At 53.2% G+C, this 84,638-nt stretch carries 78 protein-coding genes, 1 tRNA gene, 1 other RNA gene and 9 pseudogenes; 51 read left to right on the top strand and 38 right to left on the bottom strand.

The window, feature by feature from the left end:
- On the top strand, positions 1–71 hold a 71-nt coding region (locus COO59_RS21335; RefSeq protein ID WP_223349232.1), incomplete at its 5' end, for a hypothetical protein.
- A 497-nt stretch (positions 72–568) separates the two neighbouring features.
- Positions 569–2,623, top strand: a pseudogene (locus COO59_RS17380) (sensor domain-containing protein); the annotation flags it as partial.
- A gap of 42 nt (positions 2,624–2,665) precedes the next feature.
- Here the strand turns inward: COO59_RS17380 and ftnA are convergent.
- Positions 2,666–3,178, bottom strand: a complete 513-nt coding sequence (ftnA, locus tag COO59_RS17375) for a non-heme ferritin (protein ID WP_103060996.1) — start codon at positions 3,176–3,178, stop codon at positions 2,666–2,668.
- A gap of 332 nt (positions 3,179–3,510) precedes the next feature.
- Between ftnA and mrdA the strand changes: the two genes are divergently transcribed.
- The 5 genes and pseudogenes from mrdA to COO59_RS17350 all read left to right on the top strand — a co-directional run bounded on the left by mrdA (position 3,511) and on the right by COO59_RS17350 (position 7,883).
- Positions 3,511–5,361 carry a penicillin-binding protein 2 gene (mrdA, locus tag COO59_RS17370; protein ID WP_103060995.1) on the top strand — a complete coding sequence of 617 codons (1,851 nt, stop codon included), beginning with the start codon at positions 3,511–3,513 and terminating at the stop codon, positions 5,359–5,361.
- A gap of 125 nt (positions 5,362–5,486) precedes the next feature.
- Positions 5,487–5,562 (top strand) — tRNA-Phe (locus COO59_RS17365).
- Positions 5,563–5,723: 161 nt separating this feature from the next.
- Positions 5,724–5,834 (top strand): annotated as a pseudogene (locus tag COO59_RS17360) (Arm DNA-binding domain-containing protein); the annotation flags it as partial.
- Between the two features lie 351 nt (positions 5,835–6,185).
- Positions 6,186–6,968, top strand: coding sequence for a type IV toxin-antitoxin system AbiEi family antitoxin domain-containing protein (locus COO59_RS17355; protein ID WP_103060994.1), 783 nt, complete (start codon positions 6,186–6,188; stop codon positions 6,966–6,968).
- Positions 6,955–7,883, top strand: a pseudogene (locus COO59_RS17350) (nucleotidyl transferase AbiEii/AbiGii toxin family protein). The gene COO59_RS17355 and the pseudogene COO59_RS17350 overlap by 14 nt, the downstream one beginning before the upstream one ends.
- Positions 7,884–8,403: 520 nt before the next feature.
- Here the strand turns inward: COO59_RS17350 and COO59_RS17345 are convergent.
- A complete protein-coding gene (locus COO59_RS17345; RefSeq protein WP_103060993.1) occupies positions 8,404–8,967 on the bottom strand; it encodes a GNAT family N-acetyltransferase in 564 nt (187 codons plus the stop codon).
- A gap of 723 nt (positions 8,968–9,690) precedes the next feature.
- Here COO59_RS17345 and COO59_RS17340 point away from each other — a divergent pair.
- Positions 9,691–10,035: a nitrous oxide-stimulated promoter family protein gene (locus tag COO59_RS17340; protein WP_103060992.1), complete on the top strand. Its 345-nt coding sequence runs from the start codon at positions 9,691–9,693 to the stop codon at positions 10,033–10,035.
- A gap of 98 nt (positions 10,036–10,133) precedes the next feature.
- Here COO59_RS17340 and COO59_RS17335 read toward each other — a convergent pair whose 3' ends face one another.
- Together COO59_RS17335 and COO59_RS17330 are read right to left on the bottom strand one after the other, a co-directional pair.
- A complete protein-coding gene (locus tag COO59_RS17335) occupies positions 10,134–10,772 on the bottom strand; it encodes a deoxynucleoside kinase (RefSeq protein WP_103060991.1) in 639 nt (212 codons plus the stop codon).
- A 56-nt stretch (positions 10,773–10,828) separates the two neighbouring features.
- Positions 10,829–11,008 carry a hypothetical protein gene (locus COO59_RS17330; protein WP_103060990.1) on the bottom strand — a complete coding sequence of 60 codons (180 nt, stop codon included), beginning with the start codon at positions 11,006–11,008 and terminating at the stop codon, positions 10,829–10,831.
- A gap of 278 nt (positions 11,009–11,286) precedes the next feature.
- On the opposite strand from COO59_RS17330, the gene yghU reads away from it, so the two are divergent.
- The 4 genes and pseudogenes from yghU (at position 11,287) to COO59_RS17310 (ending at position 16,649) form a co-directional block, all read left to right on the top strand.
- The gene (yghU, locus tag COO59_RS17325) at positions 11,287–12,144 is read left to right on the top strand and encodes a glutathione-dependent disulfide-bond oxidoreductase (protein WP_103060989.1); all 858 of its coding nucleotides are present in this window, start codon (positions 11,287–11,289) and stop codon (positions 12,142–12,144) included.
- Positions 12,145–12,685: 541 nt separating this feature from the next.
- Positions 12,686–13,854, top strand: a pseudogene (locus COO59_RS17320) (M20 aminoacylase family protein).
- A gap of 84 nt (positions 13,855–13,938) precedes the next feature.
- Positions 13,939–15,331 (top strand): annotated as a pseudogene (locus COO59_RS21685) (MFS transporter).
- Between the two features lie 217 nt (positions 15,332–15,548).
- Positions 15,549–16,649, top strand: coding sequence for an NADH:flavin oxidoreductase/NADH oxidase (locus COO59_RS17310; protein WP_103060988.1), 1,101 nt, complete (start codon positions 15,549–15,551; stop codon positions 16,647–16,649).
- A gap of 106 nt (positions 16,650–16,755) precedes the next feature.
- On the opposite strand, the gene COO59_RS17305 is transcribed toward COO59_RS17310, so the two are convergent.
- Both COO59_RS17305 and COO59_RS17300 read right to left on the bottom strand, forming a co-directional pair.
- On the bottom strand, positions 16,756–17,262 hold the full coding sequence (locus COO59_RS17305; RefSeq protein ID WP_103060987.1) for a PadR family transcriptional regulator: 507 nt from the start codon (positions 17,260–17,262) through the stop codon (positions 16,756–16,758).
- 68 nt (positions 17,263–17,330) lie between these two features.
- Positions 17,331–18,119, bottom strand: coding sequence for a siderophore-interacting protein (locus tag COO59_RS17300; protein ID WP_103060986.1), 789 nt, complete (start codon positions 18,117–18,119; stop codon positions 17,331–17,333).
- Between the two features lie 207 nt (positions 18,120–18,326).
- Between COO59_RS17300 and COO59_RS17295 the strand changes: the two genes are divergently transcribed.
- The 4 genes and pseudogenes from COO59_RS17295 to COO59_RS17285 all read left to right on the top strand — a co-directional run bounded on the left by COO59_RS17295 (position 18,327) and on the right by COO59_RS17285 (position 21,197).
- Complete coding sequence (locus tag COO59_RS17295; protein ID WP_103060985.1) at positions 18,327–18,767, top strand: DUF2231 domain-containing protein; 441 nt, start codon at positions 18,327–18,329, stop codon at positions 18,765–18,767.
- Complete coding sequence (locus tag COO59_RS17290) at positions 18,764–20,074, top strand: PQQ-dependent sugar dehydrogenase (RefSeq protein ID WP_103060984.1); 1,311 nt, start codon at positions 18,764–18,766, stop codon at positions 20,072–20,074. The genes COO59_RS17295 and COO59_RS17290 overlap by 4 nt, the downstream gene beginning before the upstream one ends.
- A gap of 23 nt (positions 20,075–20,097) precedes the next feature.
- Positions 20,098–20,217: pseudogene (locus COO59_RS21320) on the top strand (hypothetical protein); the annotation flags it as partial.
- A gap of 242 nt (positions 20,218–20,459) precedes the next feature.
- Positions 20,460–21,197, top strand: coding sequence for a LuxR family transcriptional regulator (locus COO59_RS17285; RefSeq protein WP_103060983.1), 738 nt, complete (start codon positions 20,460–20,462; stop codon positions 21,195–21,197).
- Here the strand turns inward: COO59_RS17285 and COO59_RS17280 are convergent.
- A complete protein-coding gene (locus COO59_RS17280) occupies positions 21,178–21,828 on the bottom strand; it encodes an acyl-homoserine-lactone synthase (RefSeq protein WP_103060982.1) in 651 nt (216 codons plus the stop codon). The two genes, COO59_RS17285 and COO59_RS17280, sit on opposite strands and share 20 nt — an antisense overlap.
- 355 nt (positions 21,829–22,183) lie before the next feature.
- Positions 22,184–22,804 (bottom strand): TetR/AcrR family transcriptional regulator, encoded by a 621-nt coding sequence (locus COO59_RS17275; RefSeq protein WP_103060981.1) that lies wholly within the window; start codon positions 22,802–22,804, stop codon positions 22,184–22,186.
- A gap of 314 nt (positions 22,805–23,118) precedes the next feature.
- Between COO59_RS17275 and COO59_RS17270 the strand changes: the two genes are divergently transcribed.
- Both COO59_RS17270 and COO59_RS17265 read left to right on the top strand, forming a co-directional pair.
- A complete protein-coding gene (locus COO59_RS17270; RefSeq protein ID WP_103060980.1) occupies positions 23,119–24,339 on the top strand; it encodes a Tm-1-like ATP-binding domain-containing protein in 1,221 nt (406 codons plus the stop codon).
- A 2-nt stretch (positions 24,340–24,341) separates the two neighbouring features.
- Positions 24,342–25,172, top strand: coding sequence for a phosphoenolpyruvate hydrolase family protein (locus tag COO59_RS17265; RefSeq protein ID WP_103060979.1), 831 nt, complete (start codon positions 24,342–24,344; stop codon positions 25,170–25,172).
- 68 nt (positions 25,173–25,240) lie between these two features.
- Here COO59_RS17265 and mltC read toward each other — a convergent pair whose 3' ends face one another.
- Genes mltC through mutY form a run of 3 tightly spaced genes read right to left on the bottom strand, consistent with a single transcriptional unit; the run spans position 25,241 to position 27,730 of the window.
- Positions 25,241–26,320 carry a membrane-bound lytic murein transglycosylase MltC gene (gene mltC / locus COO59_RS17260; protein ID WP_103060978.1) on the bottom strand — a complete coding sequence of 360 codons (1,080 nt, stop codon included), beginning with the start codon at positions 26,318–26,320 and terminating at the stop codon, positions 25,241–25,243.
- Between the two features lie 49 nt (positions 26,321–26,369).
- Positions 26,370–26,642: an oxidative damage protection protein gene (locus COO59_RS17255; protein ID WP_085070177.1), complete on the bottom strand. Its 273-nt coding sequence runs from the start codon at positions 26,640–26,642 to the stop codon at positions 26,370–26,372.
- Positions 26,642–27,730, bottom strand: a complete 1,089-nt coding sequence (gene mutY / locus COO59_RS17250; RefSeq protein WP_103060977.1) for an A/G-specific adenine glycosylase — start codon at positions 27,728–27,730, stop codon at positions 26,642–26,644. The genes COO59_RS17255 and mutY overlap by 1 nt, the downstream gene beginning before the upstream one ends.
- A 154-nt stretch (positions 27,731–27,884) precedes the next feature.
- Between mutY and trmB the strand changes: the two genes are divergently transcribed.
- From trmB to COO59_RS17235, 3 genes are all read left to right on the top strand, one after another.
- A complete protein-coding gene (gene trmB, locus COO59_RS17245) occupies positions 27,885–28,604 on the top strand; it encodes a tRNA (guanosine(46)-N7)-methyltransferase TrmB (RefSeq protein WP_103060976.1) in 720 nt (239 codons plus the stop codon).
- Complete coding sequence (locus COO59_RS17240) at positions 28,604–28,930, top strand: YggL family protein (protein WP_103060975.1); 327 nt, start codon at positions 28,604–28,606, stop codon at positions 28,928–28,930. The genes trmB and COO59_RS17240 overlap by 1 nt, the downstream gene beginning before the upstream one ends.
- A 159-nt stretch (positions 28,931–29,089) precedes the next feature.
- Entirely contained in the window at positions 29,090–29,803 is a 714-nt protein-coding gene (locus tag COO59_RS17235; protein ID WP_103060974.1) for a YggN family protein, read from the top strand.
- A 74-nt stretch (positions 29,804–29,877) separates the two neighbouring features.
- Here the strand turns inward: COO59_RS17235 and COO59_RS17230 are convergent, their stop codons facing one another.
- From COO59_RS17230 to COO59_RS17205, 7 genes are all read right to left on the bottom strand, one after another.
- Positions 29,878–30,234 carry a hypothetical protein gene (locus COO59_RS17230; RefSeq protein ID WP_103060973.1) on the bottom strand — a complete coding sequence of 119 codons (357 nt, stop codon included), beginning with the start codon at positions 30,232–30,234 and terminating at the stop codon, positions 29,878–29,880.
- On the bottom strand, positions 30,224–30,568 hold the full coding sequence (locus COO59_RS17225; protein WP_133158619.1) for a hypothetical protein: 345 nt from the start codon (positions 30,566–30,568) through the stop codon (positions 30,224–30,226). Before COO59_RS17225 ends, COO59_RS17230 begins: the two co-directional genes overlap by 11 nt.
- 5 nt (positions 30,569–30,573) lie before the next feature.
- Entirely contained in the window at positions 30,574–30,888 is a 315-nt protein-coding gene (locus COO59_RS21680) for a DUF5675 family protein (protein WP_409371605.1), read from the bottom strand.
- A gap of 292 nt (positions 30,889–31,180) precedes the next feature.
- Positions 31,181–32,317, bottom strand: a complete 1,137-nt coding sequence (gene hemW, locus COO59_RS17220) for a radical SAM family heme chaperone HemW (RefSeq protein ID WP_103060971.1) — start codon at positions 32,315–32,317, stop codon at positions 31,181–31,183.
- Positions 32,310–32,903, bottom strand: a complete 594-nt coding sequence (locus COO59_RS17215) for an XTP/dITP diphosphatase (protein ID WP_103060970.1) — start codon at positions 32,901–32,903, stop codon at positions 32,310–32,312. Before COO59_RS17215 ends, hemW begins: the two co-directional genes overlap by 8 nt.
- Positions 32,904–32,938: 35 nt before the next feature.
- Positions 32,939–33,490 carry a YggT family protein gene (locus COO59_RS17210; RefSeq protein WP_103060969.1) on the bottom strand — a complete coding sequence of 184 codons (552 nt, stop codon included), beginning with the start codon at positions 33,488–33,490 and terminating at the stop codon, positions 32,939–32,941.
- A 12-nt stretch (positions 33,491–33,502) separates the two neighbouring features.
- Positions 33,503–34,210 (bottom strand): YggS family pyridoxal phosphate-dependent enzyme, encoded by a 708-nt coding sequence (locus COO59_RS17205; protein ID WP_103060968.1) that lies wholly within the window; start codon positions 34,208–34,210, stop codon positions 33,503–33,505.
- Positions 34,211–34,225: 15 nt separating this feature from the next.
- Between COO59_RS17205 and COO59_RS17200 the strand changes: the two genes are divergently transcribed.
- Positions 34,226–35,254 (top strand): type IV pilus twitching motility protein PilT, encoded by a 1,029-nt coding sequence (locus tag COO59_RS17200; protein WP_103060967.1) that lies wholly within the window; start codon positions 34,226–34,228, stop codon positions 35,252–35,254.
- Here COO59_RS17200 and ruvX read toward each other — a convergent pair.
- The 8 genes from ruvX to metK form a co-directional block, all read right to left on the bottom strand.
- Positions 35,217–35,639 (bottom strand): Holliday junction resolvase RuvX, encoded by a 423-nt coding sequence (gene ruvX, locus COO59_RS17195; protein ID WP_205960885.1) that lies wholly within the window; start codon positions 35,637–35,639, stop codon positions 35,217–35,219. The two genes, COO59_RS17200 and ruvX, sit on opposite strands and share 38 nt — an antisense overlap.
- Positions 35,639–36,202 (bottom strand): YqgE/AlgH family protein, encoded by a 564-nt coding sequence (locus COO59_RS17190; RefSeq protein WP_103060965.1) that lies wholly within the window; start codon positions 36,200–36,202, stop codon positions 35,639–35,641. The genes ruvX and COO59_RS17190 overlap by 1 nt, the downstream gene beginning before the upstream one ends.
- Positions 36,203–36,294: 92 nt before the next feature.
- Positions 36,295–37,239, bottom strand: a complete 945-nt coding sequence (gshB, locus tag COO59_RS17185) for a glutathione synthase (protein WP_103060964.1) — start codon at positions 37,237–37,239, stop codon at positions 36,295–36,297.
- A gap of 94 nt (positions 37,240–37,333) precedes the next feature.
- Positions 37,334–38,065 (bottom strand): 16S rRNA (uracil(1498)-N(3))-methyltransferase, encoded by a 732-nt coding sequence (gene rsmE, locus COO59_RS17180; RefSeq protein ID WP_103060963.1) that lies wholly within the window; start codon positions 38,063–38,065, stop codon positions 37,334–37,336.
- Between the two features lie 105 nt (positions 38,066–38,170).
- Positions 38,171–38,884: a deoxyribonuclease I gene (gene endA, locus COO59_RS17175; RefSeq protein WP_103060962.1), complete on the bottom strand. Its 714-nt coding sequence runs from the start codon at positions 38,882–38,884 to the stop codon at positions 38,171–38,173.
- Between the two features lie 106 nt (positions 38,885–38,990).
- Positions 38,991–39,509 carry a SprT family zinc-dependent metalloprotease gene (locus tag COO59_RS17170; protein ID WP_103060961.1) on the bottom strand — a complete coding sequence of 173 codons (519 nt, stop codon included), beginning with the start codon at positions 39,507–39,509 and terminating at the stop codon, positions 38,991–38,993.
- 132 nt (positions 39,510–39,641) lie between these two features.
- Entirely contained in the window at positions 39,642–41,039 is a 1,398-nt protein-coding gene (locus COO59_RS17165) for a sugar porter family MFS transporter (protein WP_103060960.1), read from the bottom strand.
- Positions 41,040–41,465: 426 nt separating this feature from the next.
- The gene (gene metK, locus COO59_RS17160) at positions 41,466–42,617 is read right to left on the bottom strand and encodes a methionine adenosyltransferase (protein ID WP_103060959.1); all 1,152 of its coding nucleotides are present in this window, start codon (positions 42,615–42,617) and stop codon (positions 41,466–41,468) included.
- Between the two features lie 791 nt (positions 42,618–43,408).
- On the opposite strand from metK, the gene speA reads away from it, so the two are divergent.
- The 3 genes and pseudogenes from speA to COO59_RS17145 all read left to right on the top strand — a co-directional run.
- A complete protein-coding gene (speA, locus tag COO59_RS17155; RefSeq protein ID WP_103060958.1) occupies positions 43,409–45,385 on the top strand; it encodes a biosynthetic arginine decarboxylase in 1,977 nt (658 codons plus the stop codon).
- A gap of 175 nt (positions 45,386–45,560) precedes the next feature.
- Positions 45,561–46,496 (top strand): agmatinase, encoded by a 936-nt coding sequence (gene speB, locus COO59_RS17150; RefSeq protein ID WP_103060957.1) that lies wholly within the window; start codon positions 45,561–45,563, stop codon positions 46,494–46,496.
- 146 nt (positions 46,497–46,642) lie between these two features.
- A pseudogene (locus COO59_RS17145) lies at positions 46,643–47,260 on the top strand (thiamine pyrophosphate-dependent enzyme); the annotation flags it as partial.
- 86 nt (positions 47,261–47,346) lie between these two features.
- Here COO59_RS17145 and loiP read toward each other — a convergent pair.
- On the bottom strand, positions 47,347–48,105 hold the full coding sequence (gene loiP, locus COO59_RS17140; protein WP_103060956.1) for a metalloprotease LoiP: 759 nt from the start codon (positions 48,103–48,105) through the stop codon (positions 47,347–47,349).
- 287 nt (positions 48,106–48,392) lie between these two features.
- On the opposite strand from loiP, the gene tkt reads away from it, so the two are divergent.
- Complete coding sequence (gene tkt / locus COO59_RS17135; protein ID WP_103060955.1) at positions 48,393–50,384, top strand: transketolase; 1,992 nt, start codon at positions 48,393–48,395, stop codon at positions 50,382–50,384.
- Positions 50,385–50,508: 124 nt separating this feature from the next.
- Here tkt and COO59_RS17130 read toward each other — a convergent pair whose 3' ends face one another.
- Positions 50,509–51,261, bottom strand: coding sequence for a bactofilin family protein (locus COO59_RS17130; RefSeq protein ID WP_103060954.1), 753 nt, complete (start codon positions 51,259–51,261; stop codon positions 50,509–50,511).
- 466 nt (positions 51,262–51,727) lie between these two features.
- On the opposite strand from COO59_RS17130, the gene epd reads away from it, so the two are divergent.
- The 6 genes and pseudogenes from epd (at position 51,728) to COO59_RS17100 (ending at position 57,876) form a co-directional block, all read left to right on the top strand.
- A complete protein-coding gene (gene epd, locus COO59_RS17125) occupies positions 51,728–52,747 on the top strand; it encodes an erythrose-4-phosphate dehydrogenase (RefSeq protein ID WP_103060953.1) in 1,020 nt (339 codons plus the stop codon).
- A gap of 50 nt (positions 52,748–52,797) precedes the next feature.
- Positions 52,798–53,960 (top strand): annotated as a pseudogene (gene pgk, locus COO59_RS17120) (phosphoglycerate kinase).
- 98 nt (positions 53,961–54,058) lie between these two features.
- The gene (gene fbaA / locus COO59_RS17115; RefSeq protein ID WP_103060952.1) at positions 54,059–55,138 is read left to right on the top strand and encodes a class II fructose-bisphosphate aldolase; all 1,080 of its coding nucleotides are present in this window, start codon (positions 54,059–54,061) and stop codon (positions 55,136–55,138) included.
- A gap of 182 nt (positions 55,139–55,320) precedes the next feature.
- Complete coding sequence (mscS, locus tag COO59_RS17110) at positions 55,321–56,208, top strand: small-conductance mechanosensitive channel MscS (RefSeq protein ID WP_103060951.1); 888 nt, start codon at positions 55,321–55,323, stop codon at positions 56,206–56,208.
- 146 nt (positions 56,209–56,354) lie between these two features.
- A complete protein-coding gene (gene argO, locus COO59_RS17105) occupies positions 56,355–56,978 on the top strand; it encodes an arginine exporter ArgO (RefSeq protein WP_103060950.1) in 624 nt (207 codons plus the stop codon).
- Positions 56,979–57,153: 175 nt separating this feature from the next.
- The gene (locus COO59_RS17100; protein ID WP_103060949.1) at positions 57,154–57,876 is read left to right on the top strand and encodes an oxidative stress defense protein; all 723 of its coding nucleotides are present in this window, start codon (positions 57,154–57,156) and stop codon (positions 57,874–57,876) included.
- Between the two features lie 126 nt (positions 57,877–58,002).
- On the opposite strand, the gene COO59_RS17095 is transcribed toward COO59_RS17100, so the two are convergent.
- Positions 58,003–58,914 carry a LysR family transcriptional regulator ArgP gene (locus tag COO59_RS17095; protein ID WP_103060948.1) on the bottom strand — a complete coding sequence of 304 codons (912 nt, stop codon included), beginning with the start codon at positions 58,912–58,914 and terminating at the stop codon, positions 58,003–58,005.
- 189 nt (positions 58,915–59,103) lie between these two features.
- Here COO59_RS17095 and rpiA point away from each other — a divergent pair, with 189 nt between their 5' ends.
- A complete protein-coding gene (gene rpiA, locus COO59_RS17090) occupies positions 59,104–59,763 on the top strand; it encodes a ribose-5-phosphate isomerase RpiA (protein WP_103060947.1) in 660 nt (219 codons plus the stop codon).
- Between the two features lie 282 nt (positions 59,764–60,045).
- A complete protein-coding gene (gene serA / locus COO59_RS17085; RefSeq protein ID WP_103060946.1) occupies positions 60,046–61,284 on the top strand; it encodes a phosphoglycerate dehydrogenase in 1,239 nt (412 codons plus the stop codon).
- Between the two features lie 48 nt (positions 61,285–61,332).
- Here serA and COO59_RS17080 read toward each other — a convergent pair whose 3' ends face one another.
- The 3 genes from COO59_RS17080 to zapA form a co-directional block, all read right to left on the bottom strand.
- Positions 61,333–61,923 (bottom strand): 5-formyltetrahydrofolate cyclo-ligase, encoded by a 591-nt coding sequence (locus tag COO59_RS17080; RefSeq protein ID WP_103060945.1) that lies wholly within the window; start codon positions 61,921–61,923, stop codon positions 61,333–61,335.
- Between the two features lie 98 nt (positions 61,924–62,021).
- Positions 62,022–62,205: non-coding RNA, 6S RNA (ssrS, locus tag COO59_RS17075), on the bottom strand.
- Positions 62,206–62,245: 40 nt separating this feature from the next.
- Positions 62,246–62,575, bottom strand: coding sequence for a cell division protein ZapA (gene zapA / locus COO59_RS17070; protein WP_085070241.1), 330 nt, complete (start codon positions 62,573–62,575; stop codon positions 62,246–62,248).
- A gap of 168 nt (positions 62,576–62,743) precedes the next feature.
- On the opposite strand from zapA, the gene COO59_RS17065 reads away from it, so the two are divergent.
- The 9 genes from COO59_RS17065 (at position 62,744) to COO59_RS17020 (ending at position 73,346) form a co-directional block, all read left to right on the top strand.
- Positions 62,744–63,325: a YecA/YgfB family protein gene (locus COO59_RS17065; RefSeq protein WP_103060998.1), complete on the top strand. Its 582-nt coding sequence runs from the start codon at positions 62,744–62,746 to the stop codon at positions 63,323–63,325.
- 47 nt (positions 63,326–63,372) lie between these two features.
- Positions 63,373–64,695 carry a Xaa-Pro aminopeptidase gene (gene pepP, locus COO59_RS17060; protein ID WP_103060944.1) on the top strand — a complete coding sequence of 441 codons (1,323 nt, stop codon included), beginning with the start codon at positions 63,373–63,375 and terminating at the stop codon, positions 64,693–64,695.
- Positions 64,692–65,870, top strand: coding sequence for a 2-octaprenyl-6-methoxyphenyl hydroxylase (ubiH, locus tag COO59_RS17055; RefSeq protein ID WP_103060943.1), 1,179 nt, complete (start codon positions 64,692–64,694; stop codon positions 65,868–65,870). Before pepP ends, ubiH begins: the two co-directional genes overlap by 4 nt.
- Positions 65,871–65,883: 13 nt before the next feature.
- Positions 65,884–67,083 carry an FAD-dependent 2-octaprenylphenol hydroxylase gene (gene ubiI / locus COO59_RS17050; RefSeq protein ID WP_103060942.1) on the top strand — a complete coding sequence of 400 codons (1,200 nt, stop codon included), beginning with the start codon at positions 65,884–65,886 and terminating at the stop codon, positions 67,081–67,083.
- A gap of 505 nt (positions 67,084–67,588) precedes the next feature.
- Positions 67,589–68,683, top strand: a complete 1,095-nt coding sequence (gene gcvT / locus COO59_RS17040) for a glycine cleavage system aminomethyltransferase GcvT (RefSeq protein ID WP_103060940.1) — start codon at positions 67,589–67,591, stop codon at positions 68,681–68,683.
- Between the two features lie 21 nt (positions 68,684–68,704).
- Positions 68,705–69,091, top strand: coding sequence for a glycine cleavage system protein GcvH (gcvH, locus tag COO59_RS17035; protein ID WP_103060939.1), 387 nt, complete (start codon positions 68,705–68,707; stop codon positions 69,089–69,091).
- Positions 69,092–69,204: 113 nt separating this feature from the next.
- A complete protein-coding gene (gcvP, locus tag COO59_RS17030) occupies positions 69,205–72,078 on the top strand; it encodes an aminomethyl-transferring glycine dehydrogenase (protein ID WP_103060938.1) in 2,874 nt (957 codons plus the stop codon).
- Between the two features lie 272 nt (positions 72,079–72,350).
- Positions 72,351–72,674: a hypothetical protein gene (locus COO59_RS17025; RefSeq protein ID WP_103060937.1), complete on the top strand. Its 324-nt coding sequence runs from the start codon at positions 72,351–72,353 to the stop codon at positions 72,672–72,674.
- Positions 72,675–72,794: 120 nt separating this feature from the next.
- On the top strand, positions 72,795–73,346 hold the full coding sequence (locus COO59_RS17020) for a hypothetical protein (RefSeq protein ID WP_103060936.1): 552 nt from the start codon (positions 72,795–72,797) through the stop codon (positions 73,344–73,346).
- Between the two features lie 338 nt (positions 73,347–73,684).
- On the opposite strand, the gene COO59_RS17015 is transcribed toward COO59_RS17020, so the two are convergent.
- The 3 genes from COO59_RS17015 to ygfZ all read right to left on the bottom strand — a co-directional run bounded on the left by COO59_RS17015 (position 73,685) and on the right by ygfZ (position 77,239).
- Positions 73,685–75,124, bottom strand: a complete 1,440-nt coding sequence (locus COO59_RS17015; protein ID WP_103060935.1) for a 6-phospho-beta-glucosidase — start codon at positions 75,122–75,124, stop codon at positions 73,685–73,687.
- 223 nt (positions 75,125–75,347) lie between these two features.
- Positions 75,348–76,079, bottom strand: a complete 732-nt coding sequence (locus COO59_RS17010) for a MurR/RpiR family transcriptional regulator (protein ID WP_103060934.1) — start codon at positions 76,077–76,079, stop codon at positions 75,348–75,350.
- A gap of 173 nt (positions 76,080–76,252) precedes the next feature.
- Positions 76,253–77,239: a tRNA-modifying protein YgfZ gene (ygfZ, locus tag COO59_RS17005; protein WP_103060933.1), complete on the bottom strand. Its 987-nt coding sequence runs from the start codon at positions 77,237–77,239 to the stop codon at positions 76,253–76,255.
- A 225-nt stretch (positions 77,240–77,464) separates the two neighbouring features.
- On the opposite strand from ygfZ, the gene sdhE reads away from it, so the two are divergent.
- Both sdhE and COO59_RS16995 read left to right on the top strand, forming a co-directional pair.
- Entirely contained in the window at positions 77,465–77,743 is a 279-nt protein-coding gene (gene sdhE / locus COO59_RS17000; RefSeq protein ID WP_085070265.1) for an FAD assembly factor SdhE, read from the top strand.
- Positions 77,727–78,122 (top strand): protein YgfX, encoded by a 396-nt coding sequence (locus COO59_RS16995; protein ID WP_165786536.1) that lies wholly within the window; start codon positions 77,727–77,729, stop codon positions 78,120–78,122. Before sdhE ends, COO59_RS16995 begins: the two co-directional genes overlap by 17 nt.
- A gap of 46 nt (positions 78,123–78,168) precedes the next feature.
- On the opposite strand, the gene fldB is transcribed toward COO59_RS16995, so the two are convergent.
- Positions 78,169–78,687 carry a flavodoxin FldB gene (fldB, locus tag COO59_RS16990; protein ID WP_103060931.1) on the bottom strand — a complete coding sequence of 173 codons (519 nt, stop codon included), beginning with the start codon at positions 78,685–78,687 and terminating at the stop codon, positions 78,169–78,171.
- Between the two features lie 108 nt (positions 78,688–78,795).
- Here fldB and xerD point away from each other — a divergent pair, with 108 nt between their 5' ends.
- Genes xerD through recJ form a run of 3 tightly spaced genes read left to right on the top strand, consistent with a single transcriptional unit; the run spans position 78,796 to position 82,156 of the window.
- On the top strand, positions 78,796–79,689 hold the full coding sequence (gene xerD / locus COO59_RS16985; protein ID WP_103060997.1) for a site-specific tyrosine recombinase XerD: 894 nt from the start codon (positions 78,796–78,798) through the stop codon (positions 79,687–79,689).
- Positions 79,690–79,714: 25 nt separating this feature from the next.
- Entirely contained in the window at positions 79,715–80,419 is a 705-nt protein-coding gene (gene dsbC, locus COO59_RS16980) for a bifunctional protein-disulfide isomerase/oxidoreductase DsbC (RefSeq protein WP_103060930.1), read from the top strand.
- Positions 80,420–80,425: 6 nt separating this feature from the next.
- Positions 80,426–82,156, top strand: coding sequence for a single-stranded-DNA-specific exonuclease RecJ (gene recJ / locus COO59_RS16975; RefSeq protein WP_103060929.1), 1,731 nt, complete (start codon positions 80,426–80,428; stop codon positions 82,154–82,156).
- Positions 82,157–82,287: 131 nt separating this feature from the next.
- Here the strand turns inward: recJ and COO59_RS16970 are convergent, their stop codons facing one another.
- Together COO59_RS16970 and COO59_RS16965 are read right to left on the bottom strand one after the other, a co-directional pair.
- Positions 82,288–82,497, bottom strand: coding sequence for a hypothetical protein (locus tag COO59_RS16970; RefSeq protein ID WP_103060928.1), 210 nt, complete (start codon positions 82,495–82,497; stop codon positions 82,288–82,290).
- Positions 82,478–83,125: a restriction endonuclease subunit S domain-containing protein gene (locus tag COO59_RS16965; protein WP_103060927.1), complete on the bottom strand. Its 648-nt coding sequence runs from the start codon at positions 83,123–83,125 to the stop codon at positions 82,478–82,480. The genes COO59_RS16970 and COO59_RS16965 overlap by 20 nt, the downstream gene beginning before the upstream one ends.
- A 181-nt stretch (positions 83,126–83,306) precedes the next feature.
- Here COO59_RS16965 and COO59_RS16960 point away from each other — a divergent pair.
- The 3 genes and pseudogenes from COO59_RS16960 to COO59_RS16950 form a co-directional block, all read left to right on the top strand.
- A pseudogene (locus COO59_RS16960) lies at positions 83,307–83,468 on the top strand (hypothetical protein); the annotation flags it as partial.
- A 272-nt stretch (positions 83,469–83,740) separates the two neighbouring features.
- Positions 83,741–84,124, top strand: coding sequence for an MchS3 family protein (gene mchS3, locus COO59_RS16955; protein WP_103060925.1), 384 nt, complete (start codon positions 83,741–83,743; stop codon positions 84,122–84,124).
- Between the two features lie 19 nt (positions 84,125–84,143).
- Positions 84,144–84,338 carry a hypothetical protein gene (locus COO59_RS16950; RefSeq protein WP_103060924.1) on the top strand — a complete coding sequence of 65 codons (195 nt, stop codon included), beginning with the start codon at positions 84,144–84,146 and terminating at the stop codon, positions 84,336–84,338.
- The last annotated feature ends 300 nt before the right edge of the window (positions 84,339–84,638 follow it).

Raw genomic sequence — 84,638 nt, 5'->3', positions numbered from 1 at the left:
CTATGGCCCTGGTACGAGCGCTGAACAAAATGACGAAAGCAGGTATGCCTGAAAGCGTGCGTATTGCCTGAAAACACAACCCGCTACGGGGAAGACTTACCCGAAATCTGATTTATTCAACAAAGCCGTTCTTTAGCGTAACGATTAGCAAGGTTAAATGTACGCCAACCTGATTAAGCAGAAACATATCCTGATAGTGTTCAAAGGGATCTCTGCCGAATAGCAGATGCGGTCTTAAACCACGGCATCGGCTTTAACACCGCCGCCATTGAGCGACGACGCGGGGTAAAGGTACGCTCTCTCCTGGTATGGGATTACCCACAGCGGGAATCTGGCTTAAGGCTTTTTGTTAAGATCATTTCGCCTGTAAATAACGGAAAAATTTGTCAACCTTGCCGATATGAATGGAAAGGCTTCGTCCGATAACGTCATGCCGGGCAGATTGACAAATTTTTCTTTAGCGTAGCGCTGACCAGCCAGATGCATTACGTTGCCATGTCCAACCCACCCAAATCTCTCATTTAGGCAGCAACCGGGCAACATGATGAACGAGAATCCAGACACATTTTATCGGCTACTGGTGGAAAGCGTCACCGATTACGCCATTTATATGCTCGATCCCGGCGGCCACGTGGCGAACTGGAATGCAGGTGCCCAGCGTACCAAAGGCTATATGGCGCATGAGATCCTCGGCCAGCATTTTTCGCTATTTTACAGCCCGCAGGAGCGCCGGAACAAAACGCCGGTGGCCAATCTGAATATCGCGCGCGCAACGGGCCGCTTTGAGGATCAGGGCTGGCGCTATCGTAAGGATGGCAGCGCTTTCTGGGCGCACGTCGTGATCGATGCGATTCACGACGAGGGTGGCCAACTGGTAGGCTACGCCAAAATTACCCGCGATATTACCGAGCGGCGTGAATATGAGCAGCAAATTCTGCGCGCCAAAGATCTGGCGGAGGCGCAGAGTGAACGTATGACAGCTATGTCGCGCTTTCTTGATACCATCATCAGCAGTATTCCCTCCTGCGTGCTGGTGGAGGATGCCGTTTCACGTGAGATCCTGCTGGTAAACCGCAAGGCCGAGCAGCTGTTTGGCGTCGAAAAAAACAGTATGCACGGGAAAAAGCCGCATGAATGCCTGCCGCCGGAGCTGAGCGACTATTTTGACATGCTGGCGGATGCGGCATTGCGTAGCGAAGGGATCCATCAAAGCGAACGTCAGCTGAGCGCTGCTGGCGGCGAGCGCATTCTGCATACCCGGGCGGCGACGGTACGCGGCGGCGATGCGCGTACGCAATACGTCATGCTGATTGTCGATGACGTTACCGACCAGCGCGCCGCCGATGCGCGTATTCATCATATGGCGCATCACGATTATCTGACCAGCCTGCCAAACCGCATTCTGTTTCGTCAGCGGCTCAGCGACGCGCTGCGTCAGGGAGAGCTGCATGAGCGGCAAACGGCGGCGCTCTGTCTCGATTTGGATAACTTCAAAAATGTTAACGACGCGCTGGGGCATCAAATGGGCGACGAGCTGCTGCGCGCGATTGCCAAACGCCTGCGTGCCGTGCTGCGTGAGCAGGATACGCTGGCGCGCATCGGTGGCGATGAGTTTGCCATTGTGCTGCCCAGTCTGAACCACCAGCAGGAGGCAAACGTGGTGGCGCAGCGATTAATCGAGGTGGTGCATCCGCCGGTGAATGTTGACGGGCATAATTTATCGGTGGGCCTGAGCATCGGTATCGCTTTTGCCGATGCCGAGCTGGCCTCACCCGAGCAGCTGTTACGCTGCGCCGATATGGCGCTGTATGAGGCCAAGCGCAACGGGCGTAATCGCTATGAATATTTTACCCTGGAGATGGACGTTCAGGCACGCACGCGGCGCTGCATGGAGAACGATCTGCGCGAGGCGATAACCGAAAACCAGATGCGGCTGTATTATCAGCCGATCACCAACAGCGATCAGCAGGCCATTATCGGCTACGAGGCGCTGATGCGCTGGCATCATCCGTCAAAAGGGTTAATTATGCCGGGCGATTTTATTCCGCTGGCGGAAGAGACCGGGCTGATCCACAGCCTTGGCGCATGGGCGCTATATGAAGCGTGCCGTGAGGCGAAAAACTGGGCGGGCGGGCAGGCGGTATCGGTTAATCTTTCCCCCATTCAGTTTAAAAACAGCGCGCTGGTTTCGGTGGTCGAAGACGCGCTGCGTGGCTCAGGGCTGGAGCCGTGGCGGCTGGAAGTGGAGATTACCGAGTCGGTGCTGCTGGATGATACGCTGGGCAATATTCACATCCTGCAAAGCCTGAAAGCGCTGGGCGTGCTGATCGCGCTGGACGATTTCGGCACCGGCTACTCTTCGCTAAGCTACCTGCGCTCTTTTCCGTTCGATAAGATTAAAATCGACCGTTCGTTTATCAATGATATGAGCGATAGCCGTGAAGCGCTGGCGATTATTCGCGCCATTACCGGAATGAGCCGCAGTCTGGATATTCAGATTACCGCTGAAGGCGTTGAGAACCGTGAGCAGTTCGATAAGCTGAAGGAAGAAGGATGTACTCTGTTTCAGGGCTACTTCTTTGGCCGACCGCAGCCTTCTGAACTGCGGTTAACCATGCTTTAAACCTGGCCCCGGCGCGGCGATTCGCGTCGGGGCGGCTACAGATTAGGCCGTTGGACCGTGGCTTTCACCGTCCATTTTCGCCAGATCTTTATCCACGAAGAACAGACCATTGCCGCTGTTGCCCACCAGCGCCAGCTTATCCAGCACCGATTTAAACAGTTTCTCTTCTTCATGCTGTTCCGCCACGTACCACTGCAGGAAATGGAAAGTGGAATAATCCTGCGCGGTCATCGCCGCGTGGGCCAGCTCGTTGATTTTACGCGTGATCAGCTGCTCATGCTCATAGGTTTGCTCAAACACTTCCGCCAGAGAGTTAAAGGCGACCGGCGGCGCAGCGATGCTGCCTAAAACCGGCATCGCGCCCGTATCGCTGAGGTAATCAAACAGGCGCTGCATGTGTTCCATCTCTTCACGAGAATGAGATTTCAGAAACGCCGCCGCGCCTTCAAAGCCTTTATCGCTGCACCAGGCGCTCATTTGCAGATACAGATTGGCGGAATAGAACTCCAGATTTAGCTGTTCGTTTAAACGCGCAGTCATGTCATTGGTCAGCATAGCGATTCCTCAGGGTAGTGACAGATGAAAGGTGATGCGCTGAATTATGCAGCAAAGCCTGTTAAAGGAATACGCTTTTTTTCGATTTTTATCTTTTTAATTTATTGATTTTAAAGATAATTAATTCACTACCTGAATGCGGCTTATTCGCATTTTCACCCGCATTTGCCACGCTAACAGGCGCGCTTATCATGCTTTTGCGCCGTTATCTGTTACATCCTCAATAAATGTCACACTTTTCCCGGTGGATATGCATCTTTTCGCTAGTTTGACCAGGCGACCTCTTTATCATGAACGGCAAAATGAGAATGAATAAAATTATTATTTAATAAATGAAAATTCGTGATTTTGCCGCTGAAGAAAAGCTATTTACCCGGCGCGCGCTAACTGCTTTTGGCCTGGTGGTAGTGTGCTTCGTCGTGTTAGTCGTAAACCTCTGGCACCTGCAGGTGCAGCAGCACGGCTATTACCAGACGCGATCCGATCGCAATGACATCAAAATGATCCCTGTCGCCCCCAGGCGCGGCATTATTTACGATCGTAACGGCACGGCGCTGGTAAAAAATATTACCTGGTATGACGTGACGGTGATGCCATACAAAATCAAGAATATGCAGGCGCTGCTGCAGGCGCTGACGCCGGTGATTGGGCTAACGTCGGAGGAGCTTGCCGATTTCCATCAGGCGCTGAAGCAGAGCAGCCGTTATCGGCCGGTGGTGCTGAAAAGCGAGCTAAGCGAGGAAGAAGTCGCGCGCTTTGCGGTTAATCAATATCGTTTTGAAGGTGTGGAAATAGATAGCTATCAGGATCGGCAATATCCCTACGGCGCGGCGCTGGCGCACGTGGTGGGCTACGTATCGAAGATCAATGACCGCGACTATCAGCGGCTAAATGAAGAGGGCGTGGCGGAGAACTACGCCGCCGATCATAACATCGGTAAACAGGGTATCGAACGCTACTACGAATCGCTGCTGCATGGCAAAACCGGCTATCAGGAAGTTGAGGTGGATAACCACGGGCGCATTGTGCGGGTGCTAAAAGAGGTGCCGCCGGTAGCCGGGAAAAATCTCTGGCTTACGATCGATCTGCCGCTGCAGCAGTATGTGGAAAGCCTGTTAAAAGGGCAGCGCGCGGCAGTGCTGATTGAAAACCCGCGCGATGGCGCGGTGCTGGCGATGGTTTCCAGCCCCAGCTACGATCCCAACTTGTTTGTGAAGGGCATCGGCTATCGGGCCTGGCAACAGCTGTTAAAAAATAAAGATCTGCCGTTAATCAATCGGGTGACTCAAGGGCTGTATCCGCCCGCCTCAACGGTAAAACCCTATATGGCGATGTCGGCGCTGCTGAGCGGCGTGATCACTCCGCAAACCACCTTTTACGGCGCACCGACCTGGACACTGCCGGGAACGCAGCGGCGCTATCGTGACTGGAAAAAAAGCGGCCACGGCACGCTGGACGTGACCAAAGCGATTGAGGAATCCGCCGATACGTTTTTCTATCAGGTGGCTTTTGAGATGGGGATCGATCGTATTCATCAGATGCTGAGCCAGTTCGGCTATGGCAAATCCACCGGCATCGATCTGAAAGAGGAGTACAGCGGCCTGCTGCCGGATCGCGCCTGGAAACAGAAGGTGCATAAGCGGGCCTGGTATCAGGGCGATACGGTATCGGTCGGCATTGGGCAGGGATACTGGATCGCCACGCCGATACAGATGGTGAAGGCGCTGGACGCGCTGATCAATAGCGGGCGCGTGGTAACGCCACATCTGCTGTATGCCACGCAACGCGGTAAAAACATTACCCGCTGGCAGCCGGAAAGGCCGCAGCCGCAGATAGCCAACGCACGCTCGCCTTACTGGGCGCTGGTGCGACGCGCTATGTTTGGCATGGCTAACGCGCCCAACGGCACCGGCTATAAATATTTTCATACGGCACCTTACGGCATTGCGGCAAAAAGCGGGACTTCGCAGGTTTTCAGCCTGAAGCAGAATGAAGTTTATAATGCCAAAATGATCCCGGTACGGCTGCGCGACCATGTGTTTTATACCGCTTTCGCGCCCTATAACGATCCTAAAGTGGCGATGGCGTTGATCCTGGAAAACGGCGGCAGCGAGGGCGTGGTGGCGGCCCCGGTGGTCAGGCAAATACTGGATCATATTTTTTTGCCTGTCCCGCTCCCTTAAGGCGCGCCGCGCCAGCGGCCTTTTTATCGCTGTTTTTACTGATTGCGCTCTTTTGCAGCAATCAGTAAAAATCCGGTGAAAAGCATTTGACGACTTCGCGGCTTTACGGTTTAATGCGCCCCGTTGCCCGGATAGCTCAGTCGGTAGAGCAGGGGATTGAAAATCCCCGTGTCCTTGGTTCGATTCCGAGTCCGGGCACCAAAATTTAGTTTCATGGCGTGCCTATACGTCGTGAAACGTTAAAAATCAGTAAGTTAAAGAAACCTGATGGTGCTGAAAAGTTCCGTCAGGTTTTTTGTATCCATAGTTTTTGGGCGCTTAATTGGGGGGCTATTGGTTCGATAAACTCCAGAGCCCCCGCCATGCCACTCACCGATACCGCCATCCGCAACGCAAAGCCGCTCGATAAACCTTATAAACTCAGCGACGCGCAGGGCCTGTACCTGCTGATTAAACTCAACGGTTCTAAACTCTGACATCTCAAGTACCGCTTCGGCGACAAGAAGAAGCTGGCGTTTGGCGCTTATCCACAAGGCGGAGCACCTCGACGAGCGCACGCAGATGATGCAGTGGTGATCGGACTGCTACTGTATAAATATACAGCAACAATTATAAAAGTTAACATCCCGATATATCCATTTTTGATCAAAAACTAATTTTGCGCTCTGTCTCGAAAAAGTTATCAATTTCCCCAAGCCTCTTATTGATAAAGCCACATCAGCATGCTTTAAAACCAATAGCCATGCGGCTTAGTTTGTATTTTAAGCTCCCAAACACTACATTTAGTTTAAAAATAACAAAAATTGTCTATTAAGAGGCGACATTTGGCAAACTATCTAAACTGGCTGATGCAGAACATCCTTCCCGGTCAGGTACTGCTCCAGTCATGGCTTACCCGCAACGGCATAGACCGTAAGCTCTCTTACCTCTATGTACAGAACGGCTGGCTCAGGCGGATCGCACACGGCGTTTACTGCCGGACGGGCCGCGAGCCGGACTGGATAGACGCGGTTTACTGCCTGCAAACGCAGTGGAAAAAACCTGTTCGGGTGGCGGGGCTGACCAGCCTTGCACTACAGGGCCATGCCCACTATACCGAACCGGGCAGGCAACAGATCTGGCTCTCGCTTCCGGCTTACGTCAAACTACCGGGATGGTTTGTCGCCTTTGAACAATCCACGACGTTTGTCACGCTGTATACCTCTGGCCTCACCGTCGATATAACGCCATTCACAACAAAGCTGAATATCGGCGACCGATTGTTAACGGGCAGTGTCCCGGAACTGGCCGCGTATGAGATCGCCTGCGGCGTTCCTTCGTTGATCTCATTCGAACATGCCGATGCTCTGTTTCAGGGGATGAATCTTCTCAGCCCGCGTAAATTACAGGCTCTGCTCTGCGCCAGTCATTCGGTTAAAACCAACCGGGTAATGCTCTATCTTGCCCGACGCAATGAGCATCCTTATTTTCAGTATCTCGATCAAAGCGGTATAGAAACAGGCACGGGAAAGCGGCAAATCGTCCCCGGCGGCTGGCTGGAGCCGGATTATCAAATCACCGTTCCCCGCGCATTTAAACCGGAAGGAGTCGAAGATGGATCTGCGTGATATTTATGCCCGACAGGTCAGGCTATTAATGACTGCCCTGCCGCATGTGGCAAAGGAGTCCTGCTTCGCGCTGAAAGGCGGTACGGCAATCAATTTGTTTGTGCAGAATTTTCCCCGTCTGTCGGTGGATATCGATCTGGCATATAAGACCTTCGTAGATCGAGATACCGATCTGGCAGCCATCAATGATGCATTAATGCGTATCACGGAATCGCTGAACGATAGACCGGGACTCACGGCTATCCGGCAGGAGAATAAAGCAGATGAGAAGCGCATTATCGTTAACGCCGCTGATGCGCAAATAAAGATTGAGGTCAACCCGGTCTGGCGCGGACTGCTATTGCCCCAAGAGAAATGCCGGTGTGTGAACAGGTGGAAATGGAGTATGGCTTTACTGCGATGAATGTCGTCTCGCTGGCGGATCTTTACGGCAGTAAAATCTGCGCCGCGCTCGACCGCCAGCATCCGCGCGATCTGTTTGACGTACTGAATATGCTGGAGAAACCGGGACTGACGCGCGAGATCTTTGACGGTTTTCTTTGCTATCTGGCAGGCCATCCCCGCCCCATTGCTGAACTGCTGGCACCTAACTGGGACACAGCGCGGATCGCTACTCTGTACGCACAGGAATTTTCAGGGATGACACAGCAGGAAACATCGCTGGGATCGCTACTGTCAGTAACAACATTATTGCCACAGACATTGAAATCACACCTTACGGATCGGGATCGTCAATTCTTGCTCGGTTATAAGCAAAATAAGCCTGACTGGTCATTGTATCGTTATCCAGAAATTCAGCATCTCCCGGCCATTCGCTGGAAGCTGCGTAATCTGGCAGTGCTGAATGATAAAAATTCGCTCAAGTATGCGGCGGCGGTGAACAAGCTGGAAGAGGTTCTGGAACAGTGCTTTTAGCTCAGGTTCAGGGGGATTGAATTGAACCATGATATTTGATTATCTCGACTGCCTCATGGCGACATCCTAAAAGTGCCTAATCCGGTATATCAACTTAAAGCTCAATGCTGGGATAACGGATCAATACCATACGAGCGAGGTGGGTATGTTTTTCACGCCGTTATATGTAGACCTCGAACTGTTATGTATGGAGTTCCATCCACTATATGTGGGCCTCAAGCCGTTATGTGTGGACCTGACTCCTCATATAATGAAGCCCCATTCGCTAAATGGCGTTTTTCGTGATAACCCTCACAAAAACAAATCGATTTTTTATGGGGGCCTTAGTGGGGGCGCTGTTTGAGAGAAACACCAGTAAATCCAATAACAAACAGTGCGTTAGTCGTGGATATGATTCCGAGTCCGGCACCAAAATTTAGAACCCTCGCTTCGGCGGGGTTTTTTGCTTTTCTGGCTACGGTAGATCTCTGGTCGTTATCAGAGGCTATTTACTTGCTGTATTCCGGTAAGCCTATACATTCTATTCAGCTGCAGTACGGTGTACCCATTCCTCACGATTGATTCGATAAAGGCAATGGCGCGCCAATTCATCCCCTGGGGTTAATTTTGGATGATCGAAGTCCTCGCCAATATTTTGCATACCAGACTTAATCATGACACGCTGCGATGGCTTGTTAACTAACGCTGTAAAGGAATAGATTTCCGTTGCCTCCAGCTCTTCAAAAGCATATTGGATCGCTCTCTTCGCCCCTTCAGTTGCGTACCCCTTTCCCCAGTGCGTAGCCAGAAGACGCCAGCCGACTTCAATCATCGGTGCGTGAGGGATACCGCTATCAGCATCAACTGTATTTAATCCGATAAAACCGATAAATTCTTTGCTCTCTTTCAGTTCCACCGCCCAGAATCCCCAACCTTTTTTAGCGATTTTGCTTTTCAACGTATCTGCCTGCTTAAAACTCTGTTCCTCCGATAACGGGCTGGGAAAGTAGCGCATGACTTCCGGGTCAGAAGTAAGCTTTGCATAGACGGAATAATCTTCTTTGCGCCATTGCCGTAAAATCAGTCGATTAGTTTCCAGTACCATTGAATAGAAGCCTCTTTTTCAGGCAGGTTCATGACCTTTCCTCACCCTTTAATACATCTGCTCAGCTTAATAGCTGGCATATCTCGGCAGCCGGTAACTTCCGCACCATCTTTTCTTCATCAGGAGACTTCTGCTGGCGAAGGATTTTGCCAGGCGTATTAGCTTCAGGTACCTATTTTTGAGGTAAATAGACAATCAAAGACGATACCGTCGGGTAACTGTATAACTTACCAATGGTTAGCGCCACTTCGACCTCAGGCGCAATACTTTTTCTCAACGGCGTCATTGCAGGGTATCAAGGCCAAACGCCTCGGCCTTTTTAATATTGCGGCTTTCATCGTTTTTTGCCCGGTAGATGCTGGAATTCGCAGATTTGCTTAGCGATAGAAAATCTTCGCTGAGAAGCGGAGGGTGGCTTTCCCGGATGGTGATACAGAAATAATCTGGGTTAATAACGGCGAAAGTTCAGGGGAATTTTTAAATACGCTCAGCCTGTGATGACATATATCAGCAGGGTATTTTACCTGATAAGAGTCATATATCGTATTGCGTTACCGGTCCTTTATGCAGTTCAGAAAGCATAACCTCAACGTCAATAAGCACAAAGACGCTTCTGTTGATCGCGCTTAATACCCGCACGGTTAATTTGGGGTAAAAAGTCACGGTTCTGTAGCCCATCGTGGCCGTCTACTCCTTATTGATTGATAGTGTTGGTTAACCGTTATGTCAGGAAAGCGTATCCAGAGAGAAAAGCGAACCATTGAGAAAATGATCGCCCTGTATCAGGCAAACTGTCCGCAGGCCGATGCCGATCGCTACCGATCGCTGTACGAATATGCGGTGAAGCGCCTCGATCGCTGCGCCTTTGGTGAAGAAAAACCCGCCTGTAAACAGTGTCCTGTTCATTGTTATCAGCCCGCCAAACGCGCAGAGATGAAGCAAATTATGCGTTGGGCGGGGCCGCGTATGCTGTGGCATCATCCTGTTCTGGCGATTCGTCATCTGATTGATGATAAACGTCCGGTGCCGTCGATCCCGGAAAAATATCAGCCTAAGAAAAAACCGTAACCTCTCTTGTTATTTAGCGCGCTGTTAATGGCGCGCCTGCCAAATAGATGAGCGCGATTTTATCCGCAAAGGATGCATAGCTTTATAAGCGTCGCCGGTTACGTTTTCCAGCTGGCTTGCGCTATCAGCTGCGCGGCCAGCGTATCGGCATCGGCGAAGCCGGTTCCTGTCTGGCAGGTAATCAGCTGTGCGGGGTAAGCTCGCACCAGCTGCGGCAGGCAGGCCTCGTGAAAATGCTTCAGATCGAGAAAATAATCCAGCGTATAGGCGGTTTCTCCCACCCGGCCGCGCGCCATGCAGCTGGCAAAGCAGGCCTGCGGATCGCGATCGATATACAGCACCACGTCAATCGGCGGATAGTCGCTCAGGCAGGCTTTGATCCGATAGTAATAATCCATATAGGCGGCGTCGGGGCGTTCGGTATGCAGAAAGTTGGCGTGACAAAATACCACGTCGCTGTAAAGCGAGCGTTCAATCAAATAATTACCGTCGGGCAGATTTTTCAACAGCCGCTGGCGCATTAGAGTGATATAGAGCTGAAAGCGTATGCGGACGCTGGCATCGCCGGGGCTGCTGGTAAACGCCTGCAGCAGCGCCAAAAACTGCGGATCGGCATCAACCGGCTCCATCATTACCTGCCACGCTTCGCCGCTCAACGCGGTGAGCCGTTCAGCCAGCGGCCCGATAAGAGAGCTTTTACCGGCGGCGATATTGGCTTCAATCGTAATTATTTTCATTAACTCCAGCCTGCCATACAAAAAACGTTGCGAATGTCGCGTGACATCAACGATGCCTAGGAGCGGAATAAGCGTTGGCGTAGCGTGTTAAAAAGTCGGCGACGTCGCGGTAAAGCATAGCCTTCATTATGGGCAATCATCTCTTCCACACCGATTTCTCCCAGCAGTTCGCGCATCATATTTTCGCTGCTGGCGCATTTTTCTACCTGACGCTGTAAATCATCATACCAGGGCATGGTTGGCTCCTTTAGCGGTTAGCACAGTCGCAGTGGCGCTACTGTTACCACTTTTATTGCAAGCCGTATGCCATCATTAATAGATTGAATTTAAAGGTTTAAAATAAATCGCGCTGTCATTTTGATGCCATCGGAACGCGTCAAAATGACTCTGGCCTGTCATTTTGACGTGCAGCCTTTTTGATGAAGGCCAGCAAGGTTAAGTTTGTTTAATGCCGCCTGCTACACTCGGTTCAGCGTAGTCGTTACTTAATCACTACTATTAAGGACACCACATCATGTCAGAGAACAATTATCAGCCGCCGAAGGTCTGGCAATGGGATCAGCAGGGCGCGGGAAGCTGGTCGAAAATAAACCGTCCGATGGCTGGCGCAACGCATGAAGCGGCGCTGCCGGTGGGTAAACATCCGCTGCAGCTTTACTCAATGGGTACGCCGAACGGGCAGAAAGTGACTATTCTGCTGGAGGAGCTGCTGGCGCTGGGTGAAAGCGGCGCGGAGTACGATGCGCATCTGATTCGTATCAGTGAAGGCGATCAGTTCTCCAGCGGCTTTGTTGAGATTAACCCCAACTCCAAAATACCGGCGCTGCTTGACCGCTCGGAAACGCCTGCGTTACGCGTGTTCGAATCCGGCCATATTCTGGTTTATCTGGCGGAAAAATTTGGCCACTTCCTGGTGCAGGAACGCGCCGCCCGCACTGAAACGCTGAACTGGCTGTTCTGGCTGCAGGGCTCAGCGCCCTATATCGGCGGCGGCTTCGGCCATTTTTATCACTACGCGCCGGAGAAGATCGAATACGCCATTAACCGCTTTGCTATGGAAGCCCGGCGTCAGCTGGACGTGCTGGATCGCCAGCTGGCTCAGCACCGTTATATTGCCGGTGAAGAATACAGCATCGCCGATATAGCGATTTGGCCGTGGTATGGCGCGCTGGTGCAGGGCGGCTTGTACGAGGCAGCGGAATTTCTTGACGCCTCTTCGTATAAAAACCTGCAGCGCTGGGCGCAGGAGATCAGCAAGCGTCCGGCGGTGCAGCGCGGACGCATCGTTAACCGTACCAGGGGCGAGCAGCAGCTGCCAGAGCGCCACGATGCCGCTGATTTTGACCAATTTGGTCTGAACAACGCGCGTTAATTCTCAGCCACGGCGGGCGGCCGCCGTGGTTTCTGGCGCATTAATTTCTTCCTGATTTATATTGATTCCCGCCGACGCTTATTATTAGCAGGCTATTGTCTATTTTTCCTGATGCGTATTAACGGATTAAATAAGCGTAACCTGCAACGGATAATTCTAATAAACCAGGGCGGGTTTAATATCACTGATGTTTTAAAAAATAACGCCCTGGCTACTGGTTAAATTGGCTGCTGTTTATTGATGCGTATACGATTAGTTATTTAACTAAGCGTAATGGCTAAAGAGCGCCTCGCAAAGCCTGCCGCGCCGCGTTAAATTTATTTTTCTCCGGCATTAACCAGAGCGGCGTAAAAAATAGCTGAGCAAGCTATTGTCAGTACGGGTAATAATATATTAACAGCAACTATCCATAATATTAGTCATCTCTTTTTTTGTTTTATGTGAAAATGCACGCATTTTAATCTGCCCGGAAAAGAGAAAGTAATGGCCGAAAACTATTTGGCATTGATATTCCTTGGTATGACATTACATGGGGCGGGCTATGAAAGAAAAATTTCAGCATATTATAAATAACCAGACGTTATTTACCACGCTGCGGCGCGATCTGCATCAGCATCCTGAGATTGGGCTGGAAGAGCTACGTACCAGCAATATCGTCGCCGATAAATTACGCTCCTGGGGCTATCAGGTGCATCGCGGAATGGCGAAAACCGGCGTAGTGGGCACGCTAAAGGTGGGCAGCGGCGGTAAAACGCTGGGCCTGCGGGCGGATATGGATGCGCTGCCGATGCAGGAGCAGACTGGCAAATCCTGGAGCAGCAGAACGGATGGCAAATTCCACGGCTGCGGCCACGATGGCCATACGGCGACGCTGCTGTGCGCGGCGGAATATCTGGCGAAAACCCAGCATTTTAACGGTACGCTGCATCTGATATTTCAGCCGGGGGAAGAGCTGCTGTACGGCGGTAAACTGATGCTGGAAGACGGACTGTTTCAGCAATTTCCCTGCGATGCGATTTATGCGTTGCACAATATGCCGGGCTTAAAAAAGGGACATTTTTATTTTAAAACCGGCGCGATGATGGCCTCATCCGATACGTTGCATATTGAGGTGAGCGGCAAGGGCGGCCACGGAGCTTTCCGGAAAAACCAACCGACGCTACGCTGGTGGCCTGCCAGATTGTGCTGGCGCTGCAAACTATCGTCTCCCGCAACGTCTCGCCGTTTTCTCCCGCCGTGGTCACCGTCGGCAGCCTGCGTTCAGGGGAAGCGCCCAATATTATCAACGCCAGCGCTATGCTGAAGCTGAGCGTACGCGCGCTGGATAATAAGGTGCGTCTGCAGCTGCTTAAGCGCATCGGCGATATCGCTCATGGACAGGCGCAAAGCTTCGGCGCGAAGGTGAAAATCGAGCATGTAAACGGCAGCCCGGTACTGATCAACGACGCTGCGGCAACCGGGTTCGCTATCGACGTGGCGCGCGAGCTGGTCGGTGAAAATCGCATCTGTACTGATACCGCACCGGTAATGGGCAGCGAAGATTTCGCCTTTATGCTGACGGAAAATCCGCACGGCAGCTATCTGTTCCTTGGCGCGGGTGACGAGCCGGAAAGATGTATGGTGCATCATCCTGGCTACGACTTTAACGACGAGCTCATTGTTCCGGGCGCGCTGTTCTTTAGCCATCTGACGGAACGTTTTCTAAGTTAACCATTTTCGGTTGAATAGTCCTCGCGCCGCGTTGGGCGTCGAATAATAACCGACATAGCACGATAAAAAACAGAGGGAATCTGGATGTCCGCGACAGGTATAAATCAGACTGGGTCCGTAGCGGTTCAGGGAAGCGGCCGATTAATTATCGGAATTATGGCCGGAGTGCTGACGTTTTGGCTATTTGCGCAATCGGTGGTGAATATTGTACCGGCTATTCAGCAGGACGTGGCCATACCGTTGGGATCGTTAAATTTAGCTATTAGCCTGACGGGATTATTCTCCGGCTGCTTTATTGTTGTCGCGGGCGGTTTTGCCGATCGCTTTGGTCGGGTGAAAATGACCCAGCTGGGGTTTGTATTAAGTATTATCGGCTGCCTGTGCCTGATTATGGCGCAAAATACCCTACTGTTTGCCGTCGGGCGTATTATTCAGGGATTATCTGCCGCCTGTATTATGCCCGCCACGCTGGCGTTAATAAAAACCTATTATCAGGACGCGGCAAGGCAGCGGGCGCTCAGCTACTGGTCGATTGGCTCCTGGGGCGGCTCCGGCCTGTGCTCGCTGGCGGGCGGGGCGATAGCTACTTACTGCGGCTGGAAATGGGTGTTTATTCTGTCGATCCTCTTTGCGCTGGCGGGAATGCTGCTGATACGCGGCACGCCGGAAAGCAAGGTAGCGGCCACCGTCTCCCATCGCTTTGATTATTTTGGCCTGTTTACCTTTGTCGTTATGCTTATCTGCCTGAACTGGACCATTACTAAAGGCAACGCTTTTGGCTGGACGAGTAGCTTTATTCTGATCCCCGGCGGTATATTTTTGCTGGCGGCGCTGCTGTTTTTACCGGCGCGCGGCGTAAAAAAGCGCCAGCTTTATCGACTTTGCGCTGTTTAAGCATCGCGCCTACAGCGGAGCGACGCTCTCCAACTTTTTACTGAACGCCGTCGCCGGCACGCTGATCGTCGCCAGCGTCTATGTGCAGCAAGGGCGCGGATTCAGCGCCTTTCAGTCGGGAATGCTTACCATTGGCTATTTGATTGCGGTGCTGGCAATGATCCGCGTTGGTGAAAAGCTGCTGCAAAAGGTGGGCGCACGCAAGCCGATGATGTGGGGCACCGCGATCACCGGCAGCGGCGTGGCGTTAATGGCGCTAACGCAGCTCCCCGACAGTACCTACGTGGCGGCGGTATTTATTGGCTATATCCTGTTTGGCCTGGGGCTGGGCTTTTATGCCACGCCCTCCACCGATACCGCCATTTCCAGCGCGCCGGAGGATAAAATTGGCGTGGCGTCCGGTATCTATAAAATGGCCAGCTCGCTGGGCGGCGCGTTCGGTATTGCCATCTCCGCCTCGGTTTATGCGGCGATGCTGCCGCAGGGCACGGCAACCGCCGCGTCCGCTGGCCTGCTGGTTAACGTCGCGTTCTGCATTATTTCATTTATTACCATCGTGCTGATGGTGCCGCGCCAGGCCTGACGGGTAACCAGGCCTTCTTTTATCTTTGTGTAGCTCAATATCGGCTCTTTTGTTTCGTTTGCTGCCGGAAACGTATGGGAAAAGCCCGGAGGAGATCGAGAATAGAATGCGTAGCAAATACGGTGAAGTTTAAAAAATATGGGCGAGTTATTATCGGCTTTCTTTTTGGGCTGACCGGCCCGGCCATATTCACTTTTCCTGAACGCAAGAGGTTTAAATGTCAGGTTTATTTTCACCGTTTTCTTTGAAAGACGTGACGCTGCGTAACCGCATTGCGGTGCCGCCAATGTGCCAGTACACCGCCACCGACGGTCTGATCAATGACTGGCATCGCGTTCACTATAGCGGGCTGGCTCGCGGTGGCGCGGGCCTGGTAATTGTCGAAGCGACGGCGGTGGCGCCGGAAGGCCGTATCACTCCCGGTTGCCTTGGTATCTGGAACGACGAGCAGGCGGAAAAGCTGGCGCAGATCGCCCGTGATATTAAAGCGGCAGGCGCCGTGCCGGGCATTCAGATCGCTCATGCCGGACGTAAGGCGAGTGCCAACCGTCCGTGGGAAGGCGATGACCATATCGCTGCCGACGACGGTCGTGGCTGGGAAACCATCGCACCTTCCGCCGTTGCCTTTGGCGCTAACCTGCCGCAGGTGCCGAAAGCGATGACGCTGGAAGATATTGCCCGCGTGCGTGAAGATTTCGCTACCGCCGCCCGTCGCGCTCGCGATGCCGGTTTTGAATGGCTGGAGCTGCACTTTGCACACGGCTATCTGGCGCAGAGCTTCTTCTCGGTACGGGCTAATCAGCGCCAGGATCAATATGGCGGCGACCTTGCTGGACGCAGCCGCTTTATGCTGGAAACCCTGGAGGCGGTACGCCACGTGTGGCCAGAAAACCTGCCGCTGACCGCGCGTTTTGGCGTGATTGAGTATGACGGCCGTGATGAAGAAACGTTGGAAGAATCGATCGAGGTGACGCGTCAGATGCGTGCCGGCGGTCTGGATCTGCTGAGCGTTAGCGTCGGCTTCTCTACGCCGGACGCCGCTATTCCGTGGGGCCCGGCTTTCCTGGCGCCGATTGCTGAGCGCGTACGCCGTGAAGCGCAGATCCCGGTCGCTTCCGCCTGGGGCATCGATGCCCCAGCGATTGCCAACCGTACCGTTGAGGAGCAGCAGCTGGATCTGGTTATGGTAGGCCGCGCTCATCTGGCGAACCCGCACTGGCCTTACCAGGCCGCGCTGGCGCTGAAACAAGATAAGGCGGCCTGGGTGCTGCCTGCGCCGTACGCTCACTGGCTGGAACGCTATCGCACCAGCGAATAATCGCTAATCACTCGCCTTCGGCCATGTCGAAGGCGAGTTTCCCTGCTGCATTTCCCGCTCATTGCTGACCGTATCGGTAGCAGAACCCGCCGTTTGCCGCTTCTGGCTAACTACGCTCGATCTTTTTCGCAGCCTCGTCCAGCACATCGATAATCGTATGCAGCGCCTGCTGCGAGATATGCTCGTCGGCCAGACGCGTATTTAGCGCGGTGCGCATATTATGAATGGCGCGCTGTACTTCCGGCAGGCTGCGATTATTAGCCAACACCGCCAGCGACTGCATACGGGCGATCACACTTTGCAGCTGCGCCTGCTGCTGGTTCAGGAAATCTTTCCCTTCGGGGGAAAGCCAGTGGTTTTTCTTGTGGTTTTCTTCCGTCTTTGCGGTGACATAGCCCATCTCTTCCAGCAGCGTCAGGTTAGGGTAAATCAGGCTGGGGCTGGGCGCGTATTCGCCGCGCGATAACTCTTCAATCGCCTTAATAATTTCATAGCCGTGCGCCGGTCGCGTATCCAGAATACTCAGAATAAGCAGACGAACTTCCGTTGCATCCAGCAGCCGTTCTTTACGTTTTTTGTGGGCAAAAAAAGCAGAACTGTTTTTATCTTTCATCACTATTTCTCTTTAACAAGCTATTGAACAAACAAGCGATCCCTGGCGTCCCTGCCGGGGAGAGAAGATTATTTCTGATGCCAGTAGGCCACGCCACGCAGATAGTTTTCATTAATCTGGCGTTCCCCGGTGAGGTAGTCGATCAGCGTTTTTACCCGATCGCCTTCGCCGGTCAGCCACAGGAAATATCCCTGCTGCGGGATCGCCAGCTGTTGCAGCGCACGCTGCGCAGCATCCACATCGCCTGCGGGCAGGAAGTGACAGTTCACGCCCGTCAGCGACGGCAGGTAAGCTCTGCTCTGTGCTTCGTCCGCCATAATCATGACGTGAATTTCCGCCTCTACCCGTGCCGCTGCAATCTCGGCCAGGCGGCGTCCCAGCGCCGGCAGGCTGGATTCATCACACAGATACAGCTGAAACGCATATTCCAGCGGCATACAGAAAGAGCCACGCGGGCCGCCAATCACCAGCGGATCGCCGGGCTGCGCTTTTTCCGCCCAGCCGCTGGCGAGACCGCCAGGATGAATAAAGAAATCGATGGTCAGCGTATTGGCCGCTGCGTCCCAGGCCAGCGGCGTATAGTCGCGCGCCTGCGGACGTTTGCCTTCCGGCCATATTACGCCTTGATCGCCTGTTTCCGGCAGCACCAGCTCGCCGTTTTCTGCGTCGGGGAAAAAGAGTTTGATATGGTCATCAAAGCTGTGGGACAGAAAGCCCTGCAGGTCGTCGCCGGTTAGGCAAATACGATAAAAACTGCCAATCTGCGTTTTATGCAGCACGCGCAACTGCCGCAGTCTCAGCTGATTTTTCTTACGCGTCGGAAGGGGCCAGTTCTGAATAAACGTCTCTGCGCTCATAGTGTTAGTCTCATGGTGAAGTAAGGACAGAAACATATCTAAGATATATCTTTGTCACAAGCGCCTTTTGTGCGCCTGTTGGCAAAGATTGATTATTTTTGCCTGTTTTGTGACCGAAAGTGGTTATTTTTACTACGCTTTTTCAGGATGGCGCTACGGCAGCAAATGCCTTGCGGCCGATCTTTCTCGTTACTACAGGAGCCTGCTATGAATCCCTATGCGACCAGACGCCGTTCTGCGCTTGCAGTGGCGCTGTATGAATTCCTTAATCCTGTTCCGCTGGGCTTTTTCGTCGCCGCCTGGATTTTTGACATCATTTATCTGAATAGTTACAACCAGATGTGGACCAAAAGCGCCAGCTGGCTGATCGCTTTTGGGCTGATTATCGCTATTATTCCCCGGCTGATTAATCTGGTGCAGGTATGGGTTGGCGCTTCATGGCCGCAAACGTCGCCGGTAAAAATTCATTTTTGGGCAAATATCGTGGCGATCGTGCTGGCGATTTTAGATGCCTTTGTTCATAGCCGTGATGCTTACGCCGTGGTGCCGGCGGGCGTGATCCTCTCTACGCTGGTGGTGGCGCTGCTTTGCCTCGCCAATATCCAACTGGCCCTGCGCCTGCGTAGCGCAGAAGGAGCGACACGATGAAAAAATTACTGTTGCTCGGCGTTTCTTCCGCGCTGCTGTTAAGCGGCTGCGATGATCGGGCTTCGGTCGATCCCAGTCAGCAGATGGGACCCGATCCGGTATTGCCGAAGGCGCAGGATTTTCTGCTGCCGCCGATGCAGGTGCCGAAAGGCGTCGCCTGGAAGCCGGGCGAAACGCCGAAGGTAGCCAGCGGCCTGCAAATTACCAAGGTGGCGGATGGTCTGATGCATCCACGTCAGGTTTACGTCCTGCCTGATAATGATGTGCTGGTAGTCGAAGCTAACAGCCCAGGCACGGAGGCGGTGAGTATGCCGAAGCAGCTGGTGATGGGCCTGGTGCAGAAAGCAGCCGGTAAAGGCGGGAAGGGTGGCAACCGCATTACGCTGCTGCGCAATCCCAGCGGCGACGGCGTAACCTGGGAAAAACATATTTTCCTTGAAAACCTGCATTCGCCGTTTGGCGTACAGCTGGTGGGCGATACGCTGTACGTGGCTAACGCCGATAATATTATGCGCTATCGCTATCAGAACGGTGCGACGCGCATTACCGATCCCGGTACGGAATTGACCGATCTGCCGGGCGGGCCGCTGAACCATCACTGGACCAAGTCGCTGCTGGCCAGCCCGGATGGCAGTAAGCTGTATGTGGGCGTCGGCTCCAACAGTAATATTGTAGAAAATGGGATCGAAGTGGAGTATCGCCGGGCAGCGGTGCTGGAAGTGGATACCGCCACCGGCAGCAGCCGTATTTACGCCAGCGGCCTGCGTAATCCCACCGGGCTGCAGTGGGAGCCGCAAACCGGCAAGCTGTGGGCAGTGGTTAACGAACGTGACGAGATCGGTGCCGATCTGGTGCCCGACTATCTGACCTCGGTACGGGAAGGTGGATTTTACGGCTGGCCCTACAGCTATTATGGTCAGCATATCGATCATCGCGTAATGCCGCAGCGCCCCGACCTGGTGCAAAAAGCCATTAAACCGGACTATGCGCTAAGCTCGCACGTTGCGCCGCTGGGCCTGATGTTTTATACCGGTACCAGCCTGCCGGAAAAATATCACGGTGGGGCGTTTATCAGCGAGCATGGCAGCTGGGATCGTACGCCGCTGAACGGCTATCGCGTGTCGTTTGTCGCTTTCCGGGATGGGCGCCCGGTTGGCAAGCCGGAGCCGGTAGTAACCGGCTTTCTGACGGACGATCATAAAGAAGTACGCGGCCTGCCGGTTGGGCTGGCGATGGATAAACAGGGCGGCGTACTGATTGCGGATGATGCCGGGGATACCGTCTGGCGGGTTACCGCCGCACGGTAATAGCGCCTCCCGGAATGCCGCCGGCGCTCCGGGAAAACCTTAATCACCTGCGGCCTGGTTTTTCACCGGAACTGCAGAAAATGTATACCGAAACGGACAGAGAAAGCGTGAAAAGGTTATATGGATATACCATTACAGAATGAGGGTTTATCTTGACGAGAGCCAGATAACCGTATGATAATTTTTAAATAAATTTTCCCTGGTGTTGGCCAGATGGCAACCTGATCTTCTATGGTCAGGTTTTTTTTTGCTCAAAATTTATTCTTTGTCTTTTGCTTTCATACATTTTACGATGTATGTAGCATGGTTATAAGTTAGACTTTAGCACCGGGACCTGCGTTAGTGGGCAAATTAAGGACGATACAACGTTATTTTGAGGTTATGGATGTCACTATTTTTTTCAGAAAATCAGGCGATCATCGACACCGCACAGCACTATTTCGATAGCGAATTAAGTCAGCTTGGGGACCTAAAATATGCTTATATGATTTTGAATAAGAAAAATCCGGCTGATATGGTGATTATTTCAAACTACCCTAAGGAATGGGTAGAAATTTATAAAGAAAATAATTATCAGCAAATTGATCCGGTAGTTATTGCCTCTTTTACCCGTATTTGTCCTTTCTCATGGGATGAGAATATTACCATCAATAGCGAGCTGAATTTTTCCAAGATTTTCAATCTTTCTAAAAATTATAAAATTGTTAATGGCCATACATTTGTTTTGCATGATTATTACAATAATCTTGTGCTGCTTTCTATTTTAATGAATGAAAATCACATTCATGAAACGGAAGCGATTGTCGCGCAACATCAGGAACAATTACAGATGTTGTTGATCAAGGCGCATGACAAGGTGATATCGCTGTATAAAGATATGGATAATAACGCTGCCAGGAAAAAACAGGTGAATAAAGATATGTTCTCACCGCGTGAAAATGAGATTCTTTACTGGGCCAGCGTTGGAAAAACCTATCAGGAAATAGCGCTCATCCTGGGTATCAAAGTCAGTACCGTAAAATTTCATATTGGCAATGTTGTTAAAAAACTGGGCGTCATGAACGCGAAACATGCCATCAGGATGGGCATTGAACTACAGCTGATTAAACCTGCTGCAGGTTAGGCTGAAAAGCCAGCGGCCACCTGGCTAACTGTTTGTCATCAAAAACTTTATTCTGGTTTGACTTTTTAATAAGTATATCGCGGTTTTTAACGTCAACCGGTAAAAACACGATATAAATTTTCTCTTTTTTCTCAGAAAGTGTTTGCTCAACTACAGAAACTCCCCAGCCGGAACGCTTTAATATACGCAGCATTGCATGGCTGACCAGAGTATATATTCCCTCATAACCATAATGACGAGAATAATTAATCATCGCCAAAAAAAGCATACTACTGACAGGATATTGATAAAGCTCAGAAGAGCGTGCGCGTTCTTTATCAACAAAGAAGCGGCTGGATTCAATATAATTTCCGGCAGGCAATAGCACTTTATCAAACCATGGTGCAAAGGTATGGCTGATCATATTAGGATAGCGGGTTTCGATAAACCTTACGCTGCATAATACGTTATCGTTATGAATGCCGAAAACGTAGGTGGTGTGTTCGTTATCATATTCATCAAACTCCATGCCGTTGATGCAGTTAACTGCCCAGTTCAGGCGATCTTTGAAGGTTTCCTTTCTCAGGATAAATAGTTCGCTCGACCTTTGCTCTGATAATTTTTGGTAGTTAATATCAAGAAAATTTATCATGCTGACTCCATTTCGATGACGATGTTTTGCATCTGAATTACAAAACCTAATCCGGAGCGTTAACTATTCCGGCAAAATCCTGTCCTGATTTTCGCTTTTTCCGACGCGCTTGTACAGCGGACAAAGAATATGTTTTGAAGAGAAAATAAGAATGAAAGCGCGTGTCACGACAAACATAAGGTAAAGGCTGCGCGTGTTCCAGGCAAGAAAACAGGAGGTGAACTAATAACGCTTCAGCCAGCAATAAGCGGCGCTATATTGGCTGGCTAAGAATCAACCTGTAAACTTTTGCTCAACTGGCAGGCGATGAAAAATGCCTAAACCCATAAGGCCTGGCAGATAACTTACCAGGGATCTATTTTTCAGTGTCCGATTCCGACTGCGCGTCTTCCCGCGCCTGGCGTACGATAGCCCTGGCAATCCAGCGCGCAACGTCCTGCAGAGAATCATCATCACAGCCCCAAATATCTTTCATCACCAGAAAAATTTCAGAGCCATAAACCAGTGATAACGCATACATTACCTTTTGCAGCACTTCTGGAGGCAGCTCGGCTCGCAGCGGCTCAACCACTCGCTGCAGCGTTTGCTTACGGTTGCCGCGTATCAGCTTTTCTTTAACCAGCGGTAAATCCGTAGAGCGGGACTGCGCCCACTGCGTCAGGGATAAATGCAGCGCCGCACGTAGCGTGCCTTCATGTTGCAACATGCGCGGAAAAGCGAAAGCCAGTAGTTCATCAATACGATCGCTGACATCCGGCTTTGTCGGCTGGAAATTTTTCATCGGACTCAGCGTTTCAGTCACAATTGCTGAAACCAGCGCGCTTTGAGTAGGGAAGTAACGGTATGCTGTGGCGCGCGAGAGCTGAGCTGCCTGCGCTACCTCGGTAATGGAAGGAAAGCTACCGCTATCAAACAGTTTCATTGCCGTTTCAATTAATAGCCTGCGCGTACGGGCGCGCGTAGACGTCATCGGCATATCTGCCTGGGTGTCCCTTTCAACCACTTTAACCCCTTGTTTTTCTGTTCGGACCCAGTGTCCGCTGATTTGCCAAGCTCTGTTGGCACTATAGCAAACTAATAATATTAACAGCCAACATTCGATCTGTTTAATCATCAGTTTTTTCTTATTATTGTTGAGACGTGCATTTCATTCGCTTGATTTAACAATCAAGACGATGATACTGTGGTCTCGAACGAACGGCCTTCCATCCGCTTATAAAGAGCATTTTGGTTTTTATTTCAGTTTTATCAAGTGATTAATGCCTTACTTAACAGGAATGGTTAACAGAAATGAAAAAAGAAACCGGTTACATCTATATTGCTGCTACAGCGGATACTAAAGGAAGCGAACTGTTTTACGTTCGAGATTTGATTAGCAAAACTGGCTTACGGGCGCGGACGGTTGACCTGTCAACACAATCACTTAACGCCAGGTCTGCTGCAGATGTGAAGCCAGAAGAGGTTGCCGCTTTTCATCCGCAGGGCGCGGCGGCAGTTTTTTGCGGCGACCGTGGTCGTGCAATCGAGGCGATGGCGCTGGCTTTTCAGCATTACCTTAGTACGCGTCAGGATATAGCCGGTATTCTCGGTTTAGGCGGCTCTGGCGGCACCGCGCTGATTACGCCAGCGATGCAGGATTTAGCGGTTGGCGTGCCGAAAGTGATGGTTTCCACCATGGCCTCAGGCGATGTGGCGGGCTATATCGGCGCCAGCGACATTAGTATGCTTTATTCCGTTACCGATGTGGCGGGCCTTAACCGTATATCGCGTCAGGTTCTGGGCAACGCCGCGCATCAAATCGCGGGTGCGGTGCTATTCCAGCCGGAAGCCTGCGCGGACGATAAACCTGCGCTTGGCTTAACCATGTTTGGCGTAACCACGCCCTGTATCCAGGCGGTGAGCCGGCAGCTGGAAGACGAGTTTGATTGTCTGATTTTTCATGCCACCGGCAGCGGCGGCATGGCGATGGAAAAACTGGCGGATAGCGGAATGCTGGCCGGCGTACTGGATCTGACCACCACCGAAGTTTGCGATTTGTTAGCCGGCGGCGTACTGGCCTGCGCTGAAACGCGCTTTGAAGCAATCGCTCGCTCACAGGTGCCTTATGTTGTTTCCTGCGGCGCGCTGGATATGGTCAATTTTGGCCATCCATCAAGCGTGCCGGAAAAATATGCGGACCGGCTGTTTTATCACCATAACGCCCAGGTCACGCTAATGCGCACCACACCAGGGGAAAACCGCGCGATAGCAAAGTGGATTGCCGCCAGGCTTAATCGCTGCGAAGGGGAAGTACGGTTTTTAATTCCGGAAGGGGGATTTTCCGCTCTTGACGCGCCGGGGATGCCATTCTGGTCGCCCGAAGCGAATGAAGCTTTTATCTCCACGCTGGAAGCAGAACTGATACCAACCGAAAAAAGAAAAATAATACGATTACCTTATAACATTAATGATGCAAAGTTTGCTGACGCTGCCGTTAAAGCGTTTCGTACTATCAACACCAGGGAACTCTAATCATGCCTGCGTTAAACCGACAGGAATTGCTGGAAAATTTTCGTGCCATGATTGCCCGGCGTGAACCGATCATTGGCGGCGGCGCGGGCACCGGACTCTCCGCCAAATGTGAAGAAGCGGGCGGCATCGACCTGATCGTAATTTATAACTCAGGGCGTTATCGTATGGCGGGACGTGGTTCATTAGCAGGGCTGCTGGCCTACGGCAACGCGAATGAAATCGTGGTTGATATGGCGAAAGAAGTGCTGCCGGTCGTTAAAAAAACGCCGGTACTGGCAGGCGTAAACGGCACCGATCCTTTCTGCCATTTTGATAAGTTTCTGGACGACTTAAAGGCGCTCGGCTTTTCCGGCGTACAAAACTTTCCTACGGTGGGCCTGATAGACGGTAACTTCCGCGCCAATCTGGAAGAGACCGGCATGGGTTATGGGCTGGAAGTTGAGATGATCCGCCTGGCGCATCAGAAAGATATGCTCACCACGCCGTATGTTTTTAGCGAACAGGATGCTGTCGCGATGACCGAGGCGGGCGCGGATATTATCGTGCCGCATATGGGATTAACCACCGGCGGAAATATCGGCGCGGAAACCGCGCTGAAGCTGGAGGATTGCGTGCCGCTAATCAATGCCTGGGCACAGGCGGCGAAAGCGGTGCGTGAAGATATTATCGTGCTGTGCCACGGCGGTCCGATTTCTACGCCGGAAGATGCGCAATTTATTATGGATAACTGCCCGCTGTGCGACGGTTTTTATGGCGCCAGCTCAATGGAGCGGTTACCAACGGAAGTGGCTTTAACCAATACAACTAAGCAGTTTAAAAATATTCAGCGTTAATAGTTAACGCCAGCATCAGGGTTTTAAATAAAAGGCCAGCCTGGTTCAGGCTGGCTTTTTTATGCGCGTTAAAAGCGGTTGTAGCTGCGCTGGGCGTGGCTGACTTTATACAGATAACGGCGTGACTCGGCGGATGGATGCCGGGTGGTCAGGGTTTGGTACACGTCGTCCGGCGCCAGCGAGTTGATCTGCGCAAAGGCCCGATCTTTATCGCTGGAGAACACGCGCAGCACGCTGCCCGCGCCGCCGTTATAGGCGGTAATCACCGCATAACGTCGCGATACTGGATTAGCAATCCCCGCCAGATAATTGTCCTGCAAAATCGACAGATAGGCGGTGCCGGTATCAATATTATTTTCCGGATCGAACAGATAGCTGCGGCTGGGTTTGCCCCATTTCCCTTTCATTCTGAAGACGTCAAGACCGGCAGAATGCTGAACCACCTGCATCAGACCCAGCGCGTCGGAATGGCTGACCGCATACGGGTTAAAGCTGGATTCGATTTGCATAATCGCCAGGATCAGCGAAGCATCAACGTTATATTTTTCCGCCGCCTTACGCACCAGAGGCAGATATTTGTGCGCACGCTTGTCGAGATGGTTAGGCACCATCGGAATGGTGACGGACCAGATCACATGCAGACCGGAAACGCGGCGCTGTAGCTTATTCTGAATCAGATAATCCGCGAAGCTGGCGGCGCGGCCCTGCCAGCGAATAGGCTGACCGGTATTATCCAGCACCTGGCCATACAGCAGCGGCTCTTTGCTAAGTTGCACATCGTTGGCATCAGAATAGAGATCGACATTGCCGGGATCTTCACCAATCAACAAGGTGGTGATAATCGCCTGACGCAGGCTGGCCGCCGGATCGGTGCCAGAAATGGTCTCAATCGTGATCGAGCCTTTTTCAAAATTGATATGGCTGCGGGTGTAGTAGTTATCGCTGTATTTAACGTAGTCTTTTGGCCCGGCTATCAGGACTTCGTTGATTCCCCAGATATTCTCGATGTTATGAGCAAACTGGCCCATCAAAATGTCGAAGCCGTTGGTATCTTTTACCCATTCCTCATGGAAGGTCTGTTTTTTACTTCCTGAGCAGGAAACCAGCAGCGGTGCTATCACCAGCAAAGCAATAAATTTTTTTTTCATCGTATCTGCGCTGAACCCAAAACAGGGGCCTCAAATGAGGCCCAAAATTTTATTTCTCTGGTGGGGTATAACCTTCGATATGCACATCTTTGCCTTCGAACAGGAAATTGACCATCTCCTTCTCCAGCACCTTGCGATCTTCCGGGTTCATCATGTTGAGTTTCTTCTCGTTAATCAACATGGTCTGTTTACTCATCCACTTTGACCAGGCTTCTTTCGAGATGTCATTGTAGATGCGTTTTCCCAGTTCGCCTGGGTAAAGCTGAAAATCCTGGCCTTCAGCTTCGCGTTGCAGAAACGTACAAAAAATTGTGCGGCTCATTACTTTTCCTCTTCAGAAACGCGCATATGCAGCGATATTTGCTGGGGATGCCGCAATTCTTGCAGCAGGCGTTCGACCGGCGCGGCTAATCCCACGGCCGGTGGTTGCGCTAAGTTATACCAGAGACCCGCGTATTCATCCATCGCCGCGCCTGTGGATGGCAGCTCCAGCCACATTGGCACAATATCCAGGTGAAAATGACTAAAAGTATGGCGAAAAGCCGTCAGCTGCTGTAGTGCCGCGCTGCGGATGCCGCGCGCGGTTAGCCAGGCTCGCAGCTCCTCTTCGTTAGCGAACTGCGGAAAGCAAAACAGGCCGCCCCACAGCCCAACGGGCGGGCGCTGCTCCAGCCAGACGCCGTCGCCGCGCTGCATCAGCAGCATATAGCCGGTGCGTTCCGGCAGCGTCTGCTTTGGTTTTTTACCGGGATAGCTGGCCCAGCTTCCCTCGGCATAAGCCATACAGCCGTTATTCAGCGGGCAGATTTCGCATTTGGGCTTTGAGCGCGTGCAAACCAGCGCGCCGAGATCCATCATCGCCTGATTAAACTGGCTAACGCCTGCCGCAGGCGTGACCTCTTCTGCAATCTGCCACAGGCGCTTTTCCACCTCTTTTTTGCCCGGCCAGCCGCCAACCGTATAGCAGCGCGCCAGCACGCGCTTTACGTTGCCGTCCAGAATCGGGTAGTGCTGGCCCAGCGCCAGCGATAGCACCGCGCCTGCGGTAGAGCGGCCAACGCCGGGCAGGGCGGCAACCTCATCAAAGGTTTCAGGGAAAATGCCCTGATGACGATCGGCGATGGTTTGCGCCGCCTTATGTAAGTTGCGCGCGCGGGCGTAGTAACCTAACCCGGTCCACAGATGAAGCACTTCATCCAGCGGCGCTGCGGCCAGATCGTTGACCTCAGGAAAGCGCGCCATAAAGCGCTCAAAATAGGGGATAACGGTGGCGACCTGGGTTTGTTGCAGCATGACTTCAGAGAGCCAGACCTTGTAAGGCGTTTTGGCCTGTTGCCACGGTAGGGTTTTACGTCCGAAGCGCTGATACCAGTCCAGCACCTGCTGCGCGAACTGTTGCGCTTGCATCATGAGAAGGAAAATTTCCGTTATTGCTCTACACTCAGGCAGGCATTCCAGCATAGACATTGCGTGGAGTAAACCGGAACTTTGCAAGTGCTTGCTTCTGTCCGGTAACTTTGCATAATGCCCGTTTTCCTGAATATGCAGACAGGCAGGCAACGACATGATTAATGACGTCATCACACCGGAATTTGATGAAAACGGACGCCCTTTGCGTCGTATCCGCAGCTTTGTGCGTCGTCAGGGTCGCCTGACAAAGGGCCAACAACAGGCGCTTGATACCTTATGGCCGGTTATGGGCGTAGAGTACCAGGCGGAGCCGGTGGATCTGGTGGCGTTATTTGGCCGGGAAGCGCCGGTGGTGCTGGAAATCGGTTTCGGCATGGGCGCATCGCTGGTGGCGATGGCCAGCACGAACCCGGAGCAAAATTTCCTCGGTATCGAGGTTCATGCACCTGGCGTGGGAGCCTGCCTGGGATCGGCTCAGGAAGCCGACATTAAAAATCTGCGCGTGATGTGTCACGATGCGGTTGAAGTGCTGGAAAAGATGATCCCGGATAACTCGTTGCGTATGGTGCAGCTATTTTTCCCCGATCCCTGGCATAAAGCGCGTCATAATAAGCGCCGTATTGTGCAGGTGCCTTTTGCCGAGCTGGTATTGCGTAAACTGAAGCTGGGCGGCGTATTCCATATGGCCACCGACTGGCAGGAATATGCTGAGCACATGCTGGAAGTGATGAGCAGCGTGGCGGGTTATCAAAACCAGTCCGCAACCAATGACTATGTGCCGCGTCCGGAAACGCGGCCATTGACGAAATTTGAGCAGCGCGGGCAGCGACTGGGCCATGGCGTATGGGATTTAATGTTTGAGAGGATTAAATAATGGCAACACAGCGTAGCCGCCGTTTACGTAAGAAGCTGCATATCGACGAGTTTCAGGAGCTGGGCTTTTCCGTTGCCTGGACGTTCCCGCAGGGCACGGCGATAGAAGAGATCGATACGACCGTTGATGCTTTTATCAATGAAGTGATTGAACCTAACGGGCTGGCATTTGACGGCAGCGGTTATCTGCAATGGGAAGGGCTGGTTTGCCTGCAAAAAATCGGTAAATGTACCGATGAGCAGCGCGAACTGGTCCGACAGTGGCTGGAAGCGCGCAAAATGGAAGGCGTAAAAGTCACTGAACTGTTTGATGTCTGGTGGGACTAAACGCTAAGTTGGCGCGCATACTGGCAGACCGGCAGCGCGCTAACTCAGCGCCCCGAAGCTGGCTGGCAGCGGTGGAAATTGCGGCAGGCTTACCGCAGCGTCTGTTTTTCAGGCAGACGCACAGGAGAATGATGACCTATAACGAATGCAGGAGTCTTTATGATGCGTAAAGCGCTGACGGGCGCACTTTTTCTGGCTGCGGTGCAGGCGCACGCGGCTTATGAATGCCCGGTGAAACCGCAGGATGATGTGGTTATTACGCCGCAGTCGGTACAGGTAGTAGGCGCCAGCGGTAATCTGATCATCTCCCCGGTGGGCGATCTGCAGTACAACGGCAAGCAGATTCAGCCAGATAATGCGACGCGTCAGAAAGCGATAGATTATCAGACGGCGCTGCGTCGCGATCTGCCATGGGTTGACCAGGGCGCATCGCAGCGGCTGGAAAAAGGTCGCGTGGCGCTGGATAAGGTGGTGGTTGAAAAATTGGGGGCGGACAGCAACGTGCGCAACCGGCTCACCACGCTGGATAAACAGCTGAAGCAGCAAATGAACCGCATTATCGAGCATCGCAGCGACGGATTAACCTTCCATCATCAGGCTATCGATCAGGTTCGTGCTGACGGAGAGCGGCTGGTACAAAGCAGTTTGGGCGGCGTAGTTCAGGACAGCCTGAATGAAATGGGCACCAAACAGGCCAGCCAGGGCAATAACCCTTTGCAGGCGATTATGGGCAACCTGGGCGGCCTGCAGCAGGCGATCCAGGCTGAATGGAGCAATCAGGAACAGGATTTCCAGAACTTCGGCCACGAAGTGTGTAATCGCGTGACCGCGCTGGAAAACCAGCGTAAAGCGGTGTTAGCTGGCCTTAAATAGTCATACGCCCTGATGGCCAAAAGGTGATCAGGGCGCTTAAGTATTGTCCGCAGCTGCTGGCTGAAGGAGTAATGTTAATTCAATGGCTCAACATCGCTAAATTTAATATAGCCTCTTTTATCGCTTAATGGATCGGGCTTGGTGAGATCACGTAAGGAGACATACATCCATTCTTTATTAATGGTTTTAATTTTTACGACGTTGTTATCATGCGTAAAGGTATAGCTGGTTTTAGCGTTATCATTGGGCTCACGCTTGAGTTGACCGCTTTTCGCATCTGATTTAAGGGTATATGAGGTTAGGTAGGGGTATCGGCCACCGTAACCACAGTTGGTGTACCTGTTTTCTCCTTGTGTATTAATGTTTTCGTTAAATACAATCGGGGTGAACGAAATTAACTCCGCTTCATAGTTAGAGGAATTACATAACATATACTCCTCTACTTTTTACATTAACAGTGCCTTGCTGGTTAACATACCATTCATGATAATCTAAAAAATTGCTGGGTATATTAGCGAAGATTTTTTTAATAAAAGCTATTTTTTCCTCCTCACTTCCTTTGAATATTATGTCTATAATGTATTTTCCGTAAGAGGAACCTTCTGCAGGGAAATATCTGAAATTCAGTTCAGGCGTATTGATGGTTGCTTCAGCGTTCCATTCTGCCCGCCAGTAAGCCTGTAGCGTACCACCAGTTAATTTTTCCTCTGCAGAAACGGTTATACTAAAAAATAGTAGAGCAAAACTAAAAATTGCTGATTTCATGATCTTTATCTGCATGATTGGTTCCCATGATCAACGTAGCAAGACATTATAAAAACCTTAAAGTTATGTATTCCATTTTTAATCATCAAACATTTTAGTTTTTCGTATAAAATAACGCTTTGTGTTACTTCATTAATATTTCTGTTTGTGCCTGGTAACAGGCATCCTTCGGTATCCTGGGGCTTATTGCCGGGATGAATAAGTATCAAACGGCTCGATGGTACTTGAGCATTTGTCTTTCTGAACACTCGATGACATATAGAATGCGGCCAGGATGGGTCAAGCGCTATAGCGCTATAGCGCTTTGTGCAGTAAGTCATTAACCAGCAGGGAATTATTTTAGGGAGTTATAATTAATAAGTTATCAAAGCATTATGTTAAAACTCATACCAATATAATTAGCGTTGTCGCTTAGCGAAATGAGGAATACAGGCTGATGCTGAAGCATTTAGCGATATTAAAAGAAAAAGGTATTATTCTGTAGATGATAAAGACAATGCAAGCATCATTATTTAAATCGCCATCCGGCCATTAAGAGCGTTAAAAAAAGCTCATGATATCAGCGTAATATAGCGGCTAATACCAATGAGCCTTCGGTTTTAATCGAGCAGATCACTCCGCTAAAAACAGCTCCAGCAGCGAGTTAAGGAACAGTTTACCTTTCTCCGTCACCTGCCAGAATTCCGGCGTTTCCGTCAGATAGCCTTTCTCCAGCGCGCTATCCAGCTGCGGTCGGATAATTGCTTCGTCCAGACCGGTATAGCGCGTAAAGTCGCGGCGCGGCGCTGGCTCCAGCAGGCGGAAACGGTTCATAAAGAATTCAAACGGCTTATCTTCATCCGCCACTTCGTGCTGCTTATCGAGATAATCTCCTGCCATAAATCCGCGTGGATGGCGCGTTTTTACCGTACGCACAATCCGGCCATCCGGCTGCGTTAGCTTGCCATGCGCGCCGCAGCCAATGCCAAGATAGTCGCCAAAGCGCCAGTAGTTAAGATTATGCTCGCAGCGATAGCCAGGTTTGGCATAGGCCGAGGTTTCATACTGCTGATAGCCTGCCGCCGTCAGCAGCTGATGCCCCTGCTCAAAAATATCCCACAGCGCGTCATCATCCGGCAGCACCGGCGGACGCGAAGCGAACAGCGTATTCGGCTCAATCGTTAGCTGATACCAGGAGAGATGCGGCGGATTAAGCGCAATCGCCTGGCGCAGATCGTCCAGCGCTTCGGTCAGTGACTGATCGGGCAGGCCATGCATCAGATCAAGGTTAAAACTGCGCAGGCCAAGGCTGGCGGCCAGCTGCGCTGCGCGCTTTGCCTCTTCCGGGCCATGAATGCGGCCAAGGCGCTGTAGCTTAAGCGGGCTAAAGCTCTGCACGCCGATAGAAATACGGTTTATTCCTGCCGCCTGATAAGCACTAAAACGATCGGCTTCCACCGTACCGGGGTTGGCTTCCATGGTAATTTCCGCCCCGGCAGCCAGCGGCAGGCGCGACCGCACGCCGTCCAGCAGCTGCTGCATTGCGGCGCTGCTTAACAGGCTGGGCGTGCCGCCGCCGATAAAGATAGTGGCTACTTCCCGCCCGCCGGTTAACGGCAGATCGCGCTCCAGATCGGCCAGCAGATGATTAACATATTCTTCATGCGGCACCTCGCCTTTTAAAGCGTGCGAGTTGAAATCGCAGTAGGGGCATTTCTGTACGCACCAGGGAATATGAATATAAAGGCTGAGCGGTGGAAGATTAGCCATTATGCATTGCTTCCAGCAGCAGAGTCAGCGCCTGGCCGCGATGAGAAACCGCGTGCTTTTCCGCCTTGCTCAGCTCGGCTGCGGTTTTGCCCAGCTCCGGGACGTAAAAAATCGGATCGTAGCCAAAACCGCCAACGCCTGCCGGCGTACGGATAATTTCACCGCTCCAGCTGCCGTGGCATACCAGCGGCGTCGGATCGGCTGCATGACGTAGATAAACCAGCACGCAGTGGAACTGCGCCTGACGCTGGCCTTCCGGTATATCCTGCAGCGCGTCCAGCAGCTTCTCCAGATTCTGCCGATCGCTGGCCGCCTCGCCGGCGTAGCGCGCCGAGTAGATCCCTGGCGCGCCGCCGAGCGCGTCCACCGCCAGCCCCGAATCATCGGCAATCGCCGGCAGACCGGTTATCTGTGCGGCATGACGCGCTTTCAGAATGGCATTTTCAATAAAGGTTAAGCCGGTTTCCTCAGCGGATTCCACGCCCAGCTCGGTTTGCGCCACAATATTCAGGCCGAAATCCGCCAGCAGATCGGCCAGTTCACGGACTTTGCCCGGATTACCGGTGGCGAGGACAACTTTTTGCATATCAGTTCCAGAAACGTTTACTGCGATAAAAACAATTACAGCTGCGCCCAGCCAGGAATGAAATCCATACCCAGGAAGTTCAGCATATAAAGGATCAGAATCACCACCATGGCGGAGAAATCGATACCGCCCATCGCCGGCAGAAAACGACGCACGGGGGCCATCAGCGGTTCGGTCAGCTGAATCAGCACATAATCGACCGGATTACGGCCCTGACTTATCCAGCTCATCAGCGAGCGGACGATAATCACCCAGAACACCAGTACGCCAGCCGCTTTAACCAGCGAGACGAGCCCAAAATAGAGGAAGACCGGATCGAACAAAAAAACGCTGCTCTGTAGCGCGAAAACCAGCGTAAACATTACTACGCTAAGCACATAGGCCAGCAGCAGCGACGCGGTATCTACCGGGCCAATAGAAGGAATAACGCGGCGCAGCGGCTTGATTACCGGCTGGGTAATTTTGACCACAAACTGGGAAAACGGGTTATAAAAATCGCATCTTGCCCACTGCATCCAGATGCGTAGCAACAACACTTTCACGTACAGATTAATCAGCGTCGTTACCAGGAAAGTCAACGTCAGCATGAGGTTCCTCAATTATTGTTGTGGGGGAGTGGTGCCGTAATCACGCGCGCCAAAAATAGCGGTGCCGATACGAACCATGGTACTGCCTGCCGCAATCGCGGCCTCCAGATCGTCGCTCATTCCCAGAGAAAGTGTATCGACGAATGGATAATGCTGTTTTAGCGAAGCCAGCGCGTCCGCCATTTTCTGACAGACCGCCAGCTGACGCTGATACTCTTTTTCCGGCGCCGGAATAGCCATCAGCCCGCGCAGCCGCAGATGCGGCAGGGCCGCAACGGCCTGCGCCAGTTCTGGCAGCGCCTCAAGCATAATGCCGGATTTACTGTTTTCGTCACTGATATTTACCTGAATTAACACATTCAACGGCGGCAAATGGGCCGGACGCTGATCGTTCAGGCGCGTGGCGATGCGTAAGCGATCCACCGTATGGCACCAGGCGAAATTTTCCGCGACCAGACGGCTTTTATTGGATTGCAGCGGACCGATAAAGTGCCATTCAGGCTGTTCATCGGCTAACGCCTGAATTTTATCCACGCCTTCCTGGACGTAATTCTCGCCAAAGGCGATCTGCCCTGCCTGCAGAGCTTCTGCGACGGCGCTCGCAGGTTTAGTTTTACTGACGGCAAGCAGCGTAATTTCTTGTGGATCGCGGCCGCAACGCGATGCCGCCGCGGCGATACGCTGGCGAACTTCCTGTAAGTTGTGCTGAATAGAAGTCATAGTCAGGAGAAAATCATGGATGTGGAGGAAATCGTGGCCCTTAGTGTAAAGCATAATGCCGCCGATCTGCACCTTTGTAGCGGACATTTGCCGCGCTGGCGAATAGAGGGCGTACTGCAACCGATCCCTGAACAAACGCCAACCAGCGCGGCGATGCTGGAGGCGCTGTGCCATCGTTGGCTGGATGCCGGCCAGCGGGCCAGCCTGACGCATGACGGGCACGTTGATTTCGCGATATGCACCGCCAGCGGGCAGCGCCTGCGCGCTAATTTGTTTCAGCAGCGGCAGGGCATCTCGCTGGCGCTGCGCGTGATTGCCAGCCGTTGCCCGACGCTTGCGGCGTTGCGGCTGCCTGCCAGCGTACCGGCGCTGCTGGAACAGCAGGATGGCCTGATACTTATCACCGGCGCTACCGGCAGCGGCAAATCGACGACGCTGGCGTCAATGGTTGATGCCTTAAATCAGCAGGCCGCTCGACATATCATTACGCTGGAAGATCCCATCGAGTTTATTCACCTTAGCCGTCGGTCGCTGATTCAGCAGCGACAGATTGGCCAGCACTGCAGCAGCTTTCAGCAGGGATTACGGGCGGCGCTGCGCGAAGATCCTGATGTGATTCTGTTGGGAGAGCTGCGCGATCTGGAGACGATTCGGTTAGCGTTGACGGCGGCAGAAACGGGGCATCTGGTGCTGGCGACGCTGCATACGCGCAGTGCGACACAGGCGGTGGATCGCCTGATAGACGTTTTCCCTGCGGAACAGAAAAACCTGGTGCGCAGCCAGCTGGCGGCCAGCCTGAAAGCGGTAATCGCGCAACGGTTGGTCGCGGCGAAAGAAGGAGGGCGCGTTGGGCTGTATGAGGTGCTAATCAATACCCCGGCGATCGCTAACCTGATCCGCGAGGGAAAAACGCATCAGCTCGCTGGCCTGCTGCAAACGGGTATGCAGTCAGGTATGCAAACTTTCGAGCAAAGCCTGCTACAGCGGCAGCAGCAGGGGATAATCGCTATGCCGGAAAGTTCTCAAACCAGCTTTCCAGGATAATCACCGCCGAGAGTGAATCGACGCTGCCTTTAGTCAGCGCTTTATAGCCGCCGCGGGCAAACAGATCGGCGCGCGCCTCAACCGTACTGAGTCGCTCATCATGTAAAACAACCTGCACGCCGAAACGGCCATGCAGCCGATTAGCAAACTTACGCGCTCTGGCGGTTAACGGCTGTTCGGTACCGTCCATATTAAGCGGCAGGCCGACCACTACCTGATGCGGCTGCCATTCCCGTAGCAGACGTTCGACCTGCTGCCAGTCAGGCACGCCGTCCTGCGCTTTCAGGGCGGTCAAAGGGCGTGCGGTGCCGGTAAGCGGCTGGCCTACCGCGACGCCAATGCTTTTAGTGCCAAAATCAAACGCCAGAAGTGTCATGTTGCTCATCAGGCGTGACCTGCCTCGCTGGTGATGTTGTGTATATCTACGCCGATGCTTTTTGCCGCTTCACGCCAGCGTTCGGCAATCGGAGTCTGGAACAGAATATTGCTGTTAGCGGGAGTAGTAAGCCAGGCGTTTTCCAGCAGTTCGCCTTCCAGCTGATCTTTCTCCCAGGCGCAGTAGCCCAGCGCAACCAGCACCTGTTCCGGCTGTTCCGACGTACCAAGCGATTCCAGCACATCGCGTGAGGTGGTAATAACGGTGTTATCAGAGATACGAATGCTGGAAGCAAAAGTGCGCTGGGCTGAATGCAAAATAAAGCCGCGATCTTCGGCCAGCGGGCCGCCGGAAAAAACCGCTTTATCCAGCTTAAACTGTGGATCGCGCGAGGTGGGCTCAATTTTTAGCCGGGTCAGAATGCCTTCAACCGTCAGGTTCTCCATCGGCTTATTAATAATTAATCCCATCGCGCCGTCCTGATTATGCTCGCAGATATAAACCACCGAACGTTTAAACAGCGGATCCTGCAGGGCGGGCATCGCAATTAAAAAATGGTGCTGTAAATTCATTCTCACTCGTCTGAATACGGGTTAACGGCTATCGGCGGGTGACCGAAGAGGCCATTAACGGGTTGAAGACGGGGCTACTGCCCCGTTCAAATTTATGCCAGGCGTTTCTCAATGGCATCCATCAACATACCGGTAATGGAGACCGGGAAAGCAGCTTCGATTTCACGAATGCAGGTCGGGCTGGTCACGTTTATCTCGGTCAGCTTGTCACCGATAATATCCAGCCCAACAAAAATCAGGCCTTTCTGCTTCAGCGTTGGCCCAACGCGTCGCGCAATTTCCCAGTCGCTTTCGCTAAGCGGGCGCGCTTCACCGCGTCCACCGGCGGCCAGGTTGCCACGCGTTTCGCCCGACTGGGGAATACGTGCCAGGCAATAAGGCACCGGTTCGCCATCCACCACCAGCACGCGTTTATCGCCATCTTTAATCGCCGGCAGATAATTTTGCGCCATGCAGAAGAACCTGCCGTGGTTGGTCAGCGCTTCAAGGATCACCGCAACGTTTGGATCGTCCTGTTTTACGCGGAAAATAGAAGAGCCGCCCATGCCGTCCAGCGGCTTCAGAATAATGTCGCCGTGCTGATGCCAAAACTCACGGATCTGCTTCGCATTACGCGTTACCAGCGTATCGGGCGTCAGCTCGGCAAACCAGGCGGTAAACAGCTTTTCATTACAGTCGCGCAGGCTCTGCGGTTTGTTAACGATCAGCACGCCCTGTTCTTCCGCACGCTCCAGCATATAGGTGGCGTAAATAAATTCTGTGTCGAAAGGCGGATCTTTACGCATCAAAATCACGTTCAGCTCAGCCAGCGCAATGTCCTGCTCGTTGCCAAACGTAAACCATTTATCGTAGTTTTGCTCAACGCTTAGCTGACGGGTACGGGCACGCGCCTCGCCACCGCGTAAATAGAGATCGTTCATCTCCATATAATGAATTTCATAACCGCGGCGCTGTGCTTCCAGCAGCATTGCAAAGCTGGAATCTTTTTTAATATTGATCGTCGTAATGGGATCCATGACGATGCCAAGCTTAATCATTCTGTTCTCCTCGATCGGGCGGCCGGTATGCCGCTTGCCGCAGGTTGGCATAAATTCTTTTTACAGGCTTAACGCAACGGGCCGCTTATTCAGCTTAACCCAGATCGCCAAACCTGACCTGAAGTGCCGTAATCGCAGTGAGCGCGGTTGTCTCGGTGCGCAGCACGCGTGGGCCAAGTAAAATATCGGTAAAACCATGACGGCCGGTCATGGCGATTTCTTCAGCGGTCAGTCCGCCTTCCGGGCCAATCAGCAGGCGAACCCGCTCTACCGGCTGCGGCAGCGTGTTAATGCTGTGCTGCGCACGTGGATGGAGATTCAGCTTCAGCGCATCGTCCTGCTCGGCGCACCACGCCTCCAGCGACATCGCCTCACGGACTTCAGGCACCACATTACGTCCGCACTGCTCGCAGGCGGCCACGGCGATTTTTTGCCACTGTTGAATTTTTTTTGCCTGTCGCTCGGCGTCCAGCTTTACGCCACAGCGTTCAGAAAACAAGGGGGTAATAACATTAACGCCCAGTTCAATCGACTTTTGGATGGTAAATTCCATTTTTTCGCCACGCGACATAACCTGTCCCAGGTGCAGATGAAGCGGCGATTCGCGGCTATCCGCGCGGCTTTGCGTCACTTTTACCGTTACGCTGCGCTTATCGGCACGTAAAATTTCACCGTCAAAAACCAGATTACTGCCATCAAACAGTTCCAGCGCCTGGCCGCTGCCCATACGCAGCACCCGGCCAACGTGATGGGCGGCATCTTCGCTAAGGGCGATTTCATGGCCGACCGTTAAGGTTTCGGGATGATAAATGCGGGGTTTTCGCATGAGGTTCCTGATAATAACAGACCGCGCAGGCGCACGGCATAAAGGCCCTTCGCGTGACAGGCGCGCAGCGTATCACGCGGTTATGTAAAGTTTAGGGTAGCGCTTTTAACGCTGGCAAGCGCGTTCAACATAGGGATTATGGTTGCCCTGAATTTTTGCGATACGTTTATCACGCTCGCATTCCCAGGGCGTTACCGGATATTGCTTATCCCATACCTGCATCAGCTGCGTCTGCTGACGAGAAAGGCGCAGCTGGTAGCTATCGCGCATATAAAAATAAGTCCGGGCAATCATGCCGCGCGCCCGCGCTGGTGGCTCTGCCTGCTTATTTTTAAAATCGATTTTCATTGCGCACTGGCCGTACTGTTGTTCGCTGCCGTTCCATTGACTGTACATAAAGTTGCCGCGATCGCCGTTCACTTCGCCAATCGCCGGCTGCAGGTTATGTAAATCGGATTCTATCTGACGATAGCCTTTATCCTTGCTGCAGTTTTTACGGCCGCCGTCCTGCCAGCACTGGCGCTGATGGCCGAACTGCCAGGCGGGAACCACGTGTTCCCATTCGATGCGGTTTGCGCGGTTGGCGTTTTTACGCACCTGATAGCCGCATGACGCCAGATCGGGCACGCCTTTTTTCCCCTGCCAGTTAATTTTACAGCCGCAGTAAAAAGAGCCGGGCGCATCGGCGTTGATCTCAGCGGAGATTTTTTTCGCCTGCTGAAAATTATTCTGATGATAAGAGGTGACGCTCAGGCTGTGCGCTGCTAAAGGCGCAAGCAGGGCGGTAAAGGCAACGGTAAACAGAAATTTGCGAGACATATTCCATTTTTCAACTGATGAAAAAGAGCGCGCAGCGTATCAGATTGCGTCGTCTGTCGGAATGCTAAAGCGCCGATCGGCATGAAACGCGCGTTATTCCGGCGGTTCAGCCGGTTAGCGGACGATAGTCGCCAGGCTGAAGCAGATCGCCGCACTGGACGCAGCGGTATTCTGTTTCACCGCGCAGTACGCGGTTATGGCGGCGCACCGTCAGGTGATGTTGTTGACAGCGACAGCAGTAGGGAAAGGATTTGCCGCGCACCGAGGCAATTTCAAACTGATGCGTGCGGCGCGCCGGGACGTCCAGAATGGTTTCCATCATCCATTTCCACTCTTTGCCATGCGGTGCGACGCGGCCAAAGTGACGCCATACCAGCAGGTGCGCCAGCTCATGCGGCACCACCTCTTCAATAAACGCCCGTTGATTTTCCAGCAGCAGCACGGGATTAAGGCGAATCTCCCAGCTTTCCAGCCAGGCAGTGCCCGCTGCCGTACCGCGCTGCTGATAAACCAGACTGGGTTCGGGATAATGACGCGCCAGGCGCTGATTGGCCTGCTGCAGTTTCTCACGTAGCGCACGCATAACGGCCTGCTGCAGGGCGATGGGAAGGCGAATGGATTTCATAGCGGCAAAGAATACGGCGCGTCCAGAAAGAAAACAATGGCGCGCGTTTATCGACTGGAGCCGATAAACGGGCTGGCAATGGACAAAAAAAAGCCGGGGCGGCGGCGGCCCCGGCTGTTGCATGCCATATGATTACTCTTTCGTACCAATATCGCGCAGTTTTTTACCGGACATCAGGTTACGTTCGATATGCTCCAGCGAGACGTTTTTCGTCTCCGGGATCAGCATCACCGTAAAGATGATAAACAGGATATTCAGGCCAGCGTATACCCAGAAGGTATTGGCGTTGCCCAGCGAATTCAGCATCGTCAGGAAGGTCGCGCCGACGATCATATTCGCAATCCAGTTAGTGGTTGTGGAAACGGTAATCCCGAAATCGCGGCCTTTCAGCGGCTGAATTTCAGAGCACAGCACCCAAATCAGCGGACCGGCGCTCATCGCAAAGCCAATAATAAACATCAGCAGCATGGCAACGGCAAAATATTGCGCGCCCGGCGATTCGATACCGATATGCAGCATGGTGCCGAGGATACCCATACCTACCGCCATCACCAGGAAGCCCAGCGTTAGCGTCGGTTTACGACCCCAGCGATCCACCAGGCCGATAGCGATAAAGGTCGCCAGGACGTTGATCAGCCCGACGATTACCGTGCCCCACATCTGCTCGGTAGTGTTGCTGAAGCCCGCGATTTCAAAAATTTTCGGCGCGTAATACATAATGACGTTCATGCCGGTGAACTGCTGCATGACCTGCAACAGCACGCCCAGGAACACCGCACGACGGAAGTTGCTGTTCTCGCGGAACAGGCTCCAGCCGGTCTGCTTGATTTTCAGGCTTTCGCGGATCTCATCCAGTTCACGCTTCGCCTGCTCGCTGGTGTCACGCAGGCGATCCAGCACGCGCTGTGCATCGCGGAAGTGACCTTTTGCCGCCAGCCAGCGTGGACTGTTCGGCAGGAAGAACACGCCAATCAGCAACAGAATGGCAGGAATGGTAATCACGCCCAGCATCCAACGCCAGTTACCGGTATAGCTAAAGGCGGTATCCGAAAGGTAAGCGCCCAAAATACCGATAGTAATCATTAGCTGATAGAGGGAAATCATGCTGCCGCGAATTTTTTCCGGCGCGATTTCCGACAGATAAAGCGGCGCGGTATAAGAGGCGACGCCCACGGCCAGGCCAAGCACCACGCGTGCGGCGATCAGCAGTTCCGGGTTTGGCGCCATTGCTGACCAGAGAGAACCGATAACAAACAGGATCGCACCGGCCATCAGGCTTTTTTTACGGCCCAGGCGGGAAGACATCCAGCCGCTACCGATTGCGCCGATGGCTGCGCCAAACATCATTGAGCTAACGATCCACTCCTGTTGATGGCTGGTGACGTTAAAATCTTTGGCGATAAAGGGGAGGGCACCGGCGATAACGCCAATATCCAGGCCAAACAGCAGGCCAGCAAGTGCAGCAAGAAAGCAGACAAATAAGGTCATCACCTTATTCGAGGTTCTGCTTTTGTGGGTATTACCAGGCATATTGCCTCCGAATAGTATCCATCGTTGTAGTTATCAATGTTAAGAAACCTGAGCATGGCGAAAAGTGATACAGATCACACAGGTGTAATCGGTTACACTTGTCGGAACCCTGAAAAGCAGCATTTATCCCCAGGCTTTGCTTACATAACCAGTAAGGTATAGCACCTGTTAAGTTTCTGTCAGTCCGGTGTTAATGGGCTATCAGACGACGCTGAAAATAACGCATTTACAGGCAAAATACATCCGCGATTAAATCCTAAATAACAGAAATATAAGGCCTTTCAATTTGTAAGCGTTATCATACCAGTGGTAAATACAGGCAACAGAAAGTGTAGCTGGTGAAAAAACATGCGGGATAAAAAAAGGGAGCGATTAATGCTCCCTTTTAGTATGAACGCCGCCGACGAGTGCGGCAGCGTGAATGTCTTACAGACCAGCCGCGTCGCGCAGCTGTTGTGCTTTATCGGTTTTTTCCCACGGGAAATGCTCGCGACCAAAGTGGCCGTAAGCTGCCGTTTCGCGATAGATCGGCTGCAGCAGATCCAGCATCTGAATCAGGCCGTACGGACGCAGATCGAAGAATTCACGCACCAGCAGCGTCAGCTGCTCGGTAGAGATTTTCTCCGTGCCGAAGGTTTCAACCATGATAGAGGTGGGTTCAGCCACGCCGATAGCGTAGGAAACCTGAATCTCACAGCGATCGGCCAGGCCGGCAGCCACGATATTTTTCGCCACGTAGCGCGCCGCGTAGGCTGCGGAACGGTCAACTTTAGAAGGATCTTTACCAGAGAACGCGCCGCCGCCGTGACGCGCCATGCCGCCGTAGGTATCAACGATGATCTTACGACCGGTCAGGCCGCAGTCGCCCATTGGGCCGCCAATAACGAAACGTCCGGTTGGGTTGATAAAGAATTTGGTGGCAGAGCTCAGCCATTCAGTCGGCAGGACCGGCTTGATGATCTCTTCCATCACCGCTTCCTGCAGATCGGCCTGGGAAATATCTTCCGCATGCTGCGTAGAAAGCACTACGGCATCGATACCGACAATTTTGCCGCCGTCGTACTGGAACGTTACCTGGCTTTTTGCATCCGGACGCAGCCACGGCAGGCTGCCGTTTTTACGTACTTCAGACTGACGCTGCACCAGACGGTGCGCATAGGTCACCGGCGCAGGCATCAGCACATCGGTTTCATTGGTGGCATAGCCAAACATCAGGCCCTGGTCGCCCGCGCCCTGTTCCAGCGGATCGATGCGGTCAACGCCCTGGTTAATATCCGGCGACTGTTTGCCGATAGCGCTCAGAACGGCACAGGAGTTGGCATCAAAGCCCATATCGGAGTGAACATAGCCAATATCACGCACGGTCTGACGAGTGATTTCTTCAATATCAACCCAGGCGCTGGTAGTGATTTCGCCACCGACCAGGACCATACCGGTTTTCACATAAGTTTCGCAAGCCACGCGAGCTTTCGGATCCTGAGCGAGGATCGCATCAAGAACAGCGTCCGAAATTTGGTCGGCGATTTTATCAGGATGTCCCTCGGATACGGACTCTGAGGTAAAAAGGTGTTTAGCCATTTTATTCTTTACCTTACTAAAACGGTTTAATGAACAACTGCCCGGCGCAGGAGAAAGGCTTAGCCTGATCCAACGCCCCTTCAGGCAAAGCCGCGTGCAGCACAGAAGTTAACCAGTTTAGACGGATTAACTTCTGGACGTCTATTTTAGGTTACTCTGTAAGCGAATTGCCAGCCCTTTTTTGTTGGGCGGTGCTTTCTGATTATCGGCAGGGCTGCCGATTTCCTGACGGCAACCACAGCTTACATAATTTGTTTTTGCATTTTGCCCGCGTGAGCGGTATAAAACGCGGCTGCTGTTTTCAGCGAAAAAACAGGACGCTTACGGCGTCTGGCCCGTCAGATCATGGATCTGATTTTCACCCTCAGGCCTTTTTTCCACATGCCCGACATGTGTGGAGGTGATACGAGTAATGAACCAGGTTTTCATCCCTTCTTCCGGTTCACTCCGCTGCACTGATGTGCATTCGTCTCTTTCCGTTTGCTCCTTCGCCAGCCTTTTCCGCCGACGTTTTCTCTGTTTCGGTCATCATTACGACACGAGCGCAGGCTAACTTGCTACAGTTTTGACTGGGTGCCTTCAGTATTAACTGAGGGTGAGCTGATGCTTTTTTTAATCCCGCAACACGGAGTTCGGCGACGTGTTTTACACTGAATCTATGACGCAGTGGGTTGAGGCGACAGTTCAGCATTTTATGCTGGCAACCTCGCCGGAAGGTGGCTTGTTCCGGCAGCGCCAAACTGCGATAGTTGTTAATTATTCTGCAACACTAATTAATGTTGAGGTTCGCGATGTCTGACGACATAAAGAATATCAAGGGTTCGTCAGCAGGCGAACAGGGTGGACTGCGCTCGATGCAGGAGGTGGCGATGAGCGATCAAGATGCGAGCAGAATGCTGCGTACCTATAACATTGCCTGGTGGGGCAACAACTATTACGACGTCAACGAGCTGGGGCATATTAGCGTCTGCCCCGATCCGGATATGCCGGAAGTGCGCGTAGACCTGGCCCGCCTGGTGAAAGAGCGTGAAGCCGACGGCCAGCGCTTACCGGCGCTGTTCTGCTTTCCGCAGATCCTGCAGCATCGCCTGCGCTCGATTAACGCCGCCTTTAAACGCGCGCGTGAATCGTACGGCTATCGGGGCGACTATTTCCTGGTTTATCCGATTAAGGTTAACCAGCATAAGCGCGTCATCGAATCGTTAATCCACTCCGGCGAGCCGCTGGGTCTGGAAGCGGGTTCGAAAGCGGAGCTGATGGCGGTGCTGGCTCATGCCGGTATGACGCGCACGGTGATTGTCTGTAACGGCTATAAAGATCGTGAATATATCCGTCTGGCGCTGATTGGCGAGAAAATGGGCCATAAGGTTTACCTGGTTATCGAAAAAATGACCGAGGTAAAACTGGTGCTGGAAGAAGCGGAGCGCCTGAATGTGGTGCCGCGTCTGGGTATCCGCGCCCGCCTGGCCTCGCAGGGTTCCGGTAAATGGCAGTCCAGCGGCGGCGAAAAATCGAAGTTCGGTCTTTCCGCTTCACAGGTGCTGCAGCTGGTGGATATTATGCGTAACGCCGGGCGTCTCGACAGCCTGCAGCTGCTGCATTTCCATCTCGGTTCGCAGATGGCCAATATCCGTGATATTGCTACCGGCGTACGTGAATCAGCGCGCTTCTACGTTGAACTGGCGAAGCTGGGCGTCAATATTCAGTGCTTTGACGTTGGCGGCGGCCTGGGCGTTGACTATGAAGGCACGCGCTCGCAGTCAGACTGCTCCGTTAACTACGGCCTGAACGAGTATGCCAACAACGTAATCTGGGCGATTGGCGATGCCTGTGAAGAGCATAACTTACCGCATCCGACGGTGATTACCGAATCGGGCCGGGCGGTTACCGCGCACCACACCGTGCTGGTTTCCAATATTATCGGCGTTGAGCGCAGCGAGTTCAGCAAGCCGTCGGCCCCGGAAGAGGATGCGCCGCGTCCGCTGCTGAGCATGTGGGAAACCTGGCAGGAGATGCACGAGCCGAATACGCGTCGTTCGCTGCGTGAATGGCTGCACGACAGCCAGATGGATCTGCATGATATTCATACCGGCTATTCGCAGGGCACCTACGATCTGTCGCAGCGCGCCTGGGCAGAGCAGCTCTATCTGAGCATCTGTCACTATATTCAGCAGCATCTGGACCCCAGCAACCGCGCCCATCGTCCGATTATCGATGAGCTGCAGGAACGCATGGCGGATAAGATCTACGTTAACTTCTCGCTGTTCCAGTCAATGCCGGACGCGTGGGGCATCGATCAGCTGTTCCCGGTGCTGCCGCTGGAAGGGCTGAATAAAACGCCGGAGCGCCGCGCGGTGCTGCTCGACATCACCTGTGACTCTGATGGCACCATCGATCACTACGTTGACGGCGACGGTATCGCCACGACGATGCCGATGCCGCAGTACGACGTGGATAATCCACCGATGCTGGGCTTCTTTATGGTGGGCGCTTATCAGGAAATCCTGGGCAATATGCACAACCTGTTTGGCGATACTGAAGCGGTTAACGTTTACGCTTTCGCCGACGGCAGCGTTGAAGTTGAGCTGTCGGATGAAGGGGACACCGTTGCGGATATGCTGGAGTATGTGCAGCTGAATCCGCAGGAGCTGCTGGATCTGTTCCGCAATCAGGTGAAACAGACCGAGCTTGACGATGAGCTGCGCGAGCAGTTCCTCGAAGAGTTTGAGGCGGGCCTCTACGGCTATACTTATTTAGAAGACGAATAAGCGGCAATGCGGCGGCCAGCGTCATCAATGACATTTGCCGCCTGCGTTCCGCGCGGCGATAATTGCCGTCAGCTACCCCATCAATCCCTTCCTCGTCGGGTTTAACGACGCGGAGGGGATTTTTTTCATCTGAACAACCATGTCGGCCGTGCCGTCATGAATAAAAGGAGTTGTTATGAATAACACCAACACCTTAGGTCATCAGTACGATAATTCGCTGGTTTCCAATGCTTTTGGCTTTATGCGCTTCCCGCTGAATTTTCAGCCTTACGACAGCGATTCTGAATGGGTGATCACCGGTATTCCTTTTGATGCCGCAACGTCCGGTCGTCCCGGCAGCCGTCTTGGCCCAGGCGCAATTCGCCAGGTTTCGACTAACCTGGCGTGGGAAGGCTGCCGCTGGCCGTGGGATTTCGATCTGCGCGAGCGTCTGAATGTGATTGACTGCGGCGATCTGGTTTACGCATTCGGTGATTCACAGGACTTGACCGACAAGCTGCAGGCGCACGCCGAGAAACTGCTGGCGAGCGGCAAGCGTATGCTGACTTTCGGCGGCGACCACTACATTACGCTGCCGCTGCTGCGCGCCCATGCGAAGCATTTCGGCAAAATGGCGCTGGTCCATTTCGATGCGCATACCGATACCTATTCCAACGGCCCGAAATTTGACCACGGCACCATGTTCCATCATGCGCCGCAGGAAGGTCTGATCGATCCGCAGCGCTCGGTACAGATCGGTATTCGTACCGAATTTGATAAAAACCTTGGCTATCAGGTGCTGGATGCGGCGCAGGTCAACGATCGCGGTGTGGATGATATTCTGGCGCAGGTGAAGCAGATCGTCGGCGATATGCCGGTTTACCTGACCTTTGATATTGACTGCCTCGATCCGGCCCATGCGCCTGGCACCGGCACGCCGGTAATTGGCGGCCTGACCACCGATAAAACGCTGAAGCTGATTCGTGGTCTGCAGGGCCTGAATATCGTCGGTATGGATCTGGTGGAAGTGGCGCCGGGCTACGACCAGTCCGATCTCACCTCGCTGGCGGCGGCAACCATCGCGCTGGATATGCTGCACGTGCAGGCGGTGAATAAAGCGAATAAAGGCTAAGGCCTGTGCCGCCGCGCTGTCTCGGCGCGGCGGTTCTTTTTTTTGTCCGTCACTCTTCTGAGAAATATCTTAATTCTTTCCCCTTTATTTTTTTATTTCCAGGCAACGCGGCGTCGTTATTTACTCCTTTTTGCGTAGTGCCGTGCTTAACCTTCCTGAAAGCCGCGTCTAAACGCGCCTGGTGCGTCAGCAACGCGCATCAGGCGATCGCTATTTTGCATAAGGCGATTCAGGAGGCGCAAACGCCGCCCTGCGGCCCGGTCTCCGTCGAAATTCCGATCGATATTCAGGGCAGCCTGATTCCGCTGGCTCTGGCGACTGCTTCCGTCACGCCGCTGGCGGGCGCCATCGGCATGGGACTGCCGATGGCGATTGGCGTCGCGGTCGCCAATCCGCAGCGTAAGGTGGTGGGGCTGGTGGGCGACGGCGGACTTAGCCTGAGCCTGGGCGAGCTGGCGACGCTGGCGCAGGAGCAGGCCAACGTCACGCTGCTGATAATGAACGACGGCGGCTACGGCGTGATGCGCGGCATCCAGGATAAATATTTCGGCGGCCGCCAGTACTATAATCAGCTGCATACGCCCGATTTCACCCAGCTGGCGCAGGCGATCGGCCTGCAGGCGTGGCAGGTTGAGCATGTTGACGATTTTCAGGCGGTGATGACGAAAGCGCTGGCGTCGGTCGGGCCGTCGGTGGTGGAGATCAGAGTGGATAAAATCGGCGCGCTGCGCTTTGCCGGGCCACCGCAGAAAACGCTGTATTGATTTTCTTATAGCCATTGGGGAGGCGAGAAACCTCCCCTTTTTTATTGCCGCGGGCACAAAGGGAGAGATAACGTCTCCCGATGGGCTTATTTAAGGCCGTCGGCGGCGATACGCTCTTTGATATGTTCAGCACGCGCCTCAGACGTTGGGTGATCGTCAAACATGGAGCTCTGTTGAGTTCCTTCCAGCTTCGCCAGTTTTTCAAAGCTGGTGACCAGACCGTTCGGATCGATGCCGCGTTTTTTCAGCAGATCGTAAGAGTAATCGTCCGCCTGCGACTCCTGCGTTTGCGAGAACTGTGCGCTCACCAGCTTTTGTCCCAGATCGCCGAGCTGCGACTGCGACAGCGTAGCGGCAATACCGCCCATCGAGGCCGCAGCGGTACGCGCCGCCGTAGTGGCGTAAGCGACCTGCATCGCTTTACGCGAGTGGCCCAGCGCAACGTGGCCCATCTCATGACCCAGCACCGCTTCCACTTCGTTGTCGGTCATCATATCCATCAGACCGCTGTAAACGCGGATACAGCCGTTGGCCATCGCCCAGGCGTTAACATCTTTGGTGATATAAACCTTATAGTTAGCCGGCGTACCGTTAATGTTATTGCCCAGCGCGGCGGCGATTTTATCCAGACGCTGTTGATAAGTGCTGCCGGACTGAGCGATTTGCGCTTCGCTGTCCATCTGCTGACAGGACTGGTCGCTGAGCGTTCTGACCTGCTCGTCGCTAAGGGTGGCGGCCTGAAAAGCCTGTGCGCCAGACTGCATCAGCGCGGAGCTATCAATATTCTGACAACCAGAAAGTAACGTGGCGACCGACAGGGCCACCAAAGAAGCACGGATTTTCATTCCATTCATATCCCATCACAGTAACAAGGTAGTAAACACTAATTAACCTGAAAAAAATGCGCGTGGCGCTTTTCCAGTAAGGCTCTCTTATAGCGGTTTCAATATCTAAAGCCCAGTAGACAACGCTTAAAGCGCGAAATCTCCCTGATATTTCGTCGCTCACGCCATGTACTTCTACCCCGCTTTTCATGTACATTGTTTGGCGACTTTTCTCTGGCTTTGCCTGATAACTCATTAATTACAATAGGTTAAGGACGGCGAAGCACTAATCCGACCTGGAGTAACACATGTCTTCTCGTAAAGAGCTTGCCAACGCCGTTCGCGCCCTGAGCATGGATGCAGTACAAAAAGCGAAATCTGGACATCCGGGTGCCCCGATGGGCATGGCGGATATTGCCGAAGTGCTGTGGCGTGATTACCTGAATCACAATCCGACCAACCCTCTGTGGGCCGATCGCGATCGCTTCGTTTTGTCTAACGGGCACGGCTCTATGCTGATCTATAGCCTGCTGCACCTTACCGGCTACGATCTGCCGGTCGAAGAGCTGAAAAATTTCCGTCAGCTACACTCTAAAACGCCAGGTCACCCGGAATATGGTTATACCGCAGGCGTAGAAACCACCACCGGTCCGCTGGGGCAGGGGGTTGCCAATGCGGTCGGTATGGCTATCGCTGAACGCACCATGGCGGCGCAGTTTAACCGTCCGAATCATGACATCGTCGATCACCATACTTACGTATTTATGGGCGACGGCTGCATGATGGAAGGGATTTCTCATGAGGTATGCTCGCTGGCCGGGACGCTGAAGCTGGGCAAACTGCTCGCGTTTTATGATGACAACGGCATCTCCATTGATGGTCATATTGAAGGCTGGTTCAGCGACGATACCGCTGCCCGTTTTGAGGCTTACGGCTGGCACGTGGTGCGCGGCGTAGACGGCCACGATGCCGACGCGATTAAAAAAGCGATTGAAGAAGCAAAAGCGGTTAGCGATAAGCCGTCACTGCTGATGTGCAAGACCGTTATCGGCTTCGGCTCACCGAATAAAGCCGGTACGCATGATTCACACGGCGCGCCGCTGGGCGATGATGAAATCGTCCTGACCCGCAAACAGCTGGGCTGGGAACATGCGCCTTTTGTTATCCCGCAGGAAATTTACGCGCAATGGGATGCCAAAGAAGCCGGTCAGGTGAAAGAAGCCGCATGGCAGCAGAAATTTAATGCTTATGCGCAGGCTTATCCGGAGCTGGCCGCTGAGTTTACGCGCCGCATGAACCATGAATTGCCGGCCAGCTGGCAGGAAGAGTCGCAGAAATTTATCGAGCAGCTGCAGGCCAACCCGGCTAACATCGCCAGCCGTAAAGCATCGCAGAATGCGATTGAAGCGTTCGGTAAGCTGCTGCCGGAATATCTGGGCGGCTCCGCCGATCTCGCACCGTCGAATCTGACCATGTGGTCCGGTTCAAAAGGCATTAATGATGATGCGGCCGGTAACTATATCCACTACGGCGTGCGCGAATTCGGTATGACCGCTATCGCTAACGGCATCGCGTTGCACGGCGGTTTCCTGCCTTATACCGCCACCTTCCTGATGTTTGTGGAATATGCCCGTAACGCGGCGCGTATGGCTGCGCTGATGAAGATTCGTCAGGTGATGGTTTATACCCATGACTCTATCGGTCTGGGCGAAGATGGCCCGACTCACCAGCCGGTTGAACAGATCGCCAGCCTGCGCGTTACGCCGAATATGAGCACCTGGCGTCCGTGCGATCAGGTCGAATCTGCCGTGGCGTGGAAATATGCCATTGAGCGTCAGGACGGCCCGACCGCGCTGATTTTCTCTCGTCAGAATCTGGCGCAGCAGACGCGTAGCGCTGAGCAGCTGGCAAATATCGCGCGTGGCGCCTACGTGCTGAAAGCGTGCGAAGGCCAGCCGCAGTTGATCCTGATCGCCACCGGTTCGGAAGTCGAACTGGCGGTTGCAGCCTGGGATCGGCTGACTTCTGAAGGCTATCAGGTGCGCGTGGTTTCCATGCCGTCTACCGATGCGTTTGATAAGCAGGATGACGCGTACCGCGAGTCGGTGCTGCCGAAAGCGGTCGGCGCGCGCGTAGCGATCGAAGCGGGCATTGCCGACTACTGGTATAAATATACCGGCCTGAACGGCGCGGTTATCGGGATGACCAGCTTCGGTGAATCCGCCCCGGCGGAGAAGCTGTTCGAGCTGTTTGGCTTTACCGTTGAGAACGTGGTAGCAAAAGCTAAAGCGATTCTGTAAGTATTAAGGTGCGCTCATTAATGGGCGTACCGTTTTATGTATGGCGCCCTATTTTAATCCGAATCCGGCGCCATTATTACTATACTGAGCAGCTAAAATATCCGTAGTGGCTACTGATAATGCGTTATGGAGTATATTCTTCCTGCATATTATCGGGGAAATGCTGAACCATGGAGAAATTTTCTATGCTGCTTTCTTTAACCGTGGCTTTGTCGGTATAGTCCGGGTTTTCCGCTGCTCTATCAGCCTGTGTTTGCTTACCCGTCCTCGGTTTTGAAATACCGTAAAAGTGCCCGCTTTTATTAATCGACAGATCGTCGCTTTCAATCGTACCGTCAATATAACCATTAGCGTTGATTTCTACCGTCTCGCTGGCGCAGGTGCCGGTTAACTTTCCATCCACTACTACTTTTTCAGCGTAGATCTCGCCTTCAACGTTGCCGTGATGCAGCACATAAACGGTTTTCTCCGCCGTAATAATCCCATTAACAGAACCGCTAATACATATATCGCCTGACGTGTTTATTTCGCCCTTGATATGACATGAAGGCGGAATAATCGTTGTATTCTTTTCCATGCCCACCGCAGCTAAAGCCGTTTCTTGCAACTCCGGCAAAGAGGTGACGGAAATAATCTCCTCCGGCTCTGTCGAAGAAGAATGATTATTTTCATTTAATATTTCTTTACGTTTAAACATTTTCAATCCCTTGTGTGGTAACAGATAACGCATGAAAAATAAGATAATCAAAGATAAAATAATCGGCGCTATTTTTAACAGAATGTTTAAAAGCCCCTGGTGCGCTTCCCATTGCAGACAATAAGCCAGCAAAGCCAGAGCCCAGATAAACCAGATGCCCCAAAGCAGCTTGTAGTTCATAACGTCCTTTTACTGAACCAGAAAAAACGAGCAGCGCAGCCGTAACGGCTGAGCTTTATTCGACGATACAGGCCTGCCGGATAACAATGTCAGCGCGATAGATAAAGTATGCGCAGGCTGGCAGGCGACGCGCACGCGATGCAGACTAAAGCGATCCCTTTTCCCTGAGCGGTGAAAGCAAAAGTGAGGCATGGCGTCGTCTCACGATACTATGACTGCTAACGAAAGCGGGGTCGGGCACGACGACTTTTATTCAAATTTGTGATCTGCGTCAGAAGTTTGTTGCAAGGGTTGATCGCTATCATTTTAATTATTCCTGGTAACGAATATTCTGGCTGAAGCGTTTCAGTTTAGGCAGTTACCTATCTTTACGATGGATTGCACTGGCGGATTTTTCCCTGTACAAATCGTAACGGCTGGCTCAGGCTATCGGCACGTTTTTATCAGGTTCTGACGCAGGAGAATTATGACCCTTCGCGTAGCGATTAATGGCTTTGGCCGTATTGGACGCAGCGTATTACGTGCGCTGTACGAAACCGGCCGTCGGGCAGAAATTAGCGTGGTCGCCATCAATGAACTGGCGGAATCCGCTGGTATGGCCCATCTGCTGAAATATGATACCAGCCATGGCCGTTTCGCCTGGGAGGTGCGTCAGGAACGCGATCTGCTATGGGTGGGCGAGGATACGATTCGTCTGCTGCATCAGGCGCAAATCGCCGATCTGCCGTGGCGTGAACTCAACGTTGACGTGGTGCTGGACTGTACCGGCATTTGGGGCAGCCGGGCCGATGGCGAAGCCCATCTGCAGGCCGGCGCGAAGAAAGTGCTGTTTTCTCACCCCGGCGGCAACGATCTCGACGCCACGGTGGTTTTCGGCGTGAATGAGCAGGCGCTTAAACAAACCGACCGCATTATCTCCAACGCCTCATGCACCACCAACTGTATTATTCCGATTATTAAGCTGCTGGATGATGCTTTCGGCATCGAATCTGGCACCGTAACGACTATCCATTCCGCTATGCACGATCAGCAGGTGATCGACGCCTATCACAGCGATCTGCGCCGTACGCGCGCTGCCAGCCAGTCGATCATTCCCGTTGATACGCGGCTTGCCGCAGGCATCGGACGCATTCTGCCGCAGTTTCACGATCGCTTTGAGGCGATCGCCGTACGGGTGCCAACCATCAACGTAACCGCGATGGATCTAAGCGTTAGCGTACGCGCGGCGGTAACGGCCGGCGAGGTAAACGCCGTGCTGCAAAATGCCTCAGCGGGGGCTTTTAGTGGTATAGTTGACTATACGGAAATGCCGTTAGTCTCGATCGATTTTAATCACGATCCGCACAGTGCCATAGTGGACGGCACGCAAACGCGGGTCAGCGGTCACCACCTGGTTAAGACATTAGTCTGGTGTGACAATGAATGGGGCTTTGCTAACCGGATGCTCGATACCACGTTAGCGCTAGCCGCAAGCGGTTTCAGGTAAGACGCGGATGCGTCTGACAAAACTTATGAGAATCAACGAGAGGGTTCACCATGTCTGTAATTAAGATGACCGATCTGGATCTTGCTGGTAAACGCGTTCTGATCCGTGCCGATCTCAACGTGCCGGTTAAAGAAGGGAAAGTGACGTCAGATGCGCGTATTCGCGCTTCGCTGCCGACCATCGAAGCTGCTCTGAAACAGGGCGCGAAAGTGATGGTGACTTCCCACCTGGACGTCCGACCGAAGGCGAATATAACGAAGAATTCTCCCTGCTGCCGGTAGTGAACTACCTGAAAGAGAAACTGAACGGCACCAACGTAACCCTGGCTAAAGATTACCTCGACGGCGTAGAAGTCGGCGCGGGCGAACTGGTGGTGTTGGAAAACGTGCGTTTCAACAAAGGCGAGAAGAAAGACGACGAAACCCTCTCAAAAAAATATGCCGCGCTGTGCGACGTATTCGTTATGGATGCATTTGGTACCGCTCACCGCGCGCAGGCTTCCACGCACGGCGTGGGTAAATTTGCGCCGATCGCCTGCGCCGGCCCGCTGCTGTCCGCCGAGCTGGAAGCGCTGGGCAAAGTGATGAACAACCCGGCTCGTCCGCTGGTTGCGGTGGTAGGTGGTTCTAAAGTTTCTACCAAGTTCGACGTGCTGAACTCGCTGGTTAAAATCGCTGACACCGTGATTGTTGGCGGCGGTATCGCTAACACCTTCGTGGCTATCGATAACAACGTGGGTAAATCCCTGTACGAGCCAGATTTCGTTGAGGCCGCGAAAGGGCTGCGTGACCAGTACGGCATTCCGGTACCTACCGATTCCCGCGTAGGTACGGAATTCTCTGAAACTGCTGTCGCTACGGTGAAAAAAGTTACCGATGTTGCCGATAACGAAGAGATTATGGACTTCGGCGATGAAACGGCGCAGGCGCTGGCGAAAGTGCTGAAAGAGGCGAAAACCATCCTGTGGAACGGCCCGGTAGGCGTGTTCGAATTCCCGAACTTCCGTAAAGGCACTGAAATCATCGCTAACGCGATCGCTGACAGCGAAGCGTTCTCTGTTGCTGGCGGCGGCGATACGCTGGCGGCAATCGATCTGTTTGGCATCGAAGATAAAATTTCTTATATCTCTACCGGCGGCGGCGCGTTCCTTGAGTTCGTGGAAGGCAAGAAACTGCCAGCGGTCGCTATGCTCGAAGAGCGTGCTAAACAGTAACCTTTAGGGCAGGGCGATATGCTCTGCCAGAACGTATTGCCCAGCTTACTTAAATGGGCGTGAATCCGTAACACGGCCGACGAAACAGGACAAAACAGATGTCTAAAATTTTTGATTTCGTAAAACCAGGCGTTGTCACCGGTGATGACGTACAGAAAGTGTTCCAGGTAGCGAAAGAGAATAAATTCGCCCTGCCAGCAGTCAACTGCGTAGGTACCGACTCTATCAACGCCGTACTGGAAGCTGCTTCTAAAGTAAAAGCTCCGGTTATCGTTCAGTTCTCTAACGGCGGCGCGGCATTTATCGCCGGTAAAGGTTTTAAATCTGACGAGCCGCAGGCGGCTGCTATCGCCGGTGCGATTGCTGGCGCTCATCATGTGCATCTGATGGCTGAAAAATATGGCGTGCCGGTTATTCTGCATACCGACCACTGCGCGAAGAAACTGCTGCCGTGGATCGATGGTCTGCTGGACGCGGGCGAAAAACAGTTCGCTCAGACCGGCAAACCGCTGTTCTCTTCTCACATGATCGACCTGTCTGAAGAGACGCTGGAAGAAAACATCGAGATCTGCAGCAAATATCTGGCGCGTATGGCGAAAATGGATATGACGCTGGAGATCGAACTGGGCGTAACCGGTGGTGAAGAAGATGGCGTGGATAATTCCCATCTCGACAGCTCTGCGCTGTACACCCAGCCGGAAGATGTCGATTACGCTTACACCAAACTGAGCGAAGTGAGCCATCGTTTCACCATCGCCGCTTCCTTCGGCAACGTACACGGCGTTTATAAGCCGGGTAACGTGGTGCTGACGCCGAAAATCCTGAAAAACTCTCAGGAATATGTGTGCCAGAAACATAACCTGCCGCACAACGCGCTGAACTTCGTTTTCCACGGTGGTTCTGGTTCTTCTGCTGAAGAGATCAAAGAATCTATCGATTACGGCGTAATCAAAATGAATATCGACACCGACACCCAATGGGCGACCTGGGACGGTATTCTGCAGTACTACAAAAAGAACGAAGGCTATCTGCAGGCGCAGCTGGGTAACCCGGAAGGCGACGATAAGCCGAACAAAAAATTCTACGATCCGCGCGTTTGGCTGCGTGCTGCACAGGCTTCAATGGTTGTGCGTTTAGAGCAGGCGTTTAAAGAGCTGAACAACATCAATACGCTGTAATAGCGAACTGGTGATAAAAGGCCCTGCGGGGCCTTTTTTTATGGCATTTCGCGACAAAAGTGTAACCTTTATCGTCACTTGTTTGGCGAAGCGGATTGTTATTGTTTACCCTTGGTGGAGGGTTCGTCAGTTCTCACTGGCGATTTTAACGATTTTTTGAGGAACGATAATAAGGTGGATAGATGGAAGATTTAAATGTGGTAAACGGGATTAACAGCGCAGGCGGCTGGCTGGTCCATAATCAGGCGCTGCTGATTAGTTATGCGGTCAATATCGTGGCCGCCTTCGCCATCCTTATTGTGGGGATGATCGTTGCGCGTATCATTTCGAACGGAATAAACCGTCTGCTGGTTGCGCGGCATATCGATGCCACCGTGGCGGATTTCCTGTCAGCGCTGGTGCGTTACGGCATTATCGCCTTTACGCTGATTGCTGCGCTGGGGCGCGTCGGCGTACAAACGGCTTCGGTTATCGCCGTATTAGGTGCGGCGGGTTTGGCGGTGGGCCTGGCTTTACAAGGCTCACTCTCTAACCTTGCTGCAGGCGTACTGCTGGTCACCTTCCGTCCGTTCCGTACCGGTGAGTTTGTTGATCTTGGCGGCGTGATGGGCACCGTATTACACGTGCAAATCTTCTCTACTACGCTGCGTACCGGCGACGGTAAAATTGTCGTGGTGCCGAACGGTAAAATTATTGCCGGCAATATCATTAACTTCTCGCGCGAGCCGGTGCGCCGTAATGAATTTATTATCGGTGTAGCCTACGAGGCCGATGTCGATCGGGTAATTTCACTGCTGCGTGAAGTGGTGGATGCCGATCCGCGCGTATTGCAAGATAAAGGCGTACAGATTGGGCTGAACGAGCTGGCGGCCTCCTCGCTGAATTTTGTGGTGCGCTGCTGGAGCAATAGCAGCGATCTGCAGGATGTTTACTGGGATCTGATGAAGAACTTCAAGCGTACGCTGGATGCGCACGGTATTGGCATCCCTTATCCGCAGATGGATGTTCATCTCCATCAGGTGAAATCCTCCGCAGAGGAAAAAGAGAAGGCAGAAACGGCAAACGCGTAGTCGCAAACGCATAGTAAGCCAGCGGGCGAGGGAAACCTCGCCCGCGCTGTTATTAGCCCCGCTGATATTCCATTAGTTCTTTCCATTTCACCCCTACGCCTGCGCGCTATACACTGCCCGTCATTATCGTTATCGGGAAAAACTGCATGTTATCCGTTTATTTTCAGGGATTTGCTTTGGGCGTGGCGCTTATATTACCGCTGGGCCCGCAAAACGCGTTTGTCCTTAACCAGGGAGTACGCCAGCAATACCATCTTATGACCGCCACGCTCTGTACGCTGAGCGATATTATTCTGATTTCCGCCGGCGTTTTCGGCGGCAGCGCGCTGCTTAATCAGTCGCCTCTGCTGCTAAATCTGGTAACCTGGGGCGGCGTTGCTTTTCTGCTGTGGTATGGATGGGGGGCGCTGCGTACTGCGATTAGCGCTGATATTTCACTTGTCAGCACGCAGCTGAAACAGCAGAGCCGCTGGCGAATCATCGCGACGCTGGTGGCCGTAACCTGGTTAAATCCCCACGTTTATCTGGATACGTTCGTGGTGTTGGGCAGCCTTGGCGGTCAGCTACCCGCTGAGGCTCGCCGCTGGTTCGCGTTGGGCACCGCCAGCGCCTCTTTTTTCTGGTTTTTTAGCCTGGCGCTGCTGGCGGCCTGGCTGTCGCCACGGCTGAGTACGCCTGGCGCGCAGCGCATCATTAATCTGTTTGTGGGCGTGGTGATGTGGTTTATTGCGCTAAAACTGGCATTACAGGGTTTTGCGGGCTTGCACTGAGCGGCCGGAAGAATTAAATGCGGCGGTGCGGCAAAAAAAGAAACTTTTGCCACAATAAAAACTCAGAGGAACACGCATGTCGCCCGCGCTTAGCTTGTGGCAGGCTTGCGTGGCCGTTATGGTAACTGCCAGCGCGGCCCCCGTTAATTTGTTTTGTCTTCAAGGAGGACCTTGCGTGAAACTGAAAGCACTGGCACTGACCGCAATGATGGGATTAAGCACCGGGCCACTGATCGCCCAGGCGGATGAGCTGCCCAACGGGCCGCATATTGTCACATCAGGGCAGGCCAGCGTAGATGCCCGGCCTGACATCGCCACGCTGGCGATAGAGGTCAACGTTTCCTCAAAGGATGCCGCGGAAGCGAAAAAACAGGCGGATGATCGCGTGGCGCAATATTTCGATCTGCTGAATAAAAACGGCATCGAGAAAAAAGATATTGATGCGGCGAATCTGCGTACCCAGCCGGAATATGACTACACCAAAGAGGGCAAGTCGGTGCTGAAAGGCTACCGTGCGGTGCGTCAGGTGCAGGTGACGTTGCGTCAGCTGGATAAGCTGAACGACTTACTGGATGGTGCGCTTAAGTCGGGCCTGAATGAAATTCGCTCGGTAGAGTTGGGCGTAGCGAATCCGGATGATTACAAAGCGAAGGCGCGGCAGGCAGCGATTGAAAACGCCACGCAGCAGGCGGCGGCGCTGGCAAAAGGGTTTAACGCCAAGCTGGGCCAGGTCTACAGCGTGCGCTATCACGTTGCCAACTATCAGCCGATGCCGATAGCGCGCATGTATAAAGCTGCCGACGCCGCGCCAATGACCTCTGCGGCACAAACCTATGAGCAGCAGAGCATTCATTTTGACGATCAGGTTGATGTGGTGTTCGAGCTACAGCGCAATTAACTGAATCAGGCGACGGATACCGTCTGAATAGCCTAAGGCGCGGGGAGTGCAGGCGCACTTCCCGCGCAGACACGTTTTTAAAGCTCTGGCGAATAACGTCGCCTGATTTATCGCTTTTACCGAACCTTAATTGCTGAGCGTCTCATCTTCCTGCCGCAGTACGCGATGGCCATGCGCCAGCAGCGCATCGGTAACCTTGCGCATCAGGCGGCTTTCCGGCGCGAAGCGGTGCCAGTAAAGCATCCGGCGCTGATAAAGGCCGGGCGTGAGATCGATTAGCTCACCGCTTGCCAGCTCTCTTTCGATTTGCAGATGTGGGATCATACAACAGGTCGATCCCTGGCGCGCCAGCTGCACAAAAGCCTCAGACGAGTTAACGATATGGCAGGGAACGCTGCCGGGCGACAGATCGAAATTCTGCTGTAAAAAGGCCTGATGCATATCATCAAGGTGGTCAAAGGCCACCGCAGGCGCTTTCAGTAGCGCCGGGCGCGTTACGCCGTTAGGAAAGTAGCGCGCGGCAAATTCAGGCGAGCCAACAAACAGATAATCCAGCGCGCCAAGCCGATCCACTAAGCAACTGGGCAGCGGCTGCGGCTGAATACTCACGGCGCCCACCACCTCACCGCGACGCAAGCGTTCCTGCGTGCGGGTTTCATCTTCCACCTGTAAATTCAGGCGTACCGGCGAATCGGTCAGCACATCTTTTAGCGCAGGCAGCAGCCAGGTCGCCAGACTGTCGGCGTTTACCGCCAGCGATAGAAGCAGGGGCGTTGTACCGCCGTTTTCATCGCCAAGCCACTCATCCTCCAGCAGTTCTACCTGATGCAGCAGGGCCAGCAGTTTTTGGCCCTGTTCGGTCGGGCGGGGCGGAATAGTACGCACCAGTAAAGGCTGGCCGAACATATTTTCCAGCTGCTTAATACGCTGTGACACTGCCGACTGGGTGATGCACAATTTTTGCGCAGCGCGCTCAAAGCCGCGCTCGCGGATCACGGCATCCAAAGCCTGAAGCGTTCGATAGTCGGGTCTTTTCATTGTTATTCTGTTCTCCTTCAGGAATGCCGGGACACTATGCCATAAAATTAATGCTTTGCCGCTGCGGATAGGGGCGGCAGTTTGTGGGCTGCTTTGCAAAGCGACAAAACGCCACGTATCCAATGCGCATTTTAGCCAGAGCTTGTTTTATACTACGTGCACACCATTAGCACAGGTTTTAAACATACCATGACGCAGGATGAACTGAAAAAAGCAGTAGGCTGGGCAGCGCTGGATTATGTCACGCCAGGGACGATTGTCGGCGTGGGCACCGGTTCGACCGCCGCCCACTTTATCGATGCGCTCGGCTCGATTAAGCATCAAATCGATGGCGCAGTCTCCAGCTCGGAGGCTTCTACGCTGAAGTTAAAGAGTCTGGGTATTCCGGTATACGATCTTAACGAGGTGGATGCGCTGGCGGTGTACGTTGACGGCGCCGATGAAATCAACCCGCAAATGCAAATGATCAAGGGCGGCGGCGCGGCGCTGACGCGTGAGAAAATCATTGCGGCGGTGGCGGAGAAATTTATCTGTATCGCTGACATCTCAAAGCAGGTTGATGTCCTTGGCGGCTTTCCGCTGCCGGTGGAAGTTATTCCGATGGCGCGTTCTTATGTTGCGCGCGAGCTGGTGAAGCTGGGCGGCCTGCCGGAATATCGTCAGCAGGTAGTAACCGATAACGGCAACATTATTCTCGACGTGCATAATCTGAGTATCGTTAACCCGGCTGAGCTGGAACGCGCCATTAATGCGCTGCCTGGCGTGGTAACGGTGGGGCTTTTTGCCGCGCGCGGGGCCGACGTGGCGCTGATTGGCGGTCCCAACGGGGTAACAACCATTACCCAATGATCTGGCTGGCGCGTGTCCCGCGCCGGTTATTTCTTGCTGAAAAACATCTTTTCTACAGATGGCGTAATTTGGTGACTTATGTCACATAACGGCAAGCTGCAACGCTATCGTTCTGCCTGTAACGCGCTTCCCATCATAATCTGTTGAATCCAACCCAATCCTCCTTTGCCCGTGCTGAGCGGCAGGCAATCGTTTGTATTGCCGCGCGCGTAAATTTTGATATTTTGGCAGAAGGCTGGCTTATCACAGCCTCTTCTGAAGTCTGCAAAATAGGGTCGGGAAATGGCAAAAGTATCGCTGGAGAAAGACAAGATTAAGTTTCTGCTGGTGGAAGGCGTTCACCAAAGCGCGCTGGATAATTTGCGTGCGGCAGGTTACACCAATATTGAATATCACAAAGGCGCGCTTGATAGCGAAGCGCTGAAAGCCTCGATCCGCGACGCGCACTTTATCGGTATTCGTTCCCGTACTCAGCTGACTGAAGAGATCTTTGCTGCGGCTGAAAAGCTGGTAGCCGTAGGCTGCTTCTGTATCGGTACTAACCAGGTGAACTTAGACGCGGCGGCAAAGCGCGGCGTGCCGGTTTTCAACGCGCCTTTCTCTAATACGCGTTCGGTGGCGGAGCTGGTCATCGGTGAAATGCTGCTGCTGATGCGCGGCATCCCTGAAGCGAATGCTAAAGCACATCGCGGCATCTGGAATAAACAGGCTGCGGGCTCGTATGAGGCGCGCGGTAAGAAACTGGGCATTATTGGTTACGGCCATATCGGCATGCAGCTGGGCGTGCTGGCGGAAAGCCTGGGCATGCACGTATTTTTCTACGACATTGAAAACAAGCTGCCGCTGGGCAACGCCACGCAGGTTATGCATCTTTCCGATTTGCTGAATATGAGCGACGTTGTCAGCCTGCACGTGCCGGAAACGCCATCTACCCAGAATATGATGGGAGCAGAAGAGCTGGCGCTGATGAAACCCGGCTCGCTGCTGATTAACGCCTCGCGCGGAACGGTGGTGGATATTCCGGCGCTCTGCCAGGTGCTGGCGAATAAACATCTGTCCGGCGCGGCCATCGACGTCTTCCCGGAAGAGCCAGCGACCAATAGCGATCCGTTTAAATCCCCGCTGTGCGAATTTGACAACGTGATCCTGACGCCGCATATCGGCGGCTCAACTCAGGAAGCGCAGGAAAATATCGGCATTGAAGTTGCTGGCAAGCTGGCAAAATATTCTGATAACGGTTCTACGCTGTCTGCCGTTAACTTCCCGGAAGTCTCCTTGCCTACACATGGCGCGCACGTTAGCCGCCTGCTGCATATCCATGAAAACCGTCCGGGCGTGCTGACCGCCATCAACCAGATATTTGCCGAGCAGGGCATCAATATTTCCGCGCAGTATCTGCAAACCACGCCGATGATGGGCTATGTGGTTATCGATATTGATGCCGAGGTGGACGTAGCGCATAAGGCGCTGACGCTGATGAAGGCAATTCCGGGAACGATGCGCGCCCGCTTACTTTACTGATTACGCGCTTTATCACTCATCACGCCGCCTTGCCTGTAAGGCGGCGTTTTATTTTTCCCACTGCCACAGGCGTGAAGGGGTCAGGATCGCCGGCAGCGGAATATCCCATGCTTCGGTTGGCAGCGTATCTACCTGCTGGCAGTCGTGCGCCAGGCCAATGGGAAGAAAGCGATGCCTGCGCCAGTGCTGCAGGGTACGATCGTAAAACCCGCCACCCATCCCCAGGCGTTGCCCCTGCTTATCAAACGCCACCAGCGGCACAAACATCACGTCCAGCCGATCGAGAGGAATAATATGCTGTACGTCCAGCGGTGGCTCCGGAATGCATAAGCGATTTGGCATCAGTGCCGTTTCCGGCGTATAGCGGATAAAAAGCAAATTTCCCGCCGAGAAAGGATGCAACACCGGCAGATAAACCTGCTTATGCTGCTGCCATAGCCGGGCGAGCAAGGGGCGGGTATTCAGTTCGCCATCAACCGAAAGAAACAGCGCGATATGCTGCGCCCGATCTACCGACGCGACGTTTAATGCATGTTCAGCGACGCTATTCGCCGCCAGCGTTTGCTGTTCAGCGCTGAGCCCACGCCGTAAATGGCGCACATGCGTACGTATAGCCTGCCGTTCGAGTGGTAAAGACATGAGGGTTTTCCTGCGCCAGCGGGGATGTTGCGAATATAGCACAGAGAAGGCGAAGAATTTACATCCGAACGCGATGGATGACCGCCGGGAAAAAGAAAGGAATCTCCGAGATGCCGCCGTAGGCTGTAACCCTTGAACCCTTGGTTCAAGGTGAATGTGTCGTCGTAACCATCAGGCTTCCCGGACGGACCGGGCATGCACACAGGCTGCGGAGCGCCACACTCTGTGGTATTGAAATATCGGCTCAGGGGACTGGCCCACTTGCAAACATCTCAGAGAAATTGTACTTCACCGCCACTGTATCACAGCAGGCCGTAAAGTGTTATTCGAACTTCGCACCCTGGCGTTCAGTTATGCGACCTTGCTCAAGCAACGCTTGCTCAATGGTCTGCTGCAGCATTCGAATGCGTTGTTCCATATTAGCTGCGTAGTCACGGGTTTTCCCCTTTTCCTGCGCCAGCTCATGGCAAATGTTCAACGCAGCGATGAACACCAGCTGCTCTGTATTTGTGACTCTAGTGCGAACTTTCAGATCTTGCAACCGCTGATTAAGATCTTCCGCCGCCGCGTTCAGCGCATCTTGCTGCTCAGGCGGACAATTCACGCGTAACGAACGTCCAAAAATCTGAATATCTACCGGTTGTGCAGACATGCCACCTTCCTGACTGATTACTGCGCCCGCATCGTTTTGAACCTGCTCCGGCTCAAAAGGGGCGCCACTATATCTACCCTTGCGTGAAGAAACAAGCCCTTTCTGGAAACCTCAAGGCACCTGGTGGTAGCATAACACGAACTTACTCCGCCAACGATGATAATGCATATGTCTACAGATAACACACAGCCGGGCTATCAGACGCTGGCATCCCTCCTGACCCAACAGGGGGTGGGAATGACACCCGCTGAAATGCACGGCTTGATCAGCGGCATTGTCTGCGGTGGCAATAAAGATCACAGCTGGAAAGCGCTGGTGCACGATCTCACTAACGAAGGGTTAGCCTTTTCACAATCGCTCTCGCAGCCGCTGCAAGAGCTGCATGCGCATATTCAGGATACGCTGGAAGATGAGGGTTTTCTGTTTCAGCTGATGCTGCCGGAAGAGAATGAAAGCAGCGTCTTCGAGCGTGCGGATGCGTTAGCCGGATGGGTTAATCATTTTCTGTTAGGGCTGGGCGTGACGCAGCCTAAACTGGATAAAGTCAAAGGCGAGGCGGGCGAAGCCATTGACGATCTGCGCACCATCGCGCAGCTTGGCTATGATGAAGAGGACGATCAGGAAGAGCTGGCTCAGTCAATGGAAGAGGTTATTGAGTATGTGCGCGTAGCCGCGTTGCTGTGCCATGAGACCTTTAATCCGCCGATGCCGCCGGGCGCGCCGGAAGTTAAAAAGGTTACGCTGCACTGATTCTTTGCTATCGCCGCGCGGCGGCCTAACTCAGGGAGAAGATACGGATGATTACGCTGGATACTTTTTTGCAGCGCCACCAGGCGCTGTTGTCGCGTATGGCTGTGGGCAGCGCGGCGTTAATTTTTGCGGCGCCGGAAGTCACGCGCAGCGCGGATAGTGAATATCCATTCCGCCAGCACAGCGACTTCTGGTATTTCACCGGCTTCAACGAGCCTGAAGCGCTACTGCTGCTGATTAAAAGCGATGAAACCCACAACCACAGCGTGCTGTTTAACCGCGTGCGCGATAAGCAGGCGGAAATTTGGTTCGGCCGTCGTTTGGGCCAGGAGGCCGCGCCGGAAAAGCTGGGCGTCGATCGTGCGCTGCCCTGGGATGCGCTGCACGAACAGCTTCATCAGCTACTGAACGGGCTGGACGTGGTTTACCATGCGCAGGGCGAATATGAATTTGCCGATCGCATCCTGTTCAGCGCGTTGGAAAAGTTACGTCGTGGCTTCCGGCAAAACTTACAGGCGCCGAATACGCTGACCGACTGGCGGCCCTGGGTGCATGAGATGCGCCTGTTTAAAGGCCCGGAAGAGCTGGAGCTATTACGCCGGGCCGGAGAAATCAGCGCTATGGCGCATACGCGGGCGATGCAGGCTTGTCGTCCCGGCATGTTTGAATATCAGCTGGCGGGTGAAATACATCATGAATTTACCCGCCACGGCGCGCGGCATCCTTCCTACAACACCATTGTTGGCGGCGGTGAAAACGCCTGCATCCTGCATTACACCGAAAATGAAAGCGAGCTGCGCGATGGCGATCTGGTGCTAATCGATGCCGGCTGTGAACTGCACGGCTATGCGGGCGATATTACCCGCACCTTCCCGGTTAACGGCAAATTCAGTGCGCCGCAGCGTGCGATTTATAACATCGTGCTGGCTTCGCTGTACAAAGCGCTTTCGCTGTTTCGTCCCGGCACCAGCATTCGCGAGGTTAACGAAGAAGTGGTGCGGATTATGGTCACCGGGCTGGTAGAGCTGGGCGTTATGCAGGGCGATGTTGAACTGCTGATAGCCGAAAACGCCCATCGACAGTTCTTTATGCACGGCCTGAGCCACTGGCTGGGGCTGGATGTGCATGATGTCGGTCATTACGGCACGCCGGATCGCGGGCGTATTCTGGAGCCGGGCATGGTTCTCACTGTCGAGCCGGGTCTGTATATCGCGCCGGATGCGGATGTACCGGCGGAATATCGCGGTATTGGCATTCGTATTGAAGATGACATCGTGATTACCGAACAGGGAAATGAAAATCTTACCGATAGCGTGGTAAAAGATACCGATGCTATCGAAGCGCTGATGGCGGCAGCGCAGCAGGCATGAGCGTGATCATTGCCGGTGGCGGCATGACCGGCGCAACGCTGGCGCTGGCGCTTTCGCATCTGACCCAGGGAGCGCTGCCGGTTACGCTAATTGAAGCGGTATCGCCGGGGGAACGCGCGCATCCTGGCTATGACGGACGAGCGATTGCGCTGGCCGCAGGAACCTGCCAGCAGCTGGCGGCCATTAATCTCTGGCCCGCGCTTGCCGACTGCGCTACGCCGATTACCCATGTCCACGTTAGCGATCGCGGTCACGCCGGGTTGGTAAATATTGATGCCGCTGACTATGGCGTTAACGCGCTGGGCAATGTGGTCGAGCTGCATGAGACGGGAAACCGTCTATATCAGCGGTTACGCAAGGCTCCTGGCGTTACGCTGCGTTGCCCGGAGCAGGTAAGCCGCGTTGAACAGCATCAAAATCATGTCAGCGTTACCCTGGCTTGCAAAGAGCAGCTGCAGGGAAGTTTACTGGTGGCTGCGGATGGCTCTCATTCACGCGTTGCCGCCGCCTGCGGCGTCCAGTGGCATCGGGATGATTATCAACAAATCGCCGTTATCGCCAACGTTACGACGCAGATCGCCCATCAGGGACGCGCGTTTGAGCGTTTTACCGAACATGGCCCGCTGGCATTGCTGCCGATGTCGCACGGTCGCAGTTCGCTGGTCTGGTGCCATCCGCCAGCGGCTAAATCCCGTATCGATAGCTGGAGCGACGCCGAATTTTTAGCGGAGCTTCAGCGGGCGTTTGGCTGGCGGCTGGGCCGCTTTACCCAGGTGGGACAGCGCACCAGCTATCCGCTGGCGCTGCAAAGCGCCAGCCGGACGGTTGGGCATCGGCTGGCGCTGGTGGGCAATGCGGCGCAGACCTTACATCCGATCGCCGGTCAGGGATTTAACCTCGGCATACGTGACGTTATGTCGCTGGCTGAAACGCTGGCGGCGGCGCAGCGTCAGCAGCAAGATCCCGGCAGCTTTGCCGTACTACAGCGTTATAATCAGCGTCGAGAGCCGGACCGCGCCGCCACTATCGGCGTTACCGATGGACTGGTGCGGCTGTTTGCCAATCGCTACCTGCCGCTGGCGGTGGGACGTAATCTTGGCCTGATGACAATGGATAATTTACCCTGGCTGCGCAACCGCCTGGCGGAGCGTACGCTTGGCTGGGTAACGCGCTGAAAAGAGGATTTCAATGCAAACTTATGATGTGGTGATCGCCGGTGGCGGAATGGTGGGGCTGGCGGTAGCCTGCGGATTACAGGGCTGCGGTCTGCGTATCGCGGTACTGGAAAAGTCTGTGCCGGAACCCTTTAACCCCAGCGAACCGCACGGATTACGCGTTTCTGCGATTAACGCCGCCAGCGAACGGCTGCTGCAGCATCTTGATGTCTGGTCCGCGATCCTGGCACAGCGTGCCAGCGCTTATCACGGCATGGAAGTATGGGATCGCGATAGTTTTGGACGCATCGAATTTGATGAGCCGCAGGGCATTAGCCACCTTGGCTATATTATTGAAAACCAGGCCATCCATCAGGCTTTATGGCAGCGGGCACAGCAGCTAAGCGATATTACGCTGCTGGCACCGGCGCAGCTGCAGCAGGTGGCCTTTGGCGATAACGAAGCCTTCATCACTCTGCAGGACGGCAGCATGATGAGCGCGCGCCTGCTGATCGGCGCTGACGGCGCGCATTCCTGGCTGCGTGAAAAAGCCGATATTCCCTTAACTTTCTGGGACTATCAGCATCACGCGCTGGTAGCGAATATTCGTACCAGCCAGCCGCATCAGGCGGTGGCGCGCCAGGTTTTCCACGGCGAAGGGATACTGGCCTTTCTGCCGTTGAGCGATGCGCATCTTTGCTCGATTGTCTGGTCGTTGCCGCCGCAGGAAGCCACCCGGCTGCGCGAGATGCCCGCTGCGCTGTTTAACCAACAGCTGTCGGTCGCTTTTGATATGCGCCTTGGTCTGTGCGAGCTGGAAAGCGAACGTCAGACTTTCCCACTGACGGCGCGCTATGCCCGCCAGTTTGCAGCGCATCGACTGGCGCTGGTTGGCGATGCGGCGCATACCATCCATCCGCTTGCTGGGCAGGGCGTTAACCTGGGCTTTATGGATGCCGCTGAGTTAACCGGCGAAATCCGCCGTTTGCATCAGCAGGGCAAAGATATTGGTCAGCATCTTTACCTGCGCCGCTATGAGCGCAGCCGCAAACACAGCGCGGCATTAATGTTGGCAAATATGCAGGGATTTCGTGAACTGTTTGCCGGTAATCATCCGGCGAAAAAACTGCTGCGCGATGTTGGCCTGCGGCTGGCGGATCGGCTGCCCGGCGTTAAGCCGCGTTTGCTGAAACAGGCGATGGGCTTGCAGGATCTGCCGGAGTGGCTGCGCTAAGCGTAGTCGGCTAACAGGGCCGAGCTCCCTATAGCGCAGGCACGTTTCCACCCTCTCAGGGCCGTTCGGCCCTTTTTTACGCCGTTAAACGCGCGTTATCCGTTTTTTCGCGGCGCTTTGCGGCGTAATGCACCCGTTTAAGGCAGCTGCATGCTTTTCGCGCGCTCGTTTGAATTATTCTAATTTTACCCTCTCATTCGCATTAGTTTTTCTAATTTCGGGAACCGTTCGTTAGCGGCTTTTTTTAACGTTATTTATTAACTGACTGGTTTTTAAACTGCTTTGTTGCGCTTCTGTTGTTAGTTATGTGCCTCGCCACGCATTTTTTCAGTGAAAAATTCTGCACAATCCGTAAGGCTCTGGACGCTATCGGGCTGGATTCGCCCTTGTTTAGCTTATGGTTAAACGGGCCATTCAATGATAACGTCAGAGTAAAGAGAACGTTTGCGTCAGACGTTTTAACCTCTTTTAGCGTCTGTTTAACCCGTTAACGCACAGGAATGTTATGAAGCAGACTCCTTTGTATCAACAACATCAAGCCTGCGGTGCCCGCATGGTCGATTTTCACGGCTGGATGATGCCGCTGCACTATGGCTCGCAGATGGATGAACATCATGCGGTGCGGACGGATGCCGGCATGTTTGATGTTTCCCATATGACCATTGTCGATCTGCGCGGTGAACGCACCCGGGAATTTCTGCGCACGCTGCTGGCTAATGATGTTGCGCGACTGACGCAGCCAGGCAAGGCCCTTTACAGCGCCATGCTGAACGCATCGGGTGGCGTGATTGATGATTTAATTGTTTATTTTATCACCGATAACGCGTTCCGGCTGGTGGTCAACTCCGCCACGCGTGAAAAAGACCTGGCGTGGATTAGCGAGCATGCGCAGCCGTACGGCGTCACGTTACAGGTGCGTGACGATCTGGCTTTGATAGCCGTACAGGGGCCGAATGCCCAGCAGAAAGCGCAAACGCTGTTTAGCGATGCGCAGCGTCAGGCCGTTAGCGGTATGAAACCTTTTTTTGGCGTTGAGTCAGACGGCTTTTTTATTGCCACCACCGGCTATACCGGCGAAAACGGCTATGAAATCGCGCTGCCTGCTGAGCAGGCAGCCGAATTTTGGCAGCAGCTGCTGGCCGCAGGCGTGAAGCCCGCCGGGCTGGGCGCGCGTGACACGCTGCGCCTGGAGGCCGGGATGAATCTGTACGGTCAGGATATGGACGAAGGCGTCTCGCCGCTGGCGGCGAATATGGGCTGGACGATCTGCTGGGAGCCAGCCGATCGTCAGTTTATCGGTCGCGAAGCGCTGGAACATCAGCGTGAAAAGGGCACCGAAAAACTGGTCGGCCTGGTCATGACGGAAAAAGGCGTACTGCGTAACGATCTGCCGGTCATGTTTACCGATGCGCAGGGCAACCTGCAGCAGGGCGTAATTACCAGCGGCTCTTTTTCCCCTACCTTAGGCTGCAGCATTGCGCTGGCCCGCGTTCCGGCAGGTATTGGCGAGCAGGCCATTGTACAGATTCGTAATCGGGAAATGCCGGTCAAAGTCACTAAACCTATTTTTGTTCGCGCCGGTAAACCGGTCGCTCAGTAACCAGTGCAGGAGAATGCAGCGATGAGCAATGTGCCAAATGAATTAAAATATCGTGAAAGTCATGAGTGGGTGCGTAAGGAAGCGGACGGCACGTATACCGTTGGCATTACTGAACATGCGCAGGAGCTGTTGGGCGATATGGTATTTATCGATCTGCCGGATGTGGGCAGCAGCTTCGCCGCCGGTGACGACTGCGCCGTTGCGGAATCGGTTAAGGCGGCCTCGGATATTTACGCACCGTTAAGCGGCGAAGTTGTGGCGGTTAACGACGCGCTGGAGGCCTCGCCGGAGCTGGTAAACAGCGAGCCTTACGCTTCTGGCTGGCTGTTTCGCCTTAAAGCCAGCGACGAATCTGAACTGGACCAGCTGATGGATGCACCAGCCTATCTGGCATCCATTGACGAATAACATCCGGCAGGCTGTCGGCGCCACGATGATGCGCTGACGTCCAGGTTTTAGCGGTCGGCTGCGGCTGGCCGCTTATGTTGATAGCGGTAGCCGCCCTTCAGGATTGACGATTCATGACTCAGACACTCAGCCAGCTTGAACATACTGGCGCCTTTATCGAACGCCATATCGGCCCCTCTTCCACACAGCAGGAAAGCATGCTGCAGGCAATCGGCGCCGGTTCGCTCAGCGAGCTTATCGCCAGCATCGTTCCCGCCGACATTCAGCTGCCTGGCCCGCCTGCCGTTGGCGATGCGCTGACGGAACATCAGGCGCTGGCGGAGCTAAAAGCGATCGCCAGCCGTAATCAGCGCTGCAAATCTTATATCGGCATGGGCTATACGCCGGTTCTGACGCCGCCGGTTATTCTGCGCAACCTGCTGGAAAATCCGGGCTGGTACACCGCCTATACGCCTTATCAACCGGAAGTTTCGCAGGGACGACTTGAAGCCCTGTTGAATTTCCAACAGCTGACGCTGGATTTAACCGGAATGGACATCGCTTCCGCCTCGCTGCTGGATGAGGCCACCGCCGCGGCAGAAGCGATGGCGATGGCGAAGCGCGTCAGCAAGCTTAAAAACGCCAATAAATTCTTTATCGCCGACGATATTCATCCGCAAACGCTGGACGTCGTTAAAACGCGGGCGGAGACGTTCGGCTTTGAAATTCTGGTGGATAAAGCAGAGCGCGCGCTGGAACATGAAGCGTTATTCGGCGTGCTGTTGCAGCAGACCGGCACCACTGGCGAAGCTCATGACTACGGGGCGCTGATTGGCGAACTGAAAGCCCGTAAGGTTGTGGTTAGCGTGGCGGCCGATTTTATGGCGCTGCTGCTGCTGGAGGCGCCGGGCAAACAGGGCGCGGATATTGTTTTCGGTTCCGCCCAGCGCTTTGGCGTACCGATGGGCTACGGCGGTCCGCACGCGGCCTTCTTTGCCGCCCGCGATGAATTTAAACGGTCGATGCCGGGGCGTATTATCGGCGTATCGCGCGATACCGCCGGCAACACTGCGTTACGTATGGCGATGCAAACGCGCGAACAGCATATCCGGCGTGAAAAGGCGAACTCCAATATCTGTACTTCGCAGGTATTGCTGGCCAATATCGCCGGTTTTTATGCCGTGTTCCACGGTCCGCAAGGGCTGAAGCGTATTGCCAGCCGCATCCATCGTCTGACCGATATTCTTGCGGCCGGGCTGCAAAAAGGCGGCCTGACGCTGCGTCATCACAGCTGGTTCGATACCCTTACCGTTGAGGTTGCGGATAAGGCGGCGGTGCTGGCGCGCGCGCTCAGCTTTGGCGTCAATCTGCGTACCGATATTCATCAGGCGGTTGGCATTACGCTGGATGAAACCACCAGTCGCGAAGATGTCGCCACGCTGTTTGCTATTCTGCTGGGTGACGAGCACGGGCTGGATATTGACGCGTTAGACGTCGAGGTTGGCGTTGACAGCCGCTCCATTCCGCCCGCGCTGCAGCGCCAGCAGCCTATCCTGACCCATCCGGTCTTCAATCGTTATCACAGCGAAACCGAGATGATGCGTTATATGCACAGCCTGGAGAAAAAGGATCTGGCGCTGAATCAGGCGATGATCCCGCTCGGCTCCTGCACGATGAAGCTCAACGCTGCTGCTGAAATGATCCCGATCACCTGGCCGGAGTTTGCCGAGCTGCATCCGTTCTGCCCGGCGGAGCAGGCGGCGGGCTATCTGCAAATGATCGGCCAGCTCTCTCAGTGGCTGGTGCAGCTGACCGGCTACGATGCGCTGTGCATGCAGCCTAACTCCGGCGCGCAGGGAGAATATGCCGGTCTGCTGGCGATTCGCCGTTACCATGAAAGCCATAACGAAGGCGAACGTCATATCTGTCTGATCCCCAGTTCGGCGCACGGCACCAATCCGGCGTCGGCGCAGATGGCGGGCATGACGGTGGTAGTGGTAGCCTGCGATAAACAGGGCAATATCGATCTGCATGATTTACGGCAGAAAGCGGAGCAGGCAGGAAGCGCGCTCTCCTGCATTATGGTGACTTATCCTTCCACGCACGGCGTATACGAAGAGACCATCCGTGAGGTTTGCCAGATCGTTCATCAGTACGGCGGCCAGGTCTATCTTGACGGCGCCAATATGAACGCGCAGGTCGGGATCACCACGCCGGGCTATATTGGCGCGGACGTTTCTCACCTGAACCTGCATAAAACCTTCTGTATCCCGCACGGCGGCGGCGGTCCGGGTATGGGCCCTATTGGCGTAAAAGCGCACCTGGCACCGTTTGTGCCGGGCCATAGCGTAGTGCAAATTGATGATTTGCTCACGCAGCAGGGCGCCGTATCCGCCGCGCCGTTTGGCAGCGCGTCGATTCTGCCGATTAGCTGGATGTATATTCGCATGATGGGCGCGGAAGGGCTGAAACAGGCAAGCTCGGTGGCTATCCTGAACGCGAACTATATCGCCAGCCGTCTGCAGTCTGCTTATCCGGTGTTGTATACCGGACGCGATAACCGCGTAGCGCATGAATGTATTCTGGATATTCGTCCGCTAAAAGAGCAGACCGGCATCAGCGAGCTGGATATTGCGAAGCGCCTGATCGATTACGGCTTCCATGCGCCCACGATGTCATTCCCGGTTGCCGGTACGCTGATGGTTGAGCCGACCGAATCAGAAGGGAAAGCCGAGCTGGATCGCTTTATTGATGCGATGCTGGCGATTCGTATGGAAATCGATCGCGTGGCGGATGGCGAGTGGCCGCTGGAGGATAACCCGCTGGTGAATGCGCCCCATACCCAACAGGAGCTGGTGGGCGAGTGGACGCATCCTTACAGTCGTGAACTGGCGGTATTCCCGGCGGGAAGCGCCAATAAATACTGGCCGACGGTGAAACGTCTGGATGATGTGTTCGGCGACCGCAATCTGTTCTGTTCCTGCGTGCCGCTTAGCGACTATCAGTAAGCCTGTTTGCAGTAGCCAAAAAGGTCGGAATTTATCTGGCTTTCGAGGTTGATGCCCAAGTGCCCGTTCAGGGAGGAATGCTGGTCACTTAAGGTGACCAGCAGTTTTTTATCAGGGTATTTTGGATTTCACTCTGAGCTCCCGTAGATAACTTCGCTTCCATCGGCCCGGTAATACCAGCCATTTCACCTGTTCTTACAGAAATGGTTCTATATTTAATGTTGGCTTTTGCTATTGTGCTGTAGATAATATTCACAGGGAGTGAAACTATTATGGCAATAAAATCATTTAATTATTCTCAGTTTGCTGATCTAAGAATTGAAGGTGTAGGTATACATGCCAGCTTTTCTATTAATTTAACCGTTAGAGATGAAAATTTATCAAACGTGAAAAAATTGTCTATATCGGCCACTGGAAAAACTAACGCAGCTAAGGCTGCGGGAAGTGGTAATGTTTTGTTTTGGTGTAATGTCAGGGATGTTTTAAACAATAAAATATATAAATTAGAAAGAAATAAAGGAAAGTATTTCGCAGTGGGTGTTGATGATATTTTTATTGGTTCAGTTCAGTTTGAGATGAAAAGAAATATATATTAATTACCAGAAATAGAAGTTGAGTCTGGTTATATCTATGATGGAGGCTATGTTGGTAGTGCCGTACCATTTCCATCATCTATGAAAAAATTATTGTTTTAACTCCATTCGCCAGGTTTTAATATGATCCTAAAGAATATGTTGCTTACGATGACATTTTTGTGGGTAATTAATGCTTATGCTGTTGAGAAACAATATGAAAAATCAACAAAGGAAGCATCCTGTCTGATAAAAAAATATGCTATTTCAAGTAATGAAGACATAAAAAAATCAATATTAAATAATTTATCTTCCCTTTCTGATGATAATCCAGACAATATTAATGTCATAAGGATGTATTCAGGGGTTCTGTCTTCAAGGGGGGAATATAAAAAAGCAATTTCTGTGCTTGAAGCATTTAACCAAAAACATAAAAACACCTCTTTGCTTTTACATGAGTGTATGTTGAAAGACAGGGTTGGTGACTATAAGCCATCATGCTATAAAAAAGTCATATCATTAAAAAGAGCTGGTGGAGTTAATGATATAGATTATTTGATGGCTTTATTTATGATGGATGATAAAGACTTTAATAAAGAAAAAGATATTTATATGAAAAAAATGAACGATAATCACGACCTTGAGGTTTTTAAAAATAAAAAAGAAAAACTCCTAAAAGTTTTTTATCCAAATTGAAGTGTGAATAAGTAAAATTTAATGAAAGATTAGCTATTTACAGGACGCTGGATGGCTATACCAAAACGGCCCATGATTTTATTAAGGGCAAACCTGTCTTTATGGGAGTGGTGATCGGTACGGTTGCCGCACGCATCGTGGTAATTCGTGCGCAAAATACGACGACACCCCAGAGTGCATAAAAAAATCCAGAAACGAGTGAGCATTTCCGGATTTTTACACAGCTACTGGATCGGTCAACCGATCCTTAATTGAGCGGCATTACAGCTCAGGGAGCCTGTATCTTCCGCAAAAATACAAAAAGCGGGCGGCATGGAGCGGGGAGTATCTCTTTCTGTTTACAGCTGCTCGCCGTTGCTGGCGATCACCTGCTGATACCAGGCGAAGCTCTTTTTCTTCGCGCGCGCCATGGTGCCGCTGCCGTCATCATTCTTATCCACATGGATAAAACCATAGCGCTTATTGTACTGGCCGGTAGTGAAAGAGACGCAGTCAATACAGCCCCACGGCGTATAGCCCATCAAATCGACGCCATCTTCCAGCACCGCTTTTTTCATCTGCTCAATGTGCGCGCTCAGATAATCGATGCGGTAATCGTCTGCAATAAAGCCGTCGGCGTTCGGTTTATCGATAGCGCCAAAGCCGTTTTCCACGATAAACAGCGGTTTCTGATAGCGTTCATACAGAATATTTAGCGTATAGCGCAGGCCGACCGGATCGATCTGCCAGCCCCAGTCAGACGCCTTCACGTGCGGGTTCGGCACGCTGCCTTCAAAGCCGGTAATCGAGTCGCCTTCGCCTTTCGTATTCGCCTGTACCGCATTGCTCATGTAATAGCTGAAGCCGATATAGTCGCAGCAGCCGTTACGCAGGATCTCTTCATCGTCGGCTTCCATCTCAATGTGATAGCCTTTGCGCGCCCACTCATGCAGCGTATAAGCAGGATAGTAGCCGCGCATCTGCACATCGCTGAAGACATAGCGCCGATGCATCGCTTCCTGGGCAAACATGACATCGTCCGGATGGCAGGAGAAGGGGTAAACCGGCACCATGGCGATCATGCAGCCAATCTGGAAATCGGGGTTGATGCGGTGACCCAGGCTCACCACCTGTGCGCTGGCGACAAACTGATGATGCATCACCTGATACATCGCCTGTTCAGGCTTTTCATGATCGGTAAAGACCACGCCGGAACAGCAGTAGCCGAACAGCGGATAGTTCCAGGTGCGCTGGTTATTGATTTCGTTAAAGGTCATCCAGTATTTCACTTTGTGCTGATAGCGACGCATGACCACTTCGCTAAACCGCACAAAAAAATCGACCACTTTACGGTTCAGCCAGCCGCCGTACTGTTTCACCAGATGCCACGGCATCTCAAAGTGTGACAGGGTGATCACCGGTTCGATGCCGTGTTTCAGCAGCTCATCGAACAGATCGTCATAAAACTGCAGGCCCGCTTCGTTCGGCTCCAGCTCATCGCCGTTGGGGAAAATGCGCGTCCAGGCAATAGAGGTACGGAAGCATTTAAAACCCATCTCGGCAAAAAGTGCGACATCTTCTTTATAGCGATGATAAAAATCAACCGCCTCATGGTTCGGGTAGTTATAGCCGGGCTGCACGCCATCGGTCATCACACGATCGACGCCGTGCGAACCACCGGAAAGCACGTCGCAAATGCTGATGCCTTTACCACCCTGATCCCAGCCACCTTCAACCTGATGCGCGGCAACGGCGCCGCCCCAGAGAAAATCCTTCGGTAATTGCTGCTGCTTTGTCATAAAGAGATCCTTACTGTTACAGTAAAACCAAGGCCTGGTTCACGCAGCGCCCGGTGATATTAAGCGGCGGCAGGAGAATAATAGTGCAGCCGTCATCAAGGGCGTGGAGAAATATAACGGTTTGGTTGCAAACGTTGACCGGAGTGTAGCAAAGCGCGGAAGAATGTCACGTTATAACGAAACGTGACAAACGTGATTTGTTACCTGAGAAAAACAGACTGTTTTATTTCACCTTGCGACCGGCGAGTTTACGACCAATCGTCTCGATAATATACATTGTCGGCACCTGACTCGTAATATCAAGGCCGCCGTTCATGCGTATTAACGGCATATGACAGGAAATATTAAAATCGGCCAGTTTGGCCAGAGAGCTGGTTTCGCTATTGGTAATCGTAATGATTTTGCAGCGGTGCAGGCTGAACTGGCTGGCCAGCCTGAGGATTTCCTCCGTTTCACCCGAAACGGAAAGAATAATCGCGACGGCATCCTTATACATATCGCTGCTGACCGGATAATAAGGATCGTCAATATAACTACTGAATTTACCCACGTTAGAGAAAAAGCGTGCGCCATATTTCCCTAACGTACCGGAAGTGCCCGCGCCGACAAAAATAATACGCTGCGCGGCTAAAATATGATCCACCGCCTGGCTAATTAAATTTTCGAATTCATCGTTATTAATGCTTTTAAAAAAGCTGACGATTTCATTAACGCCATAATTAATGGGCCGCTGCTGCTCCTGCTCCAGATATAATTTAAAACGAATGCGAAATTCGGAATAACCCTCACACTGCATTTTACGACAGAAGCGTAATACCGACGTAGTAGAGACGCCAGCGGCATCGGCCAGTTCACGAATGGTCATATACATCACTTTGTCACCGCTTTTGATCACGGTGTTGTAAACCATCATCTCTGTGTCATTGAGCGTTGAAATTATACTGTGAGTAAACATGCTGTATCCGCCAGTGATTTCCGCGCCATACCTTACCAGATTTTGCCCCGGACGCCGACGAGCGCGTACGGGTTAAATGTCTCCACCGTTTTTATCGTTCTGTATTGACGTGCCGTGGCCAAATAAGCGTTAAAAAAGGCGGCCGTGCAGCCGCCTGTTACCTTGTGATTTAATCAGGCTTCTGCCAGCGAATAGGGAAGCGGCTGAATTGCCAGCTGGCCGCCTTCATCACCCTGTACGCGCAGCACGCTTTCCGCTTCCAGATCGTTATTTAATACCGCCTGCACCCACACATCGCCTGATTCCAGCTGTACCGCCGCCAGAATGGTGCCGGTGCGCCGCCAGTTTTCACCCATTTTCAGCTCCAGCGCATCGCCCGCTTCGGGAACGCGCCCGGCTTTCCCTGCCAGCCAGTAAAGCGCGCGCTTGTTGGCGCCGCGGAATTTGGCGCGTGCCACCATTTCCTGGCCGGTATAGCAGCCTTTCTTGAAGCTGATCGCGTCCAGCGCCTGTAAATTGGTGGCCTGAGGGATCAGCTGCGCGCTGGTTTTTTCATCCAGCACCGGCAGGCCCGCTTCAATATCCAGCGCCAGCCACTGCTGGCTGTCGTTTAGCTGGGCTTCGCCCTCCAGCGCCTGTTTCAGCTCGCTGACTTTCTCTGCGGTGGTCACCAGCAGGAAACGCTCGGCTGGGGCCGCAAACCACAGCAGCGTGGAATCACCATCCTGCACTACCGGCGTTTGTGCATCCGGCAGGGCGGCAAAACGGTTAGTCAGCGCCGCTCTGGCCTGAAAGCCCGCGACGCCAAGCAGCACCGCGCTCTCATCGGCAGCGATGGTCACTTTAGAAAATACGGCGTATTTCTTCAGCTCGGTAACCTGCGTATCGCGCAGGCCGCGGCGTACCAGATAGGCGTAGCCTGCGCCACGGTGAAACAGGCGCAGGTTGCTCCACATTTTGCCTTTGGCATCGCAGTGCGCGCAGGGTAGATGCTTTTCAGCCGACAGAGCGGCGACATCCAGCGTCACCTGGCCTTGTAAATAAGAGGTGCTGTCAGCGCCCTGAACTGAAACCAGCGCCCAGTCTTCCAGTGAAACTAACGTCAGCGGCAGCCGGGATGAAGCCACAGGCTGGCGCGGTGGAAAAGTAAAGTCAGGCATAGCGAAATCCTGAAGAGTCAGTGAATAACAAGTGTGACCTCATATTAAAAGAGCAAGAGGGCTTTGCAACCTGTTTCCGGAAACGGACGCACAAATCGCGCGATAACCCTGCAATTTGTCCTGGTGCTGTGCGGCGCGGCGCGCAGGGAAGGAATTTGCTTACAACAGGCCGGAAAAAAAGCGCTACACTAGCCAGCATATTTGAGCTAACCGATGACGGAACACATGGATATTAACGATAAATCCCGTATTCACTGGGCATGCCGCCGGGGCATGCTGGAGCTGGACATCGCCATCATGCCTTTCTTTAAATATGAATATGATTCGTTAAGCGATGACGATAAAGCGCTGTTTATTCGCCTGCTGAAAAGCGACGATCCGGATCTGTTTAACTGGCTGATGAATCATGGTGAACCGGCGGATGCAGAGCTAAAACGTATGGTGCAGCTGATCCAGACGCGTAACCAGCAGCGTGGCCCGGAACGTGGTGCGGTGGCAATCTGATATTAATCCCTCGGCATGGGCGCGGCGCGTTACCTTTGCGCTTTACCTGCCGATCGCCGCCGGGCTGCTGCTGTTGCCCTGGCCAACGCCGCTGGCACCGTTTATTGTCGGGCTGCTGCTGCTATTAATCATTGAGCTACGGCATCGTCTGCAGTTACAGCAGCGTTTGCGCGGGCAGTTAACCACGGATGAAAGCCGCTGCTGGCGTTGGCAGCAGCAGAGCGGTTGGGTAACGCGGCCGCCTTTTATCCTGCCGTTTGGCGTACTGCTTTCGCTACGTACCCAGCAGGGAAAACGCCTTTCTCTGTGGCTAATGCGCGATAGCATGAGCGAAGCGAACTGGCGTGCGCTGCGTCGCCTGCTGAATGGCTATCTTTGACAGATTACTCCCAGGCAATACGCACCCGGGAGAGCGTTGAAGAAGCCTACAGTAACGTCGCGGTTTCCGTCAGGATCTGTTCGCACCACTGTTCTATGCGCTCATCGCTTTCTTCAAACTGATTCACGTCATCCAGCGCCAGACCAACAAACTGTTTACCGTCGGCGGTGAGTGGTTTAGGGCTGGTAAATTCATAGCCCTCGATTGGCCAGTAGCCGACAAACTGTACGCCCATCGGCGCCAGCAGCTCATGCAGCATACCCAGCGCGTCAAGAAACCACTCGCCGTAACCCAGCTGATCGCCCATCCCGTACAGCGCCACCACTTTACCGCGCAGGTTAAGCGTCGGGACCTCCAGCCATATCGCTTCCCAGTCTTCCTGTAGCTCGCCGAAATCCCAGGTCGGGATGCCGAGGATCAGCATATCGTACTGCTCCATTAGCGCCGGAGAATCGTCTTTCAGGTTATGCAACGTTACCAGCTCCTCGCCGATAAAATCACGAATTTTCTCGGCGGCCATTTCGGTATAACAGGTGCTGGAACCGTAAAAAAGGCCAATTTTCATGCGGAACTTTTACTCATAAATAGCTTCAGATGGGCGCAATTGTATCAGAAGGCCGCAGCTTTCAGGCATAATGAAGGCCAAATCACACGATTGCGCAAAGAGGCAAAAGTGCAGGATAACGATCTTATTGAACAGTTTCTGGATGCGCTGTGGATCGAACGTAATCTGGCGCAAAATACCCTGGCTTCTTATCGTCAGGATCTGCAATCGCTGACCGGCTGGCTGAAGCACCATGAGCGAACGCTGCTGCAGGCCGGGACGACGGATTTACAGGCTTTTCTTGCCGATCGCGTGGCGGGCGGTTATAAAGCCACCAGTTCGGCGCGCCTGCTGAGCGCTATGCGGCGTCTGTTTCAATATCTTTATCGCGAAAAACTGCGGGATGACGATCCCAGCGCGCTGCTTTCTTCGCCGAAACTGCCGCAGCGCCTGCCGAAAGATCTTTCCGAAGCGCAGGTCGAACGTTTGCTGCAGGCGCCCAGCGTTGAACAGCCGATTGAGCTGCGTGATAAGGCGATGCTGGAACTGCTGTACGCCACCGGGCTACGCGTTTCGGAACTGGTGGGACTCACGGTAAGCGACGTCAGCCTGCGTCAGGGCGTGGTACGCGTGATTGGCAAGGGTAACAAAGAGCGGCTGGTGCCGCTGGGGGAAGAGGCGATACACTGGCTGGAACAGTATCTGGAGTATGGCCGCCCCTGGCTGTTGAACGGCCTGGCGCTTGATGTGCTGTTTCCCAGCAACCGGGCGCAGCAGATGACCCGCCAAACGTTCTGGCACCGGATTAAGCACTATGCCACGCTGGCGGGCATCGACAGCGAAAAGCTTTCGCCGCACGTTCTGCGGCACGCCTTCGCCACGCATCTGCTGAACCACGGCGCGGATCTTCGTGTCGTACAGATGCTGCTGGGGCACAGCGATCTCTCCACCACGCAGATTTACACGCATGTCGCCACCGAGCGCCTGCGTCAGTTACATCAACAGCATCATCCGCGCGCCTGAGGCGGCGGAATAATAAGGGAACAGGATGAAGAAAACATTTGCCATCGTCGCCTTGCTGGCTGCCGCTGTTACCGGCGCCGCACAGGCCGACGACGCTACGATTCAGCAATCGCTGCGCAAGCTGGGACTGCAGCAGACGAAAATCCAGCCCTCTCCGCTGCCGGGAATGAAAACCGTGCTTACGGAAAGCGGCGTGCTGTATGTTACCGAAGATGGAAAACATTTTATTCAGGGCCCGCTGTATGACGTCAGCGGCGCGCATCCGGTTAACGTCACCAATCAGCTGCTGCTGCAGAAAGTTGATGCGTTAAGTAAAGAAGCGATCGTTTACAAAGCGCCGAAAGAGCAGCATGTGATTACCGTTTTCACCGATATTACCTGCGGCTACTGCCGTAAGCTGCATCAGGAGATGGCGGATTATAATGCGCTGGGTATCACCGTACGTTATCTGGCTTTCCCGCGTGAAGGGATGAACGGTCAGGTGGCGGAAGAGATGAAATCTATCTGGTGCGCGGCGGATCGTAATAAGGCGTTTGATGCGGCGATGAAAGGCGGCAAAGTTTCTCCTGCCGACTGCAAAATTAATCTCGACCAGCACTATCAGCTGGGCATTCTGTTTGGCATTCAGGGCACACCGGCAATGCTGCTGGAAAATGGCTTGATGATCCCTGGCTATCAGGGGCCGCAAGAGCTGAAACAGCTGCTTGATAAACAAAAAAGCGGTAGCTAAATATTCGTGAATAAACCGACGCAACTCCGCCGCCGTGAGGCGGCAAACGATACGGCGCTGCCAGCGGATCTTCATCCGCTGCTGCGCCGTCTGTATGCCCTGCGTGGCGTAAGCGATGAGCACGCGCTGGAACGCGGCGCGAAGTTCCTGCTTCCCTGGCAGGGATTGAGCGGTATGGATCGGGCAGTTTCCTTGCTGCATCAGGCGCTACGCGATCGGAAGCAGATTATGATCGTCGGTGATTTTGATGCCGACGGTGCGACCAGCACCGCGCTGAGCGTGCTGGCGTTGCGTAGTATGGGCGGCCAGAATATACAGTATCTGGTGCCTAACCGTTTTGATGACGGCTATGGCCTGAGCCCGGAAGTAGTGGAGCAGGCGGCAGCGCGCGGCGCGGAGCTGATACTAACGGTTGATAACGGTATTTCCTCGCATGCGGGCGTTGAATGCGCGCATCAGAAGGGGATCCCTGTGCTGGTGACCGATCACCATCTGCCGGGCGAAACGCTGCCTGCGGCGGAGGCGATCGTTAATCCCAACCTTAACGACAGTACTTTCCCCTCAAAAGCGTTGGCCGGGGTTGGCGTTGCGTTTTATTTGATGCTGGCGCTGCGGGCGCATTTGCGCGAGCAGGGCTGGTTCGACAACGGCCTGGCCGTACCTAATCTGGCGGAGCTGCTGGATTTGGTGGCGTTAGGCACGGTGGCGGACGTGGTGCCGCTGGACGCCAATAACCGTATTTTGGTCTGGCAGGGAATGAGCCGCATCCGGGCGGGCAGGTGTCGTCCGGGAATTCGCGCATTGCTGGAGATCGCCAATCGCGATGCGCGTCAGCTGGCCGCCAGCGATCTTGGCTTTGCGCTGGGACCGCGTTTGAATGCTGCGGGCCGTCTGGATGATATGTCAGTCGGCGTGGCGCTGCTGCTGACGGAGGATTTGGCGCAGGCGCGCATGTTGGCCAGCGAGCTGGATGCGTTAAACCAAACGCGCAGAGAGATTGAGCAGGGGATGCAGGCTGAAGCGCTGACGCTTTGCAATCAGCTGGAGCGCAGCAGCGAGGCGCTGCCTTTGGGGCTGGCGTTTTATCATCCTGAATGGCATCAGGGCGTCGTTGGTATTCTGGCCTCGCGGCTGAAAGAGCGTTTTCACCGTCCGGTAATTGCCTTTGCTCCGGCGGGCGACGGCACGTTGAAGGGCTCTGGTCGTTCGATAGCCGGTTTGCATTTACGTGATGCGCTTGAGCGGCTGGATACATTGCATCCCGGTTTGATTTTGAAGTTTGGTGGACATGCAATGGCCGCCGGGCTATCGCTGGAGGAGGCGAAGTTCGAGCAGTTCAGCGCCTTGTTTAGCGAGCTGGTTGGCGGCTGGCTGGATGCGGAAGCGTTGCAGGGCGTTATCTGGTCCGATGGCGAACTGATGGCGCAGGAGCTGACGTTGCCAACCGCAGAGATGCTGCGTGATGCCGGTCCCTGGGGGCAGGCGTTCCCGGAGCCGGTTTTTGATGGCAAGTTCAAGCTGTTACAGCAGCGGCTGGTGGGCGAACGGCATCTGAAGGTGATGATTGAGCCGTTAGGCGGCGGTCCGTTACTGGACGGTATCGCTTTTAACGTGGATACGCGCCTGTGGCCGGATGCCAGCGTGCGGCACGTAGAGCTGGCCTATAAGTTAGATGTGAATGAGTTCCGCGGCAACCGCAGCGTGCAGCTGTTAATTGAGCATATCTGGCCGCTGTAAGGCTAAGCTGGCATCGGAGAAGGGCCTCTTCTGTCAGCTTTTGATTATCATACAATGCGTTAACTGTTTTTCTTGACGATATAAATAATATCCTTGCTCAGGTTTGCGGTTTCCGTCGGCCGCAACTGGGTTTAATGGTATTTTTTAGGTACCAGCTTGATCAAGATGTAGACAGCCAGCAGCGTCAGGCCAATATAAACGCCACGCTCCGTCCAGGTCTCAAAATGGAAAAACCAGTAGGCGCATAACAGAAAAACCGGAGTGCCGAGCAGTGAACCCAGGTAATGCAGGATCGTGCGAATCACCGTCTCGCGTTTCGCATTATCTTTTTTTGAATTCATTATCTACCGCATCAAGGATTTGGTTAAAAGCTAACGTTCCGTTAGTCCATCTAACGTGTAACGCCTCTACAAAGGGTTGAAGAGCCGGCTCAAGTAAAAAGTATAGAAAATCATAATCGTGAGGCCGTAGAGCGCTATATACCTCCGGGACATCAGATTGAAGCCGACGGGAAGTATAAATGCAGCGTTCTGCCATTCCCCCAGCCAGCAACGCATTACCAATAATACTGCCACGTATACCGATGAGTAAGCTACTCTTTTGCGCAATATTCTGCGCGATACGTCCAGAAATCAAAGTGTTAGCTGTAGCTCTGCCAGCAACGGAGAACAGTGCTTTACTATAAATACTGTTCTGTCTTTCTTTCGGAACATATTGGTTGAAGGCTTCAAAAACGATCTCTAAGGTTTTAATGAAATTATGATTTTTCAAAATACCGTAGCGGATCGCTGTCATCATCCTGATCCGTTCGTTTTCCCTAACGGAGCGTGAATCTGTGTCTATAAATCCGTACGCCAGATAACCAATATCTTTTGGTACTGACATTACGCCATTCCAAAAGCCGAAGACTGCATCAGGCGAAACCAATATTTTTACTATCCGCTGGGCTATTTCACTGTAGCTACTCATACCCAAAACTCCCTTTAGGTAATTTAAATCAAACTTAATTTACGGTTTTTTTAGGGCCAGTAAACCATAAAGATTGAATAAGGGGATGTAGGCGGAGGCGCTAACGCTTTGTAACCAGTTGGAGCTCAGCCGCGAGGCGTTGTCGTTAGGGCTGACGTTTTATCATCCCGCATGGCAACAGGGGGACGGCCCGTTACTGGACGGCATCGCGTTTAACATCGATACGCGTCTCTGGCCGGATGCCAGCGTGCGGCACGTAGAGCTGGCCTGTAAGTTAGATGTGAATGAGTTCCGCGGCAACCGCAGCGTGCAGCTGTTAATTGAGCATATCTGGCCGCTATAGCGGCAGGGCAGGCCGCCCGGCGGAACGGCATGAACCCATCCCTGTGGCCTCCGCGCCTTCCCAGGCAGCGGAGGTCCGCCTCTTCTGCCTGCCTTGTCCTTTATTTGGCGTTACGTTCATCGTTTAATATAAAAATAGATATTATTATCAATGTCTTTATATTAAAACGATGAATAATAGCCGTCGTTAATTTATTGAAAGGTGAGCCCTGTCAATTTAAAAGAAATAGGATTTCTGATTATATACTCTCCTAAGTAAAAGGATGAGCGTCAATGCTTAGATTAATTTATTTATTATTATTCAGCTTATCATTACCCGTTAATGCCATGAGCGTTGAAGAAGAGCTTGCTCAGGTAAAATATTTCTCTTTGGGCTATAACGGCTTTGTGGCAAGTAAATCAGAAGGCGAACTCCTCTATGAGAAGATACTGTCTGCAATAAACCCTGAGGAAGTTTTTTTAAGGATAATATGGTCAGAGCGTGCCACAAACGAAAGTAAACTATATGCTGCGTGTGGATTATGGACTATTAATAAAAAAATTCCTGGCGAATTCACGCCCGCGAAAGGATACGTCACCGTTCTTCAGGGAGATATTTTGCGCAAGGAAGATTTTGAAGAATATTTCTTCAGAATAAAGGAAAGAGGATGTACCTGATAAATTAAAGGAGGGTTATATGAAAAAGTTATTCACTTACGAAATAAAAAAAGTATCTGGCGCAATGAATCTTAGTGGATTACGGCCATCGAATAATGTTTTTGACGGCAGGGGTAAAGATATGGGAGGGTGGTTAGATGCGAATAATATATGCTGGAAACCAGGCACTCCAACCTGGATCATGTACCCACAGGGCAATTATCCGCGTTTTTGAGAGTCTTGCTGCTCTGTTTTGCCGGTACGTTCTTTTTTAATTTTACCGGATGGCTTGTTATAAACCTCACAGTTCCGAAAAGCGGCGGACAGACTGGCACTTAAGCCAGGGAAGCGACAGGCTGGCCGTGGAGTAAAGCCTCCGCGTCAGGGATGACGCGGCGGAGTCTCCAGGGATGGATTGACGACGTCTTTACGGAACGGCCAGCCTGTTGCTGACGCCCCCCGAACTAAATACCCCCCAGTCCGCCGCGACAGCTCCGAACTCACTTCCATCCCCAGTTCGCCGCGACGCCCCCGA

Origin of the sequence: Mixta theicola, assembly GCF_002895925.1 — a bacterium.
In the GTDB taxonomy this organism is placed as follows: domain Bacteria; phylum Pseudomonadota; class Gammaproteobacteria; order Enterobacterales; family Enterobacteriaceae; genus Mixta; species Mixta theicola.
The sequence above is the reverse complement of the archived record's forward strand: the minus strand, read 5'-3'. Positions and strand labels throughout refer to the sequence as shown.

What these genes read in the sequence shown, in the direction of transcription:
- ftnA (WP_103060996.1), bottom strand. Translation starts at nt 3,178, where the DNA reads ATGCTGACCAATGACATGACTGCGCGTTTAAACGAACAGCTAAATCTG.
- mrdA (WP_103060995.1), top strand. Translation starts at nt 3,511, where the DNA reads ATGAAAATTCGTGATTTTGCCGCTGAAGAAAAGCTATTTACCCGGCGC.
- COO59_RS17345 (WP_103060993.1), bottom strand. Translation starts at nt 8,967, where the DNA reads ATGGTACTGGAAACTAATCGACTGATTTTACGGCAATGGCGCAAAGAA.
- COO59_RS17340 (WP_103060992.1), top strand. Translation starts at nt 9,691, where the DNA reads ATGTCAGGAAAGCGTATCCAGAGAGAAAAGCGAACCATTGAGAAAATG.
- COO59_RS17335 (WP_103060991.1), bottom strand. Translation starts at nt 10,772, where the DNA reads ATGAAAATAATTACGATTGAAGCCAATATCGCCGCCGGTAAAAGCTCT.
- COO59_RS17330 (WP_103060990.1), bottom strand. Translation starts at nt 11,008, where the DNA reads ATGCCCTGGTATGATGATTTACAGCGTCAGGTAGAAAAATGCGCCAGC.
- yghU (WP_103060989.1), top strand. Translation starts at nt 11,287, where the DNA reads ATGTCAGAGAACAATTATCAGCCGCCGAAGGTCTGGCAATGGGATCAG.
- COO59_RS17310 (WP_103060988.1), top strand. Translation starts at nt 15,549, where the DNA reads ATGTCAGGTTTATTTTCACCGTTTTCTTTGAAAGACGTGACGCTGCGT.
- COO59_RS17305 (WP_103060987.1), bottom strand. Translation starts at nt 17,262, where the DNA reads ATGAAAGATAAAAACAGTTCTGCTTTTTTTGCCCACAAAAAACGTAAA.
- COO59_RS17300 (WP_103060986.1), bottom strand. Translation starts at nt 18,119, where the DNA reads ATGAGCGCAGAGACGTTTATTCAGAACTGGCCCCTTCCGACGCGTAAG.
- COO59_RS17295 (WP_103060985.1), top strand. Translation starts at nt 18,327, where the DNA reads ATGAATCCCTATGCGACCAGACGCCGTTCTGCGCTTGCAGTGGCGCTG.
- COO59_RS17290 (WP_103060984.1), top strand. Translation starts at nt 18,764, where the DNA reads ATGAAAAAATTACTGTTGCTCGGCGTTTCTTCCGCGCTGCTGTTAAGC.
- COO59_RS17285 (WP_103060983.1), top strand. Translation starts at nt 20,460, where the DNA reads ATGTCACTATTTTTTTCAGAAAATCAGGCGATCATCGACACCGCACAG.
- COO59_RS17280 (WP_103060982.1), bottom strand. Translation starts at nt 21,828, where the DNA reads ATGATAAATTTTCTTGATATTAACTACCAAAAATTATCAGAGCAAAGG.
- COO59_RS17275 (WP_103060981.1), bottom strand. Translation starts at nt 22,804, where the DNA reads ATGCCGATGACGTCTACGCGCGCCCGTACGCGCAGGCTATTAATTGAA.
- COO59_RS17270 (WP_103060980.1), top strand. Translation starts at nt 23,119, where the DNA reads ATGAAAAAAGAAACCGGTTACATCTATATTGCTGCTACAGCGGATACT.
- COO59_RS17265 (WP_103060979.1), top strand. Translation starts at nt 24,342, where the DNA reads ATGCCTGCGTTAAACCGACAGGAATTGCTGGAAAATTTTCGTGCCATG.
- mltC (WP_103060978.1), bottom strand. Translation starts at nt 26,320, where the DNA reads ATGAAAAAAAAATTTATTGCTTTGCTGGTGATAGCACCGCTGCTGGTT.
- COO59_RS17255 (WP_085070177.1), bottom strand. Translation starts at nt 26,642, where the DNA reads ATGAGCCGCACAATTTTTTGTACGTTTCTGCAACGCGAAGCTGAAGGC.
- mutY (WP_103060977.1), bottom strand. Translation starts at nt 27,730, where the DNA reads ATGATGCAAGCGCAACAGTTCGCGCAGCAGGTGCTGGACTGGTATCAG.
- trmB (WP_103060976.1), top strand. Translation starts at nt 27,885, where the DNA reads ATGATTAATGACGTCATCACACCGGAATTTGATGAAAACGGACGCCCT.
- COO59_RS17240 (WP_103060975.1), top strand. Translation starts at nt 28,604, where the DNA reads ATGGCAACACAGCGTAGCCGCCGTTTACGTAAGAAGCTGCATATCGAC.
- COO59_RS17235 (WP_103060974.1), top strand. Translation starts at nt 29,090, where the DNA reads ATGATGCGTAAAGCGCTGACGGGCGCACTTTTTCTGGCTGCGGTGCAG.
- COO59_RS17230 (WP_103060973.1), bottom strand. Translation starts at nt 30,234, where the DNA reads ATGTTATGTAATTCCTCTAACTATGAAGCGGAGTTAATTTCGTTCACC.
- COO59_RS17225 (WP_133158619.1), bottom strand. Translation starts at nt 30,568, where the DNA reads ATGAAATCAGCAATTTTTAGTTTTGCTCTACTATTTTTTAGTATAACC.
- COO59_RS21680 (WP_409371605.1), bottom strand. Translation starts at nt 30,888, where the DNA reads ATGACTTACTGCACAAAGCGCTATAGCGCTATAGCGCTTGACCCATCC.
- hemW (WP_103060971.1), bottom strand. Translation starts at nt 32,317, where the DNA reads ATGGCTAATCTTCCACCGCTCAGCCTTTATATTCATATTCCCTGGTGC.
- COO59_RS17215 (WP_103060970.1), bottom strand. Translation starts at nt 32,903, where the DNA reads ATGCAAAAAGTTGTCCTCGCCACCGGTAATCCGGGCAAAGTCCGTGAA.
- COO59_RS17210 (WP_103060969.1), bottom strand. Translation starts at nt 33,490, where the DNA reads ATGCTGACGTTGACTTTCCTGGTAACGACGCTGATTAATCTGTACGTG.
- COO59_RS17205 (WP_103060968.1), bottom strand. Translation starts at nt 34,210, where the DNA reads ATGACTTCTATTCAGCACAACTTACAGGAAGTTCGCCAGCGTATCGCC.
- COO59_RS17200 (WP_103060967.1), top strand. Translation starts at nt 34,226, where the DNA reads ATGGATGTGGAGGAAATCGTGGCCCTTAGTGTAAAGCATAATGCCGCC.
- ruvX (WP_205960885.1), bottom strand. Translation starts at nt 35,639, where the DNA reads ATGAGCAACATGACACTTCTGGCGTTTGATTTTGGCACTAAAAGCATT.
- COO59_RS17190 (WP_103060965.1), bottom strand. Translation starts at nt 36,202, where the DNA reads ATGAATTTACAGCACCATTTTTTAATTGCGATGCCCGCCCTGCAGGAT.
- gshB (WP_103060964.1), bottom strand. Translation starts at nt 37,239, where the DNA reads ATGATTAAGCTTGGCATCGTCATGGATCCCATTACGACGATCAATATT.
- rsmE (WP_103060963.1), bottom strand. Translation starts at nt 38,065, where the DNA reads ATGCGAAAACCCCGCATTTATCATCCCGAAACCTTAACGGTCGGCCAT.
- endA (WP_103060962.1), bottom strand. Translation starts at nt 38,884, where the DNA reads ATGTCTCGCAAATTTCTGTTTACCGTTGCCTTTACCGCCCTGCTTGCG.
- COO59_RS17170 (WP_103060961.1), bottom strand. Translation starts at nt 39,509, where the DNA reads ATGAAATCCATTCGCCTTCCCATCGCCCTGCAGCAGGCCGTTATGCGT.
- COO59_RS17165 (WP_103060960.1), bottom strand. Translation starts at nt 41,039, where the DNA reads ATGCCTGGTAATACCCACAAAAGCAGAACCTCGAATAAGGTGATGACC.
- metK (WP_103060959.1), bottom strand. Translation starts at nt 42,617, where the DNA reads ATGGCTAAACACCTTTTTACCTCAGAGTCCGTATCCGAGGGACATCCT.
- speA (WP_103060958.1), top strand. Translation starts at nt 43,409, where the DNA reads ATGTCTGACGACATAAAGAATATCAAGGGTTCGTCAGCAGGCGAACAG.
- speB (WP_103060957.1), top strand. Translation starts at nt 45,561, where the DNA reads ATGAATAACACCAACACCTTAGGTCATCAGTACGATAATTCGCTGGTT.
- loiP (WP_103060956.1), bottom strand. Translation starts at nt 48,105, where the DNA reads ATGAAAATCCGTGCTTCTTTGGTGGCCCTGTCGGTCGCCACGTTACTT.
- tkt (WP_103060955.1), top strand. Translation starts at nt 48,393, where the DNA reads ATGTCTTCTCGTAAAGAGCTTGCCAACGCCGTTCGCGCCCTGAGCATG.
- COO59_RS17130 (WP_103060954.1), bottom strand. Translation starts at nt 51,261, where the DNA reads ATGAACTACAAGCTGCTTTGGGGCATCTGGTTTATCTGGGCTCTGGCT.
- epd (WP_103060953.1), top strand. Translation starts at nt 51,728, where the DNA reads ATGACCCTTCGCGTAGCGATTAATGGCTTTGGCCGTATTGGACGCAGC.
- fbaA (WP_103060952.1), top strand. Translation starts at nt 54,059, where the DNA reads ATGTCTAAAATTTTTGATTTCGTAAAACCAGGCGTTGTCACCGGTGAT.
- mscS (WP_103060951.1), top strand. Translation starts at nt 55,321, where the DNA reads ATGGAAGATTTAAATGTGGTAAACGGGATTAACAGCGCAGGCGGCTGG.
- argO (WP_103060950.1), top strand. Translation starts at nt 56,355, where the DNA reads ATGTTATCCGTTTATTTTCAGGGATTTGCTTTGGGCGTGGCGCTTATA.
- COO59_RS17095 (WP_103060948.1), bottom strand. Translation starts at nt 58,914, where the DNA reads ATGAAAAGACCCGACTATCGAACGCTTCAGGCTTTGGATGCCGTGATC.
- rpiA (WP_103060947.1), top strand. Translation starts at nt 59,104, where the DNA reads ATGACGCAGGATGAACTGAAAAAAGCAGTAGGCTGGGCAGCGCTGGAT.
- serA (WP_103060946.1), top strand. Translation starts at nt 60,046, where the DNA reads ATGGCAAAAGTATCGCTGGAGAAAGACAAGATTAAGTTTCTGCTGGTG.
- COO59_RS17080 (WP_103060945.1), bottom strand. Translation starts at nt 61,923, where the DNA reads ATGTCTTTACCACTCGAACGGCAGGCTATACGTACGCATGTGCGCCAT.
- zapA (WP_085070241.1), bottom strand. Translation starts at nt 62,575, where the DNA reads ATGTCTGCACAACCGGTAGATATTCAGATTTTTGGACGTTCGTTACGC.
- COO59_RS17065 (WP_103060998.1), top strand. Translation starts at nt 62,744, where the DNA reads ATGTCTACAGATAACACACAGCCGGGCTATCAGACGCTGGCATCCCTC.
- pepP (WP_103060944.1), top strand. Translation starts at nt 63,373, where the DNA reads ATGATTACGCTGGATACTTTTTTGCAGCGCCACCAGGCGCTGTTGTCG.
- ubiH (WP_103060943.1), top strand. Translation starts at nt 64,692, where the DNA reads ATGAGCGTGATCATTGCCGGTGGCGGCATGACCGGCGCAACGCTGGCG.
- ubiI (WP_103060942.1), top strand. Translation starts at nt 65,884, where the DNA reads ATGCAAACTTATGATGTGGTGATCGCCGGTGGCGGAATGGTGGGGCTG.
- gcvT (WP_103060940.1), top strand. Translation starts at nt 67,589, where the DNA reads ATGAAGCAGACTCCTTTGTATCAACAACATCAAGCCTGCGGTGCCCGC.
- gcvH (WP_103060939.1), top strand. Translation starts at nt 68,705, where the DNA reads ATGAGCAATGTGCCAAATGAATTAAAATATCGTGAAAGTCATGAGTGG.
- gcvP (WP_103060938.1), top strand. Translation starts at nt 69,205, where the DNA reads ATGACTCAGACACTCAGCCAGCTTGAACATACTGGCGCCTTTATCGAA.
- COO59_RS17025 (WP_103060937.1), top strand. Translation starts at nt 72,351, where the DNA reads ATGGCAATAAAATCATTTAATTATTCTCAGTTTGCTGATCTAAGAATT.
- COO59_RS17020 (WP_103060936.1), top strand. Translation starts at nt 72,795, where the DNA reads ATGATCCTAAAGAATATGTTGCTTACGATGACATTTTTGTGGGTAATT.
- COO59_RS17015 (WP_103060935.1), bottom strand. Translation starts at nt 75,124, where the DNA reads ATGACAAAGCAGCAGCAATTACCGAAGGATTTTCTCTGGGGCGGCGCC.
- COO59_RS17010 (WP_103060934.1), bottom strand. Translation starts at nt 76,079, where the DNA reads ATGTTTACTCACAGTATAATTTCAACGCTCAATGACACAGAGATGATG.
- ygfZ (WP_103060933.1), bottom strand. Translation starts at nt 77,239, where the DNA reads ATGCCTGACTTTACTTTTCCACCGCGCCAGCCTGTGGCTTCATCCCGG.
- sdhE (WP_085070265.1), top strand. Translation starts at nt 77,465, where the DNA reads ATGGATATTAACGATAAATCCCGTATTCACTGGGCATGCCGCCGGGGC.
- fldB (WP_103060931.1), bottom strand. Translation starts at nt 78,687, where the DNA reads ATGAAAATTGGCCTTTTTTACGGTTCCAGCACCTGTTATACCGAAATG.
- dsbC (WP_103060930.1), top strand. Translation starts at nt 79,715, where the DNA reads ATGAAGAAAACATTTGCCATCGTCGCCTTGCTGGCTGCCGCTGTTACC.
- COO59_RS16970 (WP_103060928.1), bottom strand. Translation starts at nt 82,497, where the DNA reads ATGAATTCAAAAAAAGATAATGCGAAACGCGAGACGGTGATTCGCACG.
- COO59_RS16965 (WP_103060927.1), bottom strand. Translation starts at nt 83,125, where the DNA reads ATGAGTAGCTACAGTGAAATAGCCCAGCGGATAGTAAAAATATTGGTT.
- mchS3 (WP_103060925.1), top strand. Translation starts at nt 83,741, where the DNA reads ATGCTTAGATTAATTTATTTATTATTATTCAGCTTATCATTACCCGTT.
- COO59_RS16950 (WP_103060924.1), top strand. Translation starts at nt 84,144, where the DNA reads ATGAAAAAGTTATTCACTTACGAAATAAAAAAAGTATCTGGCGCAATG.